Raw genomic sequence first — 115,343 nt, forward strand, 5'->3', positions numbered from 1 at the left:
GGCTCACCGATCAGTGAGCCCCCGGGATCAGCGCGGCGCACGGATCCGCGGGGCCCGGGATCAGCCGGAATCACCGATCAGTGAGCCCCCGGGTCAGCGGGGCTCACGGATCAGCGGGGCGCCGACGGTGGCCGGCCCGCCGTCCCGGTCGGCACCTCTCCGACGCTCTCCCCGCTCGCCGTGACGCCCGCCGTGACGCCCGCCGCACGGGCGATATTGCGGGCCATCCCGCCGAAGACGATCGCGTGGAACGGCGACACGCTCCACCAGTAGGCGTGCCCCAGCAGCCCCCGCGGGTGGAACAGGGCGCGCTGCCGGTACCGGGTCCGCCCCTGTCCGTCGTCGTCCACAGACATCTCCAGCCAGGCCAGCCCCGGCAGCCGCATCTCCGCCCGGAGCCGCAGCAGCCGCCCGGGGTCGATCTCCTCCACCCGCCAGAAGTCCAGCGAGTCCCCCACCCGCAGGCGTTGGGCGTCGCGCCGGCCGCGCCGGAGACCCACACCGCCGACGAACCGGTCCAGCCACCCCCGTACCGCCCAGGCCAGCGGGAAGGAGTACCAGCCGTTCTCACCGCCGATGCCCTCGATCACCCGCCACAGGGCGGCGGGTGAGGCGTCGACGACCAGCTCCCTCCGGTCGGCGTAGAGACTCCCGCCCGCCCAGTCCGGGTCCGTCGGCAGGGGATCGCTGGGCGCGCCCGGCGGCGAGGCCGACGACCAGCGCGTGGTGACTTGCGCGTCGCCGACCCGCTGGAGCGCCAGCCGCAGGGCGGCCCGGAAGGCGAGCGGCCGGCCGGGCAGATCGGGGACGTACCGCGCGATGTCGTGCTCGGCGCAGACGACCTCGTACCGCAATGACTCGGTGAGCGGCCGGGCGATCGAGTGGGGTACGGGAGTGATCAGTCCGACCCAGTGGCTCGACAGCCGGGGCGTGAGCACCGGGACCGGCACGATCAGTCGCTTGCGCAGCCCGGCGATGTCCGCGTAGCCGACCATCATGTCCCGGTAGGTGATGACATCCGGACCGCCGATGTCGAAGGCGCGGTTCACGTCCTGCGGCATCCGGGCCGAGCCGACGAGATAGCGCAGGACGTCCCTTACGCCGATCGGCTGAATCCGGGTCCGCACCCAGCTCGGTGTCACCATCACCGGGAGTCGTTCGGTGAGGTAGCGCAGCATTTCGAAGGAGGCCGAACCGGAACCGATGATCACGGCGGCACGCAGGACCGTGGTGGGGACGGCGGAGTCCAGGAGGATCTGGCCGACCTCGGCCCGGGAGCGCAGATGCGGGGAGAGCCGCTCGCGGGGGACGTCCGACGGTGTGAGACCGCCGAGGTAGACGATCCGGCGCACCCCGGCCGCCTGTGCCTGTTCGGCGAAGACCCGGGCTGCGCGGCGGTCGGTCTCCTCGAAGCGTGATCCGGTGCCCAGGGCGTGGACCAGGTAGTAGGCGACATCGATGTCCCGCATCGCGGCTCGGACGGAGTCCGCGTCCAGGACATCGCCCTTGACCTGCTCCACCTCTCCCGACCACGGTAGATCGCGGAGCTTCTCCGGGGAGCGGGCGAGACAGCGCACCGGGTGACCCGCCGCGAGCAGTTCGGGCACCAGCCGGCCGCCGATGTATCCGGTGGCGCCGGTGACCAGACAGCGCGGGGGGCTCGGGTCACCGTCGTACGCCGACAGATCGTCGGGGGCGGCCACCTTCTCCACCCCCGCTCCAGCCGCCGCTCCGGTCTCGGCGTCGGCGGCGGGGCCGGGGGCGGTCGCCGGTCCGTCGGACGCTCCGGCCGGCGATCCCCCGGACGGTCGGCCCGACCGCTCGCCCGCGGGCGGGTCGCCCGCTGACCGGTCCCCCGCGGATGAGCCACCCGCGGATCCGTCACCCGTCGGTCCGCCCGTCGTCATGGCCGCCTCCTTCTCGCCCGGTCTCGCCACCCGGAGCTGCTTCCGGTGTCTCTTCCGGTGTCTCTTCTTCTGCCCAGCTCGGCCTCTCCGTCCCAGCTTGGCGTCGAGTGCGACCGGCCGCCTCCCGCGGCACCGTCCGTCCGGGCGGGGGCACCTCCGTCAGCCGCGCTCCGGCCCGGTGGCGACCGGGCGCGAGGAGTCCCGCGACCACTCCGACCATGAGCCCGCGTACAGCGCCGGGGTGAACCCCGCCAGCTCCAGGGCGATGGCCTGCTGCGCGGCGGAGACCCCCGAACCGCAGTAGACGCCGACCACCCCGCTGCCGTCACCGGCGCCCAGCGCGGCGAACCGGGCCGCCAGCCGCTCGGGCGGCAGGAAGCGCCCGGACTGATCGAGGTTCTCTGTCGTCGGCGCCGACACGGCCCCCGGAATATGACCGGCCACGGCGTCGATCGGCTCGACCTCGCCCCGGTACCGGTCGGCCGCCCGCGCGTCCAGCAGCAGCCCCGAACGTGCCAGGTCGGCGGCGGTGTCGGCGGTCAGCAGCGGCAGTGCGCCCGGCACGGGCTTGAAATCACCCTCTTCAGGCGCGGGCGTGGCGGTCTCCAGCGGGCCGGTCCAGGCCGCGAACCCACCGTCGAGGACCCGTACGTCCCGGTGGCCCGTCCAGCGCAGCAGCCACCAGGCCCGTGCCGCGCCCCAACCCTGGGCCGCGTCGTACACCACTACCGGCGTGCCCGCCGACACCCCGGCCCGGCGCATCGCCGCGCCGAATACCTCCGGGTCCGGCAGCGGATGACGGCCGCCGGACCCCGGTGGGGCAGCGAGTTCCGCGTCCAGGTCGACGAAGACGGCTCCGGGCAGATGGCCGGCGTCGTACTCCGGCCGGCCGTGCGGGCCACCGAGCCGGTAGCGGACATCGAGAAGAATCGGCGGGTGCGGCCCGGCCAGTGCGTCCGCGAGGCCGTTCGCGGAGATGATGGGGTTCATAAAGGTCATCTTTGCGCGGCGACCACGCGTTCCATAATGTCGCCATATCGGAATCAACATGACAACCGAGGCATTTCCCCAACGGGAACCCGCCAATTACGGCGCGGCCGGGGCGCACTGAAGCCCGGGGGATGGAAGCATTCGCACGGGGCGTAGAGCCTTCCGCACACGGCACGCCCCGTCCCCCCGGTACGACCACCACGATGGTCCGAGGAGAGAGTGACGATGACCGAGGCGACTCGGCACACACCCGGCACACCCTGTTGGGTGAGCTTGATGGTGCACGGCCTTGACGCGACCCAGGCTTTCTACGGCGAACTGTTCGGATGGGAGTTCTCACCCGGGCCACAGCAACTCGGCCCCTATGTCCGTGCCCTGCTCGACGGGAAGGAGGTGGCGGGCATCGGCCGGCTGCCGGCCGACCGGGACCTACCGATCGCGTGGACGCCCTATTTGGCCACCGATGACGCCGACGCCACCGCGGAGTCGGTCAGATGCAGCGGCGGCACCGTGGGCGTGGGGCCGCTGGACGCCGCGGACGCGGGCCGGATGGCGATCGTGACCGACCCGGCGGGCGCCGTGTTCGGTCTGTGGCAGCCCTCCGCCCACAGCGGTATCGCGGTGCGCGGCACGCCCGGCACCCCGGTCTGGCACGAGCTACTGACGACCGGGACCGCGACGGTCGGCAAGTTCTACGAGACGGTCTTCGGCTTCACGCCGGAGCCAGCCGACCCCGACGCCGGTCCGGACCCCGACCATGTGATCCTGCGCCTGGAAGACCGGCCGGTCGCCGCGCTGCGCGGGTTCGGCCGGTCGCTGCCCCGCGACCGCGGCACGTACTGGATGACCTTCTTCGAGGTCGAGGACCCCGACGGGGTGGCGGTACGCCTGACCGAGCTGGGCGGACGGGTGCTGAAGCCGCCCCAGGAGAGCCCCCAGGGTCGTATCGCGGTGGTCACCGACCCGGAGGGGGCGATCTTCACCGTCGTCCGGTCTCCCGGGTAGCCCGTCCCGGCCCCGATTCCGGCACCGCCGCCGGAAGGCAGGTCGATCCGGGCCTCCACCGGAACCACCGCCGCACGGGTCCAGGGTTCGACCGGGCGATGCCCGTACCAGTGGTGTGACCGGCGAGGACAAAGGCGTCCTGGCCGTACCGCCGTCCCGGGCACCCGACCCGCGACCGCGAACCGCCCACCTTGCCGAAGGCCCGGCAAGCATCACGGCCCGCCACGCCCCGCCCGACGGCCCACCGATCCGACGGAACGGCCCGCGCCACGCCCCGCCCGACGGCCCGACAGTGAAACTCACCCGCCGCCCCGACGGAGCCGCCATCCCACCGCCCCACCGACCCGCGGGTCAGGAGGGAGTCACCGGCAGCACGTCCGGCGAGAGGACGCCCGCACGCGCGACAGCGCTGGTCACCCTGCGCTGATGATGGCGCCGGCAGAGCACCTCGTAACCGACCTCACCCGCCAGCCGGTTCACATCCCCGACGACGACCTGCTCACCCTCGACCACCATCTCGTCGCCCACCGTCCGGGCGTTGTGCGTGGCGCGGGCACCGCACCAACAGAGGGCCTCGACCTGAAGCGCCTCTATCCGGTCGGCCAGCTCGATCAGCCGCTGTGAGCCGGGGAACAGCTTGGTACGGAAGTCCGTGGTGATGCCGAAGGCGAAGACGTCAAGACCCAGCTCGTCCACGATCCGCGCGAGCTGGTCGATCTGCTCCGGAGCGAGGAACTGCGCCTCGTCCGCGATCACATAGTCCGCCCGGCCGCCGCGCGAGAGGTGGTCGACCACATACGCGTACAGGTCCATGCCCTCGCGGGCCTCGACCGCGTCGGTGACCAGGCCCAGCCGAGACGAGAGCTTGCCCTCGCCCGCCCGGTCGTCCCGGGTGAAGATCAGACCCGCGAGGCCGCGCGCCGAACGGTTGTGTCCGATCTGGAGGGCCAGAGTGCTCTTCCCGCAGTCCATGGTCCCGGAGAAGAATGCCAGTTCGGACATGGGAGGTTGAGGACCTTTCGGCATCTGGTTCGGGGAACTACGGGATCGTACGGGATCCACGCGGAGACGAGGACGGCGGGCGGCGGAACGAGAAGAACGCCTAGGGACGCGCTTCCCGGGAGCTGACTCTGGGAACTGATCTCTGGGAGCGGACCTCTAGGTGCGGACCTCGATCAGCGGCACGAGCTGCTCGACCGGGGTCATGGAGCCGTGCATCCCGACCATCGCCGATTCGTTCGGCTCCCGGACGGAGGCCGTGATCACCACATCGTCGCAGGCCGCGGCGACCACATCGCCGATACGGCCGAGCACCCGCTCGTCCACCGACGGGCCGAACCAACCCGCCGCGACGGCTTCCGCACGGCTCGCCACCCAGAAGCGGTCGCCCAGCACCTCGCGCCAGACGGTGAGCACATCGGCCTCGGCGCCCTCGACCGCGTACACATGGCGGGCCCGGCCCTCGCCGCCCAGGAGGGCGACTCCGGCGCGCAGTTCCCAGTCCTCGTCGAAGTCGATCCGCGACTCCTCGTCGAAGGGGATGTCGATCATGCCGTGGTCGGCGGTCACGTAGAGCGCCGAGCGGGGCGGCAGTTGCTCGGCGAGACGCCGGACCAGCCGGTCGACATACATGAGCTGACCGCGCCAGGCATCGGAGTCGACACCGAAGCGGTGGCCCTTGCCGTCGACCTCGCTGTAGTACGTGTAGACCAGCGAACGGTCACCGGCGGCGAGTTGCGCGGCCGTCAGGTCCATCCGCTCCTCACCGCTGAGCCTGCCGTGGAATCCGCCGCCGCTCAGCGCGACCTTGGTGAGCGGCGTCTGCGCGAAGGCGGGGGACGACACCTGGGCGGTGTGCACCCCGGCGGCGTGGGCGAGCTGGAAGACGGTCGGATACGGCTGCCAGACCCGTGGGTCGGTGTACGGCTTCCACCGAAGCTGGTTCATCAGCGCGCCGGTCGCCGGATCGCGCACGGTGTAGCCGGGCAGTCCGTGGGTGCCCGGCGGCAGTCCCGTACCGACGGAGGCGAGCGAGGTGGCCGTGGTGGCCGGGAAGCCCGCGGTGATGGGCCGGCCGGTGTTGCCGCGCGAGGTGTGGAGCAGGGAGTTGAGGTAGGGGGCCTCGTCGGGATGGTCCTTGATCTGCTGCCAGCCGAGGCCGTCGATCAGGAAGACGCAGTTCCGGTCGGCCGGGGCCAACTCGGCGATCCGGGCGGTGAGGCCCGGCACCCCCTGACCGGCCGCGAGGGTCGGCAGCAGATCGGCGAGCGAGCCGGTGCCGTACTCGGGGACGGGTGCCGTCTCGACGGCGAGGGGTTCGGGGTCGTCCGGCCAGAGGGCCGCCGTCGCGGGCAGCACCATCAGCGGGTGGTGCCGGTGGCCGCGGTCGCCTCGGAGAGTGCCTGGGCGAAGGCGAGGGTCTGCCGGACGGTGTCCGGACCGTCACCCGCCTCGCTGACCCGCAGACTCAGATCGTCGGCGGTGGAGTTGCCGGTGTAGCCGTGGTCGGCCTCGCAGTTGGGGTCACCACAGGCAGCGGGCTCCAGGTCGAGGCGCGCGACCGCGCCCCAGCCGATGGTGAGCACGACCTCGCGGGGCAGGGTGCCGGGGGTGTACGACTCCGGATTGGCGACGACCCGGCTGACGACGACGGAGGAGATCCGGCCGAGCTTGACCGATTCGGTGGAGGTCGTCGCGTACGGCGTCGGGGAGCTGGAGTCGGCGGCCTGCTCGTCAGTGTGGCTGACGATGAAGCGGTTGCCGGTGAGGACGAGGACCGTGACATGACGACGCACCTCGTTGGCGTCGAACGTGGTCTCCTGGTGCACGAGGTACGACGCGATCTGCTCGCCACCGACAGCGGCCTCCACCGCCTCGGCCACGAGAGCCGGGTAGTAGCCGCTGCGCTCGATCGCCGCGCGCAGCCCCTGGGTCGTCGTACCGGTCTTCGCCATACGGTCCATCCTACGGGGCCTCCGGGGCGTCGAGCGCTCAGTCCGGCTCAGTAGCTGGGCAGTCGGCGCGGGCCCAGGTCAGTGAAGGTGGCCGGGGGCGCCAGCCGTACGGACGCGCCGAGCACGGAGAGGCCGTGCTGAGCCACGACGACGGGTTCAAGACTGATTCCCACCACTTCCGGATGGTCGTCGACGAGTCGTGATACCCGCAGGAGCAGCTCTTCGAGGGCGGGAGTGTCCACCGGCGACGAGCCGCGCCAGCCGAAGAGCAGGGGGGCGGTACGGATGGCCCTGATCAGCTCGGCGGCGTCGCGGTCGGTGGCGGGCACGAGCCGGTGGGAGGTGTCGCCGAGCAGCTCGGACGCGGCTCCGGCGAGCCCGAAGGAGAGCACGGCGCCGACGGCGGGATCGATGACGGCGCGGACGACGGTGTCGACGCCCCGGGGCGCCATGGCCTGGACGACGGGCTGGAGCTCCAGGGGTTTGCCGAGGAGGTCGGTCAGCTCGGTGTACGCCTGCCGGAGCTGCGCCTCGTCCGCGAGGTCGAGCCGGACGCCTCCGAGGTCGGCGCGGTGGCGCAGATGGGGGGCGGTGGTCTTGAGGGCCACCGGGTATCCGAGCAGGCCGGCCGCGTGCACGGCGGCTTCGGGGTCCGGCGCGGGGAGGGTGGGCCGCACCAGGATCCCGTAGCGGGCGAGCAGCTCAAGGGCGTCGGCGGCGGGGAGGGTGCCACCGCCGCCACTGCCGAGCAGCCGCTCGATCTGGGCGGCGGCGCCGTTCTCGTCGATGTCGTCGTACTCGGGCACCCGGCCGGGTTCGGCGGCGTGCCGACGCCACTGGGCGTACGAGACGGCCTGGGAGAGCGCCCGGACGGCCCGCTCGGCGGCGGGGTAGGTGGGGATACGACGGCTGCCGGGGGCTGCCGGGGGCGCCTCGGCCCCGCCGGGGGTGGCGGCGGCGGGGGCGCCGGAGCGGCCGGCGGACGAAGGGGCGGTGGACGAAGGGCCGGCGGGCGAAGGGGCGGTGCCGCCGGTGCTGGAGTCGGGGGCCGTGCCGAGGCCGGGGGGCTGGTGTGGGCGTTCGGGAGCGGCCGGGGCGCGGCGGGCCGCCGCCTCCGCCTGCGTTCCCGCCTTCACTCCCGGCACCGCTGGCTTCGCCGCCGGCTTCACGGCCGCGAGCGCGCTCGCCAGTCCGCCCAGTTCCACATGGACCACCGCCACCGGCTTCGCCGGGGACCCCGCGGCCGCCTCCCGCAGCGCCGCCGCCAGGACCTCGCCGTCGCCCGACTCCGTGGCACCGTTCTCCCCCACCCAGGGAATCGCGGTCACCACCACCGCGTCGCAGCCGTCATCGGCCAGCGCCCGGCCGAGCGCGTTCCGGAAGTCGGCCGGGGTCGCCTCCGTCGTCAGATCGAGCGGGGGCAGTGGGCGCAGCCCCTCCGCCAGACACGCGTCGTACGTCAGCAGCCCGAGCGATTCGGAGTTGCCGAGGATCGCCACCCGGCCCCCCGCCGGCAGCGGCTGTCCGGCCAGCAACAGTCCGGCGTCGATCAGCTCCGTGACCGTGTCGACACGGATCACGCCGGCCTGGCGCAGCAGCGCGCCCACCGCCGCGTCCGGGATCCGGGTGACCGGTACCGCGTGCCCCGGGGGCTCGCTCCCGCTGTGGCGCGCCCCCTTCACCACCACGACGGGCTTCACCGCCGCCGTGCGCCGGGCCAGCCTGCTGAACTTGCGGGGGTTCCCGATCGACTCCAGATAGAGCAGGGCGACGTCCGTGTCCGGGTCCTCGTACCAGTACTGGAGGAAGTCGTTGCCGGAGACGTCCGCGCGGTTCCCGGAGGAGATGAACGTCGACAGGCCGGCTCCGCGCCGGTGCAGTCCCGACAGCAGGGCGATGCCGATGGCCCCGGACTGGGTGAAGAGACCGATCCGGCCGGGCTCCGGGGCGTGCGGCGCGAGTGATGCGTTGAGCCGCACCCCCGGGGCCGTACTGATGATCCCGAACGAGTTCGGGCCGATGATCCGCATCCCGTACGAGCGGGCCTGCCGCACCAGTTCCCGCTGGCGCCGCCGGCCGTCCGCACCGCTCTCCGCGTAGCCGGCCGAGATGACGACGAGTCCCCGCACCCCGTGCTCGCCGCAGTCGGCCACGACCTCCGGCACCCGTTCGACGGGCACGGCGACGACCGCGAGATCGACCGGCTCGCCCGTCTCCGCGACGATCTCACCGACGGAGCGGAAGGCCGGTACGCCCGCCACCTCGTGCCACTCGTCGCCGAAGGCGCGGTTCACCGCGTAGGCGCGGCCGGTGTATCCCGTGCCGAGGAGGTTGCGGAGCACCGTCCGCCCGACCCCGCCGGGCGCGCGTCCGACGCCGATGACCGCCACCGAGCCGGGCGCCAGCAGCCGCTGGACGGAGCGCGCTTCGGCGCGCTGTTCCCGGCCGCGCTGGACGGCGAGGGACTCGGCGGTGGGTTCGAGATCGAGCGTCAGATGGACCGAGCCGTCCTCGAAGCTGCGCCGCTGGGTGTATCCGGCGTCCCGGAACACCTTGATCATCTTGTTGTTGGCGGGCAGCACCTCGGCCGCGAACCTCCGGATGCCCCGCTCCCGGGCGACCTCCGCGATGTGTTCGAGCAGCGCGGAGGCGATCCCGCGCCCCTGGTGGGCGTCCTGGACGAGGAAGGCGACCTCGGCCTCGTCGGCGGGCGCGCTCGCCGGGTGGCCCCGGCCGTCGATCCGGTCGTAGCGGACGGTCGCGATGAATTCCCCGCCGACGGTGACCGCGAGGCCCACCCGGTCCACGTAGTCGTGGTGGGTGAAACGGTGGACGTCCTTGGCGGAGAGCCGGGGGTAGGGGGCGAAGAAGCGGTAGTACTTCGACTCGTCCGAGACCTGCTCGTAGAAGTTGACGAGCCGTTCGGCGTCCTCGGTGGTGATGGGTCTGACGCGTGCGGTTCCCCCGTCACGCAGCACCACGTCCGCTTCCCAGTGATCGGGGTAGGGATGCTCCGGCTGGGTCCGCATAACGGAAAGCGTACGGCGCGACCGGGCGTCGCGGTGGCCGCCCGGGGCAGGACATCCGGAGGCGGGGCCGGCCGGCCCCGCCTCCGGGGCCGAAGCTCCCCCACCAGGGCGGGCCGAAGGGCCCGTCCGGGCGTCGCACGGCCGGGACCGGGAAACCCCATCGACACCGTCCGCACCGCGTGCCGCCCGCGCACGCGGTGCGAGTGTCGGGGGCCAGGGGTCAGGGGTCCGAAGGTCACTCCGCCGTGCCCCCACCACACCCCGCCCCACTCCCCCGCACCCTGCCGTACCCCCCGACGTGGGGTCGCCCGGTGCCGCACCATGGGAGGTGCCGCACCATGAGAGACTGGTCTAGACAACCAGAAAGTCTTGACCGCTGAGACCCGAGGGGCAACACAATGGCTGAGCGCCGCGTCAACGTCGGCTGGGCCGAGGGCCTGCACGCCCGACCCGCTTCCATCTTCGTCCGTGCCGCGACGGCTTCCGGCGTGCCGGTCACGATCGCCAAGTCCGACGGCAACCCGGTCAACGCCGCCTCGATGCTGGCCGTGCTCGGCCTGGGCGCGCAGGGCGGCGAGGAGATCGTGCTCGCCTCCGACGCGGACGGTGCCGACGCCGCTCTGGACCGACTGGCCAAGCTGGTGGCCGAGGGCCTCAACGAGCTCCCCGAGACGGTCTGACCCACCGCCTCACCCCGGGTCGCCCGGAGCCGCGGAACCCCTGTGGGGAGACCGCGGCTCCGTCGTGTTCCCGGCACACCGCGGCTCCGTCGCGTTCCCGGCCGACCGCGGTGACGGACGGGCACCCCCGCCCGCGGTGACGGTCCCGCACCCGCGCCCGCGGAGACTTCCGACGCACCCGCCGTACGCACCCGATCCGGGGGCACACCGGGAGAACAGGGCGCGGCCGGTGCCCTCGACCGGGGTACCCGCACACCCGCCGACACCCCCGGGCGGACTCGCGCACCTTCGCACCCTCCCAAGGAATTCCGGGCGGGCCGCCACAATATCCCTCAGCGGAATCCGGGCGACGCGAATCGCATCACGGTCGCGCCCGCCCGCCCGTCCGCATTCTGTTGAATTCATCCCGCATTCACGATCGACCCACGAATACCCCCCGCCGAACGGCACACCGTCTTTGTATACGCCGTGACTGTTAATGGCGGGCACTCCTCGTGTTTACGGCATGTTGCGAAACCACCGCCGGGTCGGGAGTGCGCAACCGGTGCGCCCCCATCGTCCGCGCGGCGTGCGCCGCGCTCAGCGCCCGCGCCCGGTCCGCGTCCCCGCGCGCCACCGCGTCCACGATCGCGCCGCGCTCCGCCCAGGACTCAACGGACCCGGCCGACGGCTCCACGACGTACATCCAGGCGATCCGGTGCCGGAGCTGAGTGAGCAGTGCAGTCAGCCCGGGGCTGCCGGAGGCATGTGCGAGGGTCTCCTGGAACCAGCCGCCGAACGCCCGTAGGTCCTCCCCCTGGCCTCGCCGCGCCCGGTCCTGGGCCAGCCGCACCAAGCCCCGCAGCACCTTCAGATGAGCCTCGGTCCGACGCACGGCGGCCCGCGCCGCCCCCAGCGGCTCCAGCAGGGCACGGACCTCCAGCAGGTCGACGGCGTCCTGCTCGGTGGGTTCGGCGACGCAGGCGCCGGCGTGCCTCCGGGTGACGACGAAGCCCTCCGCCTCCAGGGTCCGCAGGGCCTCGCGCACGGGAACCCGGGAGACTCCGTAGCGCCGCGCCAGTTGCTCCTCGGCGAGCCGCTCGCCGCGTCGGAACACACCGGAGACGATGTCGTCGCGGATCGCCGTACTCACCGACTGCGCGGGAATGCGCATGACCGAACCTCCGCTGTAATCCGCGTGAAACGCCGTCACTGGAAACGCATTCGGCGACTCTATGCCAACGGTCGGCGTTTGCCGATAGGGACGGTCACCCATAGCCCCACAGACTCATAGACCCATAGCCCCATAGACAGGGAAGTCCTCTTCCGGCCATGGATACATTCCGGTCGACCTGATCCGACTGATCCGATAAACCTGGCGACCCCGCAGACCCGACAAACCCAACGAACCCAACGAAAGGCCGAGGACCCCGGCGCGGAGCTGCCAGGGTCCTCGGTACGGAGCGGGCGGTGTCGCGCGGGGGCGCGCGGCGGCCGGTGCAGGGCGCGGGTGTCAGACCTTCACGCCGTGGGCGCGCAGATAGGAGACCGGATTGATGTCCGTCCCGTACTCGGCGCCGGTACGGGCCTCGAAGTGCAGATGCGGTCCGGTGGAGTTGCCCGTCGAGCCCGCGAGGCCGATCCGCTCGCCCGGCATGACGCTCTGCCCGACGGCGACGGTGACCGCCGACAGGTGCCCGTACTGCGTGTACGAGCCGTCCTGCATCCGCAGCACGACGTTCTGGCCGTACGCGCCGCCCCAGCCGGCCTCCACGACGGTGCCCGCGCCGACGGCCATCACGGTGGTGCCGGAGGAGGCGTGGAAATCGATGCCGGAGTGGCTACCGGAGGACCAGAGCGAGCCACCGGTGCCGTAGTCGGTGGAGACGCCGGAGCCCGCGACCGGGAGCCGGTAGGCGAGCCGCTCGCGCTCGGCGGCGCGCGCTGCGCGCTCCTTGGCCTCGCGGATCTCCTGGGCGCGGGCCTCGGCCTTGCGCTGGGCCTCGTCCGCGATCCGCTTCGCCCGCGCGACGGCGTCGGCGGCCTCCTGCTTCTGGGCGGCGGCCTGGTCGGCGACCTCGGCGGCGAGGGTCTCCGCGGTGAGGATCTCCTCGGTCAGGATCTGCGTCATCCCGGTGTCCTCGACCCCGGTGGTGCCGGTCTCGGCGGCGAACGCGGGGGACGCGAGGGTTCCGACGACGCCGGTGGTGGCGAGGGTGCAGACACCGGCGATGCTCGCGCTCTTGCGCGTCATACGGCCCGGGGCACGGTGTTTCCCGGTGGAACGGGCGAACGCCATGAAGAGGCTGTTCCTTTCCTTCCTTCTCGCCTACCGGGTTAGCTGACGGGTTCGGAGCAGGAAGGTCTCCTACGGGCCCCTCCGCGTGGTGCGAAGGTGTCCGATTCACCCCAGAGGGACTGGGTCCCCGGTTCCCCGGGCTCACGCCCGTGGGGATTCGGCGATGGCTGTCCGTGCCGCGGTTGCGGCGTACGACCGGCGAACAGCCGCACTGACGCTAAGCGGCACGACTTTCGATCACCAAACACCGGGCCGGTTTTGTTGGACATGCCACAGGCCAGACGGTCAACTAACACCCAAAACGGTCATATGACAGAACCCCGACACCGTCAGGTGCCGGGGTTCCACAGTCCCGTGCCGCCGCGGCGCCAGCGGGGGCGGCGTCAGTCAGCCTGTGACGACCGTCACTTCGCCGATCCCGAGGGCCCTGACCGGCTCCGCGATCTGCGCCGCGTCACCCACCAGCACCGTCACCAACCGGTCCTGCGGGAAGGCGTTGACGACCGCGGCCGTCGCCTCCACGGTGCCCGTCTCGGCCAACCGCTGGTACAGCAGCGCCTGGTAGTCGTCCGGGAGGTGCTGTTCGACCTGGTCGGCCAGCGTGCCCGCGACGGAGGCCGCCGTCTCGTACTTCAGCGGGGCCACCCCCACCAGATTCTGCACGGCGACATCGCGCTCGGGGTCGGTGAGCCCCTCGGCCGCCAGCGTGCGCAGCACCTTCCACAGGTCCTCCAGCGCCGGACCGGTGTTGGGCGTGTCCACCGAACCGCTGATGCCGAGCAGCGCGGCGCCCGACCCGTCGGGCGCGGAACGCAGCACCTGCCCGAAGGCCCGTACGCCGTAGGTGTAGCCCTTCTCCTCCCGCAGCACCCGGTCCAGCCGGGAGGTGAGGGTGCCGCCGAGGCAGTAGGTGCCGAGCACCTGGGCCGCCCACACCCGGTCGTGCCGGTCCGGCCCGATCCGGCCGATCAGCAGCGTGGTCTGCACCGCGCCCGGCCGGTCCACGATGATCACGCGGCCCGTGTCGTCGCCGGTGATCGGCGGTACGGGGCGGGGCGCGGCGGTGTCGCCCGTCCAGGCCCCGAGGGTGTCCGCGAGGACGGCGTCGAGGTCGACCCCGGTGAGATCGCCGACGATCACCGCCGTGGCGGTGGCGGGCCGCACATGGGCGTCGAAGAACGCCCGTACGGCCTTGGAGTCGATCCGGGAGACCGTCTCCTCGGTGCCCTGCCGGGGACGGGAGATCCGCAGCGAGGACGGGAAGAGGTGCTTGTACAGCTCCATGCCCGCGCGGCGGCCGGGGTTGGCCAGCTCGTGGGGGATCTCGTCCAGCCGGTTGCGCACCAGCCGCTCGATCTCGGTGTCGAGGAAGGCGGGCGCGCGCAGCGCCTCGGCGAGCAGCCCCAGCGCCTTGGGCAGCCGGGAGACCGGCACCTCAAGCGAGACCCGCACACCGGGGTGGTCCGCGTGCGAGTCGAGGGTGGCGCCACAGCGCTCCAGCTCGGCCGCGAACTCCTCGGCCGAGCGCTGGTCGGTGCCCTCGGACAGGGCCCGCGACATGATCGTGGCGATTCCGTCGACACCGTCGGGCTCGGCTTCGAGGGGCGCGGCGAGGGAGATCTCGACCGCCACGACCTGCTGGCCGGGACGGTGGCAGCGCAGTACGGTCAGGCCGTTGTCCAGGGTGCCGCGCTCGGGGGCGGGGAACGCCCACGGCCTGGCCTCCCCCGCGGTCGGCTGCGGGTGGAACTGCATCGCGGTCAACGGCTCGACGGCGTCGGTCACTGGTCCGCCCCTTCTTCCTCGTCGCTCTGCTCGGTCGCGTCGGCCTCGGCGACCGGCTCGTACACCAGCACCGCCCTGTTGTCGGGGCGCAGTCGGGCCCGCGCGACGTCCCGCACCTCTTCGGCGGTGACGTCGAGGACCCGCTCCACTGCGGTCAGCGCGAGCTGGGGGTCACCGAACAGCACCGCGTAGCGGCACAGTTCGTCGGCGCGGCCGGAGACAGTGCCCAGCCGGTCAAGCCACTCGCGCTCCAGCTGTGCCTGGGCGCGCTCCATCTCCTCCGGCGTGGGGCCCTCCTCGGCGAACCGGGCCAGCTCCTCGTCGACGGCGGCCTCGATCTGCGGGATCTCCACCCCGGCCGAGGTCTTCACGTCCAGCCACCCGAGCGACGGCGCGCCGGCCAGTCGCAGCAGTCCGAACCCGGCCCCGACGGCCGTACGGTCCCGGCGCACCAGGCGGTTGTGCAGCCGGGAGGACTCGCCGCCACCGAGCACGGTGAGCGCCAGGTCCGCGGCGTCGGCCTCACGGGTGCCGTCGTGCGGCAGCCGGTAGGCGGCCATCAGCGCGCGGGAGGGCACATCCTCCTCCACGACCTCGCGGAGCTGCTTCCCGATGACCTCCGGGAGGGAGCCGTCGCGCGGCGGCTGCTTGCCGTCGTGGGCGGGGATGGAGCCGAAGTACCGCTCGATCCAGGCGAGCGTCTGCTCCGGGTCGATATCGCCGACGACCGAGATCACGGCGTTGTTCGGGGCGTAGTACGTACGGAAGAAGGCGCGGGCGTCGTCGAGGGTCGCCGCGTCCAGATCGGCCATCGAGCCGATCGGGGTGTGGTGGTACGGGTGGCCCTCCGGGTAGGAGAGGGCGGTCAGCCGCTCGAACGCCGTGCCGTACGGCACGTTGTCGTAGCGCTGGCGGCGCTCGTTCTTGACGACGTCCCGCTGGTTTTCCATGGACTCGTCGTCCAGGGCGGCGAGCAGCGAGCCCATCCGGTCCGCCTCCAGCCAGAGCGCCAGCTCCAGCTGGTGGGTGGGCATCGTCTCGAAGTAGTTGGTGCGCTCGAAGCTGGTGGTGCCGTTGAGCGAGCCACCGGCGCCCTGCACCAGCTCGAAGTGGCCGTTCCCCTTGACCTGCCCCGAGCCCTGGAACATCAGGTGCTCGAAGAGGTGGGCCAGTCCGGTACGGCCCTTGACCTCGTGGCGCGAGCCCACGTCGTACCAGAGGCAGACCGCGGCGACCGGGGTCAGGTGGTCCTCGGAGAGCACCACACGCAGGCCATTGGCCAGCCGGTGCTCCGTCGCTGTCAGGCCGCCTGAACCGGCCTGCGCTGTGGCCGTGTGACCCATGGGCATGTACGTCCCTTCGATCGCGATGCTGTTGGGTGTCTTCCCAGCACTGCCACTGTATGCAAGCGGGCTGACACCTGGCGAAGTTCCCGGGTCGCGGTCGGTCCTGTCAGTGGGACGGTCCACAATGGTCGGCGTCAGTTCCCGATCCGGTACGTGAAGGAGCAGCAGCCTCGATGGCCCGCCGCAGCACGAAAACCCCGCCGCCTGGTGGACCCTCCCGGACACCGTCCGGGGGAGACTTCGAGGAGAGAATCCTCGACATCGACGTCGTTGACGAGATGCAGGGCTCCTTCCTCGAATACGCCTATTCGGTGATCTACTCCCGGGCCCTGCCCGACGCCCGGGACGGCATGAAGCCGGTGCAGCGCCGCATCGTCTATCAGATGAACGAGATGGGACTGCGCCCCGACCGCGGCTATGTGAAGTGCGCCCGGGTCGTCGGCGAGGTCATGGGCAAGCTGCATCCGCACGGTGACGCGTCGATCTACGACGCCCTGGTGCGGATGGCCCAGCCGTTCTCGATGCGCGTCCCCCTGGTCGACGGCCACGGGAACTTCGGTTCGCTGGGCAACGACGACCCGCCCGCCGCGATGCGGTACACCGAGTGCCGGATGGCCGACGCCACCTCGCTGATGACGGAGTCGATCGACGAGGACACCGTCGATTTCACACCGAACTACGACGGCCAGGAGAAGGAGCCCGTCGCGCTCCCGGCCGCCTATCCGAATCTGCTGGTCAACGGCTCGTCCGGGATCGCGGTCGGGATGGCGACCAATATGCCCCCGCACAATCTGGGCGAAGTCATCGCCGCGGCCCGCCATCTGATCCGGCATCCGGGCGCGGACCTGGAGGCCCTGATGCGGTTCGTGCCGGGGCCCGACCTGCCCACCGGTGGCCGGATCGTGGGCCTCGCCGGCGTGAAGGACGCGTACGCCTCAGGCCGGGGCACCTTCAAGATCCGTGCCACGGTGGCCGTGGAGGACGTCACCCCCCGGCGCAAGGGTCTCGTCGTCACCGAACTCCCCTTCACCGTCGGCCCGGAGAAGGTGATCGCCAAGATCAAGGACCTGGTCGGTTCGAAGAAGCTCCAGGGCATCGCGGACGTCAAGGACCTCACCGACCGCGCCCACGGCCTGCGTCTCGTCATCGAGGTGAAGAACGGCTTCATCCCCGAGGCCGTGCTGGAGCAGCTCTACAAGCTCACGCCGATGGAGGAGTCCTTCGGCATCAACAACGTCGCCCTGGTCGACGGCCAGCCCCTCACCCTCGGGCTGAAGGAGCTGCTGGAGGTCTATCTCGACCACCGCTTCGAGGTCGTGCGGCGGCGCAGCGAGTTCCGGCGCGGCAAGCGGCGCGACCGGCTGCATCTGGTCGAGGGCCTGCTCGTCGCCCTCATCGACATCGACGAGGTCATCCGGCTCATCCGGTCCAGCGAGAATTCCGCGCAGGCCAAGGAGCGGCTGATCGAGCGGTTCGGCCTCAGCGACATCCAGACGCAGTACATCCTGGACACCCCGCTGCGCCGGCTGACCAAGTTCGACCGGATCGAGCTGGAGAGCGAGCGCGACCGGCTCACCGGTGAGATCGACGAGCTGACCGGCATCCTGGAGTCCGACGCCGAGTTGCGCAAGATGGTCTCCGGCGAACTCGCCGCGGTGGCGAAGAAGTTCGGCACCGAGCGCCGCACGGTCCTGCTGGAGTCGGCTTCGACGCCGCTCGCAGCGGTGGCGCTGGAGGTCGCGGACGACCCGTGCCGGGTGCTGCTGTCCTCCACCGGCCTGCTGGCGCGTACGGCGACGGGCGAGCCGCTGGCGGAGCCGGGCGGCAAGCGGGCCAAGCACGATCTGATCGTCTCGGCCGTGCTCTCTACCGCGCGCGGCGATGTGGGGGCGGTGACCTCGGCCGGGCGGCTGCTGCGACTGGCGGTGATCGACCTGCCGCAGTTGCCGCAGACCGCCGCCACGCCGAATCTCTCGGGCGGGGCGCCGCTGGCGGAGTTCCTCTCGCTGGAGACGGATGAGTCGGTCATCTGTCTCACCACGCTGGACGAGTCGTCGCCCGGTCTGGCGCTCGGCACGCTCCAGGGCGTCGTGAAGCGGGTGGTGCCCGACTATCCGGCGAACAAGGACGAGTTGGAGGTCATCTCCCTCAAGGACGGGGACCGGGTCGTCGGCGGCGCCGAGCTGCGGACCGGCGAGGAGGATCTCGTCTTCATCGCGTCGGACGCGCAGTTGCTGCGGTATCCGGCGGCGCAGGTACGGCCGCAGGGCCGGGCCGCCGGCGGTATGGCCGGCATCAAGCTGACGGACGGCGCCCGGGTGATCTCGTTCACGGCGGTGGACCCGGCCGCGGACGCGGTGGTGTTCACGGCGGCGGGGTCGACCGGCGCGCTGGACGACTCGATCACGACGGCGAAGCTCACCCCGTTCGACCAGTACCCGCGCAAGGGTCGGGCCACTGGGGGCGTGCGCTGCCAGCGGTTCCTCAAGGGTGAGGACGTCCTGCTGCTGGCCTGGGCGGGTGCGGCCCCGGCGCGGGCGGCGCAGCGGAACGGCATGGCGGCCGAGCTGCCGGAGCCGGATCCGCGCCGGGACGGCTCGGGCCTGCCGCTGGCGTCGGCGGTGGCGGTCCTGGCGGGGCCGCCGAGCTGATCCCCCGAAGGTGGGGTGCCGGGCGCTTCTCGGGGCTCCCGGCACCCTGCCTCCGGCCTCCGTGCGGGCACGGGATCCCGCCTCCGTACGGCACACGGCGCCGCGCCTCCGTACGGGCACGAGACCCCGCCGCCGTACGGCGCTACGGGCGGGGGTCCTGTGCCGGGTGTCCTCGGCCGCCCGGCCGTACGGGGGCGGGGGCGTGCTCGTCCCGGCCCTTGCGCGGCCGGGGGCGTGCTCGTCCCGCGCGCCCGCCTCCGCTACTCCGCGTCCTCGACGCCGGGGTCATGGTCGAGATCCCAGTCGGGGTCGTAGTCGGGGTCGGGGTCGGGCCGGCCGCCGAAGGCCCCCGCCGGCTCATCGGTCACCGCGATCGTCGCGGCCTCCTCGACCGCGCCGGTGGTATCCGGCACCTCGGGCACATAGCGCAGGACACCCCAGAGGCTCCGCTCGTCCGGGGTGTCCTGCGGACCGGCCGTGCGGGCCGCGTTGAGTTCCTTGAGCAGCGCCGCCCCGTCCACACCGGAGCCGATGAGCACGAGCTGGCTGAGCCGCTCCGCCTCACGCGGCCAGGGCTCGGGGTAGAAGCGCAGAAACCGTCCGACCGCGTGGACGGCGTACCGATTGCGCGGATCGGCCGCGCCGAAGTCGATGAAGCCCTTGATCCGGTAGAGCCCTGCCGGCCGGGAGTCGAGGAACTCCAGCAATCTGCGCGGATGCAGCGGCTCGCGCGCGGTGAACGCGACACTCTCGTACCCGGTGTGCAGATGGGCGCGCGCACCACGGCGCGGGCCGTGCCCGCACTCCCGATCCCGACAGTGGTCGTGCTCGCCGTCATGCTCGGAGTGGGGGTCACGGGGGCGGTGCTCAGAGCCGGGGCGATCCAGGTCATCCGGCCCGTCCAGTCCGTCCGACTCATCGAGCTCATCCAGCTCGTCCAGCTCGTCCAGCTCGTCCAGCTCGTCCAGCTCGTCCAGCTCGTCCAGCTCGTCCAGCTCGTCCAGCAGATCCTCGAAGGCGAGCTGTCCGACCCGCTCCACCCCAGGCCGGCGGTCGAAGAACAGCTCCGGATCGACCCGCCCGTACACCGACTCGACCACGGCCGCCGCTCCCCCGAGGGCGCCCCGCAGCCGCGCCAGCCGCTCCGCGTCCACCCGGTCGGTCTTGTTGAGCACCACCAGATCAGCGAAGGCGAGATGCCGGTCGATCTCGGGATGCCGCTCGCGGGTGGCATCGAACTCGGCGGCGTCGACGACCTCGACCAGCCCCCCGTACACGATCCGCTCGTTCTCGCTGGCCAACAGCATCCGGACGAGCTCGGTCGGCTCGGCGAGGCCGCTGGCCTCGATGACGATCACATCGAGGCGGGCGGCGGGCCGGGCGAGCTTGTCGAGGAAGACGTCCAGCTCACTGGCGTCGACGGCACAGCACAGACAGCCGTTGCCGAGGGAGACGGTGGAGTCGCCGAGCTGACCGGCCACGGTCATGGCGTCGATCTCGATCGAACCGAAGTCATTGACGATCGCGCCGATCCGGGTGCCCCGGCCGGCCCGGAGCAGATGATTGAGCAAGGTGGTCTTGCCCGATCCCAGGAAGCCCGCGAGGACGATGACGGGGATCTGCTTGCCGGGACCGGGGGACGGACTCACCGGGGGCCTCTCTCAGACGGCGGGTACGGGCTGCGGCGGTGGCGGGCCGACATAGCGGGCCGCCGGACGGATGATCTTCGAGTCCGCCGACTGCTCCAGGATATTCGCGCTCCAGCCGATCACCCGGGCCGCGCAGAACGTCGGAGTGAACATCGCACGCGGCAGCCCGCACAGCTCCATGACCAGTCCGGCGTAGAACTCCACATTGGTGTGCAGCTCGCGCCCCGGCTTCAGCTCGGCGAGGATCGCCACCACGTCCTTCTCCACCTGGACCGCGAACTCCACCAGCGGACCGCCGAAGCCCTCGGCGATGGACCGCAGCATCCGCGAGCGCGGGTCCTCGGTGCGGTAGACGGGATGGCCGAAGCCCATGATCCGGTCGCCGGCGAGGACGCGTTCCCTGATCCAGGGCTGGATGCGGTCCGGAGTGCCGATGGCGTCGAGGGTGTCCAGGGCGCGGCTGGGCGCGCCGCCGTGCAGCGGACCGGAGAGCGCGCCGATCGCCCCGGTCAGACAGGCCACGACATCCGCCCCGGTGGAGGCGATGACCCGGCCGGTGAAGGTGGACGCGTTGAAGCCGTGGTCGATGGTCGAGATGAGATACCGCTCGATCGCCCGCGCCTTGACGGGGTCCGGCTCGGTCCCGGTGAGCATGTGGAGGTAGTTGGCGGCGTACGGGAGGTCCGCGCGCGGCTCGACGGGCTCCAGCCCCCGGCCGAGCCGGTACAGCGCGGTGAGCAGGGTGGGTACGGCGGCGCAGGCGGCGAGGGCGTCGGCGCGGCGGGCGTCGGCATCGATGTCGTACACCGGGCGCAGTCCGGCCGACGCCCCCAGCAGGGAGAGCGCGGTCCGCAGTCCGGCGAGCGGACCGGAGGCGGCGCCCGCGCGGGCGATGGCGGGCAGGGCCGCGCGAACGTCGTCGGGCAGCAGGCGCAGCGCAGCGGTCCGCGCGAGGAACGCGGCCCGTTCGGCGGGGTCCGGCAGCCGTCCGTAGAACATCAGGTGCCAGACGTCCTCGAACCCCCGCTTCTCCGCGAGTTCGACGGCCGAGAACTGGCGGTAGTGGTAAAAGCCCTCGCGTCCTCGGACGTCGCCGAGGGCGGTCTCGGTGACGACGACGCCCGCGAGTCCGCGCGGTACGTCGAGGGGTGCTGCTTCGGCTGTGCTGGGCATGGCGTTCTCCTCGGCGGGACGTTCCCCTCGAACAAAGGTTGATTCGACTGTCCATGCATGACTAGATCACTGTCAATATTGATTGAATCAATATATGCACGACTGTGTACGGTGTCCCTATGACGGACGAGACGGCGGACACCGAGCGGCTGACCACCCGAGAGGCCGCCGAACGGCTCGGCGTGAAACCCGAGACGGTGTACGCGTACGTCAGCCGGGGTCAGCTCACCAGCCGCCGCGGCGCCAGCGGCCGGGGCAGCACCTTCGACGCCCGGGAGATCGACGCGCTGGTCCGTAAAGGGCGCCGGGAACCCCCCGGCGGGGGCGACACCCTCCAGCGGATCCGTACCGGCATCACCCTGATCGAGCAGGACAGGTACTACTTCCGCGGTGTGGACGCCGTCGAGCTGGCCCGGCGCCACTCCTACGAGGAGATCGCCGACTGGCTCTGGACCGGCACCCTGCGGGCGGGCATCCGCTTCACGGCCCCGCCGGAGGCCCTCGCGGCGGCCCGGCGCGCGGTCGGCGCACTGCCGCCGGCCAGCGGCTCGGCGGACCGGCTGAAGGTCGCCGCCATCGCCGCGGCAGCCCTCGACCCCCTCCGCTACGACCTCGACCGGGAGACCGTGCTCGGCAGCGCGCGCATCCTGGTCCCGACCCTGGTCGACGCGCTGCCCACGGTCGGCCGGGCGCGGCCGGGGGACGGCCCGCTCGCGCCCCGGCTCTGGTCCCGGCTGACCCCCGCCGAGGCCGACGACGCGACGCTGCGCGCCCTGGACCTGGCGCTCTCCCTCCTCATCGACCACGATCTGGCCGCCTCGACCCTCGCGGTGCGGGTCGCCGCTTCGGCGCGGGCCCATCCGTACGCGGTGGTCTCCGCGGGACTCGGTGTGCTGGAGGGGCCCCTGCACGGGGCCGCGAGTGGGCTCGCCCACCGGATGCTGGCCGAGGTGTTGGAGCGGGGCAGCGCGGCGGCGGTCGTCGCCGACCACCTGCGGGCCGGACGCGGGGTACCGGGCCTCGGCCACCGCCTCTACGCCGGACCCGACCCCCGGGCCGAGGCCCTCTTCGACGCGCTGTCGGCGATCCCGGCCGCGCGCGCGGCGCTGACGGCGGCCCGCGCGGTGGAGGCGGCCACCGCCCGCCATCTGGAGCTGCGGGCCAATGTGGACCTCGCGCTCGCGGTGCTGTCGGTGTCGTCGGGAATGAAGGCCGAGGCGGGCGAGACGGTGTTCGCGGTGGCGCGCACCGCGGGCTGGATCGCCCATGCGCTGGAGGAGTACGAGGAGCGCCCGATGCGGATGCGCCCGACGGGGCAGTACGGCGGCCCCCGACCGCCCCAGCCCCTCCCCCGGCCCTGAACCCGGCCCGCCCCCTGGTTCCGCCCTGACCCTGCCCCTGGCTCAGCCCCTGGTTTACCCCGGCCCTGGCTCAGCCCCTGATTGTGCCCCCGGCCCTGCTCCCGGACTGACCCGCGCCCGCCCCACCTGGAAAAACTCCGGAGACCGGGAGAATCCCCGCCCTCCCTAAGGCATACCGGGCCCGACCGGGGGCAGCGCGAGCCCCCGCTCCGGGGAGAGATTTCGAAAAGCCCCGCTCGCCGTCTACCGTTCATGAACATGAGCCCCGAACCGACCGCCCCGGCCAGACGTCGTCGGTTCGGCTGGCCGCAGCGGGTCTTCTCCCAGGTCCTGCTGATGCAGTTGGTCATCGCCACCGGCGTCACCGTGCTGGCCACCGGCCTCTTCCTCGCACCGCTCAGCGCCCAGCTCGACGACCAGGCCATGCGCAGGGCGCTCGCCATCGCCCAGACCACCGCGTCCCCGGACATCGCCGCCGAACTGCGCGACACCCCGCCGACGCCCGGCGGCCCGGTCCAGGCCGAGGCCGAGCGGATCCGGCGGGTCACCGACGCCGAGTACATCGTGATCATGAACATGGAGGGGGTGCGCTGGTCGCACACCTCCACGGACCAGATCGGCCAGGTCGTCTCCACCGACCCCAGCGACGCCCTCGCGGGTGAGCACATCATGGAGATCGACAGCGGCACCCTGGGCCGCTCCGCGCGCGGAAAGGTCCCGCTGCGCGACCACGAGGGCGCGATCGTGGGCGCGGTCTCGGTCGGCATCGAGTACGACAGTGTCCGGGACCGGCTCCTCGCGGCCATCCCCGGGCTGCTCGCCTACGCGGGCGGCGCCCTGGCAGCCGGTGCCCTGGCCGCCTATCTGATCTCCCGCAGGCTCCAGCGGCAGACCCATGACCTGGCCTTCTCCGATATCTCGGCGCTGCTGGCGGAACGGGAGGCCATGCTGCACGGCATCCGGGAGGGAGTGGTCGCCCTCGACGCGTTCGGCCGGATCCGGCTGATGAACGACGAGGCAGAACGGCTGCTCGGCCTCGGTCCGGGGGCCAAGGGGCAGCCGCTCGACAAGGTGCTCGGTGCGGGCCGTACGACCGATGTGCTGGCCGGCCGGGTCGCCGGCGAGGATCTGGTGACCGTGCGGGGCCACCGGGTGCTGATAGCCAACCGGATGCCCACCGACGACGGCGGCGCCGTCGCCACCCTGCGCGACCGTACCGAACTGGAACAGCTCGGCCGGGAGCTGGACTCCACCCGCGGGCTGATCGACGCCCTGCGGGCCCAGGACCATGAGCACGCCAACCGGCTGCACACCCTGCTCGGCCTGCTGGAGCTGGAGATGCACGACGAGGCGGTCGATTTCGTCACGGAGGTGGTCGGGGTGCACCGGGCCACCGCCGAGCAGGTCACCGAGAAGATCCATGACCCCCTGCTGGCGTCCCTGCTGGTGGGCAAGGCGACGGTGGCCGCCGAACGCGGCGTGTCGCTCCGCATCGCACCGGAGACCCTGCTGCCCGACCGGCTGGTGGATCCGCGCGGGCTGGTCACCGTCGTCGGCAATCTCGTCGACAACGCGATGGACGCTTCCGCCGGATCACCGGAACCGAGGATCGAGGTCGAGCTGTACGCCCAGGGCCGTACCGCCGTGCTCCGGGTCACCGACACCGGCCCCGGAGTCCCGCCGGACCAGCGTGAGTCGATCTTCGTCGAGGGCTGGACCACCAAGGAGCTCCCCGCGCACGGCAAGCGCGGTCTCGGACTGGCGCTGGTGCGCAGACTGGCGGAGCGGCAGGGCGGCAGCGCCCGGGTGCGCGACGCGGCCGGCGGGGGCGCGGAATTCGTCGTCGTACTCCCCGAGGCACTGGCCGAACTGACGGAGCCGGATCCGGTCACGACCGGGGAGGCGCGATGAACGACGGACGGGCCCCCGAGCCGCCGGGGGCGGCTGACGGCGGGATCATCCGTGTCCTCGTCGTGGACGACGACGTCAGGGTCGCGCAGATCAACGCGGCGTATGTCACCAAGGTGCCCGGCTTCCACGTCGTGGCGAAGGCCCACACCGCCGCCGAGGCGCTCGCCCGGATCGCCGACTCCCCGGTGGATCTGATCCTGATGGACCACTACCTGCCGGACGGCAACGGCCTCGCGGTCGTACGGGAACTGCGCCGGCTCGGCCACCAGACCGATGTGATCATGGTGACGGCGGCGCGCGACGTGGCCACCGTCCAGGCCGCGATGCGCCACGGCGCCCTCCAGTACCTGGTGAAACCGTTCAACTTCGCGGGCCTGCGCACCAAACTGGAGGCGTACGCGGGACTCCGCCGCACCCTCGGTGGCGGCGGCGAGGCGGAACAGGCCGAGGTGGACCGGATCTTCGGCGCGCTCTCGGCCGGTTCGATCGCCCCGGACCTGCCCAAAGGACACTCCCCGGCCACCGCCGAGGTGGTACGTCAGGTGCTGCTGGCGGCCGAGGGGCCACTCTCCACACAGGAGATCGCCGACCGCTCTGGGATCAGCCGCCAGACCGCGCAGCGCTATCTGAAGCTGCTGGAACGGACGGGCCGTGTCCGACTCAGCCTCAAGTACGGCGAGACGGGCCGCCCGGAGCACCGCTACCTCTGGTCAGCGAGCACCTGAGCCCCCGGCCGGACACCGGGCCCGCCAACCACCGGGCCCGGCCGGGCTGATGCCCGGCGCCGCACGCGCCGGGCCCTGCCGAAGCCGGCGCGATGTCCGGCGCCGTCAGGCGCCGCGCCGTAGGGAGCCGCGCGATGTCCGGCACCCCACGCGGCGCGTCGGCCAACGACCCGCCGTACGCCACTGCTCCGGCCGGTCACGCCGGCAACACCTGCCGAAGCCAACCCGGAGTCCGGCACCGTCAACGTCCCGTGGCGACACCGCCCGCGTCGGCCGGCGGGCCCTCCGTACGCCGTGCCGTCACCCGGCGCTCCTACCGAAGCAGGTCCGCCCGGTGTGCGGTGCCGTCACCCGGCACGTCAGCCGAGACCTGTCATCGGTGGCTGCGCGACACCCTCCTGGTAGGCGTACCGCACGGCCTGCGCGCGATCGTGCAGACCGGCCTTGGCGAAGAGGTTGTTGATATGGGTCTTCACGGTGGCGATGGAGATATGCAGCCGCCTGGCGATCTCGGCGTTGCTGAAACCGTCCGCGATCAGACCCAGCACCTCGCCCTCCCGCCCGGTCAGCCCGTCGGGCAGCCGCATCGTGGCTGGTTCGGGCACGGCGGTGACCTCTTCCAGCAGCCGCCGCTGGATGACCGAGGAGAGCCCGGCCCGCCCGGCCACGACATCCTGGATGGCGCGAACGATCTCATCGCCGTCGGCGTCCTTGGTGAGATAGCCGCGGGCCCCGGCCCGCAGCGCGGGGAAGAGCGAGTCGTCGTCGGCGTAGGTCGTCAACACGACGACCTGGGTGCCGGGGTGGGCGGCGCGGATACGACGGGTCGCCTCGACCCCGTCACAGCGGGGCATCCGCAGATCCATCAGCACGACGTCAGGGGCGAGTTGGGCGACCAGGGCGATCGCGTCCTCACCGTCCTTCGCCGAACCGACGACCTCAACGCCGGGTAACAGTCCCAACAGCATCACGATCCCCTCACGCACCACCGCCTGGTCATCCACGACGAGGACCCTGGCGTCAGCCCCCACCCCGGCAGTCCGCCCGGTCATACCGGCACCCGCAGTCTCACCACGAAGCCATCCCCCTCCGGTCCCGCTTCCAGGGCGCCGCCGAGCAGTTCGGCCCGCTCGCGCACCCCCCGCAGACCGTACCCGGAACCAGGGTCCGTCACCTCGGCATTACCCGAGGGCGGGCCCGTATCGCGCACCGTCAGGACCACCGCGCCCTCCTCGTAACCGAGATGGACCCGCACGGCGGCGTCGGGCGCGTGCTCGCGCACCCGGGTCAGCGCCTCCCGGGCCGCCCCGCGGACCGTCTGCGACGCCTCGGCGGTCAGCCGTATGGGCTCACCACTCACCTCGGTCGCCGCCCCGGCAGCGGCGGCGATCTCGCGCAGATACTCCTCGATCGTGGTCAACTCACCACGCAGCACGGCGAGCGACCTCCGGGTCTCGGCCAGCCCCTCCCCGGCCATACCGCGCGCTGTCGCCACCCGCTCCAGGAGTTGGTCGCGGAAGACGCCCGGCGGCTCGCGTTCGATCAGCAGCCGCGCGGCCTCCAGATGCACGAGCTGCGCGGAGAGGCTGTGCGCGAGGATGTCGTGTATCTCCCGGGCGACCCCGGCCCGTTCGGTGAGGGCGGCGGCGACCGCCTCGGCCTCCCGGGCGGCCCGCTCCTGGGCGAACAGCCGGGATCGCGCACCCCGGGACCGGGAGTCCAGCCGCAGCGCGCGGCCACTGAGCAGCACGGCCACGGCTGTGCCCATCACGAGGGGGCCGTCACCCCGGAGCGGCAGCGCGAGACACCCGGCCATGACCGCACCGGTGAGCAGTCCGAAGAGGAGGGGCAGCCGCTCCATCGCCAGGCCGGACACGGAGAACCAGAGCACGGCCGCGGCGACCGGCGCCCCGGCCGCGTACGCCCCCCAGCCGACGGTGGCGATCACTCCGAGCAACCCCAGGGCCACCACCAGCCGGTTGGCCAGGGTCGCCCGCCGATAGCCGAGTCCGGCGCCCGCACAGATCAGTAGGCCCAGCGGGGGGAGCAGCGCCGACCGGCCGCCGAAGGCACCCGACGCGTAGGCGCTGGAGACGGCACCCGCCATCAGGACGGCTGGCACGGCGATATCGCGAGCGACTCGGAGGCGCGGGCCGCCGCCGGCCCCGGCGGACCGGGCCACCGCGGGCCAGGCCGCTCTCCTGGAGTCGCCGAAGTCCCTGAAGTCGCATCGGGTACTGGGGTCACTGGAGGCACCGGGAGCACTGGAGCCGCCGAAGCCGCCGCACCCTCCGCGCCCCCGGAAGCCTGCGCATCTCCCGAACCCTCCGCGCGCTCCGAATCCGCCGCCCCCCAGGAACCCACCGAACCCACCGAACCCACCGAATCCGCCAAATCCTCGGCCGCCGAGCACATCACACCCCCCTCCGTCGCTTCGATGCTAAGGACAGGGGCGATCCGGCCGGAATCGGGTCAGGGGTGGACATCGTGACTCCACCCCGGGGTGGGAATCCGCCTTCGAGGGGTGAGCCCCCCGCAGTACGCCGGGGGCCGCCTCCCCCCGAAGGTGGGGGATCGGCGCTCCCCGGGCGGCCATCAGCGGGTGGATCAGGCGTCGATCCGCGACCGGTCCAGAGTCGCGGCGGAGCTGGTGATGAACTCCTTGCGGGGCGCGACCTCATTGCCCATCAGCAGGTCGAAGACCTGCTCGGCGGAGTCGAGGTCACCGATGTTGATCCGGCGCAGGGTGCGGAAGCGGGGATCCATCGTCGTCTCCGCGAGCTGGTCCGCGTCCATCTCGCCGAGGCCCTTGTACCGCTGGATGGAGTCCTTGTAGCGGACCCCCTTGCGCTGGTACTCCAGCAGGGTCTGGCGCAGCTCGTTGTCCGAGTAGGTGTACACGTATTTGTCCTGGCCCTTCTTGGGCTGGACCAGCTCGATCCGGTGCAGCGGCGGCACGGCGGCGAAGACCCTGCCCGCCGCCACCATCGGCCGCATATAGCGCTGGAAGAGCGTGAGCAGCAGGCAGCGGATGTGGGCACCGTCGACATCGGCGTCCACCAGCAGGACGATCTTGCCGTAGCGCGCGGCGTCGAGGTCGAACGTACGCCCCGAGCCGGCTCCTATGACCTGGATGATCGCACCGCACTCGGCGTTCTTCAGCATGTCCGACACGGAGGACTTCTGAACGTTCAGGATCTTGCCGCGGATCGGCAGCAGTGCCTGGAACTCGCTGTTCCGGGCGAGCTTGGCGGTGCCGAGAGCGGAGTCCCCCTCGACGATGAACAGCTCGCTGCGGCCCACGTCGTCACTGCGGCAGTCGGCGAGCTTGGCCGGCAGCGACGACGACTCCAGAGCCGTCTTGCGGCGCTGGGCGTCCTTGTGCTGACGGGCGGCGATACGGGTGCGGGCGGCGGCGACCGCCTTCTCCAGCACGGCTCGGGCCTGGGCCTTGGCATCGCGCTTGGTGGAGGTCAGAAACGCCTTCAGCTCCTTGGCGACCACATTGGCGACGATCCTGTTGGCCGCCGAAGTGCCGAGGACCTCCTTGGTCTGCCCCTCGAACTGCGGTTCGGCCAGCCGGACCGTGACGACCGCGGTGAGGCCCTCCAGTGCATCGTCCTTGACGATGTCGTCCTCGGCGACGCGCAGCATCTTGGCGGAGCGGAGCACCTCGTTGACCGTCTTGGTGATGGAGCGCTCGAAACCGGTGACGTGGGTGCCGCCCTTGGGGGTGGCGATGATGTTCACGAAGGACTTGACCTGGGCGTCGTAGCCCGTGCCCCAGCGGAGCGCGATGTCGACGCCCAGCTCGCGGGTGACCTCGGTCGGGGTCATATGGCCCCGGTCGTCCAAGACGGGCACGGTCTCCTTGAAGGTGCCCTGTCCGGTCAGCCGCTGTACGTCGCAGACGGCCTTGTCCTGCGCCAGGTACTCGCAGAATTCGCTGATGCCGCCGTCGAAGCGGAAGATCTCCTGGCTCTTGCCCTGGCCGTCGATATCGCGCTCGTCGCGCACCACGAGGGTCAGGCCGGGCACCAGGAAGGCGGTCTGCCGGGCCCGCTGGTGCAGCGTGTCCAGGGAGAGTTTGGCTTCCTTCAGGAAGATCTGGCGGTCCGCCCAGTACCGCACACGGGTGCCGGTGCGGGTCTTGGGCACCCGCTTGCCCTTGCGCAGTCCGTTGGCCGGGTCGAAGGGCGAGTCGGGACCCTGCTCGGTGAAGATGCCGGGCACACCACGGCGGAAGCTGATCGAGTGCGTGGAGCTGTTGCGGTCGACCTCGATGTCGAGCCGGGCCGACAGCGCGTTCACCACCGAGGCGCCGACGCCGTGCAGACCGCCGGAGGCCGCGTAGGAGCCGCCGCCGAACTTCCCGCCGGCGTGCAGCTTGGTCATCACGACCTCGACGCCGGTCAGGCCGGTCTTGGGCTCCACGTCGACCGGGATGCCGCGACCGTTGTCCCGGACCTCGACGGAGCCGTCGTCGTGGAGGATGACCTCGATGTGATCGCAGTAACCACCGAGGGCCTCGTCGACCGAGTTGTCGATGATCTCCCAGATGCAGTGCATCAGACCGCGGCTGTCGGTGGACCCGATGTACATACCGGGGCGCTTGCGGACCGCTTCCAGACCTTCGAGGACGAGCAGATGCCGCGCGGTGTAGTTGGAGCTGTCACGCTCTGCGGTCAGCAGCGCTGTGGACGGCACGGACGTTTCGGCGGTCACGCGGTTCGCTCCTCGCTGAATTTCAAATGTGGCCCCGTGGGGTAGGGCCCGGCGTCGGTCGCCCGGTCAGAGGGTACCGACCCCTGGTAGAGCTGGTGTAACGCCACCCTCGGGCCTGGTTCATGCTAATCCAACTTCGCATACTTGTTCGATACCTCGACGGAGGTGCCGAGAACATCACGTTCCCTTCCAGGCATGAACCATTTAGGCTCCGGGCACGTCCTCATGAACGACCGGCAAGCCAGCCGGGAGGGCGACAAGAGACAAGCAACGCGAAACCCGTAGAGCACAGCAATACGGCTCATTCGCCGCCAACCGGCAGCAGACAGCCGTCTCGGGAAGAAGTTCCCGAGGAAAAGCCCCGAGCGGGAACGTTTTGGGACTGGTTGGATGTTGACCCTGGTACGACAGCTCGTCGAGCTAGAGAAGAGGCGACGTGACTACTGTTCTGACCCCCGCGAGCCCCCTGACGGCCGCTGATCGCTGCGACCGCTGCGGCGCCCAGGCATACCTGCGTGTCGTCCTGACCAGCGGCGGTGAACTGCTCTTCTGCGCCCACCACGGTCGCAAGTTCGAGCCGGAACTCAAGAAGATCGCCGCGGAAATACAGGATGAGACCGACCGACTGACGGCCGTACCGGCCGGCGCCGGTGAAGAGGATCACTGACACCTCGCATCCACGACGAGCCAAGGCCGGTCCTGGACCGACCGACGGGCGGTGGACCCTGATCCGTCAGGGGCCACCGCCCGCTCTCGTACCGCGACGTCCGTGTTCGGGCACCCACGCTCCGCGCACCCATGCGCGATCATGAGTGACACCCGGGCCACCGGATGAGCCCTGCCCTGTGGCGACGGGACCATCCGCAGTGCCCGACCGGCTCGCCCGACGGACTCATAGGCCCGTAGGGCTTGACGGTTCCCGCCCCACAGCCCCCCTCCCCCGCCCGTACACCGCCGGCGGGGCCCCGCACCACCCACACGGCGCTCCGCGGGCGCCCACCGGGCGCTCAGGGCCTCAGTCCGGCTTCCCGGCGCCTACGGCAGGGGCACCGCCGAGACGCGCGTATAGACACCGGGGCTGTCCGCCCGTCCGCAGCCGCTGCCCCACGACACCAGCCCGATGAGCCGCCCTTCGGCCACCAGCGGCCCGCCACTGTCCCCCTGGCAGGCGTCGCGTCCGCCCCTGCTGTCCCCGGCACACACCATCGTGGCGGCCGAGTAGCGACCCTCCAGACCCCCGGGATAGGCCGTCTCGCACAGCCGGTCGGACAGCACACCCACCCGGGCCGCGCGCAACGACGTGGCGTAGCTGCCGTCCCCCCGGGTGTCGCCCCAGCCGTACACCGTCGCGCCGACCCCCGGTTCGTACGCAGGATCGCCGACTCCGGCGCGGGTGATCACCGACGCCGCGGGCAGCTCGTCGGCCAGGGTGAGCACCGCCAGATCCCCGCTGTTCGTGGCCGGGTCGTACCGGGGGTTCACCCAGCTCTCGGTGATCGCGATCTCTCGACCCTCGGTGCCGGTCAGCTCCGTGCGCCCGACGATGACGCGCAGATCCGGGACGTCCGCCACCTCCTGGCCGAGCACCGTCCGGCTCAGGCAGTGGGCGGCGGTCATCACCTTCGTCGGCGCGATCACGACACCGCCGCAGAACTGGCCCGCGCGCGTTCCTCCGAACCGGTCACGGCTGGAGAGCGCGACGACCCAGGGATTGTCGGCGACCGCCACCGGAGAGCCACCCACGACGATGCTGTCGGCGACCGCGCGGGCGGGCGACCCCAAGGGCTCCAGGGCCGCCGCGGTGACCAGGGCGAGCGCCCCGGTCAGGGCTCGGGCGAGGGGACGACGCATAGGACCTCCTGACGCTGAGTTCATGACGTTGACTCAGAGTCGACCACCGGACGGGTGCGCGCACCCCCGGACACGGCCGTGGATACGACGAAGGGCCCGGATCCCTCCCGACGGGGGAGAATCCGGGCCCTTCACCGTGGCCGTGCCGACCGGTCGAGCGGTCGGCGGGGGCCGACTAATCCAGGTAGTCGCGCAGAACCTGCGAACGCGACGGGTGACGCAGCTTCGACATCGTCTTGGACTCGATCTGACGGATGCGCTCACGCGTCACGCCGTAGACCTTGCCGATCTCGTCCAGGGTCTTCGGCTGACCGTCGGTGAGGCCGAAGCGCATCGAGACGACGCCCGCCTCACGCTCGGAGAGCGTGTCGAGCACCGAGTGCAGCTGCTCCTGCAGGAGCGTGAAGCTGACCGCGTCCGCGGGCACGACGGCCTCGGAGTCCTCGATCAGATCGCCGAACTCGCTGTCGCCGTCCTCGCCCAGCGGGGTGTGCAGGGAGATCGGCTCGCGACCGTACTTCTGGACCTCGATGACCTTCTCCGGGGTCATGTCGAGTTCCTTGGCCAGCTCCTCCGGGGTGGGCTCGCGGCCCAGGTCCTGGAGCATCTGACGCTGCACGCGGGCCAGCTTGTTGATGACCTCGACCATGTGCACCGGGATACGGATGGTGCGGGCCTGGTCGGCCATGGCGCGGGTGATCGCCTGACGGATCCACCAGGTGGCGTACGTGGAGAACTTGTAGCCCTTGGTGTAGTCGAACTTCTCGACCGCGCGGATCAGACCGAGGTTGCCCTCCTGGATCAGGTCCAGGAAGAGCATCCCGCGGCCGGTGTACCGCTTGGCCAGCGAGACGACGAGCCGGAGGTTGGCCTCCAGCAGGTGGTTCTTGGCGCGGCGACCGTCCTCGGCGATGATCTCCAGCTCGCGCTTGAGCTTCGGCGCCAGCTTGTCGGCGTTCGCCAGCTTGTCCTCGGCGAAGAGACCGGCCTCGATGCGCTTGGCCAGCTCCACCTCCTGCTCGGCGTTGAGCAGCGGGACCTTGCCGATCTGCTTGAGGTAGTCCTTGACCGGGTCGGCGGTGGCACCGGCGACCGCGACCTGCTGCGCGGGCGCGTCGTCCTCGTCCTCGTCGGACAGGACGAAGCCCTTGCTCTCGCCCTCGGCCTCTTCCTCGTCGCCCTTGCCTCCGGGCTGGACCTCGTCGAGGAGCTCCTCGCCGTCGGTGTCGTCCGAGTCCTTCTTCGACGTGGCCTTCTTGGCCACGGTCTTCTTGGCAGCGGTCTTCTTCGCCGCCGCCTTCCTGGGAGCCGCCTTCTTGGCGGTCTTCTTGGCGGGTGCGCTCGCCGTGCCCTCTTCGGCGCCCTCGGCGTCGGCGGACCCCGTCGTCGACGCAGTGCCGGCCGCGACGGTCCTCGTCGTGGTCGTCTTGGTCGCGACGGTCTTGGTGGCGGTGCGCTTTGCCGGGCTCTTCGCTGCGACGCTCTTGCGGGAGCGCTTGGGCGACTCCGCGGCACTGACCATCAGCGTCACACCCTCTTCCTCGAGGATCTGGTTGAGGCTGCGCAGAACATTCTTCCACTGGGTTGGCGGAATCTGGTCGGCCTCGAAGGCGCGACGCACGTCATCGCCGGCGATCTGCCCATCAGCCTTTCCCCGCTCGATGAGCGCCATCACAGACTCGGACTCGGCGATCTCCGGCGGGAGCGTACGGGATGTGCTGGCCGACACGAACAACCTCTCGGAACGATGGAAACGGCTTCCGGCCCCGCCCATGATCGGGCCGGAGCCGACGACCACCGGGCTGCGGATGTGCCGGTGGCGCGGGCTGAGCCTAGGAACCACTGGGAACTGCACAGCGCCGTGAACGACTGCTGTATTCCCTCCTCGGCTGTCACCTCTTAGGTCATCGCCCTGTTTCGAGGAGTGTTACGCCGAATCCGCGTGGCCCGAGTCACACCCCATTGACGACAAAGCGGCAAGACCGGATATATCAGTACACAATCGTGCCGCCGGACTCCTTGGAATCCGGCGACACTCCATGCGTACAGCCCCGTGCTCCCAGCCACGCGCCAGGTGTCAGTGCTCGCGCGGCGCGGGCACGACGCGCTCCACCTCGGGGTGGACGGTGAGGAGCTGGCGCATGGCCGACTCGGCGGCGTGCGAGTCACCGGCGGCGAGGGCGTCGACGATGCGCGCGTGGTGGGCCACGGAGACCTCATTGGGGCGGTCACAGCCGGTGACCGGCCCTCCGGAGACCTGGAGGGCGGCGGAGACGATCCCGGAGAGGTGCTCCAGCATCCGGTTGCTCGCGAGCTGGATGAGCAGGGCATGAAACTCCGTGTCGGCTCGGGAGAAGGTGATCCCGTCGCCCTGGGCCAGGGCGTGGCCCATGATCTCGACCATGTCACCGAGCCGCTGCTGGATGTCCTCGCGGCCGTGTCCCGCGGCGAGCCGGGCGGCGAGGGGCTCGATGGTCCAGCGCAGCTCGCACAGCTCCCGGCGCTGGTCGTCGCGCTGGGGGCCGAAGGCGCGCCACTCGATGATGTCGGGGTCGAGCAGATTCCAGTCACTGACCGGGCGGACCCGGGTGCCGACATTGGGGCGAGCGCTGACCAGCCCCTTCGCCTCAAGGACGCGCAGGGACTCGCGGACGACGGTGCGGGAGACCTCGAAGCGCTGCCCGATCTCCTCGGGGACGAGCGGGCGGTCGGCGCCCAGATCGCCAGAGACGATCATCTGGCCGAGCTGCTGAACGAGTTGGCCGTGCAGTCCGCGGCCCCGGCTGCCGGCCGCGCGGCGGCCGACCCGACCCAGCTCCGCGTCGGGGCCGTCCCAGGAGGGCGGACTGACGCGGTCGGTGCCGGGCGACTCCGCGTAGGGGTATCTGTCGAGCTCGCCCGAGCCAGCGAGGCCGGAGTCGGCGGGGCGAGCGGCGGTCATCATGGTGTGCGCAAGGGTACTCACGCATCCTTTGTCGGCCCGGCTTCCGCGGCCCTTGAGGTCTTTGGTGAAAAGCACACGAAAGGGTGATCGGCGCTTCCCCCATAATTGACGCCTTATCGGAAAGAAACGGGCGCACTCAAGGGAGTTGCGGACAGATCACCGCAGCCGCGATCGATCATGATCACCAACGCGTCGTACGGCGAAGACCAGTGAACACATACGCGCAGATCAGAACAGACAACGACACTACCAGCGCCAGACCGACCGGCTGGGCGATCGCCCGGAGCGCTTCCGTCAACCAGCCGTCGACCTGCCGTGGCGGCCGGACCCAGGCCAACTCCCGGAGCCTTCCCGGGAGCCCGGCGACCGATCGTGCGGACGGGACGACGAGCGCCTTCTCGACGAGGGGGGCGATCGCGACCGGCACGGCGAGGACCGCGGCGACACCGGCGGCCGTGACGCGGAAGACCCCGGCGCCGAGCAGTCCGGCCCAGGCACAGCCGACGCAGAGGCCGCACCAGGCGGCGAGCGGAGCGGCCCAACTCTCCGGCAGCGCGACCGCATCGACCCCGTACACCGCACGGATCGCGTGAGCGTCGGCCACCACGACGAGCAGCGCGATCAGCAGGGCGGTGGCGGCGGTGACCGCCAGCTTGGCGAGCAGGAGGCCGAACCGCCGGGCGGCGTTGCCCCCGACCGTCGCCGGCACCGGATACCGGAACTCCTCGCCGAAGGAGAGGGCCCCGATCACTCCGGCCCCGAGAGCGGCGGGCGGCAGCGGCAGCAGCTCCGGCCAGGCGGTGAGCGCGACCGCGACCGGGGTCTCGCGGGACCGGGCGAGCAGCACACCGAGGGCGAGGGAGGCGATGACCACGGCGCCGACGACGAGCACGGCGGTACGGGTGCCGAACAGCCGCAGCAGCTCGTACCGCAGCGGTCTCACGGGGCTCGGGGCGGGGCAGGACGTTCGGTCGGCGGTGCGCGGGGGCCGATCGGCCGGGCGGGGTGCTCGGCCGGCCGGGCGGGGCGGGAGCGCCGGGTGCGGTGCCGGGGCGGCGACGGGCCCTTCGGTCGGTGAGGCCGGTTCCGGCGCACGGGGCGCGGTGTCGCCAACCTCGTCGGTGAGCCGGTGGACGAGTACGCCGTGCCGGAAAGCGGCCTCGCCGACCTCGGCGCAGGTGCTGCCGTAGACGGCGAGCAGTCCGCTGCTCCCGACTGCCACCTCCACCGAACGGCGGGCGGCGCGCGCCTCACGGTGGACGAGGTCGGCGAGCCGGGCGGCGTACGGGGTGCGGACGGCGACGCGGGGGCGGAGCCTGGTGCGGGCGAAGTCGGCGGCGTCCTGATCGGCGACGAGCCGTCCGGCGTCGATGGTGACGACGCGGTCGGCGAGCCGGGCCGCCTCCTTGGGGTCGGCCATGGCGCAGAGGACCGTACCGCCGCGCTCGGCGTGGGCCCGCGCCAGCGCGTACAGCTCCTGGTGATCACGGGGGAGCAGATCCCGCGACAGTTCATCGGTGACGAGCGTCTGCGGGTCGCCGACCAGGGCGGCGGCGAAGCCGAGCCTGCGGTCCATGCCCCGCGAGAGCGTGCCGAGGCGCAGTTGGGCCAGGCCGGCGAGACCGACGGCTTCGAGCACCTCGTCGGCCCGGGAAAGGGGCACCCCGGCGGCGGCGCAGAGCATACGGAGCCGGCCCCGGCAGCTCCGCCCGGGGTGACCCGGGGCGTCCCCGAGAAGCACCCCGACCTCGCGGGCCGGGTGAGCGACGCGGTGCAGCGGGATGCCGCGGAAGTAGGTCACACCACGGCCCGCCTCCCGCCCCAGCATCAGGCGCAGCGCTGTCGTCTTGCCGGCACCAGGAGCCCCGAGAAGGGCCGTGACCTGACCGGGCCTGGCCTCGAACGTGAGGTCGTCGACGGCGGGCGGGAGGTCCCCCCGCGGGTCGCTGGTCAGTCCGATGGCCTGGAGCATCGCTTCTCTCGCGGAACGACGACGGGGACGCCGACGGGCACGACGACGGGACGACCGATCGGCGGTCGGGCGGCCACCCCAGCAAGATAGCGCGACATTTAAGACTTTTAGCGCACCGGACCTGAACCCGGGTGTCACGGCCCACCGGGGCCCACCGGGGAGTCCGAGCCAGCGGCCCGAACTCCCGGATCAGACCTCGGGTCGCAGCATCGGCGGGTTGAGCACGGTGGCACCGCCCGCCCGGAAGAGCTGTGCGGGGCGTCCGCCCTGGCGAGTGGTCGTCCCGCCCGAAGGGACCAGGAACCCGGGCGTACCGGTCACCTTGCGGTGGAAGTTCCTGGGATCGAGGGCCACTCCCCACACCGCCTCGTACACCCGCCGCAGCTCGCCGACCGTGAACTCCGGCGGGCAGAAGGCGGTGGCCAGCGAGGAGTACTCGATCTTCGAACGGGCCCGCTCCACGCCGTCCGCCAGAATCCGCGCGTGGTCGAACGCCAGCGGGGCGGACTGCTCACCCTCCCGACCGAACCCGGTCTCCTGATCGAGCAGATCGGCCACGGAGGCCCATCGCGCGCCGTTGGCGTCCCCGCCCGCCGTCGGCGCCGGCAGATCGGGGGCCAGCACCAGATGCGCGACGCTGACGACCCGCATCCGAGGGTCCCGTCGCGGATCGCCATAGGTGGCGAGCTGCTCGAGGTGCGCGCCGCTGCCCAGCTCCGGAGACGCGGGGTCGTGGGCGGACAGTCCGGTCTCCTCGGCGAGCTCCCGCGCCGCAGCGCCGGCCAGGTCCTCGTCACCCCGCACAAAACCACCGGGCAGCGCCCACCGCCCCTGGAACGGCGACTCTCCCCGGCGCACGACGAGTGCGCAGAGCGCGTGACGGCGCACGGTGAGCACGACCAGGTCGACGGTGACAGCGAAGGGGGGAAAGGCCGACGGGTCGTAGGGAGACATGCCGTGATCATAGTCGTCTGCCTGACGATAAACACTCCTTTCACCGTCCGCCGCTCGTCTTTCTTCCTCCCCCGCCCGCACCTCCCGGCACCGCCTGCCCCGCACTCCCGTCCGGCTCCGGCCGGCTCACCGATCGTTCGACGCGATGCCCGCCTCAGGTCCCGCCAGACGCCCACACACAGACCCGTGCCTCGCGCCGTACTCCCTTCGTTCCCGAAAATCACCCGCCCCTCGTGTCCCGTGGGTCGGTGCTCGCCGTCCCCACGTCACGCCGGCCGCCGCGTCCGGCCTCCCCGGCGCCAGTGGTGCGCGCCGGCCGCCCGGGGCCCGTACCCGACGGCCGCAGCGGCTTCCCGCGGACGGCGGGACGCACCTGCCGGGTCCATGGGCGGTCATGAGGACCAGCCACCTCACGGCGCTGCGGGACGTGCGACACCGGGGCAGCGGCAGGGGCCGAGGTCTCGGCGGAAGCCCCGGCCTCCACTCCGGCCGGCGCCCCCGCCCCCGGTTCCAGCAGCTCCCCCTGGTCGGGCCCTCCGGGCCGGGCAGACCGGTCGGGCCGCTGGGGCTGGTCGGGCAGCTCCTGTTGCTCCGGCTGCTCAGCCATGCGCCTTCTCGCCTCCCGCTCCGCACGGAAGCAGCCTCGCAGCGTCTCCGGGTCAAGGCCCTCGTTGCACGCCCGGTGCAGCAGCCGGGCGAAGACATACTCAGGGTCCCTGCGCAGCGCGAGTCCCAGCGCCACCCGCGCGGCCGGTTCGTCCCCGTTGGACCAGGCGACCCATCCCGCGAGGGTGAGCGGCGCGGCGGCATGCTCGGCGTAGGTCGTGACACAGCGGCGGGACAGCGCCCGCCACAGCCGGAGCGCGGGCCCCGCGTCAGGACCCTCCATCCACTCCGCGGCCCGGTCCCGCGTCTCCCGGTCCTGGAGGCCGAGGATGACGGCGGCGGCCTCGTCGTGGGTGAGGAGTCGGTCGTCCTTCGCATCCGCCGCCGACCAGCTCGGGGCTGACGGTGACGCGGCGATACGGCGCATCAGATCGCCGGCGAGCGCGAGGGTCTCCTCCGCCACGAGCCGGCGTCCCCCTCCGTCGAGGATCCTCGGCACCAGTGCGGCGGCAGCGGCGTCCAGCGCCTTCTCCTGGCCGGTCGTGACGGCCGCCGTCCAGGGCTCCAACCGCGCCTCCATCTCCCGCAGTGATCCCCGTACGTGAACACCCGCGTACGCAGCGGCGGCGGCCATCACCGAGGTGCCGGGCATGGCCAGTGGGTTCCCCTCCGCCGGACAACAGCGCTCGTCTGGGCAGCAGTAGGACCAGAAACGGCCGCCCGAGACACACAGCGCCTCGTACACGGGTACGTCGAGCCCGCCGCACGCCGTCCGTAATTTCTGTGCGAGGGGGCGGAGGCGCTCCATCACCTGGTGGCCGGTCTCGGGACCAGCCGGGTCCTGGCAGAGGAAGACGACCATGCCGTCGGGGCGCGCGCCCCGGCGCTCGCTGCCCTCGGTCAGGCAGCGGGCGAGCTGCTCGGCGACGGGCCCCCATTCCTGCGGCGAGCGCGGAATACCGAGCCGCACCCGCCCGCCGAACCGGCCGCGGCTGCCGTGCAGCGCGACGATGACGATTGAGTCGCTCGGGTGGTATCCGAGCATGTAGGGAAGAGCATCGGCCAGCTCGGCCGGGCCGCGCAGGGTGATCTGCTTGTCACCGGCGCGACCGGTGGGTTCGTAGTGCTTGTTCATGGCCTTGACGATCCCGTGACCGCCCCGGCTCCGCGACCCCTGTGGATAACGTTATCCACAGGCCGGTCGTCTCGTTCGCGTGTTGTCGGTCCCATCGGGTTGCATGGGGGCATGACCAACGCAGACCTCACCGATCCCGCGACCCTCAGGGCGTCGGCCGACGCCGTGCTCGCCCGCCTCGTCTCGGACGGCACGGGCACCGCCCGGCTCCGCGAGGACCAGTGGCGGGCGATCGAGGCGCTCGTCGCCGACAAGCGCCGGGCACTGGTCGTCCAGCGGACCGGCTGGGGCAAGTCCGCCGTGTATTTCGTCGCCACCTCGCTGCTGCGCGAGCGGGGCAGCGGCCCGACCGTGATCGTCTCGCCCCTGCTCGCCCTCATGCGCAATCAGGTCGAGGCCGCCGCGCGGGCCGGGATCCGCGCCCGGACGATCAATTCGTCGAACACCGAGGAGTGGGACACCGTCCAGGACGAGGTGGCGGCGGGCGAGGTCGACGTGCTGTTGGTCAGCCCCGAGCGGCTGAACAACCCGGACTTCCGCGATCAGGTGCTGCCCCGGCTGGCCGCCGCCACCGGCCTGCTGGTGGTGGACGAGGCGCACTGCATCTCCGACTGGGGTCACGACTTCCGTCCCGACTACCGCCGCCTGCGCACCATGCTGGCGGAGCTGCCCGCGGATGTGCCGGTGCTGGCGACCACCGCGACGGCCAATGCCCGGGTGACAGCCGATGTCGCCGAGCAGCTCGGGACGGGCGCCGGATCGGACGCCCTCGTGCTCCGGGGACCGCTCGACCGGGAGAGCCTGAGTCTGAGCGTGCTCCAGCTACCGGACGCCGCCACCCGGCTGGCGTGGCTGGCCGACCACTTCGACGAGTTGCCCGGTTCCGGCATCGTCTACACGCTGACGGTTGCCGCGGCCGAGGAGGTCACCGCCTACCTGCGGCAGCGCGGCCATGTCGTCGCCTCCTACACCGGCCGCACGGAGAACGCCGATCGCCAGCAGGCCGAGGAGGACCTGCTCGCCAATCGTGTCAAGGCGCTGGTCGCCACCTCCGCGCTGGGCATGGGCTTCGACAAGCCCGACCTGGGCTTCGTGGTCCACCTGGGTTCCCCCTCCTCCCCGATCGCCTACTACCAGCAAGTGGGCCGGGCCGGCCGCGGGGTGGAGCACGCGGAGGTGCTCCTGCTGCCGGGCAAGGAGGACGAGGCGATCTGGCAGTACTTCGCCTCGGTGGCCTTCCCTCCCGAGGAGATGGTCCGCCGCACCCTCGATGTGCTGGCGCGGGCCGACCGGCCACTCTCACTGCCGGCGCTTGAGCCCCTGGTCGAGCTGCGGCGCACCCGTCTGGAGACCATGCTCAAGGTGCTCGACGTGGACGGTGCGGTGCGCCGGGTGAAGGGTGGCTGGACCACCACCGGTCAGCCGTGGTCCTACGACGCCGAGCGCTATGCGTGGGTGGCCAGGCAGCGGGAGGCCGAGCAGCAGGCGATGCGGGAGTACGCGCGGTCGACGGCCTGCCGCATGGAGTTCCTACGGCTCCGGCTTGACGACGAGGAGGCGGCCCCCTGCGGGCGCTGCGACAACTGCGCAGGCGGTCGCTTCAGCGAGAAGGTCTCCGACGCCGCCCTGGACGCCGCTCGGGGTGAGCTGAGCAGGCCGGGTGTGGAGGTGGAGCCGCGCAAGATGTGGCCGACCGGTCTCGCGGCGGTGGGTATTGATCTCAAGGGCCGCGTCCGCGAGGGGGAGCAGGCATGGACGGGCCGGGCGCTGGGCCGGCTCTCCGATATCGGCTGGGGCAATCGGCTGCGCCCGATGCTCGCGGCCCAGTCGCCCGACGGACCTGTCCCGGATGATGTGGTGGCCGCCGTGGTGACGGTGCTCACCGACTGGGCGAAGGCCCCCGGTGGCTGGGCGTCCGGCGCACCGGACGCTCCCGCCAGGCCCGCCGGTGTGGTCACCGTGGCCTCCCGCCACCGGCCGCTGCTGGTCGGCTCCCTCGGCGCCCGTATCGCCGAGATCGGCCGGATGCCCCTGCTCGGATCGGTGGAGTACACACCGGAGGGGCAGGACGCCCGGATCTCGCGCACCAACAGCGCGCAGCGGGTGCGGGCCCTTCATGAGGCGTTCACGGTCCCCACCGCGCTGGCTGAGGCGGTCGCGGCGGCGGCCGGGCCCGTACTCCTAGTAGACGATCTTTCGGACAGTGGCTGGACTCTGGCGGTGACGGCCCGATTGCTGCGCCAGGCTGGCGCGAAAGGCGTGTTTCCGCTGGTCCTCGCGGTTCAAGGGTGAGGTGACCTGGCCACCGAAGGGGTCGACGTGGTTATTTGGGGCAGGGATATGAGAGTCATAACCGCCGATTCCTGCCGCTGGCGCCAAATTGCTCGTTGCCGCGCGCCGACGGGGCGGCGAGAATTGGAATGCTCCCCGCACTGTCTGTTCGCGGTCCTCGAAGGGCTGTGCCGGGGCGCGCCCTCACCCGACCCTGCCCCCTCTGTGGGCGCGTATGCGAAGGGAGGAACGTGACCTTCGGATTCGCTTCGTCCGCAGCCACTTCGTTGACCAACGCCGCCAGCTCCGCCAGCCGTCTCAGAATGCTCGAACCCGCCGAGTGGGCCGCCGCCGGCATTCCCCTACTGCGCAACCCCCGTGAGGTGGTCAGCGGACTGCACTCCCGGCACCGGCCGACGCCGGCGACCGCCGTCGTGGCCGTGCTCGACCACGAGGAGCGGCTCACCGCGAGCGCCTCGTTCGCACGGCGCTCCGCCCCGGTGGACGGCTGGGAGTTCCGGAACGCGCTACTGGCCCATCTGCGCCGAGTGATTCCCCACGATCTACGGCGCCGCACCCCGGTGCGTACCGCCGTGCTGCTCTACTGCCGCGAGGGCGATGAGCGGTGGACTGAGGAGGACGGCGCCTGGATGTGGGGACTGCGGGACGCCTGCACCCTGCACGGACTGCGCTGTGGCGCGTACATCACTCTCACCCGTGGCGGCTGGCAGGTGCTGGGCGAGGGTCGCGGTGGCCGGCGTCCCAGTTCCACCTCACCGCCCGGCGATCTCTCCGACCCTTCGGGGGGTGAGCCGCCGGAGCTGCGTACGGCAAGTGGCGCGCCGGAGGCGCTCCGCCGCACGGCAGCGCGCTGACGCCGGCTGCTCTTTTCTTTCGCCGCCCCTGACGGTCCGGCCTCCGCCTGGGCCGTCAGGCGTGTGCAGGCGCGCACGGCGGGGGCGTCGGGTCTCATGAGGCACCTGGGCGGGCCGGAGTTCACCCCGACAGCGACCGGCCCGGCGATGCCGGACATCGAAGCGCCCGGCATCGACCGCATGGCGCGCGCACGACGGTTCGTCCGCCGTACGGTGGTCCGGCAGCCCCGTCGGCGGGGCTGCCGGACCGTGTACGGATCTCACCGCGAGACCCGTAGGAAACCGCGCGAGCCGTATGGGTCAGACGCCGGCGCTGAGCGTGGTGTTGATCCGCTGGGGATCACCGCACACGATCAGCAGAGCACCGGCCTTCGCGGTGGCCGCGCCCAGGGCGCGGGTGGCGTCGTCATCGGTACCGCCGTTGAGCGCGACGACGACGACGGCGCGGGACGAGGCCCGCTCCATGGCGGTGGCAGCCGCGTAGAAGACGTCGTCACCGGCGTCGTGCTGGGCCCAGTAGGCGACTTCACCGAACGACAGCTCGTGCGCTGCCCACGGGTGCGGTTCGCCGGTGGTGAGCACCAGGACATCGCCCGGGGCTCGGCCCGTGTCGAGCAGCAGGTCCACCGCTTCGTCGGCGGCGTCGAGCGCGCCGTCCACGGGAGCGGGGATCAGCTGGATCTGCGGCTGGGAACGATTCTCCGGCGCGGAAGCCTGCGGCTGTCCTGCGGAGGGCTGCGTACGCGGCGTCGGCGGTGCGGGCCGGTCGGGGCCCGGGTTTCCGGGTCGCGGCGAGGCCATGGAACGCGGGCCGGGTACGGGACGGGGGGTCGACGCGGTGCGGCCGGTGGCCGGGGTGACGCGGGGACCCTGGGCGCTCTCGTGAATCTGAGGCTCCTCGGGAGGGAGAGGCATGGGTGGATGTCTATCAAATGCCGGTTCGAACGGCATCGGCGGGTGGGCGTCTACGTGCACCGGCCCCCCGCCGGCAGGGCAGGTTCAGAAGTCGAAGCCGAGCTGGCCCCCGCTTTCGCGTTCTGCCGCCTCGGCGGAGCTCCGAACCTTCTTCAGGTGCCGCCACTTCGGCATCGCGTCGAGATAGGCCCACGAAAGCCGGTGATAGGGCGTGGGGCCCAGCTCGTCGAGAGCGGCCTTGTGTACGGGTGAGGGGTATCCGGCATTGGCCGCGAAGGCGAAATCGGCGAACTCCCCCGGCAGTTCGGCCATCATCGCGTCCCGGCGCACCTTGGCGAGCACCGAGGCCGCCGCGACCGCGATACAGGACTGGTCCCCCTTGATCACCGTACGCACGCGCCAGGGATCTCCGAGGTAGTCGTGCTTGCCGTCGAGGATGACGGCCTCCGGGCGTACCGGCAGTGCGTCCAGCGCGCGGCAGGCGGCCAGCCGCAGGGCGGCGGTCATCCCGAGCGCGTCGATCTCCTCCGGCGAGGCGTGCCCCAGCGCATGGGCCGTGACCCATGTGTCCAGCTCGATCGCCAGTTCGTTCCGACGCTTCGGACTGAGCAGCTTGGAGTCGGTGAGCCCGACGGGCGGTCGGCGCAGTCCGGTGATCGCGGCACACACCGTGACGGGACCGGCCCAGGCACCGCGTCCGACCTCGTCGACACCGGCGATGACCTTGGCGCCGGTGGTCGCCCGGATCGAGCGCTCGACTGTGTGAGTGGGTGGTTCGTACGGCATGGCGCCAGCAAGCGTACGCCGCCGCACCCCTGCGACGGCAACCGGATTCCGATCACGGTCCCGGGTGATGCCGCGGCGACCCCGCAGCCCCGCCCCCGAGTGGCGATCGGAGCGGGGTCGCCGCGCCCACCGTCAGCCCCTGTTCGGCCGGAGCAGGGACACCATCACCTGATCGATCATCGCCGCGATGTCCTCGTCCGGCCATTAGCTCCCGCACACCTTCGACCGGTACATCATCAGCCCGGGGATCACGTCCAGGACCACGCCGTCGCTCGCGTCGGCCCGCACGTCGGCACGGGCCAGACCACGGATAATCACCTCACGGAGGAGGCGCATGGACGGCTCGATGACCTGGCTGATGATCACGCCGTGAAATCTCGCCGCGGCGGACGCGTCGCACTCGTGAATCACGGAACGGATGGCGAGACCCCACCGGGAGCGTCGCGTCCCGCAGCCGCAGACAGAGCCGGACGAGGTCCTCGCAAACGCTTCCGTGGTCGTCGATCTCGTCCAGTGCCGGCAGTCCGGCCCGCGGGGCGTCGGCGACCAGGTCCTCCTTCGACTGCCAGCGCCGATAGACCGCGCCCGTCCCCGTACGATCACCGACCCTCCGTACGGTCCGCCCCGAAGCCTCTCGAGACGGTCACTCCGCGGGAGAGACCGCCATCAGCCAGTCCGGCAGCGGCTCCGTGCGCCCCAGCCAGCCGGAGGGCGGCCGCCCCGCCCCGCCCGCGGCGACCACGCCGCAGGCGATGGCACAGGTCGTATCGACATCGCCGCCCGCCTGCGCCGTCGTCCAGAACGCGCGCTCGAAATCCCCGAGCGAGCGGGCCGCCGACCAGAGGGCGAACGGCACGGTGTCGTGCGCACTGGTCCGCCTGCCGCATCCCAAGACCGCCGCGACGGTCCCGGCGTCGCCGTAGTCGAGCATGTCCCGCGCCCGTCGCAGACCCGCGCCGACGGCGCTGCGCGGCACCAGCGCGATGACGCCATCGAGCAGATCCCCCGGAGCGGGCGTCCCGGCCGGATCGGCGGCGAGGGCCGCAGCCGCGGCGACCGCCATCGCCCCGACGACGGCCTCACGGTGCTGGTGGGTGGTGTAGGAGGAGATCTCGGCCTGGTGGGTGGCCTGCTCCGGGTCGTCCGCGTACCAGGCACCGAGCGGCGCGATCCGCATGGCCGACCCGTTGCCCCAGGAGCCCTGCCCCTGGAAGAGCGCGGCGGCGAGTTCTCGCCAGTCGCCTCCCTCTCGCACGAGTCGGAGCATACGGTTGACAGCGGGACCGTAGCCGCGGTCGAAGTCGTGATGGTGGGCGAAGGAAGCGGCGAGCGCGTCCTGGTCCACCCGGCCGTGATCCGCGAGCACGGCCAGCACCGAGGACGCCATCTCGGTGTCATCGGTCCACTGCCAGTCACCCGGCGGCAGCTCGCGCCGCTTCAGCAGGGGATAGTTCGCGGGCACGAAGTACTGCGAGCCCAGGGCGTCCCCCACGGACAGTCCCCGCAGACTGCCGAGGGCGCGTTCGAAGCGCCGGCCGTGAGTGTCGCGAGAGCCAGGAGAGTCATGAGAGGAGTCAGCGGTCATCTTCCTGCCACTCTATCCGGTGACGCCGTACGGTTCGGGGGTCCGCCAGCGTTCGAACTGCCGGTCGAGGGTGTAGCGCCCGTCCGCACCGAGTTTGAGCACCCGCGTCTCGCCGTTGCCCGGGTTGGCGAGCGATTCGAATTCCGCGACCGTCCAGTGGAACCACCGCATGCAGAACAGTCGCATCGTCAGCCCATGGGTCACCAAGAGCACGTTGGGCGGGTGGTCGGGCGACTCGAAGCTCCGGTAGAGGCTCTCCAGGAACGCCCCGACCCGGTCGTAGACATCCGCACCCGACTCGCCCTGCGCGAATCGGTAGAAGAAGTGCCCGTACGCGTCGCGGTACGCCTTCTGCAGGCGTACGTCCTCCCGGTCCTGCCAGTTTCCCCAGTCCTGCTCACGCAGCCGCGGCTCTTCCCGTACCCGTACCAGCCCCGGGTCGAGGGCGAAGGCCCGGAAGGTCTGGTGCGTACGCCGGTAGGGCGAGACATAGGCGCTGACGGCCTCGTCGCCGAACAGCTCCCGGAGCCATCCGCCGGTCTCCTCGGCCTGGGCCAGTCCCTTGGCGGTCAGTCTCAGCGCGTGATCGGGTTCGCGTTCGTACACGGTGTCGTCGGCGTTCCCCTCCGACTCTCCGTGTCTGACGAGGACGATGCGTCGCGGTCTTGCCATGCTCCGACCCTAGATGGGACGGGACCGGACCGGGGCGGCGGGCCGAGTCCATCCGGCGTACACACCGGGTGACCTGCGGCCCAGCAGCTCTCCGCGCCGGGCCTGTCCGGGACTCAGACCGTCCATGAGGCTTCGAGCCGGACCACGTCACCGGTGAGCGCCGCGACATCCGCCTCGGTCTGGGCGCGCAGCAGCAGCCGTTCCACCCGCTCCCGGCGGTACTTGCCGTGCTCGGCCTCAGACCGCCACATGGACATCACCAGGAACTCGTTCCCCGACGCCTCGCCGAACAGCCCGCGCACCATGCCGGGGGATCCCGCCATCGCCGGGTTCCACACCTTTTCCTGCATCAGGGCGTAGTGCTCGACCCGGTCCGCGCGGACCCGGCAGTGGGCGACCCGGACCACGTCGACGTCGGTGAACCGCGGCTCGAACCCCGTCTTCACGTCGAAGCGATGATCGAACAGGGTGGCCTGGAAGTCCTTGTACGTCCCTGACTGCCCGGACGCCAGCCGATCGTGCGAGCGGGCCATGAACGAGTCGTAGAACGCCCGGCTCTCCCAGAAGGAGAAGACATGGGCGACGTGCGGCCTCGCCTTGCTCCATCCACCGCCCTGACTCCGGAATCCCGGCTCACCCAGCAGCCCCGCCCACTTCCGCTGCCCTCGTTCGAACCCATGAGGGTCCACGACGGTGCAGCGAATCCACTTGACCAGCACCGCGCCATCGTACGGCCCCGTGACGTGGCCCGATCCGCCTTCGGAAGGAACGGTCGGCCCGCCAGCCGGTGGGTCCGCCGTCGACCGGCCCCGGTGACCCCGGCCGGATCCGAATTCCCGGCCCCGGAAACGGCGTACACCGGACAATGCCTCGCCGCGACACCCGGAGAGCGGATACGGTCGATCGACGGTGAAATCCTGGCAGTTCCGGGGAAGGGACATCTGGTGAGCAGCCTGAACAAGGGCGTCCGCAAGGTCGAGGTAAGCCTCCGGTGGGATCCGAGCCCACTGGGCGCGGCCGCCCATGACCTCGACCTCGTCGCCGCGACGTACCCGAAGGACGCACCGCACGGCGATCCCGCGTACGTGGTGCACTTCGACAGCCGGTCACCCGACGGCACGATCATCCTCACCCGGGACAGCAAGACCGGTCAGGGCTTCGGCTCCGACGAGGTCATGACGCTGGAGTTCGAACGACTGGCCCCGGTGTACGGACGGGTCGTGGTGGGCGTGGTCATTCAGCAGCGCGACGGCCGGCGGACGTTCGGCGACGTACCCAACACCCAGGTGAAGATCGCCGAGGGACACACCGAGCTGTGGGCGAACGACTTCCGGGAGCTTTCGGGCCACACGGCCTCGGTCGTCGCGGAGTTCGTCCGTGACGAGACGGCCGGCTGGCGCTTCCATGAGACCGTCCGCGGCTTCGACACCGACCCGCAGGCGTTCCTCACGCTGATGGGCGGCGAAGCCCGCTGACGCGGGCCCTGGCCGGGCGGTGCCGGAAGCACCCGCCGCTGAGAGGAATCCTCCGTGGACGACCATGAGCTTCGACGGCGTTTCGCGACGCTGACGACGGCCCATCTGGCGGACGCCTGCGTCCGCGCCGGGCTCCCGGTGCGCTGCGCCCCCACGCCCCTGCGTTCCCTGGTCGCCGGCGACCGTCTGGCGGGGCGGGTCCTGCCCGCTCGTCACACCGGCAGTGTCGATGTCTTCCTGGAGGCGTTCGAGAGTGCCGCTCCTGGTGACGTCCTGGTCGCGGACAACGGCGGGCGGCTCGACGAGGCATGCGTCGGTGACCTCATGGCGCTGGAGGCCCGGGGTGCCGGTCTGGCGGGAGTCGTGATCTGGGGTCTGCACCGCGACACCGCCGAGCTCCGTGCGATCGGCCTGCCCCTCTTCAGTCTGGGTGCGACCGCCAACGGGCCCCTGAGCCCCGCGGCCCGGCATCCGGAGGCCCTGGAGTCCGCCACCGTGGGGCGGTGGACAGTGTCCCGCGCGGACATGGTCCTGGGCGACGACGACGGAGTGATCTTTCTATCGGCGGCCCGTGCCGACGAGTTGTGCACGCTCGCCGAGGGAATCCGTGACACCGAGCGGCGCCAGGCCGAGCGGATCCACGCGGGCACCTCCCTCCGCGAGCAGCTCCGCTTCGACACCTACCTCACCCGGCGCGGACAGGATCCGTCCCTCACCTTCCGCGAACATCTGCGGGCGGTGGACGGCGCCGTCGAGGAGTAGTCCGCCGTCGGAGCGGGCGCGCGCGGCGGAGGGCACCGACCCGCCATCGGTGCCCTCCGCCACACCACCGGTTGCCCTTGACGCAGGGGCAACCTCTCAGCACGGCCAGTGATCCGTGGCGGTCGCCGGAGACTACGGGACAGCCCCCGGAGCCTCTCGTTTGGATCTTCCTGGGCTCGGGTGCCCCGGCTCGCACACTCCCCGAGACCGGTCCGATGCTGACCATCGGCGAACTGGCGTCGTACGCCGGAGTCACCGTATGTGCGGTGACGCACTACCACGCCAAGGGTCTCCTGCCCTGCCGGAGACGGCGCGGGACCATTCTGGCTACCGGTGGTACGACGCGGACGCCGTGGTCGAACTGATCAAGATCCGGACCCTCGCGGAGGCCGGCGTTCCGCTGGCACGCGTGCAGAAACTACTACGGGCCGACCAGGAGGAGTTCGCCGCGGCGATCGCGGACATCGACGACCGACTGCGGGCTGAGATCCGGCAGCGGCAGTGGCACCGCGAGCGGATCGCCCGGCTCACCTCCGGTGACAGCGTGGCGCCGCCCCCGAGGTGGTCGGGTTCCTCAGCAGGCTGCCGGCGCTCGTGGTCGAGAGCGGTGGGACGACACGGAGGCCGCGCGATTCGCAACGCCGGAGAGGGTGCCGACCGATGGTCGACACCCTCTCACGTGCGGCTCAGCGCCCTCAGCGGACCCGGCTGCAGATGCTGCTCACTGCCGCGTCGGACGCGCGTCCGCCCGGTTTCAGCTGCAACCGCTGGTCGAGCCGCAGCCCTCGCAGATGTAGCAGGAGCCCGCCCGCTGCATCTTCGTACCGCAGGAGAAGCAGAGCGGCGCGTCGGCGCTGATGCCCAGCTGCATCTCGACCAGCTCCGCAGAGGTGTGCACCTGCTTCGGCGCCGGGACCTCGGCGACCGGGGCGGTGATCGCCACCGGCTCCCGCTTGAGCGGCGCGGACTGCGCGAGGCTCTCGACGTCCAGCTCGACATCGTCCACGGACTGCTCGTACGAGCCCGTGTCCAGGTGACGCTGACGCTCCTCGGCCGAGTGGATGCCAAGGGCGGAACGGGTCTCGAAGGGCAGGAAGTCGAGCGCCAGGCGACGGAAGATGTAGTCGACGATCGACTGCGCCATCCGTACGTCCGGGTCGTCCGTCATGCCGGCCGGCTCGAAGCGCATGTTCGTGAACTTCGAGACGTAGGTCTCCAGCGGAACGCCGTACTGCAGACCGACCGAGACGGCGATCGAGAAGGCGTCCATCATGCCCGCGAGGGTGGACCCCTGCTTGGACATCTTCAGGAAGACCTCGCCGAGACCGTCGTCCGGGTAGGAATTGGCGGTCATGTACCCCTCGGCGCCACCGACGGTGAACGAGGTGGTGATGCCGGGGCGGCCCTTCGGGAGGCGCTTGCGGACCGGGCGGTACTCGACGACCTTCTCGACCGCGGACCGGATGGCGTCCTCGGCCTTCTCGGTGACCTCGGCCTTCTCCTTCTCCTTGGTCTTCGCGGAGAGGGGCTGGCCGACCTTGCAGTTGTCGCGGTAGATCGCGAGCGCCTTGACGCCCATCTTCCACGCCTTGAAGTAGATCTCCTCGACCTCTTCGACGGTCGCCGACTCCGGCATGTTGACCGTCTTGGAGAGCGCGCCGGAGATCCACGGCTGGATCGCGGCCATCATGCGGACATGGCCCATCGCGGAGATGGAACGCTCGCCCATGGCGCAGTCGAAGACCTCGTAGTGCTCGGTCTTCAGAGCGGGCGCGCCGACCACAATGCCGTTCTCGGCGATGTGGGCGACGATCGCCTCGATCTGCTCCGGCTGGTAGCCGAGGCGGCGCAGCGCCTGCGGAACCGTGCCGTTGACGATCTGCATCGAGCCGCCGCCGACCAGCTTCTTGAACTTGACCAGCGCGAGGTCGGGCTCCAGGCCGGTGGTGTCGCAGGACATCGCCAGACCAATGGTGCCGGTCGGGGCGATGACGGACGCCTGCGCGTTGCGGAAACCGTTCCGCTCGCCCAGCCGGATCACGTCCTGCCATGCCTCCGTGGCGGCGGCCCAGACCGGGGAGTCCAGGTCGTCCGTACGGAAGGCGGTGGCGTTGGCGTCGGCGTGCTGCTTCATGACGCGGTTGTGCGGAGCCGCGTTACGGGCGTAGCCGTCGTACGGGCCGACGACGGCGGCCAGCTCGGCGGAGCGCCGGTACGAGGTACCCGTCATCAGCGAGGTGATGGCCCCGGCCAGGGCCCGGCCGCCGTCACTGTCGTACGCGTGGCCGGTGGCCATCAGCAGGGCGCCGAGGTTGGCGTAGCCGATGCCCAACTGGCGGAAGGCGCGGGTGTTCTCGCCGATCTTCTGCGTCGGGAAGTCGGCGAAGCAGATCGAGATGTCCATCGCGGTGATGACCAGCTCGACGACCTTGGCGAAGCGGTCGACGTCGAAGGACTGGTTGCCCTCGCCGTCGTCCTTGAGGAACTTCATCAGGTTCAGCGAGGCGAGGTTGCAGGACGTGTTGTCCAGGTGCATGTACTCGCTGCACGGGTTCGAGCCGTTGATCCGGCCGGACTCGGGACAGGTGTGCCAGTGGTTGATCGTGTCGTCGTACTGGATACCGGGGTCAGCGCAGGCCCACGCCGCCTCGGCCATCTTGCGGAAGAGCGACTTGGCGTCGACCTCTTCGATGACGTCACCGGTCATCCGGGCGCGGAGCCCGAACTTGGAGCCGTTCTCGACGGCCGTCATGAACTCGTCGTTCACCCGGACCGAGTTGTTGGCGTTCTGGTACTGGACGGACGTGATGTCGTCGCCGCCCAGGTCCATGTCGAAGCCCGCGTCCCGCAGGGCGCGGATCTTCTCCTCTTCCGTCACCTTGGTCTGGATGAAGCTCTCGATGTCGGGGTGGTCGACATCGAGGATGACCATCTTGGCTGCGCGCCGGGTGGCGCCACCGGACTTGATCGTTCCGGCGGAGGCGTCGGCGCCCCGCATGAAGGAGACCGGGCCGGAGGCGTTACCACCGGAGGAGAGCAGTTCCTTGGAGGAACGGATGCGGGACAGGTTCAGGCCAGCGCCGGAACCGCCCTTGAAGATCATGCCCTCTTCCTTGTACCAGTCGAGGATCGACTCCATGGAGTCGTCGACGGCAAGGATGAAGCAGGCCGAGACCTGCTGCGGCTGAGGCGTGCCGACGTTGAACCACACCGGGGAGTTGAAGCTGAAGATCTGGTGCAGGAGGGCGTACGCCAGCTCGTGCTCGAAGATCTCGGCGTCGGCGGGCGAGGCGAAGTACTTGTGGTCCTCGCCGGCCTTCCGGTAGGTCTTCACGATCCGGTCGATGAGCTGCTTGAGACCGGTCTCGCGCTGCGGGGTGCCAACGGCCCCGCGGAAGTACTTACTGGTGACGATGTTGACCGCGTTGACCGACCAGAAGTCGGGAAACTCGACGCCACGCTGCTCGAAGTTGACCGAGCCGTCGCGCCAGTTGGTCATGACGACGTCACGGCGCTCCCAGACCACCTCGTCGTACGGGTGCACGCCGGGGGTGGTGTGGACTCGCTCGATGCGCAGACCCTTGCTGGCCTTGGTCCCCTTGGCGCGGGACCCTCGTGCCGGGCCGCTCGTCGTCTCTGTCATGCCGCCTCCCATATACGGGCAAAAACGCCCTGAAGTGCCCAGATCTTCCCGGGGCACAGTCTGTGTCTGCATGTCGCGGGCGCATCACAGCGCCCATGACAGATCGTGTTGCCGCCCTGCGCCCGACCGGGAGACCGGTCGGGCGGGCCCGAGCCACTGCGCTCGGCTTCGCTCAGTCGGCGGCGATGGCGGGGACGGGGACCTCGACGGCCTCGCACGTCCCGCACTTCTCTGTGGGTGGCCGCTCCTCGCGGAGCTCCGCGATGGCGGCCTCAAAGTCTTCGAGTGAATCGAACGCCCGGTACACGGACGCGAAGCGCAGGTAGGCGACGAGGTCGAGTTCCTGCAGCGGGCCGAGTATGGCCAGCCCCACGTCGTGGGTGGTCAGCTCGGCGCTACCGGTGGCCCGCACCGCCTCTTCGACCCGCTGGCCGAGCTGGGCGAGGGCGTCCTCGGTGACCGGACGCCCCTGGCACGCTTTGCGCACGCCACTGATGACCTTGATACGGCTGAAAGGCTCGGTCACCCCGCTGCGCTTGATCACCATCAGCGAAGCGGTTTCCACCGTCGTGAACCGCCGGGAGCAGTCGGGGCACTGCCGACGACGCCGAATCGACGTCCCGTCGTCGGTGGTGCGACTGTCGACGACCCGACTGTCGGGGTGCCTGCAGAAGGGGCAGTGCATGGTTCCCAACCCTCCTTCACAGCACGACTGGATGGCCTCGACGGCCCTGTCGGAACCCTTCGAAGCAGCCCCCAGCATAGGCGATGAGCTCGACCCCCAGAGACCGGGGACCACAACACTTGGGCGGCACGCACAATCCAACCACTAGATCTGGGGTTTGGCCGCGTTACGCCACCCGTCGCGTGTCGCCCGACGGACCCTGATCGCGGAGGGCGTACGAGCGGTGACGCCGCGGCACCGGGAAGCCTGGGGGCGGGTTCGCGCAACGCGCACGTCGGGGACCTCGGGAACCGGAAGACGAGCCTAGCGGGAAACGCGCGGCTCTCAGGATTCCGGGTCCGGCTCCCCGAATTCAGGACCGCCCGATGCGAGACTGAACGCACCCCGCCGCTCCGACCGGCGCCGGGAAAGGTTACCGTAATGGCCCGAATTGCCGTGGGGCCGTTTCGGCGTTCCGCCTTCGCGATCCGGTTCTTCGCGACGCAATGATTCGCGCATACACCCAATCGCGTGGACACGTAAGACGCATTGCAATATTTCACTCGAACGTGTGTTTGGCGCAACCTTTCGAAACCAACTACCGTTGTCCAGCTAGGGAGACCATTCGAGAGGGGCCGACGTGACCACCACCGCAGACAGTGCCACCATCACTGCCCAGGACCGCTCCCAGAGCCGATTCGAGCCGGTACATGCCATGAACGACGCAGCCACGACCTCCGACGGCGCAGAGCCCTCCCGGCCCACGCGCTCGCTGCCCGGCCGACCTCCAGGAATCAGGGCGGACAGCTCCGGCCTCACTGATCGACAGCGGCGCGTCATCGAGGTGATCCGTGACTCCGTGCAGCGCCGGGGGTACCCACCGTCCATGCGCGAGATCGGCCAAGCCGTGGGCCTGTCCAGCACCTCTTCGGTGGCTCATCAGCTGATGGCCCTGGAGCGGAAGGGCTTCCTGCGCCGCGACCCTCATCGGCCCAGGGCGTACGAGGTCCGCGGCTCCGACCAGCCCAGCACCCAGCCGACGGACACCACCGGCAAGCCCGCCGCGTCATACGTCCCCCTGGTCGGCCGTATCGCGGCTGGTGGTCCGATCCTCGCGGAGGAGTCGGTCGAGGATGTCTTCCCACTGCCCCGGCAGCTCGTCGGAGACGGCGAGCTGTTCGTTCTGAAGGTCGTCGGTGACTCGATGATCGAGGCCGCCATCTGCGACGGCGACTGGGTGACCGTCCGCCGTCAGCCCGTCGCGGAGAATGGCGACATCGTGGCCGCGATGCTGGACGGCGAGGCGACGGTCAAGCGCTTCAAGCGGGAGAGCGGCCATGTCTGGCTCCTCCCGCACAATGCCGCCTACCAGCCGATTCCCGGCGATGAGGCGACCATTCTCGGCAAGGTCGTGGCAGTGCTGCGGCGGGTGTGACACACCACCGCCCCTGACCGGGCCCCGGAACCCACTGCGCCGGTTCCGGGGCCCTGCCGTGTACGACGCGAGGTCGGTACCCCTGAGAGTCCGGCCCGAAGTCCCGGGCCCGACGACAGCCCGGGGCTTCGGACGGCCTACTTCCCCTCCGCCGTCGCCTTGGCGTCGATCGCGGCCAGCGAGCGCCGGACCTGATTGCGGTCTGTCGTGTACCAGAAGTCGGGCAGTGACGCCTTCAGATAGCTGCCGTACCGGGCGTTGGCCAGCCGAGGGTCCAACACCGCGACGACGCCCCGGTCACCCGTGGCCCGGACGAGACGTCCGGCGCCCTGGGCCATCAGCAGGGCGGCATGGGTCGCGGCGACCGCCATGAAGCCATTGCCACCAGCCTCCTCCACCGCTTTCTGCCGAGCGCTCATCAGCGGGTCGTCGGGCCGGGGGAACGGGATCCGGTCCATCACCACCAACTGGCAGCTTGGCCCCGGCACATCCACTCCCTGCCACAGTGAGAGCGTCCCAAAGAGACAGGTCTCGGGGTCCGCGGCGAAAGACTTGATCAATTCGCCGAGTGTCTCCTCCCCCTGCAGCAGGATCGGCTTGTCGAGCCGGCCGCGCAGTTCTTCGGCCGCCGCCTGCGCGGCGCGCATGGAGGAGAACAGTCCGAGTGTCCGGCCCCCGGCCGCCTCCACCAGCTCGGCCAGCTCATCCATCATGTCGCCCCGGGATCCCTCCCGACCCGGCGCGGACAGGTGCCGGGCCACATAGAGAATCCCCTGCCGGGGATAGTCGAAGGGCGAACCGACGTCGAGGCCCTTCCACTGCGGGACGTCGTCGCCCTCGGTCCCTTCGGGGGAGAGCCCCAGGGACGCGCCCACGCCGTTGAAGTCGCCGCCGAGCTTGAGCGTCGCGGAGGTCAGCACCACTGAACGGTCGGCGAACAGCTTCTCGCGCAGCAGTCCGGAGACCGTCATCGGCGCCACTCGCAGCGACGCGCCGAAACGATCATGGCGATCGTACCAGACGACGTCGTACTCGGATCCCTGAGTGATGCGCTCCGCGACGTCGTGGACGCTCTCGACGGAGGCCCTGGCCTGCTTGCGGACGACGTCCTCATCCTGGACGGACTTGTCACGGGTGGCACCGAGGGCCGAGATGACATTGCGCGAGGCGTCGCGCAGCGCCACCAGGGCATAGCCAAGATCGTCGGGGATCTCCTCCAGCCGGCCGGGCAGAGCCAGCTCCATCAGCCGCTCGAAGGTCTCGGCGGCCGTCTGCAACGAGTCCGCGGCCTTCTCGTCGACCAGCTTGGCGGCCCGGCGCACGGCCCGGTTGACCTGGCCGGGGGTCAGCTCACCCGTGGCTGCGCCGGTGACACGGGAGACCAGTTCATGGGCCTCGTCGATGACCAGCACCTCGTGGGACGGGAGCACCGGGGCGCCTTCGATGGCGTCGATGGCGAGGAGGGCATGGTTGGTGACCACGACGTCGGAGAGCTTGGCCCGCTCCCTGGCCATCTCGGCGAAGCAGTCCGCGCCGTACGCGCATTTACTGGCGCCCAGGCATTCGCGGGATGTGACGGAGACCTGCGACCAGGCGCGGTCGGAGACCCCCGGCGTCAGCGCGTCACGGTCGCCGGTCTCGGTCTCGTCGGCCCAGTCCCGCATCCGCAGCAGATCCTGTCCGAGTTTGCTGGTCGGGGCGGCGGCTTCGAACTGATCGAAGAGCCCTTCCTCCTCTTCCTGCGGAACCCCTTCGTGCAGCCGGTGGAGGCAGAGGTAATTCGACCTCCCCTTGAGCATGGCGAACTCCGGGCGGCGGCGCAGCAGCGGATGCAGTGCGTCGACCGTCCGTGGCAGATCGCGCTCGACGAGCTGGCGCTGGAGGGCCAGTGTCGCCGTGGCGATCACCACCCGCTCCCCGTGTGCCACCGCCGGGACCAGATATCCAAGGGATTTTCCGGTGCCGGTGCCGGCCTGGACGAGCAGGTGGGAGCCGGTGTCGACGGCTTCGGCGACGGCTTCGGCCATGGCGAGCTGGCCGGGCCTTTCCACACCGCCGACGGCGGTGACAGCGGCGTGGAGGAGTTCAGGGAGGGATGGCTTCGTCATAGGGCGTCCACCCTAAGGCTCACCACTGACATTCCGATCCGATCCGGCCGAGGTCCTGGTGGGCCGGGGTCAGCTCCCCCGAGGGCCGATGGCACCTCCGCCCTTCTTGCCACCTCCGCCCTTCTTGCCGCCTCAGTCCCTCTGGTCATGCTGGTCACCGCCGTCACCCGTGCCCGTCCGGATCGCGGCCCGCACGAATGACACCCCCGGCCGACCGGGCGCACGGGTTGTCGGTCGCCGAGCTGCATGCTTCTTGTCCCCCCTCTCGCGCGCATCTGCGCGCGAGAGGGGGACGGGCCGTACGGGGATGGGCAAGAGCAGCGGGCACGGCCGGAGGTCGCCTGGTGCGGGACGGGAGGGTCCAGCGCGGGAATCACGGGGCGGAACCGATGCGGGGCGAGCGGTGTATGAAAGGCAGCGGGTCGTTCACAGCGCGTTCCGGAGCGCGCGTTCGCGGATCATCAGGGCGGCTCGTCTGTCGGGAAGTTCGAGTTCGGCGGAGAAGCGGAAGCCGCCGCTCAGAAAGGCCGAGATGGAGGGGGTATTGCGGAGGTCGGGCTCCGCGATGACGCGGGAACACGCGGGGCGTTTGTCGAGGATGAGGTCGGCGACGGCTCTGACCAGGGCAGAGCCGAGTCCACGTCCGCGATGGCTGACCCCACCGATCAGGAGGTGGATACCAGTGTCATGAGGGCGGGCGGGGTAGTGGCGCGCCAGGGGGTCGAGGTCGGCGCGGTAGATCTCGAAGTAGCCCATAGGGAGGCTGTCGAGCACACCGAGGCAGGGAACACTGCGTCCGTCACCGTCGAGTTGGGCCCGCAGGTGGGATGCGGTGACGGATGCCGCGCCGTTCAGGTCCCAGAAGGCGGCGACCACAGGGTCGTTCATCCAGTCGCTGATCAGGGCCAGGTCCCGGTCCATGCGTACGGGGAGGAGCTGGAAGTCTCCCGATGGCAGGGGGATCGGGCCCCAGTCGGGGAGGTTGTCCAGCAGATCGGTGGGAGTGGTGGTGTCCGTGTGCGCGGAGTCGGACAGGTCGTCCTCGCGCAGCATGGCGAGAAGTTGTTCCGGGAGTCGCAGCTCAAGGGTGTCGTCGACACCCCCTGCGAGCTGGGCGGAGGTACCGGTTCCAGTGCCGGTGCCCGCGTCGGTGGGTTGCACGGTGGGGCTCTCCTCTCGCAGATCGTTCGGAGTATCGGCTCGGTAGGGGATGTCGGAGGCGATCAGGGATGAAGGGGGTTGGCCATGGTGACGTAGACGGACTGGGTGTCGACAGGGCCGATGAGTTCGTCCAGTCCGTGCATGCGAGTGAGCAGGTTGGCCTTCACCCGCAGGGTGGGCGATTCCAGCAGGTGGGCCGGTAGCGGCGAGCCCGTGTCGACGGTGGCGAGGAACTGACGCAGGGCGGCGATGAGCATCCGCTCGTCGGCGAGGCGCTGTGAGCCGAAGGCGCCGATCAGCCCGAGGATGTTGTTGATGCCGAGGTAGTAGGCAAACCGCTCGTCGGTGACCTCGTCGGAGACGAAGGTGTCGCTGAGCAAACCGATGCCGGGGAGGCGGTGCTCCAAATCAGCGCGGCGCGATTCGCGGAAGTAGTAGCCCTGGTTGTCGCGGTAGCGGCCTCCGACCGGCCAGCCCTGGGGATCAAGGAGGACGATCGTGTTCTGCTGGTGCGCTTCCAGGGCGACACCGGCGATGGCGTCCAGCCAGAGCACGGGGCGCACGACGTGGTCGAGGTAGCGCAGGAACCACTCGGTGGCGACGGCTCCGGTGGGCCTGCCGCTACGGGCGGCCAGGTGGGTCACGATCCGAGTGAGACGGGACCGGGTTCCGGGTCGGCCTGGCCACGGCCGGGGCGCGGTGAGCGCCGCGACACAGACGGCGTCGTCCTCGGGGCGGAACGGATTGTGGCGCAGCATGACATCGAAGCCGGGCACCGGCCCGCCTGCGTGGGGGTCCACGGCCGAGGTGTCGAGGGCGAGCCAGGCGGGGTCGCGCACGATGTCGAAGCCCGGGTGGGCCGCTCGCCAGCGTTCGCCGAGTCCGGTGCGTAACAGCCGGTGGACTTCGACTCCGCGGTGGAGTTCTTTGCGGAGGTTCTCCCGACGGGAGTTGGTGATGCGTACGCCGAGCGAGAGCTTGAGCATGGCCGGAGCGCCCGGACGATGGACGGTCCGGATCGAGGACGTTGGGTACCAGGGCTCGCCCAGGGGGCCGAGGTCGTACAACCGACCGGAAGCGAGGAGGGAGGCGACAGCGGGCCGGTGAGCCAGTTCCCGAGCCTGCCAGGGGTGCAGGGGCAGGGCGACGGTGTGGTCGGGAAGGGAGTGGTCCCCGAGGAGCCGGGCGGTGAGTTGCTCGGCGGGCACGGTACGGCCGTGTTCGGTCCAGGCGGATTCGGTCGACAGGACGGTCCGGTCGACAGCCATCCAGTGCAGCGGAAAGGAGCCGTACGCCTCCGGCGAATAGAGCCGGGCCTCGGTGTCGGAGAGCCCTTCGCGGCTCTTGGGTGTCGGGTGCAGGGGGTGACCGAGCAGCAGGGACTGCTCGGCGGTGAGGAAGAGGTCCACGCCGGGTGCCGGGGCGGGCTGAGCACGGCGTGCGGTGATGAAGTCGGCCGTGCGGTTCACCGAGTCGGCGACCCGGCCGACGAGGTCGGCGCTTCCGCTCCGGCCGGCTTCTCGGCAGAGCAGGGCCGCGACGGTCACGGCGTCGGTCGCCGGGGCATCGCACGGCGCGTTCTCCAGTGCGGGCGGGCCGAAGCGGTGCCATCCGGTCGGTGACCAATGGGCTACCGGGACAAGCAGTGCGGTGCCGCTGGCGGGCAGGGGCAGGCGCAGAGTGAGCTCGTCGGGGTCGGCGATGTCGTTCTCCCGCACCCAGCAGCGGAGGAGGTTCTCGACGGCCGCCATGTCCGCGGCACGGCGGGGGTCCGGATCGTCGAGAGGATCGGCGGTCGTGGACTCCGGGGCGGGACACGGGGTGGTGGACTGCCGGTCGTCGCGCCCCTCGGTGTGCTGGCGGGGAACCGTCGACGCGCCGCCCATGTGAGGGCCGTGGTCGCCCGCCTCGTCCCGACCGGGCAGGGCGTGCGCGTCGACGGTCTCCTGAGGAGGGGATGCGGAAGTGGGTTTCATGAAGGGTTCCTTGTGTTCCGTTCGGTTCTTCCGTTCGGTTCTTCCGTTCGGGTGGGCTGGCCGGATGTGCTGTGCGGGTGTGCTGTCCGGATCGGGAGGACCGGGCCGGCTGCCCGGCAGTCCCGGCAGTCCCGGCAGTCCCGGTAGGAAGGGGCCGGGGGCGGGAGAGGGGCCGGTTTCCATCGGCTCGTCAGGCGTCGGCTCCTCAGGCACCGGCTCGTTGGGCGCCAGCTCGCCGGGGGGCGCGTTCCGCCGCGGCCAGGGCGTCAGCGAACCGGTCGAGGACGGCCATGGCTTGTTCGTCGGTGAGGGTGAGCGGAGGGAGGAGTCTGACGACGGCGTTGTGACGGCCGCCGAGTTCGATGATGAGGCCGCGGACGAGGCACTCCCGCTGGACGGCGGCGGCGAGTTCGGGGGCGGGCGGCGGGACGAGGGCGTCGGGCGCGTCCGCCGCGGGGTCGACCAGTTCGACACCGATCATCAGGCCCCGACCTCGTACGTCACCGATGCAGGGGTGCCTGGCGGCCAGTCCCTGCAGACGGCCCAACATGCGGGCGCCGAGAGTGGCGGCGCGGTCGGCGAGCCGGTTCTCGCGTACGAAGGCGAGGGTCGCCGCCCCGGCAGCCATCGCGAGCTGATTGCCGCGGAAGGTGCCCGCATGAGTGCCGGGCTGCCAGACGTCCAGCTCGGACCGGTAGACGATCACAGCGAGGGGAAGGGAGCCACCGATCGCTTTGGAGAGAACCATGACATCAGGTACGACGCCACTGTGGTCCACGGCCCAGAACGCTCCGGTGCGCCCCACGCCGGTCTGGACCTCGTCCGCGATCAGGGGGATCGAGCGGGCCGCGGTGATCTCTCGCATCCTGCGCATCCAGGTGTCCGGGGGCGGGTTCACCCCGCCCTCGCCCTGGACGGGTTCGAGGATCATTCCGGCCGGGGCGGGCACTCCGCTCTTGGGATCGTCGAGAAGGCTCTCGGTCCAGCGTGCCCCGAGTTCGGCGCCACGCTCACCGCCGACGCCGAACGGACAGCGGTAGTTCTGGGGGAAGGGCAGCCGGGTCACCCGGACATCGGTGGCGCCCCCGGAGGCGTCCAGGGCTCCGGCCGTCATCCCGTGGTAGGCCCCGGTGAAGGCGAGCAGTCCACTGCGGCCGGTCGCCGTGCGGACGAGCTTGAGAGCCGCCTCGACTGCGTCGGTTCCGGCCGGCCCACAGAACTGGATCCGCGCGTCATCGGCGAGCCCGGCCGGCAGGGTGGCGAACAGTTCACTGGTGAACGCGTCCTTCACCGGCGTGGCGAGATCGAGGATGTGCAGGGGGGCGCCGGAATCGATCACCCCCTTGATCGCTTCGAGGACCACCGGATGGTTGTGGCCCAGCGCCAGGGTGCCGGCCCCAGAGAGGCAGTCGAGATAGCGGCGCCCGTCCGCTCCCTCGATCGTGAGCCCACGCGCCCGCACGGGGACGATGGGCAGTGAGCGGGCGTAGGTCCGGGCCGCCGACTCGCGCAGCGACTGCCTCCGCAGGATCGCCTCGTGTGGCACCGGAGACACGGGGGCGGGTTCGGTGATGGCCACGGCTGTTGGTCCTCCAGCGGTCACTGTCGCGCTGTCACGAGCGCGTCGCACATCCGTACGGGGGGCATGACACTCGTCGGAGCTGAACGCTCACGGTGTCTCCCCCGTATCCCCCTGAGTACCAACGACGGGGCGCGCCGGGGAACACGGGCCGAGCGAAGATCCTTGACGGGAACCGCGGGACCGTCGGGTGCCGTCCCCATCGGCGCCCGGTTCATAGGGACCGCTCCACCAGATGAGCGGCGCCTTGTAAGGTTCGCGGCGGTTCCGGGAGTTCCGCGGTTCAACGACGTGGGGCCACGGTTTCACCAGCACGGCAGTACCGAAGTCTCAGGGGGATCATTCATGCGACCCATTCGTCCAACACTGGCAGCGGCCTCCGTGGCCGCCGTGCTCACGCTGACCGCCACGGCCTGTGGTCCGGGTGGCGAGGAGAGCGCGGGCGACAAGCCGAGCGCCTCCGCCGGCCAGGGTCTCGCCGACCGGCTCACCATTCCGGACGACATCAAGGATCGACTCAAGGAACACGGGATCGATCTGGACAAGTGGCGGAACGGCGAGTGGCGGAACTGGGACAAGGACAAGTGGCTCCGCGAGGCGAAGGACTTCGTCAACCCGATCATCGAGGACCTGTGGGACCCGGACCGGATGCGCAAGGCGGAGAAGCCCCCACAGCAGCCGATCGCAGAGGACATCTCCGCCGATGAGGGGATCACCGACCCGACGCCCACGGCGGTCGACGCGCAGGGCGTGAAGGCTCCGTACCGTACGAGCGCTCCCGAGGCCGGGAAGGTCTTCTTCGACGGGCCGGACGGTTCGATGGTCTGCTCCGCCACAGTCGTCCAGGATCCGGCCAACCCGGGTAGGTCCAACATGGTGTGGACGGCCGGGCACTGTGTGCACGCCGGGAAGAAGGGCGGCTGGTACCGCAACATCGCGTTCGTGCCGTCGTACAACGACAGTGCCAGGTCCAACACCGCCGACACCGCCAAGGAGGAGATCGCTCCGCACGGTGTCTGGTGGGGCGATTGGGCGCGGACCTCGGACGAATGGATCGGTCAGGGTGCCAAGACCGGTGGTCAGGGCGCCCCGTTCGACTTCGCGGTGATCCATGTGACGCCGGAGAAGGGGCGCGCGGGCACCTCCCTGGAGGAGACCGTCGGTTCGGCCCTGCCGGTGGACTTCGCCGCCCCCGCCGCGCCGAGGATCGAGAGCCTGACGGCGACCGGCTACCCCGCTGCGGCGCCGTTCGACGGCGAGCGGATGTTCCAGTGCTCGGACGAGCCGGGACGACTCTCCGTCCGGGCGGAGGATCCGACGATGTACCGCATCGGCTGCACCATGACCGGGGGTTCCTCCGGGGGTGGCTGGGTGGCGGAGGGTCGGGACGGCAAGCCCGCCCTGGTGTCCAACACCTCGATCGGACCGGTCTCGGCCGGCTGGCTGGCCGGCCCCCGGCTGGGTGCCGAGGCGAAGGCGGTCTATGAATCCGTCAGCAAGAAGTTCGCCCGGCGGTAACCTCCCCGCTCGGCGGGCGCGCTTCACTGGAACTCGACGAACCCCGGGGGGACCGTTCCATGCGAATCGTACGAGTGTCGTCGGGCGCCATCGGTCTCGTCGCGGCGCTCGCGCTGACGGTCACCGCCTGTGCGCCGATCGAGGACCGGGCCGCCGAGGGACCCACCGCGCCGGGCGCCGTCCTGCCCTCCGGCGGAGCCGGGCCGCCCCGGGACGCGGCGGACCGGCTGCGGGAGCGGGGCATCGACCCCGATAAGTGGCGGAACGGCGCGTGGCGGAAGTGGGATCGGGAGCGATGGCTCCGGGAGGCCGCGGACTTCATCAATCCAGTCATCGACGGCCTCTGGGAACCAGAGCGCATGGCGTCGGCCAGGGCTCCGGCGCGGACCCTCGCGGCCACCGACCTCGCCGGGGACCGCGGTGTCACCGACCCCGAGCCCCGTCCGGTCGAGGCCCAGGAGGAGCAGCGGCCCTACCACCGGAACGCGGCTCCCGTCGGCAAGGTGTTCTTCGACGGCCCCGGCGGTTCGATGGTCTGCTCCGGGACAGTGGTCAAGGATCCCCGGAAGCCGGGCGGCTCCAATCTGGTCTGGACGGCGGGGCACTGTGTGCACGCGGGGCGGGACGGTGGCTGGTACCGCAATATCGCCTTCGTCCCCGCCTACAACGACAAGGGCCACTCACCCGAGGCGCTCCGTACGGCGCCACCGGAGGAAGTCGCTCCGTACGGACAGTACTGGGCGGACTGGGTCTCGACCTCGGGTGAGTGGATCGGCCGGGGCGGCCCGGACGACGGCGCGGGCGCCCCGTACGACTACGCGGTCATGCATGTGCGACCGAAGGTCGGCTCCGCGTCGCTGGAGGAGACCGTGGGTGTCGCGCTCGATGTCGACTTCGATGCCCCCGCCGCCGAGGACGTGGCCACCATGGGTGCCTGGGGCTATCCGGCCGCTCCCCCGTTCAACGGCGCGATCATGCACAAGTGCGTCGATCGACCAGGCCGGCTCTCCATCGCCCCCGAGTCGCCGACGATGTGGCGCATCGGCTGCACCATGACCGGGGGCTCCTCCGGGGGAGGCTGGTTCGCCAATCAGGAGAACGGCGAGCTGGCGTTGGTCTCCAACACCTCCATCGGGCCGGTCTCGGCCGGCTGGCTGGCCGGCCCCCGGCTGGGCCCGGGAGCGCGGCAGCTATACACGATGGTGAGCGACAGATTCGCGGGATGATGGCTGGTGAGCCGCCAGCGGCCCGCGCGGTCGTCGGGAACGGCCCCCTGTGTCGGGAACGCAGTCCCAGGACGCATCGGTCACGAAAGACGGCGGTGCCCGTCCCTCCGGAGAGGAACGGGCACCGCCGTGTCATTCGGGTGTGCCGGCGACCGCGGTCAGTGCGGCACCGGTACATAGGGCGCCAGCGCGGCGGCCAACTCCTCATGGACCCGCGCCTTGACGAGGGTGCCCTCCGTGGTGTGCTCCTCGGAGAGAACCTCACCCTGGGCATGCATCCGCGAGACCAGACCGCCCTCCGTGTACGGCACGAGCGCCTCGATCTCGACCGCGGGATGCGGCAGTTCGACATCGATGAGGGCGAGCAGCTCGGCCATGCCCTCACCCGTGCGTGCCGACACCGCGATGGCGTGCCGCTCGACGCGCAGCAGGCGCTGCAGCACCACCGGGTCGGCAGCGTCCGCCTTGTTGATCACCACGATCTCGCGCACATTCACCGCGCCCACATCACGGATCACCTCGCGCACGGCGGCCAACTGCTCCTCCGGCGCCGGATGCGAACCGTCCACCACATGCAGGATCAGATCAGAGTCGCCGACCTCCTCCATGGTGGAGCGGAACGCCTCCACGAGGTGGTGCGGCAGGTGTCGGACGAATCCGACGGTGTCGGCCAGGGTGTAGACCCGGCCGCTCGGCGTCTCCGCCCGGCGGACCGTCGGGTCCAGGGTGGCGAACAGGGAGTTCTCCACCAGGACACCGGCGCCGGTGAGGCGGTTGAGCAGCGAGGACTTCCCGGCGTTGGTGTAACCGGCGATGGCGACCGACGGCACCTGATGGCGCCGGCGCTCCTGCCGCTTGATCTCGCGGCCGGTCTTCATGTCCGCGATCTCCCGGCGCATCTTCGCCATCTTCTCGCGGATCCGCCGCCTGTCCGTCTCGATCTTGGTCTCACCGGGACCACGGGTGGCCATACCGCCACCGCCGCCGCCACCCATCTGACGGGAGAGCGACTGACCCCAGCCACGCAGCCTCGGCAGCATGTACTGCATCTGCGCCAGGGCCACCTGGGCCTTGCCCTCTCGGGACTTGGCGTGTTGGGCGAAGATGTCCAGGATCAGAGCGGTCCGGTCGACCACCTTGACCTTGACGACGTCCTCCAGGTGGATGAGCTGGCCGGGGCTCAGTTCACCGTCGCAGACGACCGTGTCCGCGCCGGATTCGAGCACGATGTCCCGCAGCTCCTGCGCCTTGCCCGAGCCGATGTAGGTGGCCGAGTCGGGCTTGTCACGCCGCTGGATGACGCCGTCGAGCACCAGCGCGCCCGCCGTCTCCGCGAGCGCCGCCAGCTCCGCCAGGGAGTTGTCCGCGTCCTGCGCGGTCCCCGAGGTCCAGACGCCGACCAGCACCACGCGCTCAAGGCGTAGCTGTCGATACTCGACCTCGGTGACGTCTTCCAGCTCGGTGGAGAGGCCCGCCACCCGCCGCAGCGCGGCACGCTCGGAGCGGTCGAGCTGATCGCCGTCCCGATCTCCGTCGATCTCGTGGCTCCAGGCGACGTCCTCTTCCATCAGGGCATCGGCCCGAAGGCTCTCGGTGCGGGTCTCGCCGAAGCTCTCCGCGTGCTGCTCGTCGAAGCTCTGTTCGTCCTGGGAAGGGGAAGAAGAGGAGGTCATTGGATCCTTACGTCGATGGAATCGGGCCCGGTCGTGCCGGGTGGCCCGCTGGCCCGCCTTCGCCAGTGACAACGCGTGACGAGCCCGGATGATTCCCGTACGGGCACTGATGTACGCGGACGGACGCACGGAGCCCGCACGGATGGCCGTACGGACATCCGATCCGGCGTCCGGATTTCCCCGGGCCGCGCGCCGACCCCCTGATGGTCGCATGGTGGCCCGGGGACCGTCATCCCGGTTTTCGCGTGCTCGGAACCCGCCGCTCAGCGGGCCGCAGCGCCCTGCGCGGGAACCGGCTCGGCGGTCGCCGGCGCCGTGGCGGGCTTCGCCGGGACCGCCTTGGCCGGAGCGGTGCTCTTCCAATCCGGGTGACCCGGCATCGGCGGGGTCCGCTCCGCGTACAGCCAGGCCCGGAAGAACGCCCCGAGATCCCGCCCGGCGGTGTCGGACGCGAGCCGGACGAAGTCCGCGGTGCCCGCCGTCCCGTCGCGGTGGTCACGCACCCAGGCCCGCTCCAGCCGGTCGAAGGCGTCCTGCCCGATCGTCTCCCGCAGGGCGTAAAGGACCAGGGCGCTCCCGTCGTACACCACCGGTCGGAAGAGGCTGATCTTCTGCCCCGGGGACGGCGGCTTCGGCGCCGCCGGCGGGCCTCCGGCCGCGCGCCACTGGTCCGAGCGTCGGTACGCCTCGCGCATCCTCGATTCCAGCGTGTACGGGGAGGTCTCCTCGGCATACAGGGCCTCGTACCAGGTGGCGTGCCCCTCGTTCAGCCAGAGGTCCGACCAGGTCCGCGGCGAGACACTGTCGCCGAACCACTGGTGGGCCAACTCATGCACCATGATCGAGTCGACGTACCACTCGGGGAACGCACTGTTCATGAAGAGACGGCGTTCGAACAGCGAGAGGGTCTGGGTCTCCAGCTCGTAGCCGGTGTCGGCGTCGGCGATGAGCACCCCGTAGTTCTCGAAGGGGTAGCGACCGACCCTCTCCTCCATCCACGCGAGCTGGGCGGGCGTCTTCTTCAGCCAGCGCTCCAGCGCGGCCCGGTCCTTGGTGGGCACCACATCGCGGATGGGCAGCCCCCCGGGCCCCTTGCGGGTGGGGACGGCCGATGCGCCGATGGAGACCTGCGCCAGCTCGGTGGCCATCGGGTGGCTGGTGCGATAGGTCCAGGTGGTGGTGGCGCCGCGCTCCTCCTTGCCGATCCGGACGCCGTTCGCGACCGCCGTCAGCTCGCTGGGAGCGGTCACCCGAAAGATGAAGATCGCCTTGTCGGCGGGGTGGTCGTTGGAGGGGAAGACCCGGTGGGCGGCGTCGGCCTGGTTCGCCATCGCCAGCCCGTCGCCGGTGGGCACCCAGCCCCCGGCATCGCTCTCGCCGCGGGGGTCGCTGGTGTGCTCGACCGTGATCCGCAGCCGGGACCCGGCCTCGACGGGCAGGAAGGGCTCCACGACGAGGTCCTCACCCGCCGTGGCGAACCCGGCGGGCAGACCGTTGACCTCGACCGCGCTCACCGTGCCGTGGGTGAAGTCGAGGTTGACCCGCTCAAGCCGTTCGGTGGCCCGCGCCTCGATCCGGGTCACGGCGTCCAGCGGCGTGGTGTTGCTGCCCCGGTAGGTGAAGGCGATGTCGTACTCGGTGACGTCGTAGCCGGGGTTGCCGAGCTGGGGGAAGAGCGGGTCGCCGATGCCGCGCGCCGTCGGCGCGGGCGGGGGCAGGGCGGCGGCGAGGAGCGCGACCGACGCGGCCGCGAGCAGAGCGGCGCGCGACCGGCGCCGGGAAAAGCGGGCCCGGAGGGCGAGCCTGGTGGTGGGCAGCATGGACAACGGCTACCAGTGCGTACGGCGGTGAATGCGGCAACCCGCGTCATGCCACCCGAACGAGGTCAGTTCGTGGCCGCCGGATGCTGGGTGCGGCTCACGTCGTACACCCCCGGTACGTCGCGCATCGCGCGCATCAGCGCGGGCAGCCCGGCCGGGTCCGGGAGTTGCAGGGTGTAGGTGTGGCGTACGCGCTGTTCGCTCGGCGGTTCGACGGTCGCCGAGACGACGGCCACGCCCTCGCCCGCGATGACCTCGGTGAGATCGGCGAGTAGCCGGGGGCGCCCGAAGGACTCGGCGACCAGGGTCACCCGGCAGCCGGCCGCCTCGTTCCAGCGGACCGGAATCGCCGGGCGCTCCAGGGTCTTCATCCGGGTGACGGCGGCGCACTCCTCCCGGTGGACGGTGACCACACCGCCTCGTACGACGAAGCCGGTGACCGCGTCGGGCGGCACCGGCGTACAACATCCGGCGAGTCGTACGACGGCGTCCGGCAGATCGACGACGGCGTCCACGGTGGCGGGCAGGTCGGTTTCGGGGGGGACGGGGGCGGATCTGCGCGGCGTCGCGGCCGGGGGGCTCCCCTCCGGATGGGCCGCCAGCCACGCGCTGATGGCGATGCGGGCGGCCGGGGTACGGGCGTGGTCGAGCCAGTCCGGGGAGGGCCCGGAGACGGCGTCCTGGGCCCCCTGGACGTCCCCCGCGCCCGCCTCTGCCGCCGTGCCCCCCGGCGGGCCCTGGACGTCGTGGGCGAGCAGCAGATGGACCGTGTCGCCGTCGCTCAGTACCGTACTCAGCGTCGCGAGCCGGCCGTTGACTCGGGCGCCGATACAGGTGTGGGCCAGCTCGCCGTAGAGCGCGTACGCGGCGTCGACACAGCTCGCGCCCGCGGGCAGTCCCAGCATCCGGCCGTCGGCGCGGAAGACGGAGATCTCGCGGTCCTGCGCGAGTTCGGCGCGGAGCGAGGACCAGAATGCCTCGGAGTCCGGGGTGGACTGCTGCCACTCCAGCAGCCGGGAGAGCCAGCCGGGACGGGTCGGGTCGGCCCGCTCCCCGTCGGCCGGTTCGGCGCCGTCCGTGTCCTCTGTGCCCTCCCCGAGGGGGGTGTACGGATTACCGAGCGCGATCACTCCGGCCTCGGCGACCTTGTGCATCTGACGCGTCCGGATGAGGACTTCCGCGACCGCGCCCTCCGGGCCGGCGACGGCGGTGTGCAGGGATTGGTAGAGGTTGAACTTGGGGGCCGCGATGAAGTCCTTGAACTCGGAGATCACCGGGGTGAAGCAGGTGTGCAGTTCACCGAGGACGCCGTAGCAGTCGGCGTCCTCGCCCACCAGCACCAGCAGCCGGCCGAAGTCCGTGCCGCGCAGGGCTCCGCGTTTGCGGCTCACCCGGTGCACCGACACGAAGTGACGCGGCCTTATGAGGACTTCGGCAGCGATCCCGGCCTCCCGCAGCACGGTGCGGAACCCTTCCGCCATGGTGGCGAGCGCCGCGCCCGCGTCGGTGTTCTCAGCGATCAGCGCGCGGGTGCGCTCGTACTCCTCGGGGTGGAGGATCGCGAAGACCAGATCCTCCAGCTCGGACTTGAGCGCCTGGACGCCGAGCCGTTCGGCGAGGGGAATGAGGACGTCCCGGGTGACCTTGGCGATACGGGCCTGCTTCTCGGGACGCATCACACCGAGCGTGCGCATGTTGTGCAACCGGTCGGCGAGTTTGATCGACATCACCCGGACGTCGTTGCCGGTCGCGACGAGCATTTTGCGGAAGGTCTCGGGCTCGGCCGCCGCGCCGTAGTCGACCTTCTCCAGTTTGGTGACGCCATCGACCAGATAGGCGACCTCGGCGCCGAACTCGTCGGTGACCTGGTCGAGCGTCACCTCGGTGTCCTCGACGGTGTCGTGGAGGAGAGAGGCCGTCAGCGTGGTCGTCTCGGCGCCCAGTTCGGCGAGGATCAGGGTGACGGCGAGCGGATGGGTGATGTACGGCTCGCCGCTCTTGCGGAACTGGCCCCGGTGGGAGAACTCCGCCAGGACGTACGCCTTGTGCAGGATGGCGAGATCGGCGTCGGGGTGGTGCGCGCGGTGCGCGTCGGCGACGTGCCCGATAGCGTCGGGCAGCCGGTCACGGCCGGCCGGGCCGAGCAGCGCGGCCCGGCCCAGCCTGCGGAGGTCGATCCTGCCCCGGCCGCGCCTGCGGCTGTGGGCACCAGGGTTGACGGCCTCTGCACTCATGGGGCACCTCCGGGCGGCATTCGACCGGCGATGGGGAAGAGCAGGCGTGCCCCCCGCCGGGCCGGTGCTTGATGCTACCGAGCCCACCACGTGGCGCAGTCCCGCTCTCGCCGAGCGTGAACCGGATCACCCATTCGAGCGAAGCTCTATCCGGGAGTGGTTTCCGAGCCCGGGCCGGGGTGCGCGAGCAGCGCGGGCTCGATGTGTCCCGTCGCGACGATCACCGCGGGGCCGGTCATCTCGACCTCCCCGTCAGCCCGCTCCGTGATCACCAGTCGGCCGCCCGGCAGATCCACGGTGTACGAGACGGGGCTGCCGGTGACCGTGGGGTCGACACCGTCCCGACGGGCCGCGGCGACGGCGACGGCACACGCTCCCGTGCCGCAGGAGCGGGTCTCGCCGGAACCGCGCTCATGGACGCGCAGGGCGACATGGCGCTCACCCCGGTCGACGACGAACTCCACATTCACCCCGTCCGGATAGACCGCTGACGGGGTGTAGGACGGCTCGGAGAGCAGATCGCCGGCGTGGTCCAGGTCCGCGACGAAGGTGACCGCGTGCGGATTGCCCATGTTCACATGGCGGGTGGGCCAGCTACGGCCGCCGACGGTGACGGTGACACTGTCGGCGGGGAGGATCGCCGGCCCCATGAAGACGGTGATGTCGCCGTCCTCGCCCCCGGCTCCCGACTTCGCGAGATGCACCTTCTTGACACCGCCACGAGTCGCCACCGCCAGATCCCCGGGCTCGACCAGTCCGGCGCGCTGGAGATGACGGACGAAGACGCGGACGCCGTTGCCGCACATCTCGGCGATGGAGCCGTCGGCGTTGCGGTAGTCCATGAACCACTCGGCGTCGTCGGCCATGGCGCGCGCGTCGGGGTGCGCCGCGGAGCGTACGACATGCAGCAGGCCGTCACCGCCGATACCGGCCCGCCGGTCGCAGAGCCGGGCCACGACGGGCGCGGGCAGGGCTATGGCGTTGTCCGGGTCGGGGACGATCACGAAGTCGTTCTCGGTGCCGTGGCCCTTGAGGAAGGCGATCGGCACGGACGGGGATGGCTGCGGGATGCTCACACTCACCATCGTACGAGGAGGGTCCGACAGTCGGCGTTCCTGCGGGCACGGGCCGGCCGGGAAGCCCTGGTCCACGCGGGACGGGGCGGCGCGGACAGGTGTGGGGGCGGGTCAGCGCAGGCGGGCGACGCGCCAGACGGCGAGCGCCACCAGCAGGGCGCCGACGCCGACGTACAGCGCGATGACACGCCAGTCCGGTCGTACGCCGGAGCCGCGTGGCGGCAGGCCGGGCCAGGTGTGACCCACTCGGCGGGCCGCCATCACGCCCCAGCCGGCGGCGCAGCAGCTAATCAGCAAGCCGAGCATGGCGACGACGGCGCCACCGCCCGTGCCGAAGGCGAGCGGGAAGCCGAACATGAGGGAGCCGACCGCCGCGAGCGCCACGATGGGTGCGAGCTGCCAGATCCGGAGTCTGCGCGCCGGGCGCAGTTCGACCTCGACCTCGGCGGCGAGCACGTCCTGGTCGTCGGGACCGTCGGGGCTCAGACCGGACGCGCCTGACGCCGCGTCCCGCTGTCGCTGGTCCGTGTCATGGGGGCCGGCCTCCATCGCCACGCGCCCTCCCCACTCGGACTTCAGAGTCGATCGTCGCTCGATGATGGCACGGCCCGGCCCGCCGAAATGACGGGCAGGGCGTCCCGATGCCATCACGTGATCAGGCTGTAACCGGTCGTTCGATCAACGCCAGCGCCCGCCCCGGAAGTTCCCCCCGGTCCGCGACGGCACCACTCAGCCAATGCACCCGTGGATCTCTTCTGAACCAGGAATCCTGACGGCGCGCGAAGCGTTTGGTAGCGCGCACGGTCTCCTCACGCGCCTCCTGCTCGCTGTACTCACCGGACAGCGCGCGGAGAATCTGCTGGTAGCCGAGGGCGCGTGGCGCCGTGAGCCCGTCGCGCAGTCCGCGCGCCTCCAGCGCGCGCACCTCGTCCACGAATCCGGCCTCCCACATCCGGTCCACCCGCAGCGCGATCCGCTCGTCGAGTTCGGGGCGGGCCACGTCCACACCGATCTGGACGGTGTCGTAGACGCTGTCGTGGCCGGGGAGATTGGCGGTGAAGGGGCGGCCGGTGATCTCGATCACTTCGAGGGCGCGGACGATCCGACGGCCGTTGCCGGGGAGGATCGCACGCCCGGCCTCGGGGTCGGCGGCGGCGAGCCGGGCGTGCAGGGCGCCGGGGCCACGCACCGTGAGTTCCTCCTCCAGACGGGCCCGGATCACGGGGTCGGTGCCGGGGAAGTCGAGGGCGTCGACGGCCCCGCGCACATAGAGGCCGGAGCCGCCGACGAGCACCGGTGTGCGGCCTTCGGCGAGCAGCCGGTCGATCTCCGCCCTGGCGAGCCGCTGGTACTCGGCGACGCTCGCGGCGACGGTGACGTCCCAGACGTCGAGGAGGTGGTGAGGGACGCCGCCACGCTCCTCCGGCGTCAGCTTGGCGGTGCCGATATCCATCCCCCGGTACAGCTGCATGGAGTCGGCGTTGACGACTTCGCCCCCCAATCGCTGGGCGAGGAAGACGCCCAGATCGGACTTTCCGGCCGCGGTGGGACCGACGACGGCGATGACCCGCGGGGCGGGGGGTGCGCTTCTCACCTCCCCAGTCTCCCAAACCCGCGGGCATCTCCCCGAATGAGCGAGGTGACGGCGGGCCTGGGCCTTCGTTGCCTGTTACGAGGTGACGAACGCCGGTTTCCCGATCGGTTCCCCCGGGTGGCGCGACAGGGCGCTCCAGGCGGCGCGGAACCTCACCCACACAAGTACGCTATGGAGTAAATATGGGCGTTTTTGCACGGTTCTTCCGTCGGTCCAAGGACAGCGACGGCGTATCGGCCGAGGTGACGACCCCCGTTACCCTGACGGGGGAGCCCGAGATCGGGAACGCCGGCCGGACCGATGCGCCGAAGTGCGCGAAGGCGGAGGTCACCGAGGCCGCAGAGGCTGAGGAGGCCAAGGCCGCGGTCGTGGTGACCGAAGGCGTGGACATTCCCCGGCAGCAGTCGGCCGGGGAGGCCGCGGACAGCGAGACCGGTGAGGGCGCCCGCACGTAGTCCCTCACGAGGAAAGGTGCCCCATGGGCCTCATGGACACACTGAAGGCCAAGCTCGCCCCCGCCAAGGACAAGGTCTCCGACCTGGCTCAGCAGCACGGGGGCAAGATCGAGCAGGGTCTGGAGAAGGCCGCGCACGCGGTCGACGCCCGGACCAAGGGCAAGTACAGCGACAAGATCGAGACGGGCACCGGCAAGGCCAAGGATGCCTTGGACCGCATCGCGCACAAGGACGACGGTGGCACCCCGCCGCCGCCCCCGGCCGCTCGCTGAGGCACCGGTTGACGTACGACGGTCGGACGGCCGCGGAGCGCCAAGCTCCGCGGCCGTCCGTCGTCATATCCGGCTCGGCGGGACGGGAACGGGCCGTCATCCCGCTGGGCGCAGGACCGTCAACAGGGACGGGACCGGGCCGTACGAGGGCCGCGGCGACGGCGGGCGGGGTCGGGCCGTACGAGGGCCGCGGCGACGGCGGGCGGGGTCGGCTCAGGACCAGGCGGTGACGAAGTACCCGACGCCGTACGGGGCTTCGTCGTAGAGCAGCCGGCCGGCCAGCCCCGCGCCCTCGGCGGCACCCGTGAGCACCTGCCAGGGGGCCCGGCCCGCCGCCTTGAGTTCGTGCGCCAGGGTGGCGTCCAGCGCCGCGAGTGCCGCGAGATCGGCGTCCCCCAGGGCCCGTGCGGCGAAGGCGTCGAAGTCGGCGGCCCGTGTGTCGAGATAACCGGGGGCCTTCACGGTGCGGCAGGCGCTGCCGTCGCCCATCACCAGCAGGGCGACCCGTTCGGCACGGGCGCCGATCTCCCGTCCGGCCGCCAGCGCGCGCTCGGGCGCGAGCGTCTCGTCCACTCCCAGGCCCTCCAGGGGCGAGGCGGCCCACCGGGCGCGGTCGAGCAGCCAGGCACCGACTGCCAGGGAGTGCGGCAGCGCCCGTACCGGCGCGGCGGCGCCGGGGGCCGTCTCCGGGGGCTCGTGGGCCCCTTCCCCCCGGCCGGGGGAACCGGAGGCGCCCGGTGCGCCATGAGGCTCGGCCGCACCCGGTCGGTGCCGCCCGGCGGCCCGGTCCCGTACCCCCTGGGGCGCGTCCGTTCCCAGCCGTACGACGATATCCGCGCCGAAGCCCCGGAAGGATCCCCGCGCACCCGCGGGGTGCGGGCCGCGATCACCGGCCTCGGCGGTGCCGACCACGACGAGCAGATCGGGCCGGGCCGCGGCGAGCACCCCCACCGCGTCGGCGCACGCGGCCCGCGCGGTGTCGAGTTCGGGTGCGGCACCCGCGGCGACCTCGGGAACGAGCAGCGGCGGACAGGGGCACACGGCGGCGGCGACAAGCATGATCGGCAGCCTAGTCCGTGATCGGCGCGCGGGCCCCGGTGCGCGCGCCGACGTCGATCGACGCGCCAGCAGCGGGGCTGCCGCCTGGCGGTGGGTGGGTCAGCCGATCCCGCACGCGGGCACGGCGGCGGCCGGCAGGGGCGCGGGGACACCGATCGTCGGCAGTCCCAGCATCACACCGGCCTGCTTGTCCTCGCGCGCGTCCCGGCGCTTCTGCCAGGCGTCGCCGGCGCGGGTGCGGCGCACGGAGGTGGTCGGGCCCTCGGCGAGCAGATGGTGCGGCGCGGCGTAGGTGATCGCGACGGTCACCACGTCACCGGGGCGCACCTCCTGGTCCGGCTTGGTGAAGTGGACCAGTCGGTTGTCGGCGGCGCGCCCCGACAGACGGTGGGTCGCGCCGTCCTTGCGGCCCTCGCCCTCGGCGACCATGACCTCCAGGGTGCGGCCGACCTGCTTCTTGTTCTCGTCCCAGGAGATCTCCTCTTGAAGGGCGACCAGGCGTTCGTAGCGCGCCTGAACGACCTCTTTGGGGACCTGTCCGTCCATGGTCGCGGCCGGGGTGCCGGGACGCTTGGAGTACTGGAAGGTGAAGGCATTCGCGAAGCGGGCCTCGCGGACGGTGTGCATGGTCTGCTCGAAGTCCTCCTCGGTCTCGCCGGGGAAGCCCACGATGATGTCGGTGGAGATGGCGGCGTGCGGGATCGCCGCGCGCACCTTCTCGATGATCCCGAGGAAACGCTCCTGCCGGTAGGAGCGGCGCATGGCCTTCAGCACCGTGTCCGAGCCGGACTGGAGCGGCATGTGAAGCTGGGGCATCGCGTTCGGTGTCTCGGCCATCGCGGCGATCACGTCGTCGGTGAAGTCACGGGGGTGCGGAGAGGTGAAGCGGACCCGCTCCAGCCCCTCGATCCGTCCGCAGGCCCGCAGGAGCTTGCTGAACGCCTCGCGGTCGCCGATGTCGGAGCCGTACGCATTGACGTTCTGGCCGAGCAGGGTGATCTCGGAGACGCCCTCGGCGACCAGGGCCTCGATCTCGGCGAGGATGTCGCCGGGACGGCGGTCCTTCTCCTTGCCGCGCAGCGCGGGGACGATACAGAAGGTGCAGGTGTTGTTGCAGCCGACCGAGATGGAGACCCACGCCGCGTACGCGGACTCGCGGCGGGTCGGCAGGGTGGACGGGAACGCCTCCAGCGACTCCGCGATCTCGACCTGGGCCTCCTCCTGGACGCGGGCGCGTTCCAGCAGGACCGGCAGCTTGCCGATGTTGTGCGTACCGAAGACGACATCGACCCAGGGGGCCCTGGTGACGATGGTGTCGCGGTCCTTCTGGGCGAGACAGCCGCCGACGGCGATCTGCATACCGGGCCGCCTGGTCTTCATCGGCGCGAGCCGGCCCAGGTTGCCGTACAGCTTGTTGTCGGCGTTCTCCCGGACGGCGCAGGTGTTGAAGACCACGACATCGGCGTCACCGTCGGCCCCCGCGGGGGCGCGGACGTAGCCGGCGTCCTCCAGCAGTCCGGAGAGCCGTTCGGAATCGTGGACGTTCATCTGGCACCCGTAGGTGCGGATCTCGTAACTGCGCTGAACGTCCACTGCCTGGCTCCGGTCACTGCTGGTCATGTGACAAGGGTAGGCGCTGCCACGGACAGCTCGGGCCCGGGAGCCCCCCCGGCTGCGGGCAGAGCCGGGCGGCGACGGGCGGCGACGGGCGTCCGGTGGCGTACCCACGACAAACCCTCGCCGACAGGGCGGGACACCTGGCAGGATCGAGCACATGTTCCCGACCGTGCCCCGCGTCAGCCGTCGTCGTGCCCTTCAAGGGTCGGCGACCGCCCTGGTGCTGGTCGGGGCGCTGCTCTGGTGGCTGCTCCCCCTCGACGATTCCGCGCCGCGTGGCTCGGTCACCTTCAGCACCGGCGTCCAGAGCGGGGTCTACCAGCGGTACGGCGTCCTGCTCAAGCAGGCTCTCGCCCGCGATCTGCCCGATGTGGACATAGCCCTGCGGCTCAGTGAGGGGTCCCAGCAGAATCTGGCGCGGGTGGCGTCGGGCGAGGCCGATTTCACCATCGCCACCGCCGATGCCGTCGCCAAGTACCAGCGGGACGGCCGGCCGGGGGCGGAGCGACTGCGCGGCTGCGCGCGGTTGTACGACGACTATGTACAGCTCGTCGTCCCCCACGGTTCGCCCGTGCGGGAGATAGGCGATCTTCGGGGCAAGAAGGTGGGCGTCGGACAGGAGGGCTCGGGCGTCCGGCTGATCGCCGACCGGCTGCTGAGCGCTTCCGGCCTCGACCCGGACGAGGAGATCACCCCCGTACCGGTCGGGATCGACACCGTCCCGGGCATGTTGGCGCGGGACGAGCTGGACGCCTTCTTCTGGTCGGGCGGGCTGCCGACCGGTGCCGTAGAGCAGTTGTCGGAGAGTTTCCGCATACGGCTGGTGCCGCTCCAGTCGGCCCTGGTCGACAAAGTGCATGTCACCAGCGATGCCACGGGCTACTACCGGCTGGCGGTGATGCCGCCCGACGCCTATCGGGAGGCGCAGAGCGGGCTCGCGGTGCCGACGATGGCAGTGGCGAATCTCCTGGTGACCACGGACCGGGTCGATTCGGCGATGGTCGAGGGCTTCACGCGTACGGTGATCGACAGCCGGGACCGCATAGGCAAGACGGTCCACCCGGCCCAGTTGGTGGACCTGCGGACGGCTGTCTACACGGACCCGCTGCCGCTACATGAAGGGGCGAGGCGCTACTACAGCTCGGTCAAGCCGTAGCGGGCGCGGGCCGTACCGGCCGGCGCGGGCCGTAGCGGCGGGCGCGGGCCGTAGCGGCCGGCGCTTCACGGGGCGCGCCCATCCATGTGCTGGCGAGCCGGGGGCGTAACGGCCGGCGCCGCGGGGCCCGGGGCCGTCACGGTCCTGGCGTACGGGATGGCCAGCCGAGCCGCTCCGGCCCGTGCGTCCTGGCGGGCGTGCCGTCGGGCGCGGGAACGGCGGCGGGCCCCCCGCCGGACCAGGACACGCCTAGGAGGTGGCGTGCGCGGACTCGTACGAGGGTGGCGTGCGCGGACTCCTACGACGGTGCCGTGCGCGGCAGGCTCACGGTCACCCGCAGGCCCTGGGGGTCATGGTGCGCGTAGTCGATGCGACCGCCACCGGGTGAGAGCAGGGCGCGCGATATGGAGAGCCCGAGGCCCGAGCCCTTGACGTTCTGATGGCGGTTGCTGCGCCAGAAGCGGTCGCCGACCCGGGTCAGCTCCTCGTCGGTGAGCCCGGGCCCGCCGTCCGTGACCACTACGGTCGAGGTGTCGCCGTGGGAGGCCGTCGTGACCGTCACCTCCTCGCCGCGGGGGGTGAACTTCAGCGCGTTGTCGATCACGGCGTCGAGGGCGCTGGAGAGCGCGACCGGGTCCGCCCAGGCGGTGACGGCGGTGCCCGCGCCGGTGAGCCGTACCCCTCGCTCCTCCGCGAGCAGATGCCATGCGGCGACCCTCTCAGCCGCCAGCTCACCGATGTCAGTGAGTTGGAGAGCGGCGGAGACGTGCTCGGCCAGAGCCAGATCCAGTAGATCGTCGAGGACCTGGGCGAGGCGTTTGCCCTCGGTGCGGACCGAGGCGATCTCCTCGTTGCCCTCCGGGAGTTCGAGCGCGAGGAGTTCGATCCGGAGCAGCAGCGCGGCGAGCGGGTTGCGGAGCTGGTGGGAGGCGTCGGCGACGAAGGCCCGCTGCTGTTCCATCGCCTCCTCCACGTTGTCCGCCATCTCGTTGAAGGAGCGGGCCAGCCGGCGCAGCTCCGGGGGGCCGCTCGCCGCCGCGACCCGGGAGTTCATCCTGCCGGTCGCGATGTCGTGCGCGGCTCCGTCCAGGATGCGTACGGGCCGCAGCACCCAGCCCGTGAGACGGAAGGCCGCCCCGACGGCCAGCAGCATCGCGGCACCCTCGCCCGCGGCGATCAACAGCCAGCCCCGCAGCACACGGGACCGTAGCTGGCCGGTGGGCGAGTCGGTGTAGACGACGGCGACGACGTCCCCGTCCCGTACGACGGGTGAGGCGACGACCAGCCGCCCGTTCCCCTGCCAGGGCCACACCTGCGGCGGGTCCTGGCTGCGCCGTCCCGTCAACGCCTCCTCGAACGCCTCGCGGCCCCGGCCGTCGGCGGGCACCGACCAGCCCTCGGGCGCGCGGGCCATGGCCTTGCCGTCGCGGTAGAAGACCCCGGCGCCGATGCCGTAGGTGGCGTTGAATCGGTTGAGCTGCTCCTGGAGCGTGGAACGCCGCTCGTCCAGGGTCTCCGAGCCGGTGACGAACTGGGCGAGCGCCGCGAACCGTACGGTGTCGTCGATCCGGTCGACGACGACCCGCTGCTGCTGGGCCGCGGCGACGCTCACCGCGAGCGGGAAACCGAGCGCGAGCAGTACGCCCGCCATGAGGATGATGAGCAGCGGCAGAAGTCGGGTACGCACGGGACCGCGGGCGGGTCAGACGGCCGGGGCGACGAGCCGGTAGCCCACACCCCGGACGGTCTCGATCAGGGCGGGCATCCGGAGCTTGGACCGCAGGGACGCGACATGCACCTCAAGCGTGCGGCCGGTCCCCTCCCAACTGGTGTGCCAGACCTCGCTGATGATCTGTTCCCGGCGGAAGACGACCCCCGGCCGCTGGGCGAGCAGCGCCAGCAGATCGAACTCCTTGCGGGTGAGCTGCACCTCGACGCCGTCGACACTGACCCGGCGGGTGGGCAGGACGACGGTCACCGGGCCGAGCCGGAGGGCGTCGTCGGGGACCGCCGTGGTGGGTTCGTCGCCGCCCGCCTTGCGCCGGCTGACGGCGTGGATGCGGGCCAGTAGTTCACCGGTGTCGTACGGCTTGACGACGTAGTCGTCCGCGCCGAGGTTGAGCCCGTGGATCCGGGACCGTACGTCGGACCGCGCGGTCACCATGATCACCGGGGTGGAGGTGATCTTCCGGAGCTTGCCGCACACCTGGTAGCCGTCCTGGTCGGGCAGGCCGAGGTCCAGCAGCACGACCGCGAACGGCGGCTTGCCGGGGTGCGTGGCGGGCAGCACTGCGTGCAGTGCCTCCTCGCCGTTGCGGGCGTGCACCACGTCGAAACCGTGCCGGGCGAGCACCGCCGACAGCGCGGCGGCGACATGGTTGTCGTCCTCAACGAGAAGCAGCCTCATGGCCCCCCTTCGGTCGTGCGGTCAGCGTTCGCGATCCGGTTCCGCGGCCGGCTTCCGTGGTTCCCGTCGGTTCTGCCGGGGGCCCACTCGTACTCCGGACGTCTGCTCCGGACATCGGGCCCGGACACATGGTTCACGCGGTGGCGCGGCAGTGCGCGCCGTGCACAGTCTCCCCCGCGGTACCAGGGCATCAAGGCCGATTCCGGTCCGGAGAGTCAAGAGTCATTCCCCCGCGCGACTGTTTCCGTTATCCACCCGGTACGCCGGAGGTCACCCCGTTCACCCATAGTGTCCGCTTGAAGCCAGATCGTTATGCTCAATTTCCGCTCAGATGTAATGACGCTGGTCGCACCGCGTCACTACTGTCCTCCCAACCGAGGAGGACGGAGCGAGAAGCCGATGAGCGGAGTATCCATGACCAAGGACGCCGAGGACGCTGTCCCGACGGCGGGCGACCTGGTCGTGCTGAGCAACGTCAACAAGCACTTCGGCGCGCTGCATGTGCTCCAGGACATCGATCTGACCATTGCTCGCGGCGAGGTCGTTGTCGTCATCGGACCCTCCGGGTCCGGTAAGTCCACACTGTGCCGCACCATCAACCGACTGGAGACGATCGACTCCGGCTCGATCTCGATCGATGGGAAGCCGCTGCCCCAGGAGGGCAAGGAGCTGGCCCGGCTGCGCGCCGACGTCGGCATGGTCTTCCAGTCGTTCAACCTCTTCGCGCACAAGACCGTGCTGGAAAACGTGACGCTGGGCCAGGTCAAGGTTCGCCGGACGGCCAAGGACGCCGCTGAAAAGACGGCGCGCCAACTGCTGGACCGGGTCGGTGTCGGCTCACAGGCCGACAAGTACCCCGCACAGCTCTCCGGTGGTCAGCAGCAACGCGTGGCCATCGCACGGGCATTGGCCATGGGCCCCAAGGTCATCCTCTTCGACGAGCCCACTTCGGCGCTCGACCCCGAGATGATCAATGAGGTCCTCGAAGTCATGCAGCAGCTGGCGCGGGACGGAATGACGATGGTGGTCGTCACCCACGAGATGGGCTTCGCCCGCTCCGCCGCCAACCGGGTCGTCTTCATGGCCGACGGCAGGATCGTCGAAGAGGCCGAGCCCGATGAATTCTTCAGCAATCCGCGCAGCGACCGGGCGAAGGACTTCCTGTCGAAGATCCTGCACCACTGACGACCGACGAACCACGACGTAAGGGATGCTCCTCATGAAGCTCCGCAAGACTTCCGCGGCCATCGCCACGGGCCTCGTCCTCACGTTGGCGCTCACCGCCTGTGGCGGTGACAGCGACGACTCGGGCAAGGGTGGCGGCAAGATCACCATCGGCATCAAGTTCGACCAGCCCGGCATCGGCCTGAAGACGCCGGACGGCAAGTACACCGGGTTCGACGTCGATGTGGCCACCTATGTCGCCAAGGAACTGGGCTTCGAGCCCGGGGACATCACCTGGAAGCAGGCGCCCAGCGCCGACCGCGAGACGCTGATCAGCAACGGCGACGTCAAGTTCATCGCCGCCAGCTACTCGATCAACGACAAGCGCAAGGCCAAGGTCGACTTCGCCGGTCCCTACCTGCTGGCCCACCAGGACCTGCTGATCCGCGCCGACGAGAAGTCGATCACCAAGGCCGAGGACCTCAACAGCAAGAAGCTGTGCTCGGTCACCGGCTCGACCTCGGCTCAGAACGTCAGCGACAAGCTGGCTCCCAAGGCCGACCTCCAGAACTACGGCGGCTACTCGGAGTGCCTGACCGGCCTGGAGAACAAGGCCGTCGACGCGCTGACCACGGATGACTCCATCCTGGCCGGTTACGCCGCCCAGAAGGAGCACCAGGGCAAGTTCAAGCTCGCCGGCCTCAAGCTGAGCGACGAGAACTATGGCATCGGCCTGAAGAAGGGCGACAAGGACCTTCAGAGCAAGATCAACAAGGCCCTGGAGAAGATGAAGTCGGACGGCTCCTGGGACAAGTTCGTCAAGGCCAACTTCGGCCCGGCCAACTACAAGAACGAGCCGGCCCCGGCCATCACCGAGACCAGCTGAGGCAGCCGTGACGCGTCCCCGGCCACGGCCGGGGGCGCGCGCCACGATCCAACCAGGAGAGATCGCGGGTCAACGTGTTCGATTTTCTTGATTCCGGGCAGTATGACGTGCTCGGCGCGTTCTGGGTGACGGTCAAACTCGCCGTCTACTCGGCGATAGGTTCCCTGATCTGGGGGACGCTGCTGGCCGGTATGCGGGTCGGCCCCGTCCCGCTGATGCGCGCGTTCGGGACCGCGTACGTGAATGTGGTCCGCAACACCCCGCTGACGGTCGTCATCGTCGCGTGTTCGCTGGGCCTCAGTCAGACACTGGGGTTCTCCCTCGGCGCCGACAACTTCAAGGACATCGGCTTCCGGCTGGCCGTGCTGGGGCTGATCGCGTACACGGGCACCTTCGTCTGTGAGGCGCTGCGCTCGGGCATCAACACCGTCCCCGTCGGACAGGCCGAGGCGGCCCGCGCGCTCGGGCTCAGCTTCGTGCAGGTGCTGACGCTGATAATCCTGCCGCAGGCGTTCCGCTCGGTCGTCGCACCCCTGGCGAACGTGCTGATCGCCCTGACCAAGAACACGACGGTGGCCGCGGCGATCGGGGTGGCGGAGGCCGCCCTGCTCATGAAGAACATGATCGAGAACGAGGCCGACGCGCTCTTCGCCGTCTTCGCCGTCTTCGCCTTCGGCTTCATCGTTCTCACCCTCCCCACCGGCCTGCTGCTGGGCTGGGTGGCCAAGCGCGTGGCGGTGAAGCGATGACGTCTGTCCTGTACGACGCCCCCGGCCCGAAGGCCAAGCGGCGCAACCTCCTCTACACCGTGGTCTTCCTCGTCGCGCTCGGCCTCGCGCTGTGGTGGGTGCTCGACACCATGGCCGAGAAGGACCAGTTGGCGTCGGAGAAGTGGAGTCCGTTCGTCACCGAGTCGGAAGTGTGGACCACCTTCCTGCTCCCCGGCCTCTGGGAGACGGTCAAGGCCGCCGCCCTCGCGCTGGTGATCGCACTGCCGCTCGGCGCGATCCTCGGCATCGGCCGACTCTCCGATCACCGCTGGGTCCGGGTCCCCGTCGGGGTGGTGGTCGAGTTCTTCCGCGCCATCCCGGTGCTGCTGTTGATGATGTTCGCCTACGCGGCGCTGGTCCAGTTCACCGACATCGAGTCGGAGATCCGCCCGCTGTACGCCGTGGTGACGGGCCTGGTCCTCTACAACGCCTCCGTCATCGCCGAGATCGTACGGGCGGGAATCCTCTCCCTCCCGAGCGGGCAGACGGACGCCGCGAAGGCGATCGGCATGCGCAAGGGCGAGATGATGCTGTACGTGCTGCTGCCGCAGGCGGTCACGGCGATGCTGCCGGCCCTGGTCAGCCAGCTCGTGGTCATCGTCAAGGACACCGCCCTGGGCGGGGCGCTGCTCGGTCTCTCCGAGCTGCTGTCGCAGACCCGCGCGATCACGGCGAACTACGGTGCCAACACCATCGCCGCGCTCGTGGTGGTCTCGTTGATCTTCATCCTGCTGAACTTCGCCCTCACGACCCTCGCGAGCTGGCTGGAGCGCAGGGTGCGCCGGGCGAAGAAGAGCACCGGCGCGGTCGTCGACCTTGAGGTCGTCGACGCAGGACTTGGCGGTCCCAAGGTCTGACCCGCGAGGGCGGGCAGTGGGGCATCCACCCGACGAGGGCGGTGGCGCGGCGGCGCCACCGCCCTTCTCTGTCTCGCGTCACCGGCTCCCCGGTCGCCTCCCCGGTTCGGCTCCACCGTCGCGCGCCCCCTGACCGGCCCTTCCCTGCCGCCGACCCTCACCGTGGCCGTTCCCCGCGCCGTGGTCGTTCCCCGCGCCGTTCCCGCCTCGTCGCCGGTCCCTTCCCGCGCCGTTCCCACGCCGTCGCCGGTCCCTTCCCGTCGCCGTTGCAGCCCCGTCGCGATGCCAACCGCGGCCGGTCCTTTTCCGTCGTCAACCGCCAGGTGCCGCGCCCGGCGGAGCAGCGCGGGCCATGTCGTCCATCTGTCACTTGACGCAGACACCCCCAATCGATTGCATACGTTCTGTGATCGCGCACCGGGCTCCCACCACATGTTCCGGCCTGACCCTTCGAGCCCGAGGAGTCACGCCGTGGACCCGGTGATCGTCGTCGGCGCGGGTCCGGTCGGACTGGCGCTCTCCCTCGCCCTCGCCCAGCAGGGCGTGCCGTCCGTCGTACTCGACGAGAGCAGCGGCGACGAGGAGCCCCGACCCGCCCGCACGGTGGTCCTGCGCCCCGACACGGCGGCGATGGTCGAACGGCTCGGTTGCGCCACCGTCCGTGACGAAGGCGCGCGCTGGGCCGGCTGGCGATCACTGCGCCGTAAACAGGAGGTACGGCGGGTCGCGCTGGCGGAGGACACCACTCCGTCGCCGCTGCACATCCCGCAGCACGCACTCACCCGCGGGCTGCGGCAGGCCGTCCTGGCGGAAGAGCTGATCAACCTCGTCACCGAGAGTCATGTGGACTCCCTGGAGCAGGACGCCGGCGGGGTCATCGTGCACACGCGCGACCCGGACGCGACCTGGTGGCGCGGCAGCCATGTGGTGGGGTGCGACGGCGCGCGTTCGACGGTGCGCAAACTCCTCGGTGTCCGCTTCCCGGGTCGTACGGCGGTGGAACGACACGCCGTCGCCGTCCTCCGCACCGAACTCCCTCGCCCCGACGAGGCGTTGCTGCACCGCCAACCGCCGTGGCGCGGGGCCGGCGAGGAGATCACGGCGCGCCCGCTGCCGGACGATGTCTGGCGGCTGGACTGGCTGCTGCCGCCCAGCGGCGAACTGGTCACCCCCGACTCCCTGGTGGCCCGGGTCCGGGACACCCTGGCGGGCTGGTGCGGCGAGACTCCCCCGTACGACCTGATCGACACCGGCGTCCACACCGTCCACCACCGGCTGGCCCGGCGCTGGCGGGTGGGGCGGGTGTTCCTGGCCGGGGACGCGGCCCATCTGGTCGGTGCGGTCGGCACCCAGGGGCTCGACGAAGGGCTGCGGGACACCGACAACTTGGCGTGGAAGCTGGCGCACGGCTGGCACCACGGCGGCGCCGACGCCCTGTTGGACAGCTATCAGGAGGAGCGCAGGACCGCGGTGGCCGCCCGGTTGCGCACCGCCGATCAGGCGCTGCCCGCCCTGCGCGGCGGTGTGTTGCGCAACCGACTCCCGAGGGCCACCCGCGGACATGACGCGCTGCTCGCTGACGGCCATCTGGGGCTCGGACCGCTGGGCGCGCCCCCCGTCTACGCGTACTCCCCCCTCACCCCCGAGTACGACCCGTCCCAGGTCCTCGTCGGTACGGAGGCGGGCGCGCCGGTCTCGGACGTGCGGGTGACGGCGCCGGACGGGGCGGGGGCGTTGCTGCGGGACCGGTTGGGCCGGGGGCGGCTGCTGGTGCTGCTGGTCGCACCGGGTACGGGGGTGTGGGACCGCCGGCACTGGCAGAGTGCGGGGGTGATGCCGAGGCTGGCCGATGCGGTGAGCGCGCTGCCGGTGCGGGCCGAACTACTGGTGACGGAGAGTTATCCGGGCGCCGCGGCACATACGGTGCTGATGGTCCGGCCGGACGGGCACCTGGTCGCCTCGTTCGCCGGGGTGCGGCCCGCTGAGCTGTACGAGGCGGCGGACGCGGTACGGGGTGGGATGGTGCCGGCGACGGCCAGTGACAGTACCGCGGAGGTCAATTGACCCTCGCGGGTCGTCATGGTGTACTCCGGAACGTGACCGACACCAATGTGCGCCTGTGGCGGAGGGTCCATATGGATCTCCTCCGGTACGCGGGCTGCGTGTGTCGACCCTCCTGCTGATTTCGCCCCCTCTCACGCGCCTCGGGCCTCGGGCCCCCGCGCGTCCTCCAGCGAACTCTCAGGACGGTCTCCATGTCCCAACACCAACCGCTGCCCAGGTCCGGCCCCCCGGTCCCGGCCTCCGCCGCCACCGGCTCGTCCGCGGTCGTTCCGTCCGGTCCGGTCCCGCCCTCGGCCGGGGTGACCTCGGTGCCCGCCGGGTGGGCCGCCGCGCCGACGGCCCCGACCTCCGCCGAACTGCTCGACTTCGTACGGCACGCCGCCGCCGACCCCGAGTTGATCGCCTCCCTTCCCCTCGACCCCGACGGCCGCACCTGGGTGCGGCTGGACGGCCCCGGTGGCAGTGAGGCGTGGCTGATCGGCTGGCCGCCCCGCACCGGGACCGGCTGGCACGATCACGCCGACTCGCTGGGCGCCTTCGCCACGGCCATGGGCGAACTGCGGGAGGACTCCCTCGCGGTGCGGCTCCCGGCGAGCGGCTGGAAGACGCTGGAGCTGCATGACGGCGTCGACCGCGAGCGGCGGTTGGGTGCGGGGCAGGGGCGGGCCTTCGGGAAGCACCATGTGCACGAGGTGCTGAACGAGTCGGCCGATCGGCACGCCGTCTCGGTCCACGCCTACTATCCGCCGCTGCCACTGATCCGGCGCTTCAGCCGCACCGGCGCAGTGCTCCGTCTCGAACAGGTCGAGCGGCCGGAGGACTGGCAGTGAGCGACCACGGCGACGACCCCCGTATCGGTGGCGACGATGGGGACGGCAACGGCAACCGGGGCAGGGACGGGGACGGGGGCAGCAGGGACGTCGATCACCTCGGGATAGACGAGCTGCTGGAGAAGGTGCGTGAGGACCTGGACCGGGTCCGGCCCGAGGACGCCTTCGCGGAGGCCGAGGCCGGGGCCCTGTTGGTGGACATCCGGTACGCGGCCCTGCGCGAACGGGACGGTCTCATCCCCGGCGCGCTGGTCGTGGAACGCAATGAACTGGAGTGGCGGTTGGACCCGCAGGGCAGCCACCGTGCCCCGGAGGCGGTCAGCCACGATCTCCGGATCGTGGTGATCTGCAACGAGGGTTACGCCTCCTCCCTCGCGGCGGCCTCCCTGCGACAGTTGGGGCTGAGCCGGGCGACGGATCTGATCGGCGGCTTCCAGGCATGGCGGGCGGCGGGACTGCCGGTCCGGCACTCCGGATCGTAACGACCCAGACCCGGTCCGGGCGATCTTCGAGGATCAGCCCGCGGCGTCAGATACCTGCGGTCTCCTCAGACCCGCAAGGGCGAGGGGGCGTGCCGTAACTGTCGTCCCGGGCCCGACAACATCGGCCGGACATGGCCCGGAGGAGCACGCTTAGGACGCCGGTACTCGGCGCCGGGGGGCCCGTCCCGGATCGCCGGGGGCCTCCGGTGCCGGGAACGGCCGGGTGCGGTCCGGCCTCGGGACTCATGCGCCGGGGCCGGGGGCCGTCCCCCTGTCGTCGCGGTCCCGGAGGTCCCGGAGGGCCGCGGCCCTCCGGCCGTCTGCTCCGGTCCGGGTGCCGTCCCCGGGCGGTCGCGGACCGTCTCCGCCCGAGCGCGGGATGTCGCCCCCGCCGGTACCGGGACCGTTCAGAGGTCCTCCGGCACGCCCTCCAGGTCCTCGCCCTCTTCCTCCAGCGCCTGTCGGACCACCCGCAGGGCCACCCCTTCCCCGTACCCCTTGCGGGCCAGCATTCCGGCCAGCCGGCGTATCCGGCGGTCCCGGTCGAGCCCCCGGGTGGCGGGGAGTCTGCGGGCAACCAATGCGCGCGCGGTCTCCTCCTCCCGGTCGGAGTCGAGCTGTCCCAGGGCCTCGTCGATCAGGACCGGGTCGACGCCCTTGGTCCGCAGCTCGCGTGCCAGCGCACGCCGGGCCAGTCCCCGGCCGTGGTGCCGGGACTCCACCCAGGCGCCCGCGAAGGAAGCGTCATTGATCAGGCCCACGTCCTCGAAGCGGGAGAGCACCTCGTCGGCCACCTCCTGAGGGATCTCCCGCTCACGCAGCGCGTCCGCGAGCTGTTTGCGGGTGCGCGGGGTCCCGGTGAGCAGGCGCAGGCAGATCGCCCGCGCCTGCTCAGCCGGATCCTGGGGCGACGACTCCTTCTCGGCCCTCGACGAGTCGGTGCCGCCGCCCTGTCCCCCGGTCCGCCGCTGTCGCGCGAAAGACACCGCGAGCCCTAGCTCTTGGCAACCGCCGCCTTGGCCGTCTTGGCCTTGGTGGCGGGCGCGGGAACGGACTTCGCCGACTCGTCGGCCGGGGCGGGAGCACCCGCCGTGTCGGCGCCCGCCTCGGCGGCGGAAGCCTCCGGCTTCGCCCTGACCCCGACGCCGAGCTTGTCCTTGATCTTCTTCTCGATCTCGTCGGCGAGATCGGGGTTGTCCTTCAGGAAATTGCGGGCGTTCTCCTTGCCCTGGCCGAGCTGGTCGCCCTCGTACGTGTACCAGGCGCCGGCCTTGCGGACGAAGCCGTGCTCCACGCCCATGTCGATCAGACCGCCCTCGCGGCTGATCCCGTGCCCGTACAGAATGTCGAACTCGGCCTGCTTGAAGGGCGGCGCGACCTTGTTCTTGACGACCTTGCAGCGGGTGCGGTTGCCCACCGCCTCCGTGCCGTCCTTGAGGGTCTCGATGCGGCGGATGTCGATGCGCACCGAGGCGTAGAACTTGAGCGCGCGGCCACCGGTCGTGGTCTCCGGCGAGCCGAACATGACGCCGATCTTCTCGCGGAGCTGGTTGATGAAGATCGCGGTCGTCTTCGACTGGTTCAGCGCGCTGGTGATCTTCCGGAGCGCCTGGCTCATCAGCCGGGCCTGGAGGCCGACGTGGGAGTCGCCCATCTCGCCCTCGATCTCCGCCCGCGGCACCAGCGCGGCGACGGAGTCGATGACGATCAGGTCGATCGCGCCGGAACGGACCAGCATGTCGACGATTTCGAGCGCCTGCTCGCCATTGTCCGGCTGGGACAGGATGAGGGAGTCGATGTCGACGCCCAGCTTCTTCGCATACTCCGGGTCGAGGGCGTGCTCGGCGTCGATGAAGGCCACCGCGCCGCCCGCCTTCTGCGCATTGGCCACGGCGTGCAGGGTGAGGGTCGTCTTACCCGAAGCCTCCGGGCCGTAGACCTCCACCACCCGGCCGCGCGGCAGACCGCCGACACCGAGCGCGACGTCGAGCGCGGTCGAGCCGGTGGGGATGACCTCGATGGGTTCGTTCGGCCGCTCGCCGAGGCGCATCACCGCGCCCTTGCCGAATTGCCGTTCAATTTGTGCGAGCGCGGCGTCCAGCGCCTTCTCGCGGTCGTTTCCTGCCATGGGTTCCACCCGATTTGCTTGTGTCGATCGCTTCACGTCAATGACGCTAACCCCTGCCACTGACAATGGGCCTCCGCGGCCGTCCCGCCTGTGGACAACCCAGGCACGACGGGGGACAGGAACCCCATGAGAATGGATGTTCGATTTTGGTGTCAAGCGCATCCGTCGGCGCGGCGCGACCCCGCGACCGGGCGGTCGCGGGGTCCGGCACCGACGCGTCGTAGCGCTCGGGCGGGCGGGGGTGCGGAGGCGGGCGGGTGCCAGAGCGGGTGCGTGCGGAGGCAGAGGCAATGGAGGCGGGCACCCCCGCCCGCGCCCGCTCTGTTCAGCCGGTCATGAGGGCTTCTAGACTCTCAGCCCCCCGGCTGCGGGGACGGGACGGATCGCCGGGAAGACGCGAGAGTCATGGGGGACGTGCACATGAGCCACGGAACACTGCCGCGCGCATACCGGTTGGGATCGAGCCGCATCGGCATCCTGATGACGGTACTGACCTTGTTCTCACTGGCCGTGCTGGGGCCGGTGCTCAGCGACGGGATCACACCGGCGTGGCTGAAGGTGCTGCTCCCGGTCTTCTTCGCGGGCCTCATCGGCCGGGCGTGGTTCACCGCCCACCGCGTCGGGACCTTCGCTGACGCCCGGGGCATAGAGGTCCGCGGCTTCTTCCGGCGCACCCGGTTCGGCTGGGCGGAGATCCAGGACATCCGCGCGCAGCCCAACCCGGCCGCGGCCAGACAGCCCCTGGCGCCGGCCGCCATCGCGTACGTCTACGGCCGGAACGGCAAACGGGCCCAGCTGATGTGTCTCGACAGCGCGCGGGTGAACGTCGCCCAGGAGGTCGCCGCCCTGCGTGCGGCCTGGGAGCAGGGCCGCGGCACGGCCTGAGCCCCGCCGCGCGACCCGGCGTACCCGCTTCCCCGGAACCGGGAGCAGGAGCAGAGCCGGGGGCGGCGGGTACGAGACCAGGAGCAGGGCGGCGGGGGCGGGTGCAGGACCGGAGGCAGGGGCGGTACGGGTTGCGGGACCGGGGCGGCTTCGGGCCGCGGCGTGCGGCGCCCGGGGCCGTCAGCGCCTCCGGCCGCGCCAGCGTTCGCCACGCCACTTGCCGCCGGGCGTCCCGGCGTCGGCGGCCGAGTCCCCAGCGGCCGGATCCGCGGGCGCCTGGCCGCCGGACGACCGGTCGTCCGGCGCCGGGCCGCCGTCGGCGGCGCCACGCCGCTTCAGCAGCGAACGGACGGCCCGCAACGTCCGACCGGACCCGCGCCGGCGGTGCCCGTGCACCCGCGGATCGTCGGTCACGTCGTACCGCTTCACATACGCGCCGAGGAACGCCTGGAGGGTGGCCACGGCCGGAATCGCGATCAGCGCGCCGACCGCACCCATGAGCGCGGTACCGGCGACCACGGAGCCGAAGGCCACGGCGGGGTGGATGTCCACCGTCTTGGCCGTGAGCTTCGGCTGGAGCACGTAGTTCTCGAACTGCTGGTAGACCACGACGAAACCGAGCACCCACACCGCGTACCAGGGGTTCACGGTGAACGCGATCAGCATCGGCAGCGCGCCCGCCAGATAGGTGCCGATCGTCGGGATGAACTGCGAGACCAGACCGACCCAGACGGCGAGCGCCGGCGCGTAGGGCACACCCAGGATCTCCAGCAGGATGAAGTGCGCGGCGCCGGAGATCAGCGCCATCAGACCGCGCGAGTAGAGGTACCCACCCGTCTTGTCGACGGCGATCTCCCAGGCGCGCAGTACCTCTGTCTGCTTGGCAGGGGGCAGTACGGAGCAGAGCGCGCGTCGCAGCCGGGGCCCGTCGGCCGCGAAGTAGAACGAGAACAGGAAGATCGTCAGCAGCTTGAACAGTCCGCCGAGCACGGTGGTCGAGATGTCCAGCACCCCGCTCGCGCTGTTCTGCACGTACTTCTGCAACCAGTCGGAGCGCAGCAGGCTGTCCTGGACCTCCACTCGGGACAATTTGGTGTTGAAGGTCTGGTTGATCCAGCTAATCACCGAGTCGAGGTACTGGGGGAAGTCCCCGACCATGGTGACGATCTGATCGGCGAGCATCGAACCGAGCAGGACGACGAAGCCGACCCCCGCGACCAGTACTCCGAAGAAGACCAGGAAGGTGGCGAGCCCGCGGCGCATCCCGCGCGCCGCCATCCGGCCCACGGCGGGTTCGATCGCCAGCGCCAGGAAGAACGAGATCAGGATGTTGATGAGCAGCCCGATGAGCTGATGGAAGGCCCAGTTGCCGAGCTGGAAACAGGCGTAGAGCGCCAGTGCGAGCACCATCGCGCGCGGCAGCCAGGCGGGCATCCGGGCGGAACCGGCCGATCCGGCCACCCGGCCGGGCGGCGGCGGGTTCGGCGGCATCACCCCCTCCTCAGGGGTGTCGGGAACCGCGTCGGGGGTGCCGCCCTGCCGGGGCACCCCCTGGTCGGTCCTGTCTCGGTCGCTCTGCTCACTGCCGGTCTTCGGGGCCACTGAGCCAGTCTCGCCTACGCACGGCCCTGTCGACGCCGCGCCCCGGATCCCACCGGGCGCGTCACCGTCCGCCGGCCGGGTTCACTCGCCCGGACGCAACCGCCGGCCGTGCCCCCGGCGCTCCGGCTGACCGACGTCAGCGCTTGTCCGCGGGAACGTCGACGGCGGCACAGACCGCCCGCCAGACGTCCTTCGCCGACCAGCCCGCGTCGAACGCCTCCTGGACGGTACGGCCGCCCAGCTCGGTCATCACATGGTCGTGGGCGAAGGAGTCCGCGTACGACGGTCCGAAGTGGTCCGCCATCCGTTCCCAGAAAATCGTCAACCGCATGACGTCAGTATCCCGCTCCAGGGGTGCGGTCCGTCCCCGCTCCCATGCCGAAAGCCCTTTCCGTCCTACGGTCGGCAACATGGCTGGAACCGGAGTATCCCCCTCCCCTTCATCACCGCTCGCCCGTGCCGCACACTTCGTCTGGCTCACCGCGCGAGTCCTGGAACAGCGGCGTTTCGCGTACCACTTCCTCGGCGGGCCCGACGGTGGTCCGGAGGCCGTCGAGACCGCACTGGCCGCGTATCTCAACGAGGACGGCGGCTACGGCCACGCACTCGAACCGGATCTGCGCGGCCCCGTCAGCCAGCCGCTGCACACCGGCCACGCCCTGCGCGTCCTGGACTCCGTCGACCGCTGCGGCGGACGGCTCGCGGAGCGGATCTGCCGCTATCTCACCAGCGTCTCGACGCGGGACGGCGCGCTGCCCGCGATCCGTCCCGCGCAGCGTGACTACCCGACCGCGCCGTTCATCCCGATCGTGGACGACCCTCCGGGCGAGCTGCTGGCCACCGGGCCGGTGGTCGGACTGCTGCACCGCAATCAGGTGTGGCACGCGTGGCTCTTCCGGGCCACGGACTTCTGTTGGGCCGCCGTCGAGGGGCTGGCACAGTCGCATCCTTATGAGATCGAGGCCGCCGTCGCCTTTCTGGACGAGGTGCCGGACCGGTCGCGGGCGGAGGCCGCGGCGGACCGGTTGGGGCGGCGGGTCCGCGAACTGCGCCAGGTGGTGCTCGACCCAAACCGACTCGCCGAATACCCGGTCGCGGACGGTTACGCACCCGGCGAGCACCACTTTCCGTACGACTACGCCCGTACGCCCCGGTCACTGGCCCGGCGCTGGTTCACGGAGGAGGAGATGGAACGCTCGCTGGACCATCTGGAGAGCGAGCAGCGGGACGACGGCGGCTGGCCGGTCAACTGGCGGCAGTGGGCCCCGGGGCCGGCGCTGGAGGCCAGGCCGATCGTGACCATCGAGGCGCTGCGGACGCTGCGGGCGTACGGGCGGTCGATCGGCTGACCGGCCCCGGGCGGTCGATCGGTTGACCGGCCCCGGGCGGGCACCGCATGGGGCGTTCGGGCCGCTGGGGCACCCGGAGCCGGGCTTCGTCCACAGCGGCCCGGGCGGACGGTCCGGCTCGGGTGCCGAGTGGGTGAAGCAGACGGGGCGGGCGGGCTTCGTGGTCCGGCCCCGATGCTGGGCGGGGCGGGCGGGCTTCGTGGTCCGATCGGGTGCCGGGCAGCTCCCGGACCGGCCCCGTCGCCCGCCTCGGGCGTACGGGCGGGGCGATGGCCGCCCGGCCCGGTGGCCCGGTGGCCCGGTCAGCCGAGCGCCCGTACCCCCGCAGTGACGGCGACCGCCACCCCCACGACGACCAGGAAGGGCGCGCGCAGCACCAGGGCGAGCGCCGCCGCCCCCACCCCCACCGCGCGGGCGTCGACGACGAGGGAGCCGCCCGCGTCGAAGGTCTGCTGGGCGGTGAGCGCGGCCAGCAGCGCCACCGGCAGCAGGGCCGCCAGCCGCTGGACGAGAGGGCGCTCCAGGGCATGGGCCGGTACGAGCAGCCCGCCCAGTTTGACGAGGTAGCAGCCGACGGCGGTCGCCACGATCGCGATCCAGATGCTCAACGGTCCTCACCCTTCGTACGCATGTCGTCGCGCGGCGCGGTGCGGCCGCCCTGGCCGCGCCCCTGGAACCAGAGCACGGCGGGCGCCGCGAGCGCGGCCACGAGCACCGGCACGCCCGCGGGCAGTACGGGCAGCAGGCCCAGCCCCAGCACGACCGCGATCCCGGCGACGGCCCGTTCCGCGCCCGACCGCAGCATGGGCGCGAGCAGCGCCAGGAAGACCGCGGGACCGGCCGCGTCGAGCCCCCAGGCGTCGGTGTCACCGATGGCCTCAGCGCCGAGCGCGCCGGCGAGCGTCGTCAGATTCCACAGCACGTACAGCGTCAAACCGGTCACGGTGAATCCGAGCCGTGCGGCCCGGCGCGTCGGCTGGGCCAGGGCGACGGCCGTGGTCTCGTCGATCACCCAGTGCGCGGCGAGCGGCCGCAGGAAGCGGGGCAGGGCGAGGAGCTGCGAGAGCCGGAGCCCGTAGAACGCGTTGCGCACGCCGAGGAAGAAGGCCCCGGCCGCGGCGGTGAACGGGTTGCCGCCCGCCGCCAGCGCGCCGACCAGGGCGAACTGGGAGGCGCCGGTGAAGACGAACAGGCTGAGCACACAGGTCTGAAGAAGGCTGAGCCCCGATCCGGCCGAGGTCACCCCGAAGGCGAAGCCGGACAGGCCGACGGCGACACCGACACCGAGCGCGTCACGGACGACGGCGGCGTCCGGCTTGGCCACGGGCTCGGCGGCACCGGGTGATCCGGAGCGTATCGGTGGGGGACTCTCGGGGGGAGCTGTCTGTTCTGGCACGCGGCGGACGTTACGGGGGCTCCCCTTCGACGGTCTTGTACGTTCTTGCGCGGGCCGGAGCACCGAAGTCGGTCCGCGGCGCGCGCGGGCGCACGCCGCCATTCACAAGGCCCCCGCCCACGCCTGCTGATCGAGGGCCTACCGCCCGGCGCGTTCCCTGCGGTACGCGCCGGGCGGTACACCGACGATCCGGGTGAAATGACGGTTCAGATGCGGCTGATCGGTGAATCCGACGGCGACGGCCGCTTCGGCTGGCGTGCTCCCGGCCTCCAGGAGGTGGCGGGCACGGCGCACCCGCGCATCGGTGAGCCAGGTGTGGGGCGGCATCCCGTAGGCCGCCCTGAAGGCGCGCAGGAGGGCGAAGGGGCTGGTGCCGAGTTCCCCGGCGAGTCGCTCCAGCGACGGGGGCTCGGCCATGCGCTCCTCCAGCAGGGCCTTGGCCATGGCCGCCGTACGGGCTCCGGAGTCCCGGTGCGCGCGGGCGGGCAGCGGTCCGCCGTGGCGGTCGAGCAGCCGGGCGACGGCGACCCGGAGGAGGCTGTCGGCGGCGAGGGCGTTGCCCGCCTCGGCCGCCTGGTGCACGCCCCGGATCAGTTCGGCGGTCGCCGGGTCGTGGACGATCGTCTCGCCGAAGGCCGGGGTGCCGCGCAGGGTGGTGACCTCGGCCGCTATTTCGGCGACCAGGTCGAGGGAGGGATAGAGGGTGGCGTACGCCCAGCCCTCGGGCGTCCCGGCGCGGGCGGAGTGCGGAACCTCCGGGTTGATCATGACGACGCTGCCGGGGCGGGCGCTGATCACACCGTCCGGCATGCTCACGTCCTCGACACCGCCGCTGACCGCGCCGAGGGTGAAGCCGTCGTGGCTGTGACGGCGGAAGGTGTGCCGGACATAACGGGCGCGCAGCAGATCGAGGCCCGGCAGCTTCTCGTACTGCCAGTGCCTGGCCCATTCGTCCCGCGGTGGCCTGCCCATACGGCCATTGTGCGCCGACCGGCACACCGCTGACCTGCGGGCCCGTATCCGCGGGGCCGGTGCTCACCGTGCCCGTGCGCCCGCACTCCGGGCGCACCAGCGGTCCGGGTGGTCCGGGTGGTCCGGGTGGTCCGGGTGGTCCGGGTGGTCCGGGAAACCCGATCGGGCCGGGGCCGATGGGACCGGCCGGGGAGACCGGCCGCCCGGGGGCATCGAACTCGGCGGGGACGGCCGTGACCGGGCTCATGGAACCGTGTCCGGGATCGAGGGGCCGTGGGCCGGGATCGAGGGGCCGTGTCCAGGCTCGTGGAGACCGTGTCCGGGCTCGTGGAGGCCGATTGTCAGTGGTGCGGTGCACGATGGGGGACATGGCCAGGAACGCGCTCGACTCCTTCTCCCCCGCGACCCGGAGCTGGTTCACGGGAGCCTTCAGCGCGCCCACCCCAGCGCAGGAAGGCGCCTGGCGGGCGATCGGGGCGGGCTCGGACGTCCTGGTCGTGGCCCCGACCGGCTCCGGCAAGACCCTCGCCGCGTTCCTCGCTGCGCTGGACCGGCTGGCGTCAGCTCCCCCGCCAGCCGACGCCAAGAAGCGCTGCCGCGTGCTGTACGTCTCCCCGCTGAAGGCCCTCGCGGTCGATGTGGAGCGCAACCTCCGCAGCCCCCTGACCGGCATCCGCCAGGAGTCGGTGCGGCTGGGACTGCCGGAACCGGAGGTGCGGGTCGGGATCCGCTCCGGCGACACCCCCGCCGCCGAGCGCCGAGCGCTGGCCACCAGACCGCCGGACATCCTGATCACCACGCCCGAGTCGCTGTTCCTGATGCTCACCTCCGCGGCGCGGGACGCGCTGGCCGGCGTCGAGACGGTGATCCTTGACGAGGTGCACGCCGTCGCCGGGACCAAGCGGGGCGCGCATCTCGCGCTGTCGCTGGAGCGGCTGGACGAGCTGCTGCCCCGCCCGGCCCGCCGGATCGGCCTGTCGGCGACGGTCCGGCCGGTGGACGAGGTCGCCCGCTATCTCGCGCCGCGCGGGAAGGTGGAGATCGTGCAGCCGCCTTCGGGCAAGGAGTTCGATCTGTCGGTGGTCGTCCCCGTGGAGGACCTGGGCGAGCTGGGCGGCTCACCCGCGTCGGACTCCTCCGGCGAGGGCGGCGGGGAGAAGCCGTCGATCTGGCCGCACGTCGAGGAGCGGATCGCCGACCTCGTCCAGGCACACCGCTCCACGATCGTCTTCGCCAATTCCCGGCGACTCGCCGAGCGCCTGTGCAACCGCCTCAACGAGATCGCGTACGAACGCGCCACCGGCACGGCGTTCGACGCCGCCGCCCCCGGGGAAGCGGGCGCCGGCAAGCCGGGCCAGCGGCCGCCGGCCGAGATCATGGCCCAGTCCGGCGCGGCCCAGGGCGCCCCGCCCCTCCTCGCCCGCGCGCACCACGGCTCGGTCTCCAAGGAGCAGCGCGCCCTGGTCGAGGAGGACCTGAAGGCGGGCCGGCTGCCCGCCGTCGTGGCCACCTCCAGTCTGGAGCTGGGCATCGACATGGGCGCGGTGGATCTGGTCGTCCAGGTCGAGTCACCGCCGTCCGTCGCCTCCGGACTCCAGCGGGTCGGCCGGGCCGGACACCAGGTGGGCGCGGTCTCCACCGGCGTCGTCTTCCCCAAGTATCGGGGCGATCTGGTCCAGGCCGCCGTCGTCACGGAGCGGATGCGGCAGGGCGCCATCGAAGCGCTCCGCATCCCGTCGAATCCGCTGGACGTGCTGGCCCAGCAGCTCGTCGCGATGGTCGCGATGGACCCCTGGCAGGCCGACGACCTGCTCTCGCTGGCCCGCCGGGCGGCGCCCTTCGCCTCGCTGCCGGACTCGGCGTTCACCGCGGTCCTGGACATGCTCGCCGGCCGCTACCCCTCCGACGCCTTCGCCGAGCTGCGCCCCCGCGTGGTGTGGGACCGCGTCGGGGGTACGGTCACCGGCCGGCCGGGCGCACAGCGCCTCGCGGTCACCTCCGGCGGCACCATTCCCGACCGCGGCCTGTTCGGGGTCTTCCTCGCGGGCGCCGACCCCAAGAAGGGCGGCGGCCGGGTCGGCGAGCTGGACGAGGAGATGGTCTACGAGTCCCGGGTCGGCGATGTCTTCACCCTGGGCACCACCTCCTGGCGGATCCAGGACATCACCCGGGACCGGGTGCTGGTCACCCCCGCGCCGGGCGTCCCCGGCAGGCTGCCGTTCTGGAAGGGCGACCAGCTCGGCCGCCCGCTGGAGCTGGGGCGCGCGGTGGGCGCGTTCCTGCGCGAGGTCGGCGGACTTTCCCCGGAGGACGCCCGGCTCCGCCTGCTGGCGGCCGGACTGGACACCTGGGCGGCGGACAACGTCCTCGCCTACGTCGATGAGCAGCGCCGTGCCTGCGGCCATGTCCCGGACGACCGGACGATCCTGGTCGAGCGGTTCCGGGACGAGCTGGGCGACTGGCGCGTGGTGATCCACTCCCCGTTCGGCGCCCAGGTGCACGCCCCGTGGGCGCTGGCGCTCGGCGCCCGCCTCGCCGAGCGGTACGGGATGGACGCCCAGGTCATGCACGCCGACGACGGCATCGTGCTGCGGCTGCCGGACGCCGACCTGATGGGCCTCGACCTCCTCGACCAGGACCCGGTCCACGCCGACACGGCACACGACGGCGAACAGGCACCGGTCGGCGCGGCGGACGCCGTCTTCGGCAAGGGGGAGATCGGCCAGATCGTCACGGACCAGGTGGGCGGCTCCGCGCTGTTCGCCTCCCGCTTCCGGGAGTGCGCCGCCCGCGCGCTGCTGCTGCCCCGCCGCAGCCCGGGGAAGCGGACCCCGCTCTGGCAGCAGCGCCAGCGCGCGGCACAGTTGCTCCAGGTGGCCAGCGAGTTCGGTTCCTTCCCGATCGTCCTGGAGGCGGTCCGGGAGTGCCTCCAGGACGTCTTCGACGTGCCGGGGCTCGCAGAGCTAATGGGCGACATCGAGTCCCGCCGGGTCCGGCTGGTCGAGGTGACGACCCCCGAGCCCTCCCCGTTCGCGCGCTCCCTGCTCTTCGGCTACGTCGCCCAGTTCCTGTACGAGGGGGATTCGCCGCTCGCCGAGCGGCGCGCCGCGGCCCTCTCCCTGGACTCCCGGCTGCTGGCCGAGCTGCTCGGCCAGGCGGAGCTGCGGGAGCTGCTCGACCCCGAAGTCCTCACCGAGCTGGAGCGGGAGCTGCGATGGCTCACCGAGGACCGCCGGATCAAGGATGTGGAGGGGGTCGCCGATCTGCTGCGAGTCCTCGGCCCGCTGACCGACGCCGAGCTGGCCGAGCGGGGCGCCGACGCCGCATGGCCGGCCGATCTGGCGGGGGCGCGCCGCGCCATCAGGGTGAGGATCGCGGGGGCCGACCACTGGGCTGCGATCGAGGACGCGGGCCGGCTGCGGGATGCGCTGGGGACGGCACTGCCGGTGGGAGTGCCGGAGGCGTTCACCGAGCCGGTCAAGGACCCGCTGGGCGATCTGCTCGCCCGGTTCGCCAGGACCCACGGTCCGTTCACCTCCACCGGCGCCGCCGCCCGCTTCGGGCTCGGCGCGGCCGTCACGGAGGGCGCGCTCCAGCGCCTGGCCGCCGCCGGCCGGGTGGTGCAGGGCGAGTTCCACCCGGCCGGCATCGGCCAGGAGTGGTGCGACACGACCGTGCTGCGACGGCTGCGCCGTCGTTCGCTGGCTGCCCTGCGGCAGGAGGTCGAGCCGGTGCCGCCCGCGGCGCTCGCCACCTTCCTCCCCCAGTGGCAGCATCTGAGCGGCCACGACCTGCGCGGGGTCGACGGGCTGGCCCGCGCGGTCGAACAGCTCCAGGGCGCCGCGGTGCCCGCCTCTGCGCTGGAGCGGCTGATCCTGCCGTCCCGGGTCCAGGGCTACACCCCCGCCCTGCTCGACGAACTGACCACGACCGGCGAGGTCATCTGGGCCGGCGCGGGGGCGCTGCCCGGCAAGGACGGCTGGGTCTCCCTCTATCTCGCCGACGCGGCACCACTGCTGCTCCCGGAACCGCATCCGCTGGAGACGACCGCGCTCCACGAGTCCGTCCTCACCGCCCTCGCCCCCGGGTACGGCCTCTTCTTCCGTCAGCTCGCCGACCAGGTCCGGGCCACCACCCACCCGGACGCCACCGACCCCCAGCTCGCCGACGCCGTGTGGGACCTCGCCTGGTCCGGCCGGCTCACCAATGACACGCTGTCGCCGCTGCGCTCCCTGCTGGGCTCCGGCCGGACGGCGGGCTCCACGGCCCACCGGGCGCGGCGTTCGGTCCCCCGGGGGAGGTACGGAAGCCTGACCGCCGCCGCCCGCCCCGTCTCCCGCGGCGGTCCGCCGACGGTGAGCGGCCGGTGGTCCCTGCTGCCGTCCACCGAGCCCGATCCGACCCATCGCGCGCACGCACTGGCCCGGACCCTGCTGGACCGGCACGGCGTGGTCACCCGGGGCGCGGTGGCGGCCGAAGGCGTGGCCGGGGGCTTCTCGGCGGTCTACCGGGTGCTGTCGGCGTTCGAGGACAGCGGTCAGGCGCGGCGCGGCTATGTGGTGGAAGGGCTGGGCGCGGCCCAGTTCGCGATGGACGGCGCCGTGGACCGGCTGCGCGCGGCGGCGACCGCGCGGGAACGGGCCGATCCCCAGGAGCACAGCCCGGCGGTGGTGCTGGCCGCCGCCGATCCCGCCAACGCGTACGGTGCGGCGCTCCCCTGGCCCGAACCCCCGGACGGCGCGAGCCACAAACCCGGTCGGAAGGCGGGCTCACTGGTCGTCCTGGTCGACGGTGACCTCACCCTGTATCTGGAGCGCGGCGGCAAGACCCTGCTGTCGTGGGCGACGGACCCGGAGGCACCGGCGCTCCGTGCGGCCGCCGAGGCGCTGGCGCGGGCGGCCCGGGTGGGCGCCCTGGGCACCGTGACCGTGGAGCGCGCGAACGGCGTCCCCGCCCTGACGTCGCCGCTGTCCCGGGCCCTGGAGTCGGCTGGCTTCCACGCCACCCCGAGGGGGCTGCGGCTGCGCCCCTGACACCTGTGACATCCCTGACGCCCCTGGAGGCGGCGGCCCCCCGCCGGCACCGGTCCGGCACCGGCTCGATCCGCTCACCGGTGCCGGACCGACCCCCCAGGGTGACCCGGCAGGCCCCGCCACCACCCGCGGACCAGGCGCGGAGCCGCCCCACCCCCGTACCACCGCCGACCTGCCTCCCAGCCCACTCGGCGCGAAGCGCCCCCGTACCGCCGTGGACACGCCTCCAGCCCGCCCCCGCGCGGACCCCGTGCGGAGCTGCCCCCGCCGCGTACCACCGTCAGCGGACCCGCCCCACGCCCGCCACCCGCTCCGGACCCACCCCGCCGTCCGGTCCCGCATCATGGAGGACATGCCCGAAGGAGACACCGTCTGGCAGAGCGCGAAACGACTCCACGACGCCCTGGCCGGACAGCCGCTCACCCGGTTCGATCTGCGCGTGCCCCGGTTCGCCACCGCCGATCTGACCGGGCGGACGGTCCTGGACGTCACCCCGCGCGGCAAACACCTGCTCACCCGGTTCGAGGGCGGCCTGACCCTCCACTCGCATCTGCGGATGGAGGGTTCGTGGCGCGTCTTCGGGGCGGGCGAGCGCTGGCACGGCGGCCCCGCCCACCAGATCCGCGCGATCTTGGGCACCGGCTCCCGCACGGCGGTCGGCTACCGGCTCCCCGTACTGGAACTGCTGCGCACGGCCGACGAGGACAGCGTCGTCGGCCATCTCGGCCCGGACCTCCTCGGCCCCGACTGGGACGCGGACACCGCCCTGGCCAATCTCCTCGCCGACCCCTCCCGCGCCGTCGGCGAGGCCCTCCTCGACCAGCGCAACCTCGCCGGAATCGGCAATGTCTACAAGTCGGAGCTGGCGTTCCTGGCCCGGGTGACCCCCTGGCTCCCGGTCGGCGAACTGCCCGACGACGTTCCCGCGCGGCTACTGCGCACCGCCCATCGGCTGCTGGAGGCGAACAAGAACACCTTCGACCGCCGCACCACGGCACCGGGCTCCCCCGCCGGCGCCCGGCTCCACGTCTACGGCCGCGGCGGCCTCCCCTGCCCCCGCTGTGGCACCGCCATCCGCCGGGCGGAACAGGGCGACGGACGCGACGAACGGGTCACCTACTGGTGTCCGGCCTGCCAGTCGGGACCGACCCGGACCGCCCCCGGAACCGATCGCGGAAACGGTCACCGACCAACTGATTGACGCACCGTCAGATCCAGTCGTACGGTCCGAACATGTCCCTCACGGCGTACGACCTGACCGGCCGCACCGCGTTCGTCACCGGCGCGGCCAGTGGTATCGGCCGCGCCTGCGCGGTGCTGCTGGCGGCGGCGGGAGCCGCCGTCCACTGCGCCGACCTCGACGCGGCGGGCCTGGCCAGCACCCGCGATCTGATCGCCGGGGCGGGTGGCACGGCCCACGCCCACCCGCTCGATGTCACCGACCGCACCCGGGTCGCGTCCGCGATCCGGGCCGCCACGGAGAGCGGCGGCCGACTGGACATCCTCGCCGCCGTCGCGGGCGTCATGCACACCAGTACGGTCCTGGAGACCAGGGACGAGGATCTCGACCGGGTCCTGGCGGTCAACTTCAAGGGCGTGCTGTACGCCTGCCAGGAGGCGGCCCGCGCCATGATCGCGACCGACACCCCGGGCTCCATCGTCACCATGGCGTCCGGCGCCGTGGACGCGGCCACCCCGGGCATCCTCTGTTACAGCGCCGCCAAGGCGGCAGTGATCCAACTGACCCGCACCCTCGCGGCCGAGCTGGGCCGGCACTCCATTCGAGTGAACGCCGTCTCCCCCGGCTGGGTCCGCACCCCCATGACCGACCGCCACAGCGAGACCCTCCAGCGGGAGGCGGAGGCGGCGATGAGCCGGCTCTCCCCGCTCCGCCGCGTGGGCGAGCCCGCGGACGTCGCCCACGCGGTCCTGTACCTGTCGTCGGACGCGTCCGCGTTCACCACGGGCCAGATCATCCGCCCGAACGGCGGCGTCGCCATGCCCTGGTAGACCGGCCGGCCTCGCGGGCCGCCATCACATGCACCGGCAGCAGGCTGAGTCCCCAGCCGCCCACCGCCACGGCGCCCTCGATCAACCCGGCCCGCTCCGGCGCCCAGACCAGGCGCACCACGGCCCACCACCACAGCCCGCCGCCCACCAGACCGGCCGGCAGCAGAACCGCGACCGGCGCGAGGCCGGCCCCGCGTCGTGCCATGGCTGCCTCCCTCCGGCCCACGCTAGACCGGCGCGATCACCCGAGGGAGGGCGTACCGGATGCAAGCCGGCGCACAACGGACCGCGGCGCTCGGCCGGGCGCCGGGCGACACGGTCGCCCGCCCCGGCCCTCACCCGCGTACAGCCGCGTCCGTACACCCGTCGGCTTCCTGGGATCACCTGCGATCAAAACGGAGCGACGGGGCCCCCGCAACTCGTCCGCACGGCACCCGCACCCGCACGGAACCCGCACCCGCACCCGCACCCGCACCCGCACCACCGGACCACCGGACCACCAGACCACCCACCCCTCGGGGCCCAGAACCGGAGCGCACCGAAGCCCCCGACCAGCACACGGCGGTCGGGGGCTTCGGCATCTCCTCGCGGCGGCGTTCCGGAAACATTCCGGTCGCCCCCGCCGGGGAATCGGACGGCCAACATCTGAATCCCGGGGGAAAATGGCGTGATCACACGTCTCGGCGAGGCACCACGGCGGGCACTGAGGCCCCGGTCAGCGCCGTTCGGCGGCGCGCTCGCCACTCAGTCCCGCTCAGGCACTCTCCGCCTGGAACATCCACGCGTGCTTCTCCAGATCGGCCGTGAGCCCGATCAGGATGTCCTCGCTCACCGGGTCCGGATCCCCCGTCACCGCGATCCGCTCCCGCATCCGGCTGATCACCGCGCCGAGCGCGTCCACCAGGACCCGTACGGCGTCGACGTCCTTGATCCAGCCGTCCGGCACGGATCCGATCGCGCTCTGCTTGGCCACGGTCCCCGCCCGCCCGTCCGGCGACACACCGATCGCGGACGAACGCTCGGCCACGGTGTCGGAGTGCGCCCGCGCCGTGTCGACCACCTCGTCGAGCTGGAGGTGGACGGAACGGAAGCGCGGCCCCACCACGTTCCAGTGCACCTGCTTGGCCACGAGCGCGAGATCCACCAGATCCACGAGCGCACCCCGCAGGGCGTCTCCGACGGTCTTCAGATCAGCCTCGGACAACGGGCTCTTCACGACAGACATGCATGTCCTCCACTCGGTTGTGCGTCATTTCCACCATGACATAGCCCCCCGAACGCGACATTCGGGGGACCCCCCAACCGCCTTGCCATAATCCGCGCCTACCCCGGTCCCCGACCCGCAAAAGCCCGGACACGCAAAAGCCCCGCCCGCCACCTTTTAGGCAGCGACCGGGGCAAAGCTCAAGCAGGACCGTACCGGCGCCACGGAACGATCGGCGCCGTACGGATCAGGCAGCGACGACGTCGACAGCCTCCGCCGGCGCCTTGATCGTCACTCGCTCGGTCGGCACACCCGCCACCGACGTCACGGAGACGGAGTTCAGCATGGAACGCACCGGTGTCGGCACCGGCTCACTCGCCGCTGCCGACTGGGCCAGTTCGGCGAGCGACAACTCGTCACTCACTTCTCGCATGAGCTCGGACATCCGTACGTCAAGCGCGTCGCAGATCGCGGAGAGCAGCTCGGAGGATGCCTCCTTCTGCCCCCGCTCCACCTCGGAGAGATAGCCGAGCGAAACCCGGGCGGACGAGGAGACTTCGCGCAGAGTACGGCCCTGACGCTGGCGCTGCCGACGCAGCACGTCACCAAGCAGGCGACGGAGCAGAATCATCGGTGGCTCCCTCCTCGGACCGCGTAGCCGCATCCTTCACGCCCCACCGTACCGCCTTGCGCCGCGGCCGTGCGGGGAGCGATGTCGTGTTCACTCAGGGCTGCAAACATCAATTCCCCCCGTTCTGTTCCGTATCCCGTCTCCGCGCGGTGTCCTGGAGTTCCCCGGAGAGGAGTTCCAGCACGCTCCGTACACTCTCTTTACGGATTTCCGCCCGGCTGCCGTTCAACCGCAGCGAGGCGACTTTCCGCACGCCGTCGGGTCCGGCGACGGCCACGAAGACCGTCCCGGCCGGCTGTCCGTCCTGGGCCCCGGGACCCGCCACGCCCGTGGTGGCGATGCCCCAGCCGGCCCCCAGTACCCGCCGCACACCGGCCGCCATCTGCTGTGCGACCTCGGGATCGACCGCGCCGCGAGCAGCGAGCAGCGTTCCGTCGACACCCAGGACGTCCCGCTTCAGCTCGGTCGCGTACGCCGTCACCGACCCCCGGAAGGCCACCGAGGCACCGGGCACCTCCGTCAGCTCGGCGGCCACCAGACCGCCCGTGAGGGACTCCGCCGCCGCGACGGTCTGACCACGCTCAGCGAGCATCCCGATGATCCGCGGCGCGGTGCTCATCGGTCGCCCCCGCCGATCCGGTCTCCTCCGACGATGCCACCGACCGCTTCACGCTCCTTGCGCAGCCCCCGGCGTCGCAGCAGGATCGCCTGTCGCACGTAGTCGAGGCCGGTGAGCACCGTCAGCGCGACCGCGACGACCATCACCCAGAAGCGGAGCGTCGCCAGTGGACCGGTGAGCGCGAGGACGTACATACCGACCGCGACGCCCTGCGTCAGGGTCTTGATCTTCCCGCCGCGGCTCGCCGGGATCACTCCGTGCCGGATCACCCAGAACCGCATGAGCGTGATCCCCAGCTCACGGAAGAGGATCACCGACGTCACCCACCAGGGCAGATCGCCGAGGGAGGAGAGACAGACCAGACCGGCGGCCATGATCGCCTTGTCAGCGATGGGGTCGGCGATCTTGCCGAAGTCGGTGACCAGGTTGTACGCGCGGGCCAGATGCCCGTCGAAGATGTCGGTGATCATCGCGACGGCGAACGCCGCCCACGCCCAGGCACGCCACGCCGGGTCGTACCCGCCGTCCTGGAACATCAGCAGAACGAACGCGGGCACCAGCAACAGCCGCACCATGGTGAGGATGTTGGCGATGTTCCACAGGCTGGCCTGATTGACGGCCGCAGCGCCCAGCTTGCCGCCGGGCGCGGGCCTACCGGTGCCGCCCCCCGCGGATGCCGGCACTCCGGTCATCTGCCCGCCTCCTCGCCCAAAATTCCCTGAGCCGTCATGGCCGGCCGGCCCCGATCCACCAGGGCTCCCACCGGAACACCGGCGCTCACCGGCACACCGGGATCCTCGCGGTCGGCGAGGTCGGTGAGGTAGTCGGCCAGCAGGTCGACACCCTCCGTGCCGACCGTCTTCGCCACGACCATACGGCCGGGCACCAGTCCCTCGCGCGCGGTGAACACCACCTGGCCGTCCGTCTCCGGCGCCTGGTGCGCGGCGCGGCCCACCGCGCCGTCCTCACCGTCCACCGATTCCACCAGAACCTCAAGGGTCTCCCCGATGCGCTCCTCGGCGCGCTGGGCCGTCAGCTCTTCCGCGAGCCGCGCCAGATGCGCCAGCCGCTCGCCGATGACCTCGTCGTCCAGCTTGTTCTCGTAGGTGGCCGCCTCGGTGCCGTCCTCGTCCGAGTAGCCGAACACCCCGATGGCGTCCAGCCGCGCACGGGTGAGGAAGCCTTCCAGCTCGGCGAAGTCCTGCTCGCTCTCGCCCGGGAAACCGACGATGAAGTTCGAGCGCACCCCGGCCTCCGGAGCCTTGCTCCGGATCGTCTCCAACAGCTCCAGGAACCGCTCGGTGTCGCCGAAGCGCCGCATCGAGCGCAGCACCCCGGGTGCCGAGTGCTGGAAGGAGAGGTCGAAGTACGGGGCGACCTTGGGCGTCGAGGTCAGTACGTCGATCAGGCCCGGCCGCATCTCGGCGGGCTGGAGGTAGCTGACCCGTACCCGCTCGATGCCGTCGACCGCGGCGAGCTCCGGCAGCAGGGTCTCCAGGAGACGGATGTCGCCGAGGTCCTTGCCGTACGAGGTGTTGTTCTCGGAGACCAGCATGACCTCCTTCACGCCCTGCTCGGCCAGCCAGCGCGTCTCACCGAGGACATCGCTGGGCCGGCGGGAGATGAAGGAGCCGCGGAAGGACGGGATGGCGCAGAAGGAGCATCGCCGGTCGCAGCCGGAGGCCAGCTTCACGGAGGCGACGGGGCTGGTGCCGAGACGGCGGCGGAGTGGCGCGCGCGGCCCGGAGACGGGTGCGACGCCCGCGGGCAGATCGGCGGGGGCGCTCTCCGGCTGCTCGGCGGGGGCGCCGTGTCCCGGCAGGGCCACATCGGTCGCGCCCTGCCGCTCGGCCGGGCTCAGCGGCAGCAGCTTGCGCCGGTCGCGCGGGGTGTGCGAGGCGTGGATCCCGCCGTTGAGGATGGTCTGGAGCCGGTCGGAGATGTCGGCGTAGTCGTCGAAGCCGAGCACTCCGTCCGCCTCGGGCAGCGCTTCGGCCAGCTCTTTTCCGTACCGCTCGGCCATGCAGCCGACCGCGACCACGGCCTGGGTTCTGCCGTGGTCCTTGAGGTCGTTGGCTTCGAGGAGGGCGTCGACGGAGTCCTTTTTGGCGGCCTCGACGAATCCGCAGGTGTTGACGACGGCGACATCCGCGTCGGTGGCTTCCGAGACGAGCTCCCAGCCGTCCGCTGCCAGGCGGCCTGCGAGCTCCTCCGAGTCCACCTCGTTACGGGCGCAGCCAAGAGTGACAAGGGCGACGGTACGGCGTTCGGGCATGGGCTCAAGACTACTTTGTCCAGACGGACGCCCCTGCCGCGAGGGCTCCGCGCGCCCCCTGGCCGGGGCGCCCGCGGCACATATCGCCCGTTACTCCCGGGGCCTCCCGGTTCCGACTGCCGGAACCGTCACCCACCGTCTCCGATGTCCGGGGGCCCGTACGGCCCCGGACGGTGCTCAGCCGGCCTGGGGGTCACCCTTCGTGTACGACAGCCGCTCGACCTGTCCGGTGTCGAACCTGTCCTCGACCTTCTTTCCGTTGACGTACAGCTCGATCGCTCCGGCGTTGCCGAGGATGAGATCGATCCGCTCGTCGTCCTGGAAGGTCTTGGACTCGCCCTTGGCGAGTGTCCCGTCGAAGAGCATCTTGCCGTTGTGCGACTTCGCCGAGATCCAGCTCTTGTCGTCCAGCACGGAGAGCTTGACCGTCACCTTGTCCTTGGGCACCGCCGCGATGGCGCTGTCCGAGGGGTCGGGCTTGGGGTCGGCGGGCTTGGCGGGTGCCTTCGCCGGGGTGGACTTCTCCGCGGCCGGGGCCTGGGCCACCTGGCCGCTGCCGGCCTTGTCGTCGCCGCTGAAGAGGGTGAATCCGACGAAGCCGACGACGGCGACGATCGCGGCGACCATGGCGGCGGTCCAGTTGGGGCGGCGGGGGTCCGCGCGGATGCGCTCGGCCTCGAAGAGCGGCGCGGCGGGGGTCGGCGCGGGTCGCCCGCCGTGCTCGGCGTCGTACTGCGCGACCAGCGGATCGGGGTCCAGACCGACGGCGCGGGCGATCATGCGGATATGGCCGCGGGCGTAGACGTCGCCACCGCTGCGGGCGAAGTCGTCCTGCTCGATCGCGTGGACGATCGGCACCCGCACCCGGGTGGTGGCGCTGACCTCGTCGGCGGTCAGGCCGGACTCGATCCGGGCCTGGTGGAGAAGACGGCCGATCGAAGGCCGGTCGTCCTCGATGGAAGGCTGGTCGTCTTCGGGAGAGTTGCCGATGGACACGAGGGTGCCTTTCGAGCGTGCAGCCACCTGCTGGAGGTTCAGTGTAGGGGGGGTACGAAAGGGTGGGGCAACCGGGCGGAGCGAGTTTGTACGCCATCGGAATGGCCGATGGCGCCTTGCTCTCGGGACATTCTTCCGTCCCTTCCTCCAACTTGACGTATGACCGGGCAAAACGGTTGCTCGCCACACCCTTACGGGTGAGAGTCCCCCCGGATAACGGCAAGGACCGCGTCCAATTCGTCGGGTTTCACCATGACGTCACGGGCTTTCGAGCCCTCGCTGGGGCCCACGATGTTCCGCGATTCCATCAGGTCCATCAGCCGTCCGGCCTTCGCGAAGCCGACGCGCAGCTTCCGCTGGAGCATGGAGGTGGACCCGAACTGGGTCGATACCACGAGTTCCGCGGCCTGGCAGAGCAGGTCGAGGTCGTCGCCGATGTCCTCGTCGATCTCCTTCTTCTGTTTGGAGCCGACCACGACGTCGTCCCGGAAGACGGGCGCCATCTGGTCCTTGCAGTGCTGGACGACGACCGCGACCTCGTCCTCGGTCACGAAGGCGCCCTGCATACGGGTCGGTTTGTTGGCCCCCATCGGCAGGAACAGGCCGTCGCCCTTGCCGATCAGCTTCTCCGCGCCGGGCTGGTCGAGGATGACCCGGCTGTCGGCGAGCGACGAGGTCGCGAACGCGAGCCGGGAGGGCACATTCGCCTTGATCAAACCGGTGACGACATCGACGGACGGCCGCTGGGTGGCCAGTACCAGATGGATGCCGGCGGCGCGCGCGAGCTGGGTGATCCGGACGATGGAGTCCTCGACGTCCCGGGGGGCCACCATCATCAGATCCGCCAGCTCGTCCACGATGACCAGCAGATACGGATAGGGGTGGAGCTCGCGCCCGCTGCCCTCGGGCGGTTTGACCTTGCCCTGCCGCACGGCCTGGTTGAAGTCGTCGATGTGCCGGTAGCCGTAGGCGGCGAGATCGTCGTAGCGCAGGTCCATCTCACGGACGACCCACTGGAGCGCCTCGGCCGCCCGCTTCGGGTTGGTGATGATCGGTGTGATCAGATGCGGAATTCCCTCGTAGGCGGTCAGCTCGACCCGCTTGGGGTCGACCAGGACCATCCGTACGTCCTCCGGCGTCGCCCTTATCATCACCGAGGTGATCAGGCAGTTGATGCAGGACGACTTGCCCGATCCGGTGGCACCGGCGACGAGGATGTGCGGCATCTTGGCGAGGTTGGCCATCACATAGCCGCCCTCGACGTCCTTGCCGAGCGCGACCAGCATCGGGTGGTCGTCCTCCGCCGCGTCCGCGAGCCGCAGCACATCGCCGAGGTTGACCATCTCCCGGTCGGTGTTGGGGATCTCGATGCCGACCGCCGACTTCCCGGGGATCGGCGAGATGATCCGCACGTCGGGACTGGCCACGGCGTACGCGATGTTCTTGGTGAGGGCGGTGATCCGCTCGACCTTCACGGCCGGGCCCAGCTCCACCTCGTACCGGGTGACGGTCGGGCCGCGGGTGAAGCCGGTGACGGCCGCGTCGACCTTGAACTCCATGAACACATTGCTGAGCGAGGCCACCACCGCGTCATTGGCGGCGCTGCGCGTCTTGCCGGGTCCGCCGCGCTCCAGCAGGTCGAGCGAGGGCAGGGAGTACGTGACGTCCCCGGCGAGCCGGAGCTGCTCGGCGCGCGGCGGGAGCGACGAGGACTTCTCGGACGAGGGCGCGGGCTTGGTCAGATCCGGTACGGAGGACCCCCCGGCGGGCGCCCCCGCCTTCGGCGCCCGGCCCGGCCGCTCCGGGCCCCGCGCGGGCGGCACCGGGGACGCGGCCCGCTGTCGGTCGGCCGTGACGTCCTTGGTCAGATCGGCGACCAGCGGTGAGGGCGGCATCCCGTTGTACACGGCGCCGTCCAGCGCCGCCGCCGCTGCCGCCGCCACGTCCACGGCGTCCATGGGACGGTCACCGGCGGGCTGTACGGAGACCTTGCGGGGGGTGCGGCGCCGGGAGAGCGCCGCCTCCTCCGCGTGCTCCTGACCGGGACCGTACTCATCCGGTGTCTCGCCGCGGCGCGCACCTCTGCGCACGCGTCCGGGCACCGCATCGCGCCACTGCTCCTCGTAGCGCTGGTCGTCGTCCAGGGGGTCGCCGTCCGCCAGCGGCCGGTGGGGCGGCGCGATCAGTCCCAGCCTGACGCCGAGGAGACGCAGCCGCTGGGGGATGGCGTTCACCGGGGTGGCGGTGACCACCAGCAGCCCGAAGACGGTGAGCAGGACGAGCAGCGGTACGGCGAGCACCTCGCCCATCGTGAAGATCAGCGGCTTGGACGCGCCCCAGCCGATCAGCCCGCCCGCGTCCTGCATCGCCTCGGTGCCGTCCCCCCGGCCCGGGGAGCCGCAGGCGATGTGGACCTGTCCGAGCACTCCGATGACGAGGGCGGAGAGGCCGATCACGATCCGGCCGTTCGCCTCGGGCTTCTGGGGATAGAGGATCAGCCGCACGGCGACGGCGCCGAGCAGTATCGGCAGCAGCAGATCGAGGCGGCCGAACGCGCCGGTCACCAACATCTCGACGAGATCGCCGACCGGGCCGCGCAGATTGGACCAGGTCCCGGCCGCGACGATCAGGGCAAGGCCGAGCAGCAGCAGGGCCACTCCGTCCTTGCGGTGCGCCGGGTCGAGGCCCTTCGCGCCCCGTCCTATGCCACGGAACATGGCGCCGACGCCGTGGGCGAGCCCCAGCCAGACGGCGCGCGCCATGCGGTACACGCCCCCGGTGGGGGACGGTGCCGGTTTCGGCGCGGGCTTCTTGGCGACGGCCTTCTTCGCCGGGGCCTTCGCGGACTTCTTCGCGGGCGCGGGCTTCCTGGCGACGGATTTCCCCGGAGGCGCCGCCTTCTTCGCGGCACCCGCGGCGCCGCCCGTACGGCCGGCGCGCGGCTTCGCGGCTCCCGCCGTGCCCTGGGAACCCTTGCCGGACGTACGTGAGGCCATGGGTGTGAGGTTACCGGTGCGAGGGGCTCTGGACACGTGTGCCCACCGCTTCACCCGTTCGTGTCGCCGTGACGGGGCACCGAGATGACGGCCCGTCGGTTCCCGGGAGTGCGGGCCGCGCCGACGTGGTCACCTCTGGGCCCCCTTACTCACGGCGTCAGTTCTGTGAGGGCACCGCGGGCGCCCCGCCACCGGTCCCCGGCTCCAGCGCGTCCAGTGCCCGCCGCAGACCGGTGAGTTTGCGTTCGAGATGGGCGGCGGTGGCGACGGCAGCCGCGTCGGCCGACTCGTCGTCGAGCTGTTTGGAGAGCGCCTCCGCCTGCTCCTCGACCGCGGCGAGCCGGGCGGACAGCTCGGCGAGCAGCCCCGCCGACTCCTTGCCGTTGGCACCGGCGGCAGGCTGGCCGCCACCTTCGAGCTGGAGCCTCAACAGCGCGGCCTGTTCGCGCAGTTGACAGTTCTTCATATACAGCTCGACGAACACCGACACCTTGGCCCGCAGCACCCACGGGTCGAACGGCTTCGAGATGTAGTCGACCGCGCCCGCCGCGTAACCCCGGAAGGTGTGGTGCGGGCCGTGGTTGATCGCGGTGAGAAAGATGATCGGGATGTCCCTGGTCCGCTCCCGGCGTTTGATGTGCGCGGCGGTCTCGAATCCGTCCATGCCTGGCATCTGGACATCCAGCAGAATGACCGCGAAGTCGTCCGTCAGCAGCGCCTTGAGCGCTTCCTCTCCTGACGATGCCCGCACCAGTGTCTGATCGAGCGCGGAGAGAATGGCCTCCAGCGCCAGCAGATTCTCCGGCCGGTCATCGACCAGGAGGATCTTGGCCTTCTGCACCATGCCCCGTCCTCCTCGCCCCTGCTTGGGGTCTCCTCTGCTCCAGGAGCCGAGGGGCGCGCCGGGCGCCGCCCCAGGGGACGACTCCTTTGCGCCGCCCGTCCTTGTGCCGGTCATGGTATCCGCACCCCACCCGTCGCCACACCCAGTCACCATGATGTCACTGCGCACACAGCAGAAACGTAGCGGGAGACCAGAAGGTTCCCCGAATGCCACCGTCTCACACGCCGTCGGCCACCGTCAGTCAGCGTCGGCCCGGGACCGGCTGGAGGGCCGGGGCGGCTCCGCGGACCGGGGGCGCCCCCCGCCGGGGGGGCGGAACCGATCGCCCGGGACTCACTTCCCGCGCATCCACTCCTCCATCACACCCAGCAGGTGATCGGGGTCGACCGGCTTCGTCACATAGTCCGAAGCCCCCGACTCGATCGCCTTCTCCCGGTCGCCCTTCATCGCCTTCGCGGTCAGGGCGATGATCGGCAGTCCGGCGAACTGCGGCATCCGACGGATCGCCGTCGTCGTCGCGTACCCGTCCATCTCCGGCATCATGATGTCCATCAGGACGACGGTCACATCGTCGTGCTGCTCCAGGACCTCGATGCCCTCACGGCCGTTCTCCGCGTACAGCACCGACAGGCCGTGCTGTTCGAGCACGCTGGTGAGCGCGAAGACGTTCCGGATGTCGTCGTCGACGATCAGCACCTTCTCGTTGTCGAACTCGAAGACGCGCCGCGGTTCCTGCGGCTCCTCCACCCGCTGCTCCTGGCCGGAATCCGGTGCGGCGCCGAACGAAGGGGCGCCCCGGCCGGACGCGGGCAGCGCGGGCCGCTGCTCGGTCGCGCCCAGCGCCTTGCGGCGACGGCGGAAGAGCGCGGCCGGGCCCGAGTGGCCCTCCATCGGAGCGCTCCGCTCGGCCTCCTCGCGGGCGCGCTCCTCGTCCTGGCCGCTCTGTTCCTGAGTGGGCAATTCGCTCGGGTGAAGAGGCAGATAGAGCGTGAAGGTCGAGCCGCGGCCGGGTTCGCTCGCCGCGTGGATCTCACCGCCGAGGAGTCGGGCGATCTCCCGGCTGATCGAGAGCCCCAGGCCGGTACCCCCGTACTTGCGGCTCGTGGTCCCGTCGGCCTGCTTGAACGCCTCGAAGATCACCCGCATCTTGCCCGCCGCGATCCCGATGCCCGTGTCCGTGACCGAGAACGCGATCAGATCGGCGTCCGCGTCCCGGAGCGAGCCCGCCTCCAGGAGCTGTTCCCGGATCGACTGCGGCACATCGGCGTTGGCCGGCCGGATCACCAGCTCCACCGCACCGGAGTCGGTGAACTTCACCGCGTTCGACAGCAGGTTGCGCAGCACCTGGAGCAGCCGCTGCTCGTCGGTGTGGAGCGTCGCCGGCAGCTCGGGAGAGACCCGTACGGAGAAGTCGAGCCCCTTCTCGGCGGTCAGCGGCCGGAAGGTCGCCTCCACGTAGTCCACGAGCTGCACCAGCGCGATCCGGGTGGGACTGACGTCCATCTTGCCCGCCTCGACCTTCGACAGGTCGAGGATGTCGTTGATCAGTTGGAGCAGGTCCGAACCGGCGCCGTGGATCGTCTCGGCGAACTCCACCTGCTTCGGCGAGAGGTTCCCCTCGGCGTTGTCCGCGAGCAGCTTGGCCAGGATCAGCAGCGAGTTGAGCGGGGTCCGCAGCTCGTGCGACATGTTCGCCAGGAACTCGCTCTTGTAGCGCATCGACACCGCGAGTTGCTCGGCGCGCTCCTCCAGCACCTGCCGGGCCTCTTCGATCTCGGTGTTCTTGACCTCGATGTCCCGGTTCTGCTGGGCGAGCAGCTCGGCCTTCTCCTCCAGCTCGGCGTTGGACTCCTGGAGCGCCTTCTGCCGGTTCTCCAGCTCGGCGGAACGCTCCCGTAGCTGTTCGGTCAGCTCCTGCGACTGCTTGAGCAGTACCTCGGTCTTCGAGTTGACGCTGATCGTGTTGACGCTCGTCGCGATCATCTCGGCGATCTGATTGAGGAAGTCCCGCTGGATCTGGGTGAACGGCTGGAACGACGCCAGCTCGATCACCCCGAGGACCATCCCCTCGAAGAGCACCGGCAGCACGATCACATGCGCCGGCGACGCCTCGCCGAGCCCCGAGGAGATCTTCAGATACCCCGGCGGCACATTGACCTGGATGGTGCGCTTCTCCTCCGCCGCCGTCCCGATCAGCGTCTCACCGGGGCGGAAGGAGGTGGGCATCAGCCCTGCGGAGTAGCCGTAACTGGCGCGCATGAAGAGTTCGTACGCGCTGTCGCCGCCGCTGCCCACCACATCCTGGCCGGCCGTCCGGAGCGCCAGGAAGAAGGCGCCGTGCTGCGCCGAGACCACCGGCGTCAGCTCGCTCATGATCAGCGAAGCGACGTCGTCGAGATCGCGCCGTCCCTGCATCAGACCGGAGATCCGGGCCAGGTTGCCCTTCAGCCAGTCCTGCTCCTCGTTGGCCAGAGTGGTGTCGCGGAGATTCGCGATCATCGTGTTGATGTTGTCCTGGAGGACCTGGATCTCGCCGGCCGCGTCCACGCCGTCGATCTTCAGATTGAGATCGCCGCGCGTCACCGCGGTGGCGACGGCCGCGATGGCGCGGACCTGACGGGTGAGGTTCCCGGCCATCTCGTTGACGGACTCGGTGAGGTCGCGCCAGGTGCCGTCCACGTCGCGCACCCGGGCCTGTCCGCCGAGCTGCCCGTCCGTACCCACCTCGCGGGCCACCCGGGTCACCTCCCCGGCGAACGACGAGAGCTGGTCGACCATGGTGTTGATGGTGGTCTTCAGCTCCAGGATCTCGCCCCGGGCATCGATGTCGATCTTCCTGGTGAGGTCGCCCTTGGCGATGGCGGTGGTGACGGTGGCGATCTGCCGCACCTGTCCGGTCAGGTTGGACGCCATCGAGTTCACGGACTCGGTGAGGTCCTTCCAGGTGCCGGAGACCCCGGGCACATGGGCCTGTCCGCCCAGTTCGCCCTCGGTGCCCACCTCGCGCGCGACGCGGGTCACCTCGTCGGCGAACGACGACAGGGTCGTCACCATCGTGTTGACGGTCTCGGCCAGCTCCGCGACCTCACCGCGCGCCTCGACCGTCACCTTCTTCGTCAGATCGCCGTTGGCGACGGCGGCGGAGACCCGGGCGATGTTACGGACCTGGCTGGTCAGGTTGTTGGCCATCAGGTTGACGTTGTCGCTCAGGTCCTTCCAGATGCCGGTGACCCCGCGCACCCGGGCCTGACCACCGAGCACACCTTCCGTACCGACCTCGCGGGCGACCCTGGTCACCTCGTCGGCGAAGTCCAGCAGTTGGTCGACCATGGTGTTCACGGTCGTCACCAGTTCGAGGATCTCGCCCTTGGCATCGACGGTGATCTTCTTGGAGAGGTCGCCCTTGGCGACCGCGGTGGTCACCTCGGCGATGTTGCGCACCTGGGAGGTCAGGTTGTTCGCCATGAAGTTGACGGACTGGGTGAGGTCCTTCCAGGTGCCGGAGACCCCCTGGACCTCCGCCTGACCCCCGAGGATGCCCTCGGTGCCCACCTCGCGGGCGACCCGGGTGACCTGCTCCGCGAAGTTGGAGAGCTGGTCGACCATCGTGTTCAAGGTGTTCTTCAGTTCGAGGATCTCGCCCCGCGCGTCCACATCGATCTTCTGCGAAAGATCACCCCGCGCCACCGCCGTGGCGACCTGCGC

At 71.2% G+C, this 115,343-nt stretch carries 88 protein-coding genes, 3 pseudogenes and 1 riboswitch (1 of these 92 running past the window's edge); of the genes and pseudogenes, 31 read left to right on the top strand and 60 right to left on the bottom strand.

The features are described from left to right. Positions 1 to 110 precede the first annotated feature (110 nt). On the bottom strand, positions 111 to 1,907 hold the full coding sequence (locus ACH4S7_RS22935) for an SDR family oxidoreductase (protein WP_398523094.1): 1,797 nt from the start codon (positions 1,905 to 1,907) through the stop codon (positions 111 to 113). Between the two features lie 159 nt (positions 1,908 to 2,066). After that, positions 2,067 to 2,897: a sulfurtransferase gene (locus tag ACH4S7_RS22940; protein WP_398523095.1), complete on the bottom strand. Its 831-nt coding sequence runs from the start codon at positions 2,895 to 2,897 to the stop codon at positions 2,067 to 2,069. Positions 2,898 to 3,122: 225 nt separating this feature from the next. On the opposite strand from ACH4S7_RS22940, the gene ACH4S7_RS22945 reads away from it, so the two are divergent. Further along, positions 3,123 to 3,902 carry a VOC family protein gene (locus tag ACH4S7_RS22945; protein ID WP_398523096.1) on the top strand — a complete coding sequence of 260 codons (780 nt, stop codon included), beginning with the start codon at positions 3,123 to 3,125 and terminating at the stop codon, positions 3,900 to 3,902. Positions 3,903 to 4,253: 351 nt separating this feature from the next. Here ACH4S7_RS22945 and ACH4S7_RS22950 read toward each other — a convergent pair whose 3' ends face one another. The 4 genes from ACH4S7_RS22950 to ACH4S7_RS22965 all read right to left on the bottom strand — a co-directional run bounded on the left by ACH4S7_RS22950 (position 4,254) and on the right by ACH4S7_RS22965 (position 9,885). Continuing rightward, positions 4,254 to 4,904, bottom strand: a complete 651-nt coding sequence (locus ACH4S7_RS22950) for a thymidine kinase (RefSeq protein ID WP_398523097.1) — start codon at positions 4,902 to 4,904, stop codon at positions 4,254 to 4,256. 156 nt (positions 4,905 to 5,060) lie between these two features. Further along, positions 5,061 to 6,263: an alkaline phosphatase family protein gene (locus ACH4S7_RS22955; RefSeq protein WP_398523098.1), complete on the bottom strand. Its 1,203-nt coding sequence runs from the start codon at positions 6,261 to 6,263 to the stop codon at positions 5,061 to 5,063. Then, positions 6,263 to 6,856: a DUF5998 family protein gene (locus ACH4S7_RS22960; RefSeq protein WP_398523099.1), complete on the bottom strand. Its 594-nt coding sequence runs from the start codon at positions 6,854 to 6,856 to the stop codon at positions 6,263 to 6,265. Before ACH4S7_RS22960 ends, ACH4S7_RS22955 begins: the two co-directional genes overlap by 1 nt. A gap of 47 nt (positions 6,857 to 6,903) precedes the next feature. Next, positions 6,904 to 9,885, bottom strand: a complete 2,982-nt coding sequence (locus tag ACH4S7_RS22965; protein WP_398523100.1) for a GNAT family N-acetyltransferase — start codon at positions 9,883 to 9,885, stop codon at positions 6,904 to 6,906. A 398-nt stretch (positions 9,886 to 10,283) separates the two neighbouring features. On the opposite strand from ACH4S7_RS22965, the gene ACH4S7_RS22970 reads away from it, so the two are divergent. Continuing rightward, positions 10,284 to 10,565, top strand: a complete 282-nt coding sequence (locus tag ACH4S7_RS22970) for an HPr family phosphocarrier protein (protein WP_398523101.1) — start codon at positions 10,284 to 10,286, stop codon at positions 10,563 to 10,565. A 475-nt stretch (positions 10,566 to 11,040) separates the two neighbouring features. On the opposite strand, the gene ACH4S7_RS22975 is transcribed toward ACH4S7_RS22970, so the two are convergent. The 4 genes from ACH4S7_RS22975 to ACH4S7_RS22990 form a co-directional block, all read right to left on the bottom strand. Further along, complete coding sequence (locus tag ACH4S7_RS22975; protein WP_398523102.1) at positions 11,041 to 11,718, bottom strand: GntR family transcriptional regulator; 678 nt, start codon at positions 11,716 to 11,718, stop codon at positions 11,041 to 11,043. Positions 11,719 to 12,057: 339 nt separating this feature from the next. After that, positions 12,058 to 12,843, bottom strand: coding sequence for a M23 family metallopeptidase (locus ACH4S7_RS22980; RefSeq protein WP_398523103.1), 786 nt, complete (start codon positions 12,841 to 12,843; stop codon positions 12,058 to 12,060). Between the two features lie 12 nt (positions 12,844 to 12,855). Next, a riboswitch (cyclic di-AMP (ydaO/yuaA leader) is annotated at positions 12,856 to 13,016 on the bottom strand. Between the two features lie 214 nt (positions 13,017 to 13,230). Beyond that, positions 13,231 to 14,598: a M16 family metallopeptidase gene (locus ACH4S7_RS22985; RefSeq protein WP_398523188.1), complete on the bottom strand. Its 1,368-nt coding sequence runs from the start codon at positions 14,596 to 14,598 to the stop codon at positions 13,231 to 13,233. A 26-nt stretch (positions 14,599 to 14,624) separates the two neighbouring features. Beyond that, positions 14,625 to 15,977 carry a M16 family metallopeptidase gene (locus ACH4S7_RS22990; protein ID WP_398523104.1) on the bottom strand — a complete coding sequence of 451 codons (1,353 nt, stop codon included), beginning with the start codon at positions 15,975 to 15,977 and terminating at the stop codon, positions 14,625 to 14,627. A gap of 170 nt (positions 15,978 to 16,147) precedes the next feature. On the opposite strand from ACH4S7_RS22990, the gene ACH4S7_RS22995 reads away from it, so the two are divergent. Then, positions 16,148 to 18,625, top strand: coding sequence for a DNA topoisomerase (ATP-hydrolyzing) subunit A (locus tag ACH4S7_RS22995; RefSeq protein ID WP_398523105.1), 2,478 nt, complete (start codon positions 16,148 to 16,150; stop codon positions 18,623 to 18,625). Positions 18,626 to 18,885: 260 nt separating this feature from the next. Here the strand turns inward: ACH4S7_RS22995 and ACH4S7_RS23000 are convergent, their stop codons facing one another. Together ACH4S7_RS23000 and ACH4S7_RS23005 are read right to left on the bottom strand one after the other, a co-directional pair. Then, the gene (locus tag ACH4S7_RS23000; protein ID WP_398523106.1) at positions 18,886 to 20,274 is read right to left on the bottom strand and encodes a CobW family GTP-binding protein; all 1,389 of its coding nucleotides are present in this window, start codon (positions 20,272 to 20,274) and stop codon (positions 18,886 to 18,888) included. Between the two features lie 12 nt (positions 20,275 to 20,286). Beyond that, entirely contained in the window at positions 20,287 to 21,447 is a 1,161-nt protein-coding gene (locus ACH4S7_RS23005) for a citrate synthase (RefSeq protein ID WP_398523107.1), read from the bottom strand. A gap of 119 nt (positions 21,448 to 21,566) precedes the next feature. Here ACH4S7_RS23005 and ACH4S7_RS23010 point away from each other — a divergent pair, with 119 nt between their 5' ends. The 3 genes from ACH4S7_RS23010 (at position 21,567) to ACH4S7_RS23020 (ending at position 25,444) form a co-directional block, all read left to right on the top strand. After that, a complete protein-coding gene (locus ACH4S7_RS23010; protein ID WP_398523108.1) occupies positions 21,567 to 22,808 on the top strand; it encodes a citrate synthase in 1,242 nt (413 codons plus the stop codon). A 258-nt stretch (positions 22,809 to 23,066) separates the two neighbouring features. Further along, positions 23,067 to 24,719: an ATP-binding protein gene (locus tag ACH4S7_RS23015; RefSeq protein WP_398523109.1), complete on the top strand. Its 1,653-nt coding sequence runs from the start codon at positions 23,067 to 23,069 to the stop codon at positions 24,717 to 24,719. A 44-nt stretch (positions 24,720 to 24,763) separates the two neighbouring features. After that, a complete protein-coding gene (locus ACH4S7_RS23020) occupies positions 24,764 to 25,444 on the top strand; it encodes a response regulator (protein WP_398523189.1) in 681 nt (226 codons plus the stop codon). A gap of 359 nt (positions 25,445 to 25,803) precedes the next feature. On the opposite strand, the gene ACH4S7_RS23025 is transcribed toward ACH4S7_RS23020, so the two are convergent. From ACH4S7_RS23025 to ACH4S7_RS23035, 3 genes are all read right to left on the bottom strand, one after another. Further along, entirely contained in the window at positions 25,804 to 26,496 is a 693-nt protein-coding gene (locus ACH4S7_RS23025) for a response regulator (RefSeq protein ID WP_398523110.1), read from the bottom strand. After that, complete coding sequence (locus ACH4S7_RS23030; protein WP_398523111.1) at positions 26,493 to 27,566, bottom strand: sensor histidine kinase; 1,074 nt, start codon at positions 27,564 to 27,566, stop codon at positions 26,493 to 26,495. Before ACH4S7_RS23030 ends, ACH4S7_RS23025 begins: the two co-directional genes overlap by 4 nt. Positions 27,567 to 28,051: 485 nt before the next feature. Continuing rightward, a complete protein-coding gene (locus ACH4S7_RS23035; RefSeq protein ID WP_398523112.1) occupies positions 28,052 to 30,169 on the bottom strand; it encodes a type IIA DNA topoisomerase subunit B in 2,118 nt (705 codons plus the stop codon). Between the two features lie 436 nt (positions 30,170 to 30,605). Here ACH4S7_RS23035 and ACH4S7_RS23040 point away from each other — a divergent pair, with 436 nt between their 5' ends. After that, on the top strand, positions 30,606 to 30,836 hold the full coding sequence (locus tag ACH4S7_RS23040) for a hypothetical protein (RefSeq protein ID WP_250918724.1): 231 nt from the start codon (positions 30,606 to 30,608) through the stop codon (positions 30,834 to 30,836). A 368-nt stretch (positions 30,837 to 31,204) separates the two neighbouring features. Here the strand turns inward: ACH4S7_RS23040 and ACH4S7_RS23045 are convergent, their stop codons facing one another. The 6 genes from ACH4S7_RS23045 to ACH4S7_RS23070 form a co-directional block, all read right to left on the bottom strand. Next, positions 31,205 to 32,020: a S1 family peptidase gene (locus ACH4S7_RS23045; RefSeq protein WP_398523113.1), complete on the bottom strand. Its 816-nt coding sequence runs from the start codon at positions 32,018 to 32,020 to the stop codon at positions 31,205 to 31,207. A gap of 175 nt (positions 32,021 to 32,195) precedes the next feature. Continuing rightward, positions 32,196 to 33,749, bottom strand: a complete 1,554-nt coding sequence (locus ACH4S7_RS23050; RefSeq protein WP_398523114.1) for an RNA polymerase sigma factor — start codon at positions 33,747 to 33,749, stop codon at positions 32,196 to 32,198. Between the two features lie 348 nt (positions 33,750 to 34,097). Beyond that, the gene (locus ACH4S7_RS23055; protein ID WP_398523115.1) at positions 34,098 to 34,985 is read right to left on the bottom strand and encodes a FadR/GntR family transcriptional regulator; all 888 of its coding nucleotides are present in this window, start codon (positions 34,983 to 34,985) and stop codon (positions 34,098 to 34,100) included. A gap of 160 nt (positions 34,986 to 35,145) precedes the next feature. Continuing rightward, on the bottom strand, positions 35,146 to 36,936 hold the full coding sequence (locus ACH4S7_RS23060) for an ATP-binding cassette domain-containing protein (RefSeq protein WP_398523116.1): 1,791 nt from the start codon (positions 36,934 to 36,936) through the stop codon (positions 35,146 to 35,148). Positions 36,937 to 37,125: 189 nt separating this feature from the next. Further along, a complete protein-coding gene (locus tag ACH4S7_RS23065) occupies positions 37,126 to 37,890 on the bottom strand; it encodes an NUDIX domain-containing protein (RefSeq protein ID WP_398523117.1) in 765 nt (254 codons plus the stop codon). Between the two features lie 220 nt (positions 37,891 to 38,110). Next, positions 38,111 to 39,631: a DUF4192 domain-containing protein gene (locus ACH4S7_RS23070; RefSeq protein WP_398523118.1), complete on the bottom strand. Its 1,521-nt coding sequence runs from the start codon at positions 39,629 to 39,631 to the stop codon at positions 38,111 to 38,113. A 111-nt stretch (positions 39,632 to 39,742) separates the two neighbouring features. On the opposite strand from ACH4S7_RS23070, the gene ACH4S7_RS23075 reads away from it, so the two are divergent. Together ACH4S7_RS23075 and ACH4S7_RS23080 are read left to right on the top strand one after the other, a co-directional pair. Continuing rightward, entirely contained in the window at positions 39,743 to 41,923 is a 2,181-nt protein-coding gene (locus ACH4S7_RS23075) for a RecQ family ATP-dependent DNA helicase (protein ID WP_398523119.1), read from the top strand. Positions 41,924 to 42,153: 230 nt separating this feature from the next. Then, a complete protein-coding gene (locus ACH4S7_RS23080) occupies positions 42,154 to 42,777 on the top strand; it encodes a hypothetical protein (RefSeq protein ID WP_398523120.1) in 624 nt (207 codons plus the stop codon). 300 nt (positions 42,778 to 43,077) lie between these two features. Here the strand turns inward: ACH4S7_RS23080 and ACH4S7_RS23085 are convergent, their stop codons facing one another. From ACH4S7_RS23085 to ACH4S7_RS23110, 6 genes and pseudogenes are all read right to left on the bottom strand, one after another. After that, positions 43,078 to 43,692 carry a hypothetical protein gene (locus tag ACH4S7_RS23085; protein ID WP_398523121.1) on the bottom strand — a complete coding sequence of 205 codons (615 nt, stop codon included), beginning with the start codon at positions 43,690 to 43,692 and terminating at the stop codon, positions 43,078 to 43,080. A gap of 84 nt (positions 43,693 to 43,776) precedes the next feature. Further along, complete coding sequence (locus ACH4S7_RS23090; RefSeq protein ID WP_398523122.1) at positions 43,777 to 44,478, bottom strand: ribonuclease HII; 702 nt, start codon at positions 44,476 to 44,478, stop codon at positions 43,777 to 43,779. 132 nt (positions 44,479 to 44,610) lie between these two features. Next, positions 44,611 to 45,082: pseudogene (locus ACH4S7_RS23095) on the bottom strand (TetR-like C-terminal domain-containing protein); the annotation flags it as partial. Between the two features lie 39 nt (positions 45,083 to 45,121). Then, positions 45,122 to 46,063 carry an ADP-ribosylglycohydrolase family protein gene (locus ACH4S7_RS23100; protein ID WP_398523123.1) on the bottom strand — a complete coding sequence of 314 codons (942 nt, stop codon included), beginning with the start codon at positions 46,061 to 46,063 and terminating at the stop codon, positions 45,122 to 45,124. Positions 46,064 to 46,075: 12 nt separating this feature from the next. Continuing rightward, positions 46,076 to 46,735, bottom strand: coding sequence for a histidine phosphatase family protein (locus ACH4S7_RS23105; protein ID WP_398523124.1), 660 nt, complete (start codon positions 46,733 to 46,735; stop codon positions 46,076 to 46,078). A 113-nt stretch (positions 46,736 to 46,848) separates the two neighbouring features. Beyond that, entirely contained in the window at positions 46,849 to 47,454 is a 606-nt protein-coding gene (locus ACH4S7_RS23110; RefSeq protein ID WP_398523125.1) for a YdbC family protein, read from the bottom strand. A gap of 225 nt (positions 47,455 to 47,679) precedes the next feature. Here ACH4S7_RS23110 and ACH4S7_RS23115 point away from each other — a divergent pair, with 225 nt between their 5' ends. From ACH4S7_RS23115 to ACH4S7_RS23125, 3 genes and pseudogenes are all read left to right on the top strand, one after another. After that, positions 47,680 to 48,210, top strand: coding sequence for a TerD family protein (locus tag ACH4S7_RS23115; protein WP_398523126.1), 531 nt, complete (start codon positions 47,680 to 47,682; stop codon positions 48,208 to 48,210). A 54-nt stretch (positions 48,211 to 48,264) separates the two neighbouring features. Beyond that, the gene (locus ACH4S7_RS23120) at positions 48,265 to 48,972 is read left to right on the top strand and encodes an RraA family protein (protein ID WP_398523127.1); all 708 of its coding nucleotides are present in this window, start codon (positions 48,265 to 48,267) and stop codon (positions 48,970 to 48,972) included. A 215-nt stretch (positions 48,973 to 49,187) separates the two neighbouring features. Further along, positions 49,188 to 49,575 (top strand): annotated as a pseudogene (locus ACH4S7_RS23125) (MerR family transcriptional regulator); the annotation flags it as partial. Positions 49,576 to 49,726: 151 nt separating this feature from the next. Here the strand turns inward: ACH4S7_RS23125 and ACH4S7_RS23130 are convergent. Together ACH4S7_RS23130 and nrdR are read right to left on the bottom strand one after the other, a co-directional pair. Continuing rightward, on the bottom strand, positions 49,727 to 52,615 hold the full coding sequence (locus ACH4S7_RS23130; RefSeq protein WP_398523128.1) for a vitamin B12-dependent ribonucleotide reductase: 2,889 nt from the start codon (positions 52,613 to 52,615) through the stop codon (positions 49,727 to 49,729). A gap of 172 nt (positions 52,616 to 52,787) precedes the next feature. Next, positions 52,788 to 53,300, bottom strand: coding sequence for a transcriptional regulator NrdR (gene nrdR / locus ACH4S7_RS23135; RefSeq protein ID WP_398523129.1), 513 nt, complete (start codon positions 53,298 to 53,300; stop codon positions 52,788 to 52,790). 619 nt (positions 53,301 to 53,919) lie between these two features. On the opposite strand from nrdR, the gene lexA reads away from it, so the two are divergent. Then, a complete protein-coding gene (gene lexA / locus ACH4S7_RS23140; RefSeq protein ID WP_398523130.1) occupies positions 53,920 to 54,714 on the top strand; it encodes a transcriptional repressor LexA in 795 nt (264 codons plus the stop codon). 137 nt (positions 54,715 to 54,851) lie between these two features. Here the strand turns inward: lexA and ACH4S7_RS23145 are convergent, their stop codons facing one another. The 4 genes from ACH4S7_RS23145 to ACH4S7_RS23160 all read right to left on the bottom strand — a co-directional run bounded on the left by ACH4S7_RS23145 (position 54,852) and on the right by ACH4S7_RS23160 (position 61,538). Beyond that, the gene (locus tag ACH4S7_RS23145) at positions 54,852 to 56,822 is read right to left on the bottom strand and encodes an ATP-dependent DNA helicase (RefSeq protein ID WP_398523131.1); all 1,971 of its coding nucleotides are present in this window, start codon (positions 56,820 to 56,822) and stop codon (positions 54,852 to 54,854) included. Positions 56,823 to 57,248: 426 nt separating this feature from the next. Continuing rightward, positions 57,249 to 57,983 (bottom strand): GNAT family N-acetyltransferase, encoded by a 735-nt coding sequence (locus ACH4S7_RS23150; protein WP_398523132.1) that lies wholly within the window; start codon positions 57,981 to 57,983, stop codon positions 57,249 to 57,251. Positions 57,984 to 58,045: 62 nt separating this feature from the next. Beyond that, positions 58,046 to 59,959 (bottom strand): IucA/IucC family protein, encoded by a 1,914-nt coding sequence (locus ACH4S7_RS23155; RefSeq protein ID WP_398523133.1) that lies wholly within the window; start codon positions 59,957 to 59,959, stop codon positions 58,046 to 58,048. Positions 59,960 to 60,164: 205 nt separating this feature from the next. Continuing rightward, positions 60,165 to 61,538, bottom strand: a complete 1,374-nt coding sequence (locus ACH4S7_RS23160; protein ID WP_398523134.1) for a diaminobutyrate--2-oxoglutarate transaminase family protein — start codon at positions 61,536 to 61,538, stop codon at positions 60,165 to 60,167. 345 nt (positions 61,539 to 61,883) lie between these two features. On the opposite strand from ACH4S7_RS23160, the gene ACH4S7_RS23165 reads away from it, so the two are divergent. Next, on the top strand, positions 61,884 to 63,056 hold the full coding sequence (locus ACH4S7_RS23165; protein ID WP_398523135.1) for a trypsin-like serine peptidase: 1,173 nt from the start codon (positions 61,884 to 61,886) through the stop codon (positions 63,054 to 63,056). A 59-nt stretch (positions 63,057 to 63,115) separates the two neighbouring features. Beyond that, positions 63,116 to 64,282 (top strand): trypsin-like serine peptidase, encoded by a 1,167-nt coding sequence (locus tag ACH4S7_RS23170; RefSeq protein WP_398523136.1) that lies wholly within the window; start codon positions 63,116 to 63,118, stop codon positions 64,280 to 64,282. 158 nt (positions 64,283 to 64,440) lie between these two features. Here the strand turns inward: ACH4S7_RS23170 and hflX are convergent, their stop codons facing one another. The 6 genes from hflX to miaA form a co-directional block, all read right to left on the bottom strand. After that, entirely contained in the window at positions 64,441 to 65,955 is a 1,515-nt protein-coding gene (gene hflX / locus ACH4S7_RS23175; protein WP_398523137.1) for a GTPase HflX, read from the bottom strand. 263 nt (positions 65,956 to 66,218) lie between these two features. Continuing rightward, positions 66,219 to 67,775 (bottom strand): M1 family metallopeptidase, encoded by a 1,557-nt coding sequence (locus ACH4S7_RS23180; RefSeq protein ID WP_398523138.1) that lies wholly within the window; start codon positions 67,773 to 67,775, stop codon positions 66,219 to 66,221. 65 nt (positions 67,776 to 67,840) lie between these two features. Next, entirely contained in the window at positions 67,841 to 70,009 is a 2,169-nt protein-coding gene (locus ACH4S7_RS23185) for a RelA/SpoT family protein (protein WP_398523139.1), read from the bottom strand. Between the two features lie 146 nt (positions 70,010 to 70,155). Beyond that, the gene (gene dapF / locus ACH4S7_RS23190) at positions 70,156 to 71,094 is read right to left on the bottom strand and encodes a diaminopimelate epimerase (RefSeq protein ID WP_398523140.1); all 939 of its coding nucleotides are present in this window, start codon (positions 71,092 to 71,094) and stop codon (positions 70,156 to 70,158) included. A 102-nt stretch (positions 71,095 to 71,196) separates the two neighbouring features. After that, positions 71,197 to 71,634 carry a hypothetical protein gene (locus ACH4S7_RS23195; RefSeq protein ID WP_398523190.1) on the bottom strand — a complete coding sequence of 146 codons (438 nt, stop codon included), beginning with the start codon at positions 71,632 to 71,634 and terminating at the stop codon, positions 71,197 to 71,199. Positions 71,635 to 71,740: 106 nt separating this feature from the next. Further along, positions 71,741 to 72,679, bottom strand: a complete 939-nt coding sequence (miaA, locus tag ACH4S7_RS23200; RefSeq protein WP_398523141.1) for a tRNA (adenosine(37)-N6)-dimethylallyltransferase MiaA — start codon at positions 72,677 to 72,679, stop codon at positions 71,741 to 71,743. Between the two features lie 182 nt (positions 72,680 to 72,861). Between miaA and ACH4S7_RS23205 the strand changes: the two genes are divergently transcribed. After that, entirely contained in the window at positions 72,862 to 73,134 is a 273-nt protein-coding gene (locus ACH4S7_RS23205; RefSeq protein WP_398523142.1) for a hypothetical protein, read from the top strand. A gap of 23 nt (positions 73,135 to 73,157) precedes the next feature. Next, on the top strand, positions 73,158 to 73,406 hold the full coding sequence (locus ACH4S7_RS23210; protein WP_398523143.1) for an antitoxin: 249 nt from the start codon (positions 73,158 to 73,160) through the stop codon (positions 73,404 to 73,406). 213 nt (positions 73,407 to 73,619) lie between these two features. Here ACH4S7_RS23210 and ACH4S7_RS23215 read toward each other — a convergent pair whose 3' ends face one another. Then, positions 73,620 to 74,465, bottom strand: coding sequence for a hypothetical protein (locus ACH4S7_RS23215; RefSeq protein ID WP_398523144.1), 846 nt, complete (start codon positions 74,463 to 74,465; stop codon positions 73,620 to 73,622). A gap of 99 nt (positions 74,466 to 74,564) precedes the next feature. Beyond that, complete coding sequence (miaB, locus tag ACH4S7_RS23220; RefSeq protein ID WP_398523145.1) at positions 74,565 to 76,085, bottom strand: tRNA (N6-isopentenyl adenosine(37)-C2)-methylthiotransferase MiaB; 1,521 nt, start codon at positions 76,083 to 76,085, stop codon at positions 74,565 to 74,567. Between the two features lie 154 nt (positions 76,086 to 76,239). Between miaB and ACH4S7_RS23225 the strand changes: the two genes are divergently transcribed. Beyond that, positions 76,240 to 77,238 (top strand): TAXI family TRAP transporter solute-binding subunit, encoded by a 999-nt coding sequence (locus ACH4S7_RS23225; protein ID WP_398523146.1) that lies wholly within the window; start codon positions 76,240 to 76,242, stop codon positions 77,236 to 77,238. Positions 77,239 to 77,536: 298 nt separating this feature from the next. Here ACH4S7_RS23225 and ACH4S7_RS23230 read toward each other — a convergent pair whose 3' ends face one another. Together ACH4S7_RS23230 and ACH4S7_RS23235 are read right to left on the bottom strand one after the other, a co-directional pair. Then, positions 77,537 to 78,925, bottom strand: a complete 1,389-nt coding sequence (locus tag ACH4S7_RS23230; protein WP_398523147.1) for an ATP-binding protein — start codon at positions 78,923 to 78,925, stop codon at positions 77,537 to 77,539. Positions 78,926 to 78,940: 15 nt separating this feature from the next. Beyond that, positions 78,941 to 79,645, bottom strand: coding sequence for a response regulator transcription factor (locus ACH4S7_RS23235; RefSeq protein WP_398523148.1), 705 nt, complete (start codon positions 79,643 to 79,645; stop codon positions 78,941 to 78,943). A gap of 414 nt (positions 79,646 to 80,059) precedes the next feature. On the opposite strand from ACH4S7_RS23235, the gene ACH4S7_RS23240 reads away from it, so the two are divergent. The 8 genes from ACH4S7_RS23240 to ACH4S7_RS23275 all read left to right on the top strand — a co-directional run bounded on the left by ACH4S7_RS23240 (position 80,060) and on the right by ACH4S7_RS23275 (position 86,698). Beyond that, a complete protein-coding gene (locus tag ACH4S7_RS23240) occupies positions 80,060 to 80,830 on the top strand; it encodes an amino acid ABC transporter ATP-binding protein (protein WP_398523191.1) in 771 nt (256 codons plus the stop codon). 34 nt (positions 80,831 to 80,864) lie between these two features. After that, a complete protein-coding gene (locus ACH4S7_RS23245; RefSeq protein WP_398523149.1) occupies positions 80,865 to 81,695 on the top strand; it encodes a glutamate ABC transporter substrate-binding protein in 831 nt (276 codons plus the stop codon). Between the two features lie 74 nt (positions 81,696 to 81,769). Beyond that, complete coding sequence (locus ACH4S7_RS23250) at positions 81,770 to 82,444, top strand: amino acid ABC transporter permease (protein ID WP_398523150.1); 675 nt, start codon at positions 81,770 to 81,772, stop codon at positions 82,442 to 82,444. Beyond that, positions 82,441 to 83,322 (top strand): amino acid ABC transporter permease, encoded by an 882-nt coding sequence (locus ACH4S7_RS23255; RefSeq protein WP_398523151.1) that lies wholly within the window; start codon positions 82,441 to 82,443, stop codon positions 83,320 to 83,322. Before ACH4S7_RS23250 ends, ACH4S7_RS23255 begins: the two co-directional genes overlap by 4 nt. A 471-nt stretch (positions 83,323 to 83,793) precedes the next feature. After that, the gene (locus ACH4S7_RS23260; protein WP_398523152.1) at positions 83,794 to 85,386 is read left to right on the top strand and encodes an FAD-dependent monooxygenase; all 1,593 of its coding nucleotides are present in this window, start codon (positions 83,794 to 83,796) and stop codon (positions 85,384 to 85,386) included. A gap of 47 nt (positions 85,387 to 85,433) precedes the next feature. Beyond that, entirely contained in the window at positions 85,434 to 85,505 is a 72-nt protein-coding gene (locus ACH4S7_RS23265; RefSeq protein ID WP_310851512.1) for a putative leader peptide, read from the top strand. Positions 85,506 to 85,577: 72 nt separating this feature from the next. Continuing rightward, a complete protein-coding gene (locus ACH4S7_RS23270; RefSeq protein WP_398523153.1) occupies positions 85,578 to 86,216 on the top strand; it encodes a cysteine dioxygenase in 639 nt (212 codons plus the stop codon). 104 nt (positions 86,217 to 86,320) lie between these two features. Then, positions 86,321 to 86,698: a rhodanese-like domain-containing protein gene (locus ACH4S7_RS23275; protein ID WP_398523192.1), complete on the top strand. Its 378-nt coding sequence runs from the start codon at positions 86,321 to 86,323 to the stop codon at positions 86,696 to 86,698. A gap of 407 nt (positions 86,699 to 87,105) precedes the next feature. Here ACH4S7_RS23275 and recX read toward each other — a convergent pair. Next, positions 87,106 to 87,804: pseudogene (gene recX, locus ACH4S7_RS23280) on the bottom strand (recombination regulator RecX); the annotation flags it as partial. After that, positions 87,693 to 88,826 carry a recombinase RecA gene (gene recA / locus ACH4S7_RS23285; RefSeq protein ID WP_398523154.1) on the bottom strand — a complete coding sequence of 378 codons (1,134 nt, stop codon included), beginning with the start codon at positions 88,824 to 88,826 and terminating at the stop codon, positions 87,693 to 87,695. The pseudogene recX and the gene recA, both read right to left, overlap by 112 nt. Positions 88,827 to 89,246: 420 nt before the next feature. On the opposite strand from recA, the gene ACH4S7_RS23290 reads away from it, so the two are divergent. After that, entirely contained in the window at positions 89,247 to 89,711 is a 465-nt protein-coding gene (locus tag ACH4S7_RS23290) for a PH domain-containing protein (protein WP_398523155.1), read from the top strand. A gap of 180 nt (positions 89,712 to 89,891) precedes the next feature. On the opposite strand, the gene ACH4S7_RS23295 is transcribed toward ACH4S7_RS23290, so the two are convergent. Continuing rightward, positions 89,892 to 91,145: an AI-2E family transporter gene (locus tag ACH4S7_RS23295; protein ID WP_398523193.1), complete on the bottom strand. Its 1,254-nt coding sequence runs from the start codon at positions 91,143 to 91,145 to the stop codon at positions 89,892 to 89,894. 304 nt (positions 91,146 to 91,449) lie between these two features. Then, positions 91,450 to 91,644, bottom strand: coding sequence for a DUF3046 domain-containing protein (locus tag ACH4S7_RS23300; protein ID WP_398523156.1), 195 nt, complete (start codon positions 91,642 to 91,644; stop codon positions 91,450 to 91,452). 79 nt (positions 91,645 to 91,723) lie between these two features. Between ACH4S7_RS23300 and ACH4S7_RS23305 the strand changes: the two genes are divergently transcribed. Then, positions 91,724 to 92,662, top strand: coding sequence for a hypothetical protein (locus ACH4S7_RS23305; protein WP_398523157.1), 939 nt, complete (start codon positions 91,724 to 91,726; stop codon positions 92,660 to 92,662). Between the two features lie 302 nt (positions 92,663 to 92,964). Here the strand turns inward: ACH4S7_RS23305 and ACH4S7_RS23310 are convergent, their stop codons facing one another. The 3 genes from ACH4S7_RS23310 to ACH4S7_RS23320 all read right to left on the bottom strand — a co-directional run bounded on the left by ACH4S7_RS23310 (position 92,965) and on the right by ACH4S7_RS23320 (position 95,030). Next, the gene (locus tag ACH4S7_RS23310; protein WP_398523158.1) at positions 92,965 to 93,270 is read right to left on the bottom strand and encodes an AzlD domain-containing protein; all 306 of its coding nucleotides are present in this window, start codon (positions 93,268 to 93,270) and stop codon (positions 92,965 to 92,967) included. After that, positions 93,267 to 94,019: an AzlC family ABC transporter permease gene (locus tag ACH4S7_RS23315; protein ID WP_398523194.1), complete on the bottom strand. Its 753-nt coding sequence runs from the start codon at positions 94,017 to 94,019 to the stop codon at positions 93,267 to 93,269. The genes ACH4S7_RS23310 and ACH4S7_RS23315 overlap by 4 nt, the downstream gene beginning before the upstream one ends. 177 nt (positions 94,020 to 94,196) lie before the next feature. Beyond that, entirely contained in the window at positions 94,197 to 95,030 is an 834-nt protein-coding gene (locus ACH4S7_RS23320) for an AraC family ligand binding domain-containing protein (RefSeq protein ID WP_398523159.1), read from the bottom strand. 368 nt (positions 95,031 to 95,398) lie between these two features. Between ACH4S7_RS23320 and ACH4S7_RS23325 the strand changes: the two genes are divergently transcribed. The 3 genes from ACH4S7_RS23325 to ACH4S7_RS23335 all read left to right on the top strand — a co-directional run bounded on the left by ACH4S7_RS23325 (position 95,399) and on the right by ACH4S7_RS23335 (position 102,073). Further along, positions 95,399 to 100,063 carry an ATP-dependent helicase gene (locus ACH4S7_RS23325; RefSeq protein WP_398523160.1) on the top strand — a complete coding sequence of 1,555 codons (4,665 nt, stop codon included), beginning with the start codon at positions 95,399 to 95,401 and terminating at the stop codon, positions 100,061 to 100,063. A gap of 352 nt (positions 100,064 to 100,415) precedes the next feature. Further along, positions 100,416 to 101,264 (top strand): Fpg/Nei family DNA glycosylase, encoded by an 849-nt coding sequence (locus tag ACH4S7_RS23330; RefSeq protein WP_398523161.1) that lies wholly within the window; start codon positions 100,416 to 100,418, stop codon positions 101,262 to 101,264. Positions 101,265 to 101,296: 32 nt separating this feature from the next. Then, positions 101,297 to 102,073: an SDR family NAD(P)-dependent oxidoreductase gene (locus ACH4S7_RS23335; RefSeq protein WP_398523162.1), complete on the top strand. Its 777-nt coding sequence runs from the start codon at positions 101,297 to 101,299 to the stop codon at positions 102,071 to 102,073. Here the strand turns inward: ACH4S7_RS23335 and ACH4S7_RS23340 are convergent. From ACH4S7_RS23340 to ACH4S7_RS23385, 10 genes are all read right to left on the bottom strand, one after another. Then, complete coding sequence (locus tag ACH4S7_RS23340; RefSeq protein ID WP_398523163.1) at positions 102,036 to 102,278, bottom strand: hypothetical protein; 243 nt, start codon at positions 102,276 to 102,278, stop codon at positions 102,036 to 102,038. The two genes, ACH4S7_RS23335 and ACH4S7_RS23340, sit on opposite strands and share 38 nt — an antisense overlap. A 549-nt stretch (positions 102,279 to 102,827) precedes the next feature. Continuing rightward, entirely contained in the window at positions 102,828 to 103,298 is a 471-nt protein-coding gene (locus ACH4S7_RS23345; protein WP_398523164.1) for a Dps family protein, read from the bottom strand. A 226-nt stretch (positions 103,299 to 103,524) separates the two neighbouring features. Next, entirely contained in the window at positions 103,525 to 103,908 is a 384-nt protein-coding gene (locus ACH4S7_RS23350) for a helix-turn-helix domain-containing protein (protein WP_398523165.1), read from the bottom strand. 109 nt (positions 103,909 to 104,017) lie between these two features. Continuing rightward, positions 104,018 to 104,527 carry a CinA family protein gene (locus ACH4S7_RS23355; protein WP_398523166.1) on the bottom strand — a complete coding sequence of 170 codons (510 nt, stop codon included), beginning with the start codon at positions 104,525 to 104,527 and terminating at the stop codon, positions 104,018 to 104,020. Continuing rightward, the gene (pgsA, locus tag ACH4S7_RS23360; RefSeq protein ID WP_398523167.1) at positions 104,524 to 105,219 is read right to left on the bottom strand and encodes a CDP-diacylglycerol--glycerol-3-phosphate 3-phosphatidyltransferase; all 696 of its coding nucleotides are present in this window, start codon (positions 105,217 to 105,219) and stop codon (positions 104,524 to 104,526) included. The genes ACH4S7_RS23355 and pgsA overlap by 4 nt, the downstream gene beginning before the upstream one ends. Next, the gene (gene rimO / locus ACH4S7_RS23365; protein ID WP_398523168.1) at positions 105,216 to 106,802 is read right to left on the bottom strand and encodes a 30S ribosomal protein S12 methylthiotransferase RimO; all 1,587 of its coding nucleotides are present in this window, start codon (positions 106,800 to 106,802) and stop codon (positions 105,216 to 105,218) included. Before rimO ends, pgsA begins: the two co-directional genes overlap by 4 nt. A gap of 177 nt (positions 106,803 to 106,979) precedes the next feature. Continuing rightward, complete coding sequence (locus ACH4S7_RS23370) at positions 106,980 to 107,798, bottom strand: helix-turn-helix domain-containing protein (RefSeq protein WP_398523195.1); 819 nt, start codon at positions 107,796 to 107,798, stop codon at positions 106,980 to 106,982. A gap of 191 nt (positions 107,799 to 107,989) precedes the next feature. Further along, positions 107,990 to 110,794 carry a DNA translocase FtsK gene (locus tag ACH4S7_RS23375; RefSeq protein ID WP_398523169.1) on the bottom strand — a complete coding sequence of 935 codons (2,805 nt, stop codon included), beginning with the start codon at positions 110,792 to 110,794 and terminating at the stop codon, positions 107,990 to 107,992. A 157-nt stretch (positions 110,795 to 110,951) separates the two neighbouring features. Continuing rightward, positions 110,952 to 111,638, bottom strand: coding sequence for a two-component system response regulator (locus ACH4S7_RS23380; RefSeq protein WP_398523170.1), 687 nt, complete (start codon positions 111,636 to 111,638; stop codon positions 110,952 to 110,954). A gap of 333 nt (positions 111,639 to 111,971) precedes the next feature. Continuing rightward, positions 111,972 to 115,343, bottom strand: the 3' portion of a protein-coding gene (locus ACH4S7_RS23385) for a HAMP domain-containing protein (RefSeq protein ID WP_398523171.1). The gene runs 1,989 nt beyond the window's last position; 3,372 of the gene's 5,361 nt are visible here — the last part of the coding sequence; its start codon lies beyond the right edge, outside the window; the stop codon is at positions 111,972 to 111,974.

It is taken from the genome of Streptomyces sp. NPDC020965 (assembly GCF_044333555.1).
GTDB lineage: Bacteria > Actinomycetota > Actinomycetes > Streptomycetales > Streptomycetaceae > Streptomyces.

Excerpts from the sequence above, each read along its gene's own strand:
- ACH4S7_RS22935 (WP_398523094.1), bottom strand. The coding sequence starts at position 1,907 with ATGACGACGGGCGGACCGACGGGTGACGGATCCGCGGGTGGCTCATCC.
- ACH4S7_RS22940 (WP_398523095.1), bottom strand. The coding sequence starts at position 2,897 with ATGAACCCCATCATCTCCGCGAACGGCCTCGCGGACGCACTGGCCGGG.
- ACH4S7_RS22945 (WP_398523096.1), top strand. The coding sequence starts at position 3,123 with ATGACCGAGGCGACTCGGCACACACCCGGCACACCCTGTTGGGTGAGC.
- ACH4S7_RS22950 (WP_398523097.1), bottom strand. The coding sequence starts at position 4,904 with ATGTCCGAACTGGCATTCTTCTCCGGGACCATGGACTGCGGGAAGAGC.
- ACH4S7_RS22955 (WP_398523098.1), bottom strand. The coding sequence starts at position 6,263 with ATGGTGCTGCCCGCGACGGCGGCCCTCTGGCCGGACGACCCCGAACCC.
- ACH4S7_RS22960 (WP_398523099.1), bottom strand. The coding sequence starts at position 6,856 with ATGGCGAAGACCGGTACGACGACCCAGGGGCTGCGCGCGGCGATCGAG.
- ACH4S7_RS22965 (WP_398523100.1), bottom strand. The coding sequence starts at position 9,885 with ATGCGGACCCAGCCGGAGCATCCCTACCCCGATCACTGGGAAGCGGAC.
- ACH4S7_RS22970 (WP_398523101.1), top strand. The coding sequence starts at position 10,284 with ATGGCTGAGCGCCGCGTCAACGTCGGCTGGGCCGAGGGCCTGCACGCC.
- ACH4S7_RS22975 (WP_398523102.1), bottom strand. The coding sequence starts at position 11,718 with ATGCGCATTCCCGCGCAGTCGGTGAGTACGGCGATCCGCGACGACATC.
- ACH4S7_RS22980 (WP_398523103.1), bottom strand. The coding sequence starts at position 12,843 with ATGGCGTTCGCCCGTTCCACCGGGAAACACCGTGCCCCGGGCCGTATG.
- ACH4S7_RS22985 (WP_398523188.1), bottom strand. The coding sequence starts at position 14,598 with ATGCAGTTCCACCCGCAGCCGACCGCGGGGGAGGCCAGGCCGTGGGCG.
- ACH4S7_RS22990 (WP_398523104.1), bottom strand. The coding sequence starts at position 15,977 with ATGCCCATGGGTCACACGGCCACAGCGCAGGCCGGTTCAGGCGGCCTG.
- ACH4S7_RS22995 (WP_398523105.1), top strand. The coding sequence starts at position 16,148 with ATGGCCCGCCGCAGCACGAAAACCCCGCCGCCTGGTGGACCCTCCCGG.
- ACH4S7_RS23005 (WP_398523107.1), bottom strand. The coding sequence starts at position 21,447 with ATGCCCAGCACAGCCGAAGCAGCACCCCTCGACGTACCGCGCGGACTC.
- ACH4S7_RS23010 (WP_398523108.1), top strand. The coding sequence starts at position 21,567 with ATGACGGACGAGACGGCGGACACCGAGCGGCTGACCACCCGAGAGGCC.
- ACH4S7_RS23015 (WP_398523109.1), top strand. The coding sequence starts at position 23,067 with ATGAGCCCCGAACCGACCGCCCCGGCCAGACGTCGTCGGTTCGGCTGG.
- ACH4S7_RS23025 (WP_398523110.1), bottom strand. The coding sequence starts at position 26,496 with ATGACCGGGCGGACTGCCGGGGTGGGGGCTGACGCCAGGGTCCTCGTC.
- ACH4S7_RS23045 (WP_398523113.1), bottom strand. The coding sequence starts at position 32,020 with ATGCGTCGTCCCCTCGCCCGAGCCCTGACCGGGGCGCTCGCCCTGGTC.
- ACH4S7_RS23060 (WP_398523116.1), bottom strand. The coding sequence starts at position 36,936 with ATGCTCCAGGCCATCGGACTGACCAGCGACCCGCGGGGGGACCTCCCG.
- ACH4S7_RS23065 (WP_398523117.1), bottom strand. The coding sequence starts at position 37,890 with ATGTCTCCCTACGACCCGTCGGCCTTTCCCCCCTTCGCTGTCACCGTC.
- ACH4S7_RS23070 (WP_398523118.1), bottom strand. The coding sequence starts at position 39,631 with ATGAACAAGCACTACGAACCCACCGGTCGCGCCGGTGACAAGCAGATC.
- ACH4S7_RS23075 (WP_398523119.1), top strand. The coding sequence starts at position 39,743 with ATGACCAACGCAGACCTCACCGATCCCGCGACCCTCAGGGCGTCGGCC.
- ACH4S7_RS23085 (WP_398523121.1), bottom strand. The coding sequence starts at position 43,692 with ATGCCTCTCCCTCCCGAGGAGCCTCAGATTCACGAGAGCGCCCAGGGT.
- ACH4S7_RS23090 (WP_398523122.1), bottom strand. The coding sequence starts at position 44,478 with ATGCCGTACGAACCACCCACTCACACAGTCGAGCGCTCGATCCGGGCG.
- ACH4S7_RS23100 (WP_398523123.1), bottom strand. The coding sequence starts at position 46,063 with ATGACCGCTGACTCCTCTCATGACTCTCCTGGCTCTCGCGACACTCAC.
- ACH4S7_RS23105 (WP_398523124.1), bottom strand. The coding sequence starts at position 46,735 with ATGGCAAGACCGCGACGCATCGTCCTCGTCAGACACGGAGAGTCGGAG.
- ACH4S7_RS23130 (WP_398523128.1), bottom strand. The coding sequence starts at position 52,615 with ATGACAGAGACGACGAGCGGCCCGGCACGAGGGTCCCGCGCCAAGGGG.
- nrdR (WP_398523129.1), bottom strand. The coding sequence starts at position 53,300 with ATGCACTGCCCCTTCTGCAGGCACCCCGACAGTCGGGTCGTCGACAGT.
- ACH4S7_RS23145 (WP_398523131.1), bottom strand. The coding sequence starts at position 56,822 with ATGACGAAGCCATCCCTCCCTGAACTCCTCCACGCCGCTGTCACCGCC.
- ACH4S7_RS23155 (WP_398523133.1), bottom strand. The coding sequence starts at position 59,959 with ATGAAACCCACTTCCGCATCCCCTCCTCAGGAGACCGTCGACGCGCAC.
- ACH4S7_RS23165 (WP_398523135.1), top strand. The coding sequence starts at position 61,884 with ATGCGACCCATTCGTCCAACACTGGCAGCGGCCTCCGTGGCCGCCGTG.
- ACH4S7_RS23170 (WP_398523136.1), top strand. The coding sequence starts at position 63,116 with ATGCGAATCGTACGAGTGTCGTCGGGCGCCATCGGTCTCGTCGCGGCG.
- hflX (WP_398523137.1), bottom strand. The coding sequence starts at position 65,955 with ATGACCTCCTCTTCTTCCCCTTCCCAGGACGAACAGAGCTTCGACGAG.
- ACH4S7_RS23180 (WP_398523138.1), bottom strand. The coding sequence starts at position 67,775 with ATGCTGCCCACCACCAGGCTCGCCCTCCGGGCCCGCTTTTCCCGGCGC.
- ACH4S7_RS23185 (WP_398523139.1), bottom strand. The coding sequence starts at position 70,009 with ATGAGTGCAGAGGCCGTCAACCCTGGTGCCCACAGCCGCAGGCGCGGC.
- dapF (WP_398523140.1), bottom strand. The coding sequence starts at position 71,094 with ATGGTGAGTGTGAGCATCCCGCAGCCATCCCCGTCCGTGCCGATCGCC.
- ACH4S7_RS23195 (WP_398523190.1), bottom strand. The coding sequence starts at position 71,634 with ATGGAGGCCGGCCCCCATGACACGGACCAGCGACAGCGGGACGCGGCG.
- ACH4S7_RS23205 (WP_398523142.1), top strand. The coding sequence starts at position 72,862 with ATGGGCGTTTTTGCACGGTTCTTCCGTCGGTCCAAGGACAGCGACGGC.
- ACH4S7_RS23210 (WP_398523143.1), top strand. The coding sequence starts at position 73,158 with ATGGGCCTCATGGACACACTGAAGGCCAAGCTCGCCCCCGCCAAGGAC.
- ACH4S7_RS23215 (WP_398523144.1), bottom strand. The coding sequence starts at position 74,465 with ATGCTTGTCGCCGCCGCCGTGTGCCCCTGTCCGCCGCTGCTCGTTCCC.
- miaB (WP_398523145.1), bottom strand. The coding sequence starts at position 76,085 with ATGACCAGCAGTGACCGGAGCCAGGCAGTGGACGTTCAGCGCAGTTAC.
- ACH4S7_RS23225 (WP_398523146.1), top strand. The coding sequence starts at position 76,240 with ATGTTCCCGACCGTGCCCCGCGTCAGCCGTCGTCGTGCCCTTCAAGGG.
- ACH4S7_RS23235 (WP_398523148.1), bottom strand. The coding sequence starts at position 79,645 with ATGAGGCTGCTTCTCGTTGAGGACGACAACCATGTCGCCGCCGCGCTG.
- ACH4S7_RS23240 (WP_398523191.1), top strand. The coding sequence starts at position 80,060 with ATGACCAAGGACGCCGAGGACGCTGTCCCGACGGCGGGCGACCTGGTC.
- ACH4S7_RS23245 (WP_398523149.1), top strand. The coding sequence starts at position 80,865 with ATGAAGCTCCGCAAGACTTCCGCGGCCATCGCCACGGGCCTCGTCCTC.
- ACH4S7_RS23255 (WP_398523151.1), top strand. The coding sequence starts at position 82,441 with ATGACGTCTGTCCTGTACGACGCCCCCGGCCCGAAGGCCAAGCGGCGC.
- ACH4S7_RS23270 (WP_398523153.1), top strand. The coding sequence starts at position 85,578 with ATGTCCCAACACCAACCGCTGCCCAGGTCCGGCCCCCCGGTCCCGGCC.
- recA (WP_398523154.1), bottom strand. The coding sequence starts at position 88,826 with ATGGCAGGAAACGACCGCGAGAAGGCGCTGGACGCCGCGCTCGCACAA.
- ACH4S7_RS23290 (WP_398523155.1), top strand. The coding sequence starts at position 89,247 with ATGAGCCACGGAACACTGCCGCGCGCATACCGGTTGGGATCGAGCCGC.
- ACH4S7_RS23295 (WP_398523193.1), bottom strand. The coding sequence starts at position 91,145 with ATGCCCGCCTGGCTGCCGCGCGCGATGGTGCTCGCACTGGCGCTCTAC.
- ACH4S7_RS23300 (WP_398523156.1), bottom strand. The coding sequence starts at position 91,644 with ATGCGGTTGACGATTTTCTGGGAACGGATGGCGGACCACTTCGGACCG.
- ACH4S7_RS23305 (WP_398523157.1), top strand. The coding sequence starts at position 91,724 with ATGGCTGGAACCGGAGTATCCCCCTCCCCTTCATCACCGCTCGCCCGT.
- ACH4S7_RS23320 (WP_398523159.1), bottom strand. The coding sequence starts at position 95,030 with ATGGGCAGGCCACCGCGGGACGAATGGGCCAGGCACTGGCAGTACGAG.
- ACH4S7_RS23325 (WP_398523160.1), top strand. The coding sequence starts at position 95,399 with ATGGCCAGGAACGCGCTCGACTCCTTCTCCCCCGCGACCCGGAGCTGG.
- ACH4S7_RS23330 (WP_398523161.1), top strand. The coding sequence starts at position 100,416 with ATGCCCGAAGGAGACACCGTCTGGCAGAGCGCGAAACGACTCCACGAC.
- ACH4S7_RS23335 (WP_398523162.1), top strand. The coding sequence starts at position 101,297 with ATGTCCCTCACGGCGTACGACCTGACCGGCCGCACCGCGTTCGTCACC.
- ACH4S7_RS23340 (WP_398523163.1), bottom strand. The coding sequence starts at position 102,278 with ATGGCACGACGCGGGGCCGGCCTCGCGCCGGTCGCGGTTCTGCTGCCG.
- ACH4S7_RS23345 (WP_398523164.1), bottom strand. The coding sequence starts at position 103,298 with ATGTCTGTCGTGAAGAGCCCGTTGTCCGAGGCTGATCTGAAGACCGTC.
- ACH4S7_RS23350 (WP_398523165.1), bottom strand. The coding sequence starts at position 103,908 with ATGATTCTGCTCCGTCGCCTGCTTGGTGACGTGCTGCGTCGGCAGCGC.
- ACH4S7_RS23355 (WP_398523166.1), bottom strand. The coding sequence starts at position 104,527 with ATGAGCACCGCGCCGCGGATCATCGGGATGCTCGCTGAGCGTGGTCAG.
- pgsA (WP_398523167.1), bottom strand. The coding sequence starts at position 105,219 with ATGACCGGAGTGCCGGCATCCGCGGGGGGCGGCACCGGTAGGCCCGCG.
- rimO (WP_398523168.1), bottom strand. The coding sequence starts at position 106,802 with ATGCCCGAACGCCGTACCGTCGCCCTTGTCACTCTTGGCTGCGCCCGT.
- ACH4S7_RS23375 (WP_398523169.1), bottom strand. The coding sequence starts at position 110,794 with ATGGCCTCACGTACGTCCGGCAAGGGTTCCCAGGGCACGGCGGGAGCC.
- ACH4S7_RS23380 (WP_398523170.1), bottom strand. The coding sequence starts at position 111,638 with ATGGTGCAGAAGGCCAAGATCCTCCTGGTCGATGACCGGCCGGAGAAT.